General features: G+C 62.9%; 103 protein-coding genes and 3 pseudogenes (2 of these 106 only partly in view). 70 read left to right on the top strand and 36 right to left on the bottom strand.

The window, feature by feature from the left end; genetic code table 11:
• The 5 genes in view from LB519_RS02365 to LB519_RS02385 are tightly spaced (at most 45 nt apart) and all read left to right on the top strand, a layout consistent with a single transcriptional unit that may run on beyond the window.
• Positions 1-382, top strand: the 3' portion of a protein-coding gene (locus LB519_RS02365; RefSeq protein ID WP_024503440.1) for an ABC transporter permease. It extends 686 nt beyond the left edge of the window; the window shows 382 of its 1068 coding nt (coding positions 687-1068); its start codon lies beyond the left edge, outside the window; the stop codon is at positions 380-382.
• Positions 379-1299 carry a nickel transporter permease gene (gene nikC / locus LB519_RS02370; RefSeq protein WP_013527924.1) on the top strand — a complete coding sequence of 307 codons (921 nt, stop codon included), beginning with the start codon at positions 379-381 and terminating at the stop codon, positions 1297-1299. Before LB519_RS02365 ends, nikC begins: the two co-directional genes overlap by 4 nt.
• Positions 1296-2141 carry an ABC transporter ATP-binding protein gene (locus LB519_RS02375; RefSeq protein WP_024503442.1) on the top strand — a complete coding sequence of 282 codons (846 nt, stop codon included), beginning with the start codon at positions 1296-1298 and terminating at the stop codon, positions 2139-2141. Before nikC ends, LB519_RS02375 begins: the two co-directional genes overlap by 4 nt.
• Complete coding sequence (locus LB519_RS02380) at positions 2138-2887, top strand: ABC transporter ATP-binding protein (RefSeq protein WP_013527922.1); 750 nt, start codon at positions 2138-2140, stop codon at positions 2885-2887. The genes LB519_RS02375 and LB519_RS02380 overlap by 4 nt, the downstream gene beginning before the upstream one ends.
• A gap of 45 nt (positions 2888-2932) precedes the next feature.
• Complete coding sequence (locus LB519_RS02385) at positions 2933-3247, top strand: hypothetical protein (protein ID WP_063169981.1); 315 nt, start codon at positions 2933-2935, stop codon at positions 3245-3247.
• Between the two features lie 12 nt (positions 3248-3259).
• Here the strand turns inward: LB519_RS02385 and LB519_RS02390 are convergent, their stop codons facing one another.
• The 3 genes from LB519_RS02390 to LB519_RS02400 are packed head-to-tail and all read right to left on the bottom strand — an operon-like array spanning position 3260 to position 8570.
• Positions 3260-6358, bottom strand: coding sequence for an efflux RND transporter permease subunit (locus tag LB519_RS02390; protein ID WP_063171162.1), 3099 nt, complete (start codon positions 6356-6358; stop codon positions 3260-3262).
• The gene (locus LB519_RS02395) at positions 6355-7434 is read right to left on the bottom strand and encodes an efflux RND transporter periplasmic adaptor subunit (protein WP_224618549.1); all 1080 of its coding nucleotides are present in this window, start codon (positions 7432-7434) and stop codon (positions 6355-6357) included. Before LB519_RS02395 ends, LB519_RS02390 begins: the two co-directional genes overlap by 4 nt.
• The gene (locus tag LB519_RS02400) at positions 7431-8570 is read right to left on the bottom strand and encodes an efflux RND transporter periplasmic adaptor subunit (RefSeq protein ID WP_224618552.1); all 1140 of its coding nucleotides are present in this window, start codon (positions 8568-8570) and stop codon (positions 7431-7433) included. The genes LB519_RS02395 and LB519_RS02400 overlap by 4 nt, the downstream gene beginning before the upstream one ends.
• A 244-nt stretch (positions 8571-8814) precedes the next feature.
• Between LB519_RS02400 and LB519_RS02405 the strand changes: the two genes are divergently transcribed.
• Positions 8815-10092 carry a 4-aminobutyrate--2-oxoglutarate transaminase gene (locus LB519_RS02405; protein ID WP_063171165.1) on the top strand — a complete coding sequence of 426 codons (1278 nt, stop codon included), beginning with the start codon at positions 8815-8817 and terminating at the stop codon, positions 10090-10092.
• Positions 10093-10122: 30 nt separating this feature from the next.
• Here LB519_RS02405 and LB519_RS02410 read toward each other — a convergent pair whose 3' ends face one another.
• Positions 10123-11376: an NAD(P)/FAD-dependent oxidoreductase gene (locus LB519_RS02410; protein ID WP_224618553.1), complete on the bottom strand. Its 1254-nt coding sequence runs from the start codon at positions 11374-11376 to the stop codon at positions 10123-10125.
• Between the two features lie 432 nt (positions 11377-11808).
• On the opposite strand from LB519_RS02410, the gene LB519_RS02415 reads away from it, so the two are divergent.
• The 18 genes and pseudogenes from LB519_RS02415 (at position 11809) to trmB (ending at position 29068) form a co-directional block, all read left to right on the top strand.
• Complete coding sequence (locus LB519_RS02415; RefSeq protein WP_224618555.1) at positions 11809-13098, top strand: imelysin family protein; 1290 nt, start codon at positions 11809-11811, stop codon at positions 13096-13098.
• Positions 13099-13210: 112 nt separating this feature from the next.
• A complete protein-coding gene (locus LB519_RS02420) occupies positions 13211-13522 on the top strand; it encodes a (2Fe-2S)-binding protein (protein ID WP_013527915.1) in 312 nt (103 codons plus the stop codon).
• Positions 13488-13973 carry a bacterioferritin gene (gene bfr, locus LB519_RS02425; RefSeq protein ID WP_013527914.1) on the top strand — a complete coding sequence of 162 codons (486 nt, stop codon included), beginning with the start codon at positions 13488-13490 and terminating at the stop codon, positions 13971-13973. The genes LB519_RS02420 and bfr overlap by 35 nt, the downstream gene beginning before the upstream one ends.
• A gap of 12 nt (positions 13974-13985) precedes the next feature.
• Positions 13986-15587 (top strand): di-heme oxidoredictase family protein, encoded by a 1602-nt coding sequence (locus tag LB519_RS02430; RefSeq protein WP_224618556.1) that lies wholly within the window; start codon positions 13986-13988, stop codon positions 15585-15587.
• Positions 15587-16666: an imelysin family protein gene (locus LB519_RS02435; RefSeq protein ID WP_224618558.1), complete on the top strand. Its 1080-nt coding sequence runs from the start codon at positions 15587-15589 to the stop codon at positions 16664-16666. Before LB519_RS02430 ends, LB519_RS02435 begins: the two co-directional genes overlap by 1 nt.
• A gap of 1 nt (position 16667) precedes the next feature.
• On the top strand, positions 16668-17774 hold the full coding sequence (locus LB519_RS02440; RefSeq protein WP_224618559.1) for a DUF1513 domain-containing protein: 1107 nt from the start codon (positions 16668-16670) through the stop codon (positions 17772-17774).
• 94 nt (positions 17775-17868) lie between these two features.
• The gene (tsaB, locus tag LB519_RS02445; RefSeq protein ID WP_224618562.1) at positions 17869-18546 is read left to right on the top strand and encodes a tRNA (adenosine(37)-N6)-threonylcarbamoyltransferase complex dimerization subunit type 1 TsaB; all 678 of its coding nucleotides are present in this window, start codon (positions 17869-17871) and stop codon (positions 18544-18546) included.
• Between the two features lie 83 nt (positions 18547-18629).
• Positions 18630-19124: a ribosomal protein S18-alanine N-acetyltransferase gene (gene rimI, locus LB519_RS02450; protein ID WP_024503455.1), complete on the top strand. Its 495-nt coding sequence runs from the start codon at positions 18630-18632 to the stop codon at positions 19122-19124.
• 21 nt (positions 19125-19145) lie between these two features.
• On the top strand, positions 19146-19946 hold the full coding sequence (locus LB519_RS02455; RefSeq protein WP_063169990.1) for a lysophospholipid acyltransferase family protein: 801 nt from the start codon (positions 19146-19148) through the stop codon (positions 19944-19946).
• A gap of 113 nt (positions 19947-20059) precedes the next feature.
• Positions 20060-21430 carry a tRNA (N6-isopentenyl adenosine(37)-C2)-methylthiotransferase MiaB gene (gene miaB / locus LB519_RS02460; protein WP_224618711.1) on the top strand — a complete coding sequence of 457 codons (1371 nt, stop codon included), beginning with the start codon at positions 20060-20062 and terminating at the stop codon, positions 21428-21430.
• A gap of 83 nt (positions 21431-21513) precedes the next feature.
• Entirely contained in the window at positions 21514-22506 is a 993-nt protein-coding gene (locus LB519_RS02465; protein WP_023758127.1) for a PhoH family protein, read from the top strand.
• Positions 22507-22524: 18 nt separating this feature from the next.
• Positions 22525-23025 carry an rRNA maturation RNase YbeY gene (gene ybeY / locus LB519_RS02470; protein WP_224618565.1) on the top strand — a complete coding sequence of 167 codons (501 nt, stop codon included), beginning with the start codon at positions 22525-22527 and terminating at the stop codon, positions 23023-23025.
• 28 nt (positions 23026-23053) lie between these two features.
• Positions 23054-24166, top strand: coding sequence for a hemolysin family protein (locus tag LB519_RS02475; protein WP_024503458.1), 1113 nt, complete (start codon positions 23054-23056; stop codon positions 24164-24166).
• A gap of 16 nt (positions 24167-24182) precedes the next feature.
• Positions 24183-24653, top strand: a pseudogene (locus LB519_RS31295) (VOC family protein).
• 101 nt (positions 24654-24754) lie between these two features.
• On the top strand, positions 24755-26347 hold the full coding sequence (lnt, locus tag LB519_RS02485; protein ID WP_063169993.1) for an apolipoprotein N-acyltransferase: 1593 nt from the start codon (positions 24755-24757) through the stop codon (positions 26345-26347).
• A gap of 141 nt (positions 26348-26488) precedes the next feature.
• Positions 26489-26908, top strand: coding sequence for a helix-turn-helix domain-containing protein (locus tag LB519_RS02490; RefSeq protein WP_013527901.1), 420 nt, complete (start codon positions 26489-26491; stop codon positions 26906-26908).
• A 169-nt stretch (positions 26909-27077) separates the two neighbouring features.
• The gene (gene metK / locus LB519_RS02495) at positions 27078-28343 is read left to right on the top strand and encodes a methionine adenosyltransferase (protein ID WP_024503461.1); all 1266 of its coding nucleotides are present in this window, start codon (positions 27078-27080) and stop codon (positions 28341-28343) included.
• Between the two features lie 23 nt (positions 28344-28366).
• A complete protein-coding gene (gene trmB, locus LB519_RS02500) occupies positions 28367-29068 on the top strand; it encodes a tRNA (guanine(46)-N(7))-methyltransferase TrmB (protein ID WP_013527899.1) in 702 nt (233 codons plus the stop codon).
• 66 nt (positions 29069-29134) lie between these two features.
• On the opposite strand, the gene LB519_RS02505 is transcribed toward trmB, so the two are convergent.
• On the bottom strand, positions 29135-29302 hold the full coding sequence (locus LB519_RS02505) for a hypothetical protein (protein ID WP_013527898.1): 168 nt from the start codon (positions 29300-29302) through the stop codon (positions 29135-29137).
• 299 nt (positions 29303-29601) lie between these two features.
• On the opposite strand from LB519_RS02505, the gene rimP reads away from it, so the two are divergent.
• From rimP to LB519_RS02555, 11 genes and pseudogenes are all read left to right on the top strand, one after another.
• Positions 29602-30246 carry a ribosome maturation factor RimP gene (rimP, locus tag LB519_RS02510; RefSeq protein ID WP_013527897.1) on the top strand — a complete coding sequence of 215 codons (645 nt, stop codon included), beginning with the start codon at positions 29602-29604 and terminating at the stop codon, positions 30244-30246.
• A 49-nt stretch (positions 30247-30295) separates the two neighbouring features.
• Complete coding sequence (gene nusA / locus LB519_RS02515; RefSeq protein ID WP_013527896.1) at positions 30296-31891, top strand: transcription termination factor NusA; 1596 nt, start codon at positions 30296-30298, stop codon at positions 31889-31891.
• A gap of 38 nt (positions 31892-31929) precedes the next feature.
• Positions 31930-32580, top strand: a complete 651-nt coding sequence (locus LB519_RS02520) for an RNA-binding protein (RefSeq protein ID WP_024503463.1) — start codon at positions 31930-31932, stop codon at positions 32578-32580.
• Positions 32577-35153 carry a translation initiation factor IF-2 gene (infB, locus tag LB519_RS02525; protein ID WP_013527894.1) on the top strand — a complete coding sequence of 859 codons (2577 nt, stop codon included), beginning with the start codon at positions 32577-32579 and terminating at the stop codon, positions 35151-35153. Before LB519_RS02520 ends, infB begins: the two co-directional genes overlap by 4 nt.
• A 125-nt stretch (positions 35154-35278) precedes the next feature.
• Entirely contained in the window at positions 35279-35719 is a 441-nt protein-coding gene (rbfA, locus tag LB519_RS02530; protein WP_024503464.1) for a 30S ribosome-binding factor RbfA, read from the top strand.
• Positions 35719-36388, top strand: a pseudogene (truB, locus tag LB519_RS02535) (tRNA pseudouridine(55) synthase TruB); the annotation flags it as partial. The gene rbfA and the pseudogene truB (LB519_RS02535), both read left to right, overlap by 1 nt.
• An 86-nt stretch (positions 36389-36474) precedes the next feature.
• A pseudogene (gene truB, locus LB519_RS31385) lies at positions 36475-36714 on the top strand (tRNA pseudouridine(55) synthase TruB); the annotation flags it as partial.
• Between the two features lie 44 nt (positions 36715-36758).
• Positions 36759-37853 (top strand): magnesium/cobalt transporter CorA, encoded by a 1095-nt coding sequence (gene corA / locus LB519_RS02540; protein ID WP_013527891.1) that lies wholly within the window; start codon positions 36759-36761, stop codon positions 37851-37853.
• 139 nt (positions 37854-37992) lie between these two features.
• A complete protein-coding gene (gene rpsO, locus LB519_RS02545; protein ID WP_269470859.1) occupies positions 37993-38304 on the top strand; it encodes a 30S ribosomal protein S15 in 312 nt (103 codons plus the stop codon).
• Between the two features lie 277 nt (positions 38305-38581).
• Entirely contained in the window at positions 38582-40729 is a 2148-nt protein-coding gene (pnp, locus tag LB519_RS02550; RefSeq protein WP_013527890.1) for a polyribonucleotide nucleotidyltransferase, read from the top strand.
• A gap of 100 nt (positions 40730-40829) precedes the next feature.
• Complete coding sequence (locus LB519_RS02555) at positions 40830-41849, top strand: class I SAM-dependent methyltransferase (RefSeq protein WP_224618568.1); 1020 nt, start codon at positions 40830-40832, stop codon at positions 41847-41849.
• Positions 41850-41917: 68 nt separating this feature from the next.
• Here LB519_RS02555 and LB519_RS02560 read toward each other — a convergent pair whose 3' ends face one another.
• From LB519_RS02560 to fabA, 4 genes are all read right to left on the bottom strand, one after another.
• A complete protein-coding gene (locus tag LB519_RS02560) occupies positions 41918-43462 on the bottom strand; it encodes a putative bifunctional diguanylate cyclase/phosphodiesterase (protein WP_024503468.1) in 1545 nt (514 codons plus the stop codon).
• A 207-nt stretch (positions 43463-43669) separates the two neighbouring features.
• The gene (fabI, locus tag LB519_RS02565) at positions 43670-44482 is read right to left on the bottom strand and encodes an enoyl-ACP reductase FabI (RefSeq protein WP_013527887.1); all 813 of its coding nucleotides are present in this window, start codon (positions 44480-44482) and stop codon (positions 43670-43672) included.
• A 13-nt stretch (positions 44483-44495) separates the two neighbouring features.
• On the bottom strand, positions 44496-45716 hold the full coding sequence (fabB, locus tag LB519_RS02570; RefSeq protein ID WP_013527886.1) for a beta-ketoacyl-ACP synthase I: 1221 nt from the start codon (positions 45714-45716) through the stop codon (positions 44496-44498).
• A 51-nt stretch (positions 45717-45767) separates the two neighbouring features.
• Complete coding sequence (gene fabA / locus LB519_RS02575) at positions 45768-46283, bottom strand: 3-hydroxyacyl-[acyl-carrier-protein] dehydratase FabA (protein WP_013527885.1); 516 nt, start codon at positions 46281-46283, stop codon at positions 45768-45770.
• A gap of 242 nt (positions 46284-46525) precedes the next feature.
• Here fabA and irrA point away from each other — a divergent pair, with 242 nt between their 5' ends.
• Together irrA and LB519_RS02585 are read left to right on the top strand one after the other, a co-directional pair.
• Entirely contained in the window at positions 46526-46957 is a 432-nt protein-coding gene (gene irrA, locus LB519_RS02580; RefSeq protein WP_024503471.1) for an iron response transcriptional regulator IrrA, read from the top strand.
• A gap of 46 nt (positions 46958-47003) precedes the next feature.
• Entirely contained in the window at positions 47004-47411 is a 408-nt protein-coding gene (locus LB519_RS02585; protein ID WP_224618570.1) for a DUF4260 domain-containing protein, read from the top strand.
• Here LB519_RS02585 and LB519_RS02590 read toward each other — a convergent pair.
• Positions 47384-47944, bottom strand: coding sequence for an SH3 domain-containing protein (locus LB519_RS02590; protein ID WP_224618571.1), 561 nt, complete (start codon positions 47942-47944; stop codon positions 47384-47386). The two genes, LB519_RS02585 and LB519_RS02590, sit on opposite strands and share 28 nt — an antisense overlap.
• A 209-nt stretch (positions 47945-48153) precedes the next feature.
• Between LB519_RS02590 and LB519_RS02595 the strand changes: the two genes are divergently transcribed.
• Positions 48154-49155: a 2-hydroxyacid dehydrogenase gene (locus LB519_RS02595; protein WP_013527881.1), complete on the top strand. Its 1002-nt coding sequence runs from the start codon at positions 48154-48156 to the stop codon at positions 49153-49155.
• 47 nt (positions 49156-49202) lie between these two features.
• On the opposite strand, the gene LB519_RS02600 is transcribed toward LB519_RS02595, so the two are convergent.
• The 9 genes from LB519_RS02600 to LB519_RS02640 form a co-directional block, all read right to left on the bottom strand.
• On the bottom strand, positions 49203-49691 hold the full coding sequence (locus LB519_RS02600) for a GNAT family N-acetyltransferase (protein WP_224618573.1): 489 nt from the start codon (positions 49689-49691) through the stop codon (positions 49203-49205).
• Positions 49692-49695: 4 nt separating this feature from the next.
• Positions 49696-50451, bottom strand: coding sequence for a molybdopterin-synthase adenylyltransferase MoeB (locus LB519_RS02605; protein ID WP_013527879.1), 756 nt, complete (start codon positions 50449-50451; stop codon positions 49696-49698).
• Positions 50452-50482: 31 nt separating this feature from the next.
• Positions 50483-51628, bottom strand: a complete 1146-nt coding sequence (gene recF, locus LB519_RS02610; protein WP_013527878.1) for a DNA replication/repair protein RecF — start codon at positions 51626-51628, stop codon at positions 50483-50485.
• Between the two features lie 82 nt (positions 51629-51710).
• Positions 51711-52829 carry a DNA polymerase III subunit beta gene (gene dnaN / locus LB519_RS02615; protein ID WP_013527877.1) on the bottom strand — a complete coding sequence of 373 codons (1119 nt, stop codon included), beginning with the start codon at positions 52827-52829 and terminating at the stop codon, positions 51711-51713.
• Between the two features lie 303 nt (positions 52830-53132).
• On the bottom strand, positions 53133-54608 hold the full coding sequence (dnaA, locus tag LB519_RS02620; protein WP_224618575.1) for a chromosomal replication initiator protein DnaA: 1476 nt from the start codon (positions 54606-54608) through the stop codon (positions 53133-53135).
• 925 nt (positions 54609-55533) lie between these two features.
• Entirely contained in the window at positions 55534-55800 is a 267-nt protein-coding gene (gene rpsT / locus LB519_RS02625; RefSeq protein WP_013533694.1) for a 30S ribosomal protein S20, read from the bottom strand.
• 182 nt (positions 55801-55982) lie between these two features.
• The gene (locus tag LB519_RS02630) at positions 55983-56756 is read right to left on the bottom strand and encodes an enoyl-CoA hydratase (RefSeq protein ID WP_027161752.1); all 774 of its coding nucleotides are present in this window, start codon (positions 56754-56756) and stop codon (positions 55983-55985) included.
• A 132-nt stretch (positions 56757-56888) separates the two neighbouring features.
• The gene (gene mutM, locus LB519_RS02635; RefSeq protein ID WP_127370237.1) at positions 56889-57779 is read right to left on the bottom strand and encodes a bifunctional DNA-formamidopyrimidine glycosylase/DNA-(apurinic or apyrimidinic site) lyase; all 891 of its coding nucleotides are present in this window, start codon (positions 57777-57779) and stop codon (positions 56889-56891) included.
• Positions 57772-59013, bottom strand: coding sequence for a phosphopentomutase (locus tag LB519_RS02640; protein ID WP_224618577.1), 1242 nt, complete (start codon positions 59011-59013; stop codon positions 57772-57774). Before LB519_RS02640 ends, mutM begins: the two co-directional genes overlap by 8 nt.
• Positions 59014-59321: 308 nt before the next feature.
• Between LB519_RS02640 and LB519_RS02645 the strand changes: the two genes are divergently transcribed.
• On the top strand, positions 59322-60242 hold the full coding sequence (locus LB519_RS02645) for a phosphate/phosphite/phosphonate ABC transporter substrate-binding protein (RefSeq protein ID WP_224618712.1): 921 nt from the start codon (positions 59322-59324) through the stop codon (positions 60240-60242).
• A gap of 34 nt (positions 60243-60276) precedes the next feature.
• Here the strand turns inward: LB519_RS02645 and LB519_RS02650 are convergent, their stop codons facing one another.
• The 3 genes from LB519_RS02650 to LB519_RS02660 all read right to left on the bottom strand — a co-directional run bounded on the left by LB519_RS02650 (position 60277) and on the right by LB519_RS02660 (position 62050).
• Positions 60277-60870 (bottom strand): TadE/TadG family type IV pilus assembly protein, encoded by a 594-nt coding sequence (locus LB519_RS02650; RefSeq protein WP_024503193.1) that lies wholly within the window; start codon positions 60868-60870, stop codon positions 60277-60279.
• Between the two features lie 38 nt (positions 60871-60908).
• Positions 60909-61490, bottom strand: a complete 582-nt coding sequence (locus LB519_RS02655) for a TadE/TadG family type IV pilus assembly protein (RefSeq protein ID WP_063169998.1) — start codon at positions 61488-61490, stop codon at positions 60909-60911.
• Positions 61491-61627: 137 nt separating this feature from the next.
• A complete protein-coding gene (locus LB519_RS02660; RefSeq protein ID WP_013533687.1) occupies positions 61628-62050 on the bottom strand; it encodes a pilus assembly protein N-terminal domain-containing protein in 423 nt (140 codons plus the stop codon).
• A gap of 334 nt (positions 62051-62384) precedes the next feature.
• Between LB519_RS02660 and LB519_RS02665 the strand changes: the two genes are divergently transcribed.
• The 9 genes from LB519_RS02665 (at position 62385) to LB519_RS02705 (ending at position 71485) form a co-directional block, all read left to right on the top strand.
• A complete protein-coding gene (locus tag LB519_RS02665) occupies positions 62385-62567 on the top strand; it encodes a Flp family type IVb pilin (RefSeq protein ID WP_224618579.1) in 183 nt (60 codons plus the stop codon).
• A 171-nt stretch (positions 62568-62738) separates the two neighbouring features.
• Positions 62739-63257: a prepilin peptidase gene (locus LB519_RS02670; protein WP_224618713.1), complete on the top strand. Its 519-nt coding sequence runs from the start codon at positions 62739-62741 to the stop codon at positions 63255-63257.
• A 214-nt stretch (positions 63258-63471) separates the two neighbouring features.
• Positions 63472-64284, top strand: a complete 813-nt coding sequence (cpaB, locus tag LB519_RS02675; protein WP_013533684.1) for a Flp pilus assembly protein CpaB — start codon at positions 63472-63474, stop codon at positions 64282-64284.
• Positions 64281-65801 carry a type II and III secretion system protein family protein gene (locus LB519_RS02680; RefSeq protein WP_013533683.1) on the top strand — a complete coding sequence of 507 codons (1521 nt, stop codon included), beginning with the start codon at positions 64281-64283 and terminating at the stop codon, positions 65799-65801. The genes cpaB and LB519_RS02680 overlap by 4 nt, the downstream gene beginning before the upstream one ends.
• A gap of 14 nt (positions 65802-65815) precedes the next feature.
• Positions 65816-66553 carry a CpaD family pilus assembly protein gene (locus LB519_RS02685; RefSeq protein ID WP_013533682.1) on the top strand — a complete coding sequence of 246 codons (738 nt, stop codon included), beginning with the start codon at positions 65816-65818 and terminating at the stop codon, positions 66551-66553.
• Positions 66554-66591: 38 nt separating this feature from the next.
• Positions 66592-67881 carry a CpaE family protein gene (locus LB519_RS02690; RefSeq protein ID WP_013533681.1) on the top strand — a complete coding sequence of 430 codons (1290 nt, stop codon included), beginning with the start codon at positions 66592-66594 and terminating at the stop codon, positions 67879-67881.
• 29 nt (positions 67882-67910) lie between these two features.
• The gene (locus tag LB519_RS02695) at positions 67911-69410 is read left to right on the top strand and encodes a CpaF family protein (protein ID WP_013533680.1); all 1500 of its coding nucleotides are present in this window, start codon (positions 67911-67913) and stop codon (positions 69408-69410) included.
• A gap of 29 nt (positions 69411-69439) precedes the next feature.
• On the top strand, positions 69440-70453 hold the full coding sequence (locus LB519_RS02700; protein ID WP_013533679.1) for a type II secretion system F family protein: 1014 nt from the start codon (positions 69440-69442) through the stop codon (positions 70451-70453).
• Positions 70454-70462: 9 nt separating this feature from the next.
• Positions 70463-71485, top strand: coding sequence for a type II secretion system F family protein (locus LB519_RS02705; RefSeq protein ID WP_013533678.1), 1023 nt, complete (start codon positions 70463-70465; stop codon positions 71483-71485).
• A gap of 90 nt (positions 71486-71575) precedes the next feature.
• On the opposite strand, the gene LB519_RS02710 is transcribed toward LB519_RS02705, so the two are convergent.
• Entirely contained in the window at positions 71576-72397 is an 822-nt protein-coding gene (locus tag LB519_RS02710; RefSeq protein ID WP_013533677.1) for a tetratricopeptide repeat protein, read from the bottom strand.
• 116 nt (positions 72398-72513) lie between these two features.
• Between LB519_RS02710 and LB519_RS02715 the strand changes: the two genes are divergently transcribed.
• From LB519_RS02715 to pdeM, 5 genes are all read left to right on the top strand, one after another.
• Positions 72514-73878 (top strand): leucyl aminopeptidase family protein, encoded by a 1365-nt coding sequence (locus LB519_RS02715; protein WP_224618581.1) that lies wholly within the window; start codon positions 72514-72516, stop codon positions 73876-73878.
• 72 nt (positions 73879-73950) lie between these two features.
• Entirely contained in the window at positions 73951-74301 is a 351-nt protein-coding gene (locus tag LB519_RS02720) for a MarR family winged helix-turn-helix transcriptional regulator (RefSeq protein WP_013533675.1), read from the top strand.
• 26 nt (positions 74302-74327) lie between these two features.
• Entirely contained in the window at positions 74328-75188 is an 861-nt protein-coding gene (locus LB519_RS02725; protein WP_224618714.1) for a C40 family peptidase, read from the top strand.
• Between the two features lie 199 nt (positions 75189-75387).
• Positions 75388-77937 (top strand): ligase-associated DNA damage response DEXH box helicase, encoded by a 2550-nt coding sequence (locus LB519_RS02730; protein ID WP_224618583.1) that lies wholly within the window; start codon positions 75388-75390, stop codon positions 77935-77937.
• Positions 77934-78650 (top strand): ligase-associated DNA damage response endonuclease PdeM, encoded by a 717-nt coding sequence (pdeM, locus tag LB519_RS02735; protein WP_013533672.1) that lies wholly within the window; start codon positions 77934-77936, stop codon positions 78648-78650. Before LB519_RS02730 ends, pdeM begins: the two co-directional genes overlap by 4 nt.
• 6 nt (positions 78651-78656) lie before the next feature.
• Here pdeM and LB519_RS02740 read toward each other — a convergent pair whose 3' ends face one another.
• From LB519_RS02740 to LB519_RS02755, 4 genes are read right to left on the bottom strand one after another with little or no spacing between them, the layout of a single operon-like run.
• Positions 78657-79592 carry a dimethyl sulfoxide reductase anchor subunit family protein gene (locus LB519_RS02740; protein WP_224618584.1) on the bottom strand — a complete coding sequence of 312 codons (936 nt, stop codon included), beginning with the start codon at positions 79590-79592 and terminating at the stop codon, positions 78657-78659.
• Between the two features lie 3 nt (positions 79593-79595).
• Positions 79596-80330: a 4Fe-4S dicluster domain-containing protein gene (locus LB519_RS02745; RefSeq protein WP_027161739.1), complete on the bottom strand. Its 735-nt coding sequence runs from the start codon at positions 80328-80330 to the stop codon at positions 79596-79598.
• On the bottom strand, positions 80327-83257 hold the full coding sequence (locus LB519_RS02750; protein ID WP_224618585.1) for a molybdopterin oxidoreductase family protein: 2931 nt from the start codon (positions 83255-83257) through the stop codon (positions 80327-80329). Before LB519_RS02750 ends, LB519_RS02745 begins: the two co-directional genes overlap by 4 nt.
• On the bottom strand, positions 83254-83586 hold the full coding sequence (locus tag LB519_RS02755; protein ID WP_224618727.1) for a hypothetical protein: 333 nt from the start codon (positions 83584-83586) through the stop codon (positions 83254-83256). Before LB519_RS02755 ends, LB519_RS02750 begins: the two co-directional genes overlap by 4 nt.
• Between LB519_RS02755 and LB519_RS02760 the strand changes: the two genes are divergently transcribed.
• Complete coding sequence (locus LB519_RS02760; protein WP_013533668.1) at positions 83536-84438, top strand: LysR family transcriptional regulator; 903 nt, start codon at positions 83536-83538, stop codon at positions 84436-84438. The genes LB519_RS02755 and LB519_RS02760 overlap by 51 nt on opposite strands.
• Before the next feature lie 134 nt (positions 84439-84572).
• Here LB519_RS02760 and LB519_RS02765 read toward each other — a convergent pair whose 3' ends face one another.
• Positions 84573-86135: a winged helix-turn-helix domain-containing tetratricopeptide repeat protein gene (locus LB519_RS02765; RefSeq protein ID WP_064995704.1), complete on the bottom strand. Its 1563-nt coding sequence runs from the start codon at positions 86133-86135 to the stop codon at positions 84573-84575.
• Positions 86136-86245: 110 nt separating this feature from the next.
• Here LB519_RS02765 and LB519_RS02770 point away from each other — a divergent pair, with 110 nt between their 5' ends.
• On the top strand, positions 86246-86707 hold the full coding sequence (locus LB519_RS02770) for a cupin domain-containing protein (RefSeq protein WP_063173546.1): 462 nt from the start codon (positions 86246-86248) through the stop codon (positions 86705-86707).
• Between the two features lie 188 nt (positions 86708-86895).
• Here LB519_RS02770 and LB519_RS02775 read toward each other — a convergent pair whose 3' ends face one another.
• The 4 genes from LB519_RS02775 to LB519_RS02790 all read right to left on the bottom strand — a co-directional run bounded on the left by LB519_RS02775 (position 86896) and on the right by LB519_RS02790 (position 94266).
• Positions 86896-88152: an Hsp70 family protein gene (locus tag LB519_RS02775; protein WP_224618586.1), complete on the bottom strand. Its 1257-nt coding sequence runs from the start codon at positions 88150-88152 to the stop codon at positions 86896-86898.
• Positions 88153-88321: 169 nt separating this feature from the next.
• On the bottom strand, positions 88322-89113 hold the full coding sequence (locus LB519_RS02780) for a TIGR02186 family protein (protein ID WP_013533664.1): 792 nt from the start codon (positions 89111-89113) through the stop codon (positions 88322-88324).
• On the bottom strand, positions 89113-90036 hold the full coding sequence (locus tag LB519_RS02785) for a sulfite exporter TauE/SafE family protein (RefSeq protein ID WP_013533663.1): 924 nt from the start codon (positions 90034-90036) through the stop codon (positions 89113-89115). The genes LB519_RS02780 and LB519_RS02785 overlap by 1 nt, the downstream gene beginning before the upstream one ends.
• A 192-nt stretch (positions 90037-90228) precedes the next feature.
• Positions 90229-94266: a peptidoglycan-binding protein gene (locus LB519_RS02790; RefSeq protein ID WP_224618587.1), complete on the bottom strand. Its 4038-nt coding sequence runs from the start codon at positions 94264-94266 to the stop codon at positions 90229-90231.
• 455 nt (positions 94267-94721) lie between these two features.
• On the opposite strand from LB519_RS02790, the gene LB519_RS02795 reads away from it, so the two are divergent.
• From LB519_RS02795 to LB519_RS02825, 7 genes are all read left to right on the top strand, one after another.
• Entirely contained in the window at positions 94722-95180 is a 459-nt protein-coding gene (locus LB519_RS02795; RefSeq protein WP_013533661.1) for a MerR family transcriptional regulator, read from the top strand.
• Positions 95181-95487: 307 nt separating this feature from the next.
• On the top strand, positions 95488-97278 hold the full coding sequence (locus LB519_RS02800) for an acyl-CoA dehydrogenase (RefSeq protein WP_224618588.1): 1791 nt from the start codon (positions 95488-95490) through the stop codon (positions 97276-97278).
• 46 nt (positions 97279-97324) lie between these two features.
• The gene (locus LB519_RS02805) at positions 97325-98497 is read left to right on the top strand and encodes an acyl-CoA dehydrogenase family protein (RefSeq protein WP_224618589.1); all 1173 of its coding nucleotides are present in this window, start codon (positions 97325-97327) and stop codon (positions 98495-98497) included.
• Between the two features lie 33 nt (positions 98498-98530).
• Positions 98531-99739: an acetyl-CoA C-acetyltransferase gene (locus LB519_RS02810; RefSeq protein ID WP_027161729.1), complete on the top strand. Its 1209-nt coding sequence runs from the start codon at positions 98531-98533 to the stop codon at positions 99737-99739.
• 14 nt (positions 99740-99753) lie between these two features.
• The gene (locus LB519_RS02815) at positions 99754-101973 is read left to right on the top strand and encodes a 3-hydroxyacyl-CoA dehydrogenase NAD-binding domain-containing protein (protein WP_224618590.1); all 2220 of its coding nucleotides are present in this window, start codon (positions 99754-99756) and stop codon (positions 101971-101973) included.
• 82 nt (positions 101974-102055) lie between these two features.
• Entirely contained in the window at positions 102056-102706 is a 651-nt protein-coding gene (locus tag LB519_RS02820; protein WP_013533656.1) for a helix-turn-helix transcriptional regulator, read from the top strand.
• Positions 102707-102715: 9 nt separating this feature from the next.
• A complete protein-coding gene (locus tag LB519_RS02825) occupies positions 102716-103567 on the top strand; it encodes a thermonuclease family protein (RefSeq protein ID WP_411909229.1) in 852 nt (283 codons plus the stop codon).
• Here the strand turns inward: LB519_RS02825 and LB519_RS02830 are convergent.
• Entirely contained in the window at positions 103533-105179 is a 1647-nt protein-coding gene (locus LB519_RS02830) for a lysine--tRNA ligase (protein ID WP_063170009.1), read from the bottom strand. The genes LB519_RS02825 and LB519_RS02830 overlap by 35 nt on opposite strands.
• Before the next feature lie 123 nt (positions 105180-105302).
• Here LB519_RS02830 and LB519_RS02835 point away from each other — a divergent pair, with 123 nt between their 5' ends.
• Positions 105303-105752 carry a tellurite resistance TerB family protein gene (locus tag LB519_RS02835; RefSeq protein WP_224618591.1) on the top strand — a complete coding sequence of 150 codons (450 nt, stop codon included), beginning with the start codon at positions 105303-105305 and terminating at the stop codon, positions 105750-105752.
• A gap of 12 nt (positions 105753-105764) precedes the next feature.
• On the opposite strand, the gene LB519_RS02840 is transcribed toward LB519_RS02835, so the two are convergent.
• Complete coding sequence (locus LB519_RS02840; RefSeq protein ID WP_064995699.1) at positions 105765-106613, bottom strand: transporter substrate-binding domain-containing protein; 849 nt, start codon at positions 106611-106613, stop codon at positions 105765-105767.
• Between the two features lie 249 nt (positions 106614-106862).
• On the opposite strand from LB519_RS02840, the gene LB519_RS02845 reads away from it, so the two are divergent.
• From LB519_RS02845 to LB519_RS02855, 3 genes are all read left to right on the top strand, one after another.
• The gene (locus LB519_RS02845) at positions 106863-107594 is read left to right on the top strand and encodes a helix-turn-helix transcriptional regulator (RefSeq protein ID WP_013533651.1); all 732 of its coding nucleotides are present in this window, start codon (positions 106863-106865) and stop codon (positions 107592-107594) included.
• A gap of 96 nt (positions 107595-107690) precedes the next feature.
• Positions 107691-108329: an acyl-homoserine-lactone synthase gene (locus tag LB519_RS02850; protein ID WP_013533650.1), complete on the top strand. Its 639-nt coding sequence runs from the start codon at positions 107691-107693 to the stop codon at positions 108327-108329.
• Between the two features lie 14 nt (positions 108330-108343).
• On the top strand, positions 108344-109093 hold the full coding sequence (locus LB519_RS02855) for an enoyl-CoA hydratase-related protein (RefSeq protein ID WP_013533649.1): 750 nt from the start codon (positions 108344-108346) through the stop codon (positions 109091-109093).
• 48 nt (positions 109094-109141) lie between these two features.
• Here LB519_RS02855 and ppk2 read toward each other — a convergent pair whose 3' ends face one another.
• On the bottom strand, positions 109142-110050 hold the full coding sequence (gene ppk2 / locus LB519_RS02860) for a polyphosphate kinase 2 (RefSeq protein WP_224618593.1): 909 nt from the start codon (positions 110048-110050) through the stop codon (positions 109142-109144).
• A gap of 121 nt (positions 110051-110171) precedes the next feature.
• Here ppk2 and LB519_RS02865 point away from each other — a divergent pair, with 121 nt between their 5' ends.
• The 3 genes from LB519_RS02865 to LB519_RS02875 all read left to right on the top strand — a co-directional run bounded on the left by LB519_RS02865 (position 110172) and on the right by LB519_RS02875 (position 113377).
• A complete protein-coding gene (locus LB519_RS02865; protein ID WP_224618595.1) occupies positions 110172-111437 on the top strand; it encodes a sensor histidine kinase in 1266 nt (421 codons plus the stop codon).
• Positions 111438-111550: 113 nt separating this feature from the next.
• Positions 111551-112276: a phosphate signaling complex protein PhoU gene (gene phoU / locus LB519_RS02870; RefSeq protein ID WP_013533646.1), complete on the top strand. Its 726-nt coding sequence runs from the start codon at positions 111551-111553 to the stop codon at positions 112274-112276.
• A gap of 90 nt (positions 112277-112366) precedes the next feature.
• Entirely contained in the window at positions 112367-113377 is a 1011-nt protein-coding gene (locus tag LB519_RS02875; RefSeq protein ID WP_224618597.1) for a magnesium and cobalt transport protein CorA, read from the top strand.
• 114 nt (positions 113378-113491) lie between these two features.
• Here the strand turns inward: LB519_RS02875 and LB519_RS02880 are convergent, their stop codons facing one another.
• Positions 113492-114010 (bottom strand): GcrA family cell cycle regulator, encoded by a 519-nt coding sequence (locus LB519_RS02880; protein ID WP_063170012.1) that lies wholly within the window; start codon positions 114008-114010, stop codon positions 113492-113494.
• Positions 114011-114368: 358 nt separating this feature from the next.
• Here LB519_RS02880 and LB519_RS02885 point away from each other — a divergent pair, with 358 nt between their 5' ends.
• A protein-coding gene (locus LB519_RS02885; RefSeq protein ID WP_063170013.1) for an aspartate aminotransferase family protein crosses the window boundary here: on the top strand, positions 114369-115343 show its 5' portion. It continues 225 nt past the right edge of the window; the window shows 975 of its 1200 coding nt (coding positions 1-975); the start codon lies at positions 114369-114371; the stop codon falls past the right edge of the window.

Here is a 115343-nt window from a genome sequence, read left to right on the forward strand (position 1 = left end):
CGGCTATTTCTCGCTCGCCTATATCAGCCGCATGACGCGCTCGTTCATGCTCAACGAATTGTCGCAGGAATATATCGTCGCGGCGCGCGCCAAGGGCCTGTCGGAAACCCGCATCATCTGGGGCCACGCGCTGCGCAACGCGGCGGTGCCGATGGTGACGGTGATCGCGCTGTCCTATGCCGGACTGCTGGAAGGTTCGGTGCTGACCGAGACCGTCTTCTCATGGCCGGGCATCGGCCTTTACATCACCAATTCGCTGCAGAACGCCGACATGAATGCGGTGCTTGGCGGCACCATCGTCATCGGCTCGGTGTTCATCGCCATCAACCTTCTGTCCGACCTGCTGTATCGTGTGCTCGATCCGAGGACGAAGTCCGCATGAGCGTCGACACCATCCAGAGCCGTCGCGACTGGCTGCTCAGCGAGCGGCCGGCCTCGCGCATGCAGGCAAGGCTCGGCCGCGCCTATGTGGCGTGGCGGCGCTTTTCCGCCAACCGGTTGGCGTTTCTGGGCCTGCTCATCATCATTGCCCTGCTGGTCGTTGCCGCCCTTGCAGGCGTGCTGGCACCTTATTCGCCAACGTTTGGCGACCTGAAGAACGCGCGCCTGCTGGCGCCGAGCGCCGAGCACTGGTTCGGCACCGACGATCTCGGCCGCGATATCCTGTCGCGCATCCTCTACGGCTCGCGCTGGACGCTTTACGTGGTCATCCTGGTCGCCATCATCGCCGCACCCATCGGCCTTCTGGTCGGCACGGTGGCCGGCTATGCCGGCGGCTGGACCGATGCCATCCTGATGCGCATCACCGACATCTTCCTCGCCTTTCCCAAGCTGATCCTGGCGCTGGCCTTCGTCGCAGCACTTGGCCCCGGCATCGAGAATGCGGTGCTGGCCATCGCCATCACCTCATGGCCGCCCTACGCCCGCATCGCGCGGGCAGAGACGCTGACGGTGCGCAATTCCGACTACATCAAGGCGGTGCAACTGATGGGCGCTTCGCCCTTCCGCATCGTGCTGCGCCATATCATGCCGCTTTGCATTTCGTCCCTGATCGTCAGGGTGACGCTCGACATGGCCGGCATCATCCTGACCGCCGCCGGGCTCGGTTTCCTCGGCCTCGGCGCGCAGCCGCCGCTGCCCGAATGGGGCACGATGATCGCCTCCGGCCGCCGCTTCGTGCTCGATCAATGGTGGGTGGCCGGTGCGCCGGGCTTCGCCATCCTCATCGTCAGCCTCGGCTTCAACCTGCTTGGCGACGGCCTGCGCGACGCGCTCGATCCGCGGAGTGGCGACCAATGAGCGGGGAGACGAAGACGCTTCTCGACGTAGACGACCTGCGCGTCACCTTCCCGACCCGCACCGGGCTGATCGAGGCGGTGCGCGGCGTTTCCTTTTCGCTCGGCCGCGAACGGCTCGGCATCGTCGGCGAATCCGGCTCGGGAAAATCGCAGACCGGCCGCGCCATCATGGGCCTGACGCCACCGCAGGCGCGGATATCGGCCAACAAGCTCGCCTTCGACGGCATCGACCTGCTCACCGTCTCGCCACGCGAACGCCGGGCGCTGCGCGGCAAGCGCATCGCCATGATCCTGCAGGATCCGAAATATTCGCTCGACCCGGTGATGAGCATCGGTCGCCAGATCGTCGAGACGCTGCGCACCCATGAAAAGGTCGGCAAGGCGGAGGCACGCGACCGTGCATTGGCCATGCTGGAGGCGGTGCAGATCCGTGATCCCTCTCGCGTCTTCAATTTGCATCCGCATGAAGTTTCGGGCGGCATGGGCCAGCGCGCCATGATCGCCATGATGCTGATCGCCGGTCCGGAAATGATGATCGCCGACGAGCCGACCTCGGCGCTCGACGTCACCGTGCAGCTCGATGTGCTCGGCATCCTCGACCGGCTGGTCAGTGAGCGCGGCATGGGGCTGATCTTCATCTCGCACGATTTGCGCCTGGTCTCGTCCTTCTGCGACCGCGTCATCGTCATGTATGCCGGCAAGGTGGTCGAGCAGCTCAAGGCGTCCGAACTCGGCCAGGCCCAGCACCCCTACACGCGCGGCCTGCTCAATTGCATGCCCAAGATCGGTGCCGACCGCCACCCGCTGCCGGTGCTCGACCGCAAGCCGGAGTGGGCGGCATGACTTCTGCGATTGCCGTCGACAGGCTGGAAGTGATCTTCGACCGTTTTCGCGCACTGAAAGGCGTCAGCCTCGACGTGCAGCCGGGCGAATCCTTCGGCCTGGTCGGCGAATCCGGCTCCGGCAAATCGACGCTGCTGCGGGCCATCGCCGGCCTTGCGCCGGTTGCATCGGGCGGCATCGTCGTCAACGGCAAGACGCTCGGCGCGCGCCGCGACAAAGCCTTCTACCGTGAAGTGCAGATGGTCTTCCAGGATCCGTACGGGTCGCTGCACCCGCGCCAGACCGTCGACCGTCTGCTGCAGGAGCCGCTTGCCATCCATGGCTTTGCCGACGGCGAAAAGCGCATCCAGCGGGCGCTGGACGAGGTCGGCCTCGGCAACGGTTTCCGCTTCCGCTATTCGCACCAACTGTCCGGCGGCCAACGCCAGCGCGTGGCGATCGCCCGTGCGCTCATTCTCGAACCGTCGATCCTGCTGCTCGACGAGCCGACCTCGGCGCTCGATGCCTCGGTGCAGGCGGAAGTGCTCAACCTGCTGGAAGAGGTACGCAAGCGGCGCAAGCTGACCTTCCTGATGGTCAGTCACGACCTCGCCATCATCACCCATATGTGCGAGCGGCTGATGGTGATGCAAAGCGGCGAGGCGGTGGAGAATCTGGCGGCGGCGGATCTTGTCGAACGCCGTGTGACCAAGGACTATACGCGCAATCTGTTGCGGGCCAGCGACGGGTTTGTGAGAACCGCTTGAATTCGTTTTCTCTTTTGCGCCGAACAACCATCTTGGGGAATTCCCATGGAGGAATGGAAGTTTGCGGATCCGCCCAATGTCGCGGTGTTTGTGGATAGGGCAGTCGTTACCCGCGGCGATTGGATTACATACGTCTCACATGACGATGACGACGGCAGTTGGCAATTCCACAACAGCGAAACCGGACCTGTTGACGAAGGCGATATCATGATCGTCAGCTTGCAAAACGTTGTGCAGCGGGACGAAAGCATCCAGGCGTTGGCGGACTTGCCAGAAGGCTGGCACGCTTGGCGCACCTCGAAATCGTCGCCATGGCAACGCGCCAGGTCGCGCCCTGTGCCCTCCAACGACAACGAATGATCAGGCAAAGCCTTAGGCTGAGCCTTGCGCCAGTTCGCCGCTCTCCAGAACGGGTGGCTCTTCCCGGCCCTTCGGCTCCTTGATCCTGAACCACGTCACATAAAGCGCCGGCAGGAACAGCAGCGTGATTGCGGTACCCGCGATGATGCCGCCCATCATCGCATAGGCCATCGGACCCCAGAACACTTCACGCGCGATCGGGATCAGCGCCAGGCTGGCGGCCGCCGCCGTCAGTGCGATCGGCCGCATCCGGTGTTCGGTCGCTTCGATGACCGCCGCCCAGCGGTCCTTGCCCTCTCGAACAAGATCCTCGATCTGCACGATCAGGATGACCGAATTGCGGATCAGGATGCCGATCAGCGCCAGCACGCCCAGGATGGCGACGAAGCCCAGCGGCGCTCCGCTCGGCACCAGGGCCGCCACCACGCCGATCAGGCCGAGCGGCGCCACCGCCACGACCAGGAACAGGCGCTGGAAGCTTTGCAACTGCACCATCAGGATCGTTGCCATGACGAACAGCATCAACGGCACGACGGCGGCGATCGGTCCCTGACTTTTGGCGCTCTCCTCGACCGAGCCGGCGGTGGCGATCGAATAGCCCGGCGGCAGCTTGGCGGTGAAGGCATCGACCGATGGCTTCAGTTCGTTGACGACCGTGGCCGGCAGCACGTCGCCGACCAGCCCGGCGCGCACGGTGATGGTCGGGATGCGATCGCGTCGCCACACCGTCGGTTGCTCCAGATCGTAGCGGAAGTTGGCGACCGCCGCGAGCGGGATCGCCTCGCCGGTGCTGGTCGGCAACTGCATGTTCTGCAACGTCTCGATCGAGCCGCGTTCGGCCCCGCGGGAGCGGGCCACGACATTGATCAGGTAGGTCGCGTCGCGCACCTGCGTGATGGTGGCGCCGCCGACCGTACTGTTCAGCGCGCTGGCGATGTCGGAGGAGGTGATGCCGAGCTGGCGTGCCTTGTCCTGCAGCACGTCGACCCTCAGCACCCGCTGCGGCTCGTTCCAGTCGAAGGTCGGCGCAGCGAGCTTTGGATTGGCGGAGATGACACCGGCGAATTGCTGCGCCAGTTCGCGCACCGTCTGGATGTCGGGACCGCCGACGCGGTATTGCACGGGGCGGCCGACCGGCGGTCCGAGTTCGAGCGGCTTGACAAAGGCGTCGGTGCCGACGAACTCCTCGCGCAGCAGCTTTTCCAGCGCCGGCTTCACCCGGTTGCGAGCCTCGATGCTCTTGGTGACGATGACGGTCTGGCCGAAATAGGGGTTGGCCGGCTGCACGTCATAGGCGAGCACGAAACGCACCGCGCCCTGGCCGATATAGGACGAGAAATGGTCGATGTCGGGATTGCCGACCAGTGCCCGCTGCTCGAACCGCTCCATCTGGTCGCGCGTGTCGGCGATCGAAGAATTCTGCGGCAGGTTCCAGTCGACGATCAACTCCGGCCGGTCCGATGGCGGGAAGAACTGCTGCTGCACCAGGCCGAAGCCGGCGATCGAGCCGGCAAACAACAACACGGTGGCGATGATGGTCAGCCAGTGATGGCGCACCGAGCCGACAAGCACGCGCCGGAACAGCGAGGTGAAGCGGCCCGGCTGGTCGTGATGCTTGGTTTTCATCGTCGCCGGCAGGATGGTGACGCCGAGCAGTGGCGCAAACAGCACCGCCACGATCCATGACACCAGCAGCGAAACGGCGATGACCACGAACAGGGTGAAGGTATATTCGCCGGCGGCGCTGTTGTTGAGGCCGATCGGGATGAAGCCGGCGACCGTCACCAGCGTACCGGTCAGCATCGGAAAGGCGGTCGATGTGTAGACATAGGTCGCCGCCTTGCGCAGATTGTCGCCGACCTCAAGCCGCGCCACCATCATCTCGACCGCGATCATCGCGTCGTCGACCAGAAGGCCGAGGGCGATGATCAGCGCACCCAGGGAAATACGCTGCAGCGAAATGCCGAGATAGGCCATGACCGTGAAGGTGATGGCCAGCACCAGCGGGATCGACAGCGCCACGACGAAGCCGGCGCGCATGCCGAGACTGATGAACGACACGGCGAGCACGATGGCGACCGCCTCGAACAGCGCACGCGTAAAGCCCGAGACGGCCTCCTCGACGATGACCGGCTGGTCGGCGACCAGATGCACGCCGACACCGACCGGCAGGTCGGCCAGCACCTTGTCCATCTCCTTGTGCAGGGCCTCGCCGAATTCGAGCAGGTTGGCGTTGGGTTTCATGCCGATGGCGAGCCCGATCGCGTCCTGGCCGTTGAAACGGAACAGTGCCGTCGGCGGATCGACGTAGCCGCGTGTGATCGTCGCTACGTCGCTCAGGCGGAAGAAGCGGTCGTTCACGCGCAGATTGATGGCGCGCAGGCTTTCCTCGGAGGTGAACTGCCCGCCGACACGCACGCTGATGCGCTCCGGCCCGGACTGGATGACGCCGGACGGCGTGATCGCGTTCTGCGCCTGCAGGCTGGCGACGATCGCTTGCTGGTTGAGGCCGAGGGCGGCGATCTGGCGGGTTGAGAATTCGAGATAGATCGCTTCGTCCTGGGCGCCGACCAGGTCGACCTTGCCGGCGTTGGGCACGGTCAGGATCTTTGTTCTGGCATCCTCGACATAGTCGCGCAACTGGCGCGGCGTCAGCCCGTCCGATGTGAAGGCGTAGATGTTGCCATAGACGTCGCCGAAGCGGTCGTTGAAGAACGGGCCCTGCACACCCTGCGGAAACTGTGCCCCGATGTCATTGACCATGTTGCGCACCTGAATCCAGTTCGGCACGACATCGCGTGCCTTGGTGGTGTCCTTCAGGTTGACGAAGATGACGGTCTGGCCGGCCGTGGTGACGGACTTGGTGTAGTCGAGGCTGTCGAGTTCCTCGAGTTTCTTCTCGATGCGGTCGGTCACCTGCTGCACGGTTTCCTTGACCGAGGCGCCCGGCCAGTTGGCCTGGATGATCATCGTCTTGATGGTGAAGTTGGGATCTTCTTCACGGCCGAGATTGAGGTAGGAGAACACGCCAGCCACGACGAAGACCAGCATGAAATACCAGACCATGGAGCGGTGGTTGAGCGCCCAGTCGGAGAGATTGAAGCCTTTCATGAGGCCCCTCCCTCGGGCACTGTCACCTTCTGGCCTTCGCTCAGGCTGTGGACGCCCGCCGTGACAACACGCATGCCGGCCTCCAGCCCCTCGGTCACCGTGAAGGTGCCGCCATTCTTCGACGCGACCTTTATGTCGCGTGCGTTCACGCTGGATGTCTGCGGGTCGACGATCCACACTTTCGCGGAACCGTTCTTTTCGAACAGCGCCGACATGGGCAGTTCGATCGTCGGTGCCACCTTGGTCACGCGGGTCGCCGTCACCGTCGAGCCGAGCCGGAAGGCCTGTGGCGGATCCGTGAGCGTCAGCCTGACGCGCCGGGTGCGGGTCGAGCCCTCGGATTGCGGTGCGATCTCGCGCAGCTTGGCCCCGGTCTGGATCGTCGGCAGCGACTGCAGGATGACCTGGAAGGGCGTGCCGGCCGCGAGATCACCGGTCAATTGGTCGGGAATGTCGACCACCGCCTCGCGCAGGTCCGAGCGCGCCACGGTGACGACGGTCTGGCCGGGCGAGACCGTCTGGCCAACTTCGGCGCCGACAGCGGTGACGACACCGTCGAAATCAGAAAACAGCCTGGCATAGCCAAGCTGTTCCTGCGATTTGGCAAGCGAGGCCTTGGCCCGCTCGACACCTGCCTCCGCAGCTTTGCGCGCCTGCTGCGCGGCGTCGAAGACAGCTTGCGTGGCGTTGGCCGAGGCGAGTAACTGGCGCTGCCGTTCCTCGCTGGCGGCGGCGTTGGCGAACTGCGCCTCGGAATTGGACAGTTCCGCCTTGGCCGCCTGGAGCGACAACTCCAGCGCGGTCGGATCGAGTGCCGCTATCGTCGTGCCCTTGCTGACGATGTCGCCGACCTGGACGTCGCGCGAGACGACCCGGCCAAGCAGACGGAAGGCCAGATCGGCGCTGACCTGCGGTTCGACGGATCCGGCAAAACCGAAGACTTGCGTGGTGCGCGGCTCGATCACCATCGACAGCACCGGCCGGATGATCTCGGGCGGCTTTTCCTCCGACCTGGAGCAGGATGCCAGCGCGCCGAGCATGAGCACGCCGAGCAGGACGCGCGGCGCCCGGCTCATTGGCCCGCTCCTGATATCTCGATCGTCTGTCCAGGGCTGAGCAGTTGTCCTCCAGCGGTGACGACGCTCTGGCCTTCGTCCAGCCCCTTGGCGATCACGACCGTGCCCGAATTGAACGCCAGCACTTCGACCGGCGCCATCGTCACCGCCTTTGTCGAGGGATCGACGATCCAGACCGCCGGCTTGCCGGCGCTGGACGTCAGCGCCTGCCAGGGCAGCAGGATCGCCTTCGCCGGCTTGGCGCTTACCGAGCCGATGACGGCTGCTCCCAGCGGCATGCCGGCGGGCGTGTCGGGAATGGCGACCTTGACCCGGATCGAGCCTGAAGCCGGGTCGACCGCAGGCGAGATTTCGCGGACCTTGCCCGTTGCCCTGACCTGCGGATCGGACAACAGCGTGATCGTCACCGCAGGCGATGCCGGTGTCTTGGCGATCAGCGTCTCCTGCACGTTGAACACCGCGTCGCGGTCGCCGTCCTCGGCGACGGTGAAGACGGTTTGCGCGGCTTGCACCACTTGGCCGGTTTCGACTTGGCGGGCGGTGATCACGCCGGCGGCACCGGCCTTGAGCTCGGTGAAGGACAGGTTTTGCTGGGCGTTGGAGAAAGCGCTCTGCGCGGCTTCGACGCTGCCTTGTGCCACCTTCAGGGCCTGGTCCGCGGCGTCATAGTCGCGCCTGGTGGTGAAGCCCTGCGCCAGCAGCGTCTTCTGCCGCTCGAAGGCGGCAACGGACTGGGTCAGTTGCGCCTTGGCTGCATCAAGATCGGCCTGCGCCGAGCGCAGGTCGGATTCCTGCTCCTGCGGGTCGATGCGGGCGAGCACCGTGCCTTGATCGACATGCTGGCCGACATCGACAAACCGTTCGGCGACGCGACCGCCGACCCGGAACGACAGATTGTTCAGCGTACGCGCCGCGATCACCCCGGTCAGCGAAGTCCTTGGCGCATAGTCGGCCATCGCCACCGTTTCGGTGCGCACCATGATCTGCAGTTTCTTGTCCGCCGCTTCCTGCTTCTGACAGCCGGCCAGAAGCAGCGCCGCCGTGCAGGCGAAAAGCGCCGGGGCGGCTGGAAAAGACAAAAGACCGGGAGCTTTGACCGATGGCTGCGAGACGGGCGAAGTCACGTTCCTGCTCATGGGCTCTCCCGACCGCGGGCCGCTCGCTGATCGCGGTGCCTCGCGGCCATCCAGAGGATAGTCGATCCCCGGGAAAAGGAAACCGGTCTCGTACGTGTATCGCCCGACTGGCTAAGCGCCGGGATCTGCCCACCGCAGGCCCAATCGCCTGCCGGTGGTGCCGACTTGAGGAAAACGTGAAATAAGGTCAGAAGACATCTCAACGGCATCAAACAGGACGGGCGCCGGCCCGGTGAGGGATACGATGAAGAATTCAGCCATTTCCGAACGCAAGAACCAATCGATTTCCCGCGGCGTCGGCATGACCACGCAGATTTATGCCGACCGGGCTGAAAATTCGGAAATCTGGGATGTCGAGGGGCGTCGCTATATCGATTTCTCGTCGGGCATCGCCGTCGTCAACACCGGGCATCGCCATCCCAGGGTGATCGAGGCGGTCAAGGCACAGCTCGACCGCTTCACCCACACCTGCCACCAGGTGGTGCCCTATGAAAGCTATGTGCGCCTGGCCGAACGGCTGAACGGCATGCTGCCCGGCAAGTTCGAGAAGAAGACGATCTTCGTCACCACCGGGGCCGAGGCTGTCGAGAACGCCATCAAGATCGCCCGCAATGCCACCGGCCGTCAGGCGGTCATTGCCTTCGCCGGCGGCTTCCATGGCCGCACCTTCATGGGCATGGCGCTGACCGGCAAGGTCGTGCCTTACAAGGTCGGCTTCGGCGCCATGCCGGGCGATGTCTACCATGCGCCGTTTCCTGTGCCGCTGCACGGTGTCTCGGTCGCCGACTCGCTGGCGGCGCTCGACCGGTTGTTCAAGGCCGATGTGGATCCGGCGCGCGTCGCCGCCATCATCATCGAGCCGGTTCAGGGCGAGGGCGGCTTCTACGACGCGCCGCGGGATTTCCTGGTTGCGCTGCGCAAGCTTTGCGACCAGCACGGCATGCTGCTGATCGCCGACGAAGTGCAGACCGGCTTTGCCCGCACCGGCAAGATGTTTGCTATGGATCACCATGAGGTGGCCGCTGACATCACCACCATGGCCAAGAGCCTGGCCGGCGGCTTTCCTCTGGCGGCGGTCACCGGCCGCGCCGAAATCATGGATGCGCCCGGCCCCGGCGGGCTCGGCGGCACCTATGGCGGCAGTCCGATCGGCGTTGCCGCGGCGCACGCCGTGCTCGACGTGATCGAGGATGAAAAGCTGTGCGACCGCGCCAATACGCTGGGCGCAAGGCTGAAACAGCGGCTGCACTCGATCCGCGACGACGTGCCCGAGATCGTCGACATCAGAGGTCTCGGCTTCATGAACGCGGTCGAGTTCAACGACGTCAAGAAGGGCCTGCCCTCAGCCGAGATCGCCAATGCGATCCGGTTGAAGGCGCTCGACAAGGGCCTGATCCTGTTGACCTGCGGCGTCTACGGCAACGTCATCCGCTTCCTGGCGCCGATCACCATCCAGGACGAAGTCATGAACGAAGCACTCGACATTCTGGAAAGCTCGATCCGCGAAGTCTGCGCCGCCTGATCAGTAAGGTGCCGCGCCTGAGGGACGGAATTATCCCGCCGCTCTGGCGGGCTCATTCTCGAGGAAAGCGGCCAGTGCCGCTTTCAGCCCCTCGGGGCCAGCGGCCACCGTCTGCGGCGTCGGCGAGAAGCCGGCGCCCAACATCTTGCGGCCAAGCATATGGTCGCCCGGACGGTTGACCGATTCGATGCCGAGCAGCCGGTCGCCGGCGTAGTGGTAGATCGAGAATTTGTTGTCGGGCAGGTCGCCCAGCACGACATGGCTGTCGCCGCCGGCGGTCAGGCCGACCATCTGCAGCTTCATGTCGCCGATGTCGGACCAGAACCATGGCACCGCAGAATAGGCGTCGGCATGGCCTGATATCGTGCGCGCGGCAAGCCGCGCCTGGTCGGTGGCATTCTGCACTGATTCCAGGCGCACGTCGCCGCCGGTGAACCAGTGACGGTAAGAGGCAGCATCGCCAATAGCGAGAATCTCCGGCACCGAAGTCCGCATCTGGTGATCGACGCGGATGCCGTTGGCGATGCCGAGGCCAGCTTCCTGTGCCAGTTCGACATTCGGCACGGCACCAATGCCGACAATGACCATGCGAGCCGGCAGTCTTTCGCCTGACGAGGTGATCGCGGCCACGACATGACCGTTTTCGCCTTCGAGCCCGGCGATCGAGGTGCCGGTGAGGATGCGCACGCCCGTCGCTTCCAGCCGTTGCCGGACGTGGCTCGCCACCACCGGCGCCACGGCGCGGCCGAGCAGCCGGTCCACCGCCTCGACCACTGTCACCGTGCGGCCGGCGGCCCTCAACGTGGCTGCGATCTCCAGCCCGATGAAACCGCCGCCGAGGATGACGACTTCGTCGGTTTGCGCGCTGAGGTCGCGGATCAGCCGCGCATCGGCCAGCGAGCGCAGCGACAGCACCCCGGACAGATCGGCACCGGGCAGCGACAGCGTGCGCGGGCGCGAGCCTGTCGCCAGGATCAGGTGGTCGAAGGCAAGCGCACCACCGCCGGCAATATCCAAACTGCGGCGTCCGGCATCGAGGCGATCGATCCTGACGCCAGGCCGGTAGTCGATGGCGCTGCCGGTGTAAAAGGCCTCGCCGCGCAAGGGTTGTGGCTTGGCCTCGGCATCCTTGATGAAGGTCTTCGACAGCGGCGGCTTGTGGTAGGGCAGTTCGTCCTCATCTCCGACGAGGATCACCGGCCCGTCATAGCCGTCCTCGCGCAGACTTGCGGCCGCTTGCACGCCCGCATGACCCGCGCCGACAATGACCACACCGTTCTTCATCGCACTCAATCCCGATTCTACCCTAGGATGTTCCGCCAGATGGCAATTGTCTGGCACCGCTGCAAGCGAGCTTTTGCGGGTCGCATCCGGGATGGCGGCTGTCAATCGCACAGTTCAGCGGCAAGACCGGTGCAGGAAACGCATAAAGTTGACAGTTGCAGTTTAGAATAATTCTAAACTGTTGTTTCGATTGACTTTTCTTGCGGATTGTCATTGACATCCGACGGTGTCGCAGCTTTATGGAAGTTCGCGCGTCAGCGCATCCCTTTAATGTTTGGGCCTTGAACCCTTTCGATTGGAGGCATTTTGGTGTCTTTCTTCCGCGAACCGCGCGATGGCGCGGCATCTCTTGCGCCCAATGGCCCGCAGATGGCCTGGCGCCGGTTGCTGCGCGCGCCGTTTACAGAATTTCCGAGAAACTGGAGAGTGATCATGACAGCACGATATGGCAGCAGGCTTGCGGCGATCGGCGCCACTGCCCTGCTGACGGCGGCGGTATTCGTGTTGCCGGCAAAGGCGGAAACAGATGTAAAGGCGGTCATCAAGACCTATTCCGACATCGCGCTCGCCAAATACGAGGATTCGCTGACCACGGCGCAAGCGCTCGACAAGGCGGTCGACGCGCTGCTCGCCACGCCATCGGTGGAAACCCTCAACGCTGCCCGTGACGCCTGGAAGGCATCGCGCGTTCCCTACCAGCAGACCGAAGTCTACCGCTTCGGCAACAAGATCGTCGACGACTGGGAAGGCAAGGTGAATTCCTGGCCGCTGGATGAAGGCTTGATCGACTATGTCGCCAAGAGCTACGGCACCGAATCGGACGCGAACGCGCTCTACACGGCCAATGTGATCGCCAACAAGGAGATCGAGATCAACGGCAAGAAGGTCGATGCATCGAAGCTTTCGCCGGAATTCCTCTCCGGCACGCTGCAGGGAGCCGGCGGCATCGAGGCCAATGTCGCCACCGGCTATCACGCCATCGAATTCCTGCTCTGGGGCCAGGACCTGCATGGCACCGGCCCGGGTGCCGGCGAGCGCCCCTACACCGACTACGACCTCAAAAACTGCACCGGCGGTAATTGCGACCGCCGCGCCGAGTATCTGAAATCGGCCAGCGACCTTCTGGTTTCGGATCTTCAGGAGATGGTCGGCAACTGGAAGGAAGACGGCGCCGCCCGCAAGGCTCTTGTCGATGGCGAGCCGAGCACGGCGATCTCGACGATCTTCACCGGCATGGGCTCGCTGTCCTACGGCGAACTGGCCGGCGAGCGCATGAAGCTCGGCCTACTGCTGCATGATCCGGAAGAGGAGCACGATTGCTTCTCCGACAACACCTACAATTCGCATCTCTACGACGCCATCGGCATTCGCGCGGCCTATCATGCGAGCTACACGCGTCTCGACGGCACCGTCGTTTCGGGTCCTTCGGTGGCCGATATGGTGAAGGCGGCCGACCCGGCGATCGACAAGGAACTGTCTGACAAGCTCGATGTTTCGGTCGCCAAGATGGAGGCGATCAAGGCGCGTGCACTGGCCGGCGAGGCCTATGACCAGCAGATCGCCGAGGGCAACATTGAGGGCAATGCCACCGTCCAGGCGGCGATCGATGCGCTGATCGATCAGACCAAGTCGATTGAGCGCGCCGTCGGCTCCCTGAAGCTCAGCACCATCGCCTTCGAAGGGTCCGACAGCCTCGACGCGCCGGACAAGGTGTTCAAGTAAGGGGTAAACGACGGAGACTGACCCGGAGCCGGACAACCGGCTTTGGAACGGCCTCCGCCAGAAGATCAAGCCACACGGCACGGGAGACGCCGTCAGCCAGCCGAGCAAGCCAATGCTGATTTGTCATTGCAACATCATCACCGAGAAGGAGATCGAGCAGACGATCGTCGGGCTGCTGGACCAGGATCCCTGGCAGTTGATCGTGCCGGCGAAAATCTATCATGCAATGCAAAAGCGCGGTCGCTGTTGCGGCTGCTTCCCAAATGTGGTGGAAACGATCATTCGGGTCACCGAAAACTACCACGCCCGCTCGGAGGCGAGCGGCGTGGATGTCGTTTCACACCTGGATCGCGTCAGAGGCCTGCGCATCCAATACGGGAGCAGAATTCATGAAAGGCGATCCGCAGATCATCGAGCGGCTTAACGAGGCCCTTTTCCTGGAGCTTGGGGCCGTCAATCAGTACTGGGTGCATTTCCGTCTGCTTGAGGACTGGGGATACGCGAAGCTGGCAAAGAAGGAGCGGGCGGAATCGATCGAGGAGATGCACCATGCCGACAAGCTCGTCGCCCGCATCATCTTCCTCGAAGGCCATCCGAACCTGCAGTCCGTGGCGCCGCTGCGCATCGGGCAGAACGTCAAGGAAGTGCTCGAATCCGACCTTGCCGGAGAATATGACGCACGTACCGCCTACAAGCGTTCGCGCGAAATCTGCAACGACGCCGGCGACTACGTGACGATGAAGCTGTTCGAGGAATTGCTGGCCGACGAGGAGGGTCACATCGACTTTCTCGAGACGCAGCTCGACCTGCTTGCCTCGATCGGCGAGGAGAAATACGGCCAGCTCAACGCCGCATCGGCGGACGAGGCGGAGTAAGGGCATGCGGGAATGCGGCGCCTGCTAGAATTCGTGCGCCGCTCGCGGCGGGCCAATGGCTCGCCGCCCCCTGAGAAGACGCCAGCCGGATTGGCGCGTCGGCGCTGTGTCATGCTCGTGTTGGCGCTTACCTCTTCGGCGATGGCGGGTGATCTTCAGCCGGCCGGCCTCGCCACCACGCGCACCGACCTCAATGCGAAGGATCAGGCGCGCGTCATTGCCGTCACCAGGCCGACCACGGATTTTTCCAGGCCAGAGCCGTTCGAACTGATGCAAGGTGGCGCCGGCACGTCCCGAAAGGACGTCAGCCGCGATTCCTTCTCGCAATCCTCGCCCAACATCACCTTCGAGGAACAGGGCGACTTCAAGCTCGGCAATGCCCTTTTCCGCAAGAACTGGGTCTCGTCGCCATCCTCGACGCAAGCGTCGGACGGGCTCGGCCCGCTGTTCAACGAACGTGCCTGCCAGAACTGTCATCTGAAGGATGGCCGCGGCCGCCCGCCGCAAGGCGACCCCGGCACCACGTCGATGTTCCTGCGGCTGGCCCGCGACGCCAGCAGCGTGGAAGAGAAGGCGGCGCTTGCCGACCATGAGGTGCTCAACTTCCCCGACCCGGTCTACGGCAGGCAATTGCAGGAGCTCGCCGTACCCGGCCTGCCCGGTGAAGGCAGGATCCATATCGATTACCAGGAACGTAAGGTGGAGCTGACGGACGGCTCTGTGATCTCCTTGCGCAAACCGAGCTATTCGGTTGACGGCCTTGGCTACGGGCCGCTTGACCCGCGCACCACGCTGTCGCCGCGGCTCACACCGCCGATGATCGGCCTGGGCCTGATCGAACAGATCGCGCCGTCTGATATTCTCGCCCAAGCCGATCCGGACGACAGGGACGGCGACGGCATTTCCGGCAGGCCGAACATCGTGCGCGATAGCCTGAACGGAGAACTGACGCTTGGCCGTTTCGGCTGGAAGGCACAGACCGCGTCGATCCGCCAGCAGGCGGCGGATGCCTTTGCCGGCGACATCGGCATCTCGACGCCCGAAGAGCCGAAGCATTGGGGCGATTGCACTGCTGCGGAGGCAAAATGCCTCGCCATGCCGAACGGCGTGCAGCAGCGTCTTGGCCCGGTCGAGGCGCCGCCGCCGGTGATGGATCTCGTCACCTTCTATTCGCAGAACCTGGCCGTGCCGTCGCGCCGGGACCTCGACCGGCCGGACGTGCTCGCGGGCAAAAAGACATTCTACGAGATCGGCTGCATTGCCTGCCATACGCCGAAATTCGTCACGCGCCGCGATACGCCCAACAAGGCGCAGGCCTTCCAGTTGATCTGGCCTTATTCGGACTTCCTGCTGCACGACATGGGGCCTGATCTGGCCGATGGCCAGGCCGTGGGCGATGCGACGGGCAATGAGTGGCGCACGCCGCCGCTGTGGGGCATCGGCCTGACCGAGACAGTCAACGGCAATTCCTTCTTTCTGCATGACGGGCGCGCGCGCAGCCTGGCTGAGGCGATCCTGTGGCATGGCGGCGAGGCGCAGAGAGCGCGCGACCGTTTTGCCGCCGCTAACGCGACCGAGCGTGACGCATTGCTCAAATTCCTGGAGTCACTGTGATGTTCAAGCGTTCTGCATTGTTTTTCGCTCTTCCGCTGGCCCTGCTGGGCGTTGTCCCTGCGTCGGCGGCGGTCAAAGCCTCCGACATTATCCAGCGGGCGATCGATGGCTTCGTCCGCCCGGCCTATGCCGGCCTGCACGAGCATGCGGAAGCCTTGACCGGATCCATGCGCAAGCTGTGCGTCACGCCCTCGCAAGGAGAGCTCGATGCCGCACGCGCCGAATTCTCCGCCACCGTCTATGCCTGGTCGTCAGCCGAAATCATCGGCTTCGGGCCGATCAAGGAGAACAACCGGCTGGAACGCATGCTGTTCTGGCCGGATCGCAAGAGCATTGGCCTGAAGCAGGTGCAGGCGGCGCTGTCGGCGAAGGATCCAACCGCCACAGATCCGGCACAGCTGGCCGGCAAGAGCGTCGCCATGCAGGGGCTGGGCGCGCTGGAGTTCGTACTTTACGGCGACGGCGCCGATGCACTGGCCGGCAAGGATGATCCCTACCGCTGCGCCTATGGCACTGCTGTTGCCGGCAACATCGAAACCATGGCCGGCGAGGTCAGCGCCGCCTGGAACAAACCGGACGGCTTTGCAGCGATTTGGGCCAATCCGGGGCCGCAGAACCCGCTCTACCGCGACGGCAATGAAGCGGTGACCGAACTGGTCGGCGTCTTCGTCAACGAGCTGGAAATGGTGCGTGACGTGCGCCTGAAAGGATTTTTCGGCGGCAAGCCGGACGCGGACAAGCCGAAACAAGCGATCTATTGGCGCTCGCAAAACACCACCGCGTCACTGGCCGGCAATCTCTCCGGCATCGATACGCTGTTCCAGGCCTCGAAACTTGGCGACGCCCTGCCGGCCGATGCGCGCTGGATGGCCGAATCTATCCACATCCAGCTGGTCAACGGTGTCGCCACCGCCAAGGCCGTCAGCGGTCCAATCGACAAGGCGCTTGCCGATCCGGCATTGCGCGACAAGCTCGATCATTTCGCGCTGATCACCTCCAGCCTGTCGACCCTGATCGGGACCAGGTTGACCGCTGAATTCGGCCTGACCGCAGGCTTCTCCTCGCTGGATGGGGACTGAATTGAAAACCCCGCTGATAGATCGCCGCGATTTCCTGAGAGCTGCAGGCGTTGGCTTCATGGCCGCGATGGCGCCATCGGCCTGGGCAACGACGCTTTCGGCCGACGCCGTCTTCGCCACCGCTTTCGTCAAACGCGACGGCAGCTTTGGCGCTGCCGTCCTGTCCGAGGCCGGCAAAGTCCTGCATGCGATCGATCTGCCCGATCGCGGCCACGATGTCACCTTCGATCCCATATCGAAACGCTCGGTGGTCTTCGCGCGCCAGCCCGGCACCTTCGCCGTGGTTTTCGACCATTCGGGCCGTGATGCGCCGCTGACCATCGCCAGCATCGCCGGCCGGCATTTCTTCGGCCACGGCGTGTTCTCGGCCGACGGTGCGCTGCTCTATGCCACCGAAAACGACTTCGACAACGCCGCTGGCGTCGTCGGCGTCTACGATGCGCGGGCGAAATTCAGCCGTGTCGGCGAGTTCCCGACCTATGGAATGGGTCCGCACGAGCTTCTGCTCCTGGGCGATGGCAGGACGATTGCGGTAGCAAATGGCGGCATCGAGACCCATCCGGATTACGGCCGCGCCGAGCTCAACATTGCGACCATGAAGCCGTCCTACGTGCTGATAGACCGCGCCACCGGCGACCTCATCGAGAAGCACGAATTGCCGGCCGCGCTGCACCAGCTGTCGATCCGCCATATGGACACCGATCCATCCGGAACCGTCTGGTTCGGCTGCCAGTACCGGGGGCCGGGCACCGATCGTCCGTTGCTGGTCGGTCGCGCCACGCGCGGCAAGGATCTGCAACTGCTCGACATGCCGCAGGACGTTTTGTCCGGCTTCCGCAACTACATAGGCTCGGTCGCCGCCAATCCGGCTGCCGGCACGGTCGCGGTCTCCTCGCCGGAAGGCAACTCGCTTGTCGTGCTCGATGCGGCCAGCGGCCGGGTCGTCGCGAACAGCGCGCTGGTCGAGGTCTGCGGCGTGGCACCTGACGGAACCGGCTTCATGGCCACCACCGGCGCTGGCGAGATCGTCGAGGGCAGTGGTGCGACACGCTCCGAACCGGACTATGTCTGGGACAACCACATGCTGCGCATCGAGCAGGCCGCATAGGCCACAAGCGAAGCCGCTTAACGAATTATGCACTATCCCCTTGCGGTGGCGGGCCGTGGCGGGCACAGGGAATTGTTTTCGAACCGGTTGCTTCATGAAATTGCTTGCCATCGACTGTGCCGCCAACCTCTGCGCCGCTAGCGTCTATGACGCGACGGCGAAGCGGGAGCTCGGCCGCTCGGTGCTCGATCTCGGCAAGGGCCATGCCGAGCAACTGATGGCGGTCATCGCCGAAGCGCTGGAGGCAGGCGCAACCGACTATGCAGGTCTTGGCGCCATTGCCGTGTCTGTCGGCCCCGGTTCCTTCACCGGTCTGCGGGTCGGCGTCTCGACCGCGCGTGGCCTGGCGCTGGCGCTGAAGATACCGGCAATCGGAGTGACGACACTGGAGGCGCTGGCTGCCGAAGCAGCGACGGCATTTCCCGGTCGCACCGTGCTGGCGGCGCTGGATGCCGGCCGTGAGGAGATCCACGCGGCCTTTTACGACGAAAGGTTAGTCTTGACTTACGGTCCGGCCGTGGCCACGCTGGCCGACGTGGTGGCAATGGCGATGGCAACGTCTCCGGTGCTTGCCGGCACCGCTGCAGCGCTCATCAGTGCATCGGCCGGGCGCGAATTCGATGTCGGCCCTCGGACGGCCACCGCCGACATTGTCACCTACGCCCGCCTGGCTGCCGCCAAGGGCGCGGGCGAACGGCCGAAACCACTCTACCTGCGCGGCGCCGACGCCAAGCCGCAGGCCGGGTTCATTCTTTCAAGGATCAGACCATGATCCCGAAAAGTGGAAGCCGGTTTTCACGGACAACGGTTCCCGTTTGTCCAGAGATCATGGTCAAACAAGAAAACAAAAATTAGATGCGCATACCTTTTCTCCAACCACGCCGCCGGGACTATGCGCTCGAGCCGCTGAGGATCGCCGACAGTCCGGCGGTCTCGCTGCTGCACCGCGAGGACTTTGTCCGCCCCTGGACCGATGGCGAATTTGCCGCCTTGCTCGAACAGGACACCGTGTTCGGCTATGCCGCGCGCGAAACCGGACAGGGCTCCAAGCCGCCCGTCGGCTTCGTGCTGGCGCGGCTTGCGGCAGGCGAGGGCGAGATCCTGACCGTCGCGGTGGCGCGATCGCATCGCCGGCAGGGGCTGGGCTGGCAATTGATGGACGCGGTGTTGCGCGAACTGCACGCGCAGCGCGCCGAAGCGCTGTTCCTCGAGGTCGACGAGACCAATGTCGCGGCGATCGCGCTTTATCGCCGGCTGGGCTTCCGCGAGGTCGGCAAGCGGCCGAATTACTACAGGTCGGCCGAACACGGACCGACCGGCGCGCTTGTCATGCGCCGCGATCTTCGCTAGCGAGACGGCCGGGATGGGGCGATGATCAAGAAAATCAGGATTTTCCTGGCGCTGGGCCTCGTTGTCGCCGGTTCGCTGGTCCTCGTGCCGTTACAGATACTGTCGATGAAGACCGGCTGGTGGCCGGAAACCTTCATCCTCAAGATCTGGCATAGGCTGATCATCAGGGCGCTCGGCATGCGGATCCATGTCAAGGGGACGCTGTCCGACAAGCGCCCGCTGCTGGTTGCCTCCAATCACATCTCCTGGACCGACATCATGGTGCTCGGCTCTTTTGCCGACGTAAAATTCATCGCCAGGGCTGATATGGAAGGCTGGCCGCTGATCGGCATGCTTTCGAAGCTGCAGCGTACCGTGTTCATCGAGCGCGAGCGCAAGCGTTCGTCGGGCGACCAGGCAAGCGAGATTGCCAGCCGCATGGCCAAGGGCGATGCGATGGTGCTGTTTGCCGAGGGCTCGACCGGCGACGGTAATATGGTCCTGCCGTTCAAGAGCACGCTGTTCGGCGCCGCCTCGATGGCGATTTCGGAAGGCGCGGCGGAACAGGTGTTCATCCAGCCGGTGGCGATCGCCTATACGCGTCTGCACGGCGTGCCGCTCGGCCGCCGGCATCGCCCGCTTGCCGCCTGGATCGGCGATGAGGATTTGATGCCGCATCTCAAGGTATTGCTGGCGGAGGGCGCGCTCGACGTCGAGGTGCATTTCGGCGAGGCAATCGCCTTTTCCAAGGGTTCGAACCGCAAGGAGACGTCGAAACTGATGGAAAGCCAGGTGCGTGAGATGATGCAGGCGGCGCTTGCCGACCCGCGGCCGAGCCGCTAGCCCCGGCATGCCCTTGCTGGCGCGGGCTGAGAATCGTCTGTTTTTTGTCACGGAAAGGCGTTAGAAGCCGCCTTATGGACTTGAACACGATAGAAAGCGACGACATCGGCACTATGGCTGGACAGCCGGCAGTGCTTTCCACGGCAGCGAGAAAAGTCTTCATCAAGACCTATGGCTGCCAGATGAATGTCTATGATTCGCAGCGTATGGCCGATGCGCTGGCTGCCGACGGCTATTCCGCGACCGATGCCATTGGCGAGGCGGACCTGGTGCTGCTGAACACCTGTCATATCAGGGAGAAGGCGGCCGAAAAGGTCTATTCCGAGCTCGGCCGTATCCGCGACATGAAAGCCGAGCGTGCCCTGGCCGGCCGCGAGATGCTGGTCGGCGTCGCCGGCTGCGTGGCGCAGGCCGAAGGCGCCGAGATCATCCGCCGTTCGCCGGCCGTCGACCTGGTCATCGGCCCGCAGACTTATCACCGGCTCCCCGACGTGCTGGCGCGGGTGCGCGGCGGCGAAAAGATCGTCGAGACCGACTACGCCATCGAGGACAAGTTCGAGCATCTGCCGCAGCCCAAGCGCGCCGAGGTCATCAAGCGCGGCGTCACCGCCTTCCTCACCGTGCAGGAAGGCTGCGACAAGTTCTGCACCTTCTGCGTCGTGCCCTATACCAGAGGCTCCGAAGTTTCCCGGCCGGTGGCGCAGATTGTCGCGGAGGCTGAGCGCCTGGCTGAAGCCGGGGTGCGCGAAGTGACGCTGCTTGGCCAGAACGTCAATGCCTGGCATGGCCAGGGCGAGAACGGCCACGAGTGGGGCCTTGGCCGCCTGCTGTTCAGGCTGGCCGAAATCCCCGGGCTGGCGCGTCTGCGCTACACCACCAGCCACCCGCGCGACATGGATGACGAGTTGATAGCGGCCCATCGCGATCTGCCGGCGTTGATGCCCTATCTGCATCTGCCGGTGCAATCGGGCTCCGACCGCATCCTCAAGGCGATGAATCGCCGGCACACGGCGAGGGATTATCTGGCGCTGCTCGACCGTATCCGCACTGCCCGGCCTGACATCGCGCTTTCCGGCGACTTCATCGTCGGCTTTCCCGGCGAGACCGAGGCGGATTTCGAGGCGACCATGGAGCTGGTGCGTCAGGTGAATTACGCCTCGGCCTTCTCCTTCAAATATTCGCCGCGCCCCGGCACGCCAGGCGCCGAAATGGCCGATCATGTGCCGGAAGCGGTCAAGGACGAGCGCCTGCAGAGACTGCAGGCTCTGCTTGTGAAGCAGCAGCAGGACTTCGGCTTGAGCCTCGTCGGCAGCACCATCGACACGCTGATCGAGAAGCCCGGCCGCCAAGCCGGCCAGAAGGTTGGCCGCTCACCTTGGCTGCAGCCGGTTATTGTTGATGAAAAGGCCGGCGAAATCGGTGACATTATCCAGGTGCGAATCACGAAGACGGGCTACAATAGCCTGTTCGCCGAATTGGCCTGAGGGTCTCGGCAGATGAGGAGAGACGGTTGAGCGCAGCAGAGCTGAAGAACCTGCCCCCGGTACCGGCATCTGGGGCTTCTGACATGGCGCACATCGTTCTGACTTTCGACAACAACAAGCTTGCCAGCGCCCTTTATGGTCAGTTCGACGAAAACCTCGCCCGGCTCGAGCAGAAGCTTGGCGTCGACATCCGCTCACGCGGCAACCAGCTGACCATCAAAGGGTCCGCTTCTGCCGCCGAGCAGGCGCGCCGCGCCCTGGACAATCTTTACGGCATTCTCCAGAAAGGCGTCGATATCGGCCAGTCCGACGTCGACGGCGCCGTGCGCATGGCGATTGCCGCCGACGATCAGTTGACCCTGCCAACGCTGGAACGCAAGGGCAAGGTCTCCGCCGCCCAGATCGCCACCCGCAAGAAGACGATCTATGCCCGTTCGCTCAACCAGGACGCCTATATGCGGGCGCTGGAACGGTCGGAACTGGTGTTCGGCATCGGCCCGGCCGGCACCGGCAAGACCTACCTGGCGGTGGCGCACGCGGCGATGCTGCTCGAGCGCGGCATGGTCGAGCGCATCATTCTCTCGCGGCCGGCGGTCGAGGCCGGCGAGCGGCTGGGCTTCCTGCCCGGCGACATGAAGGAGAAGGTCGATCCCTATCTGCGGCCGCTCTATGACGCGCTCTACGACATGATGCCGGCCGACAAGGTCGAGCGCGCCATTGCCGCCGAAGTGATCGAAATCGCGCCGCTTGCCTTCATGCGCGGCCGCACGCTGGCGCATGCCGCCGTTATCCTCGACGAGGCGCAGAACACCACGCCGATGCAGATGAAGATGTTCCTGACGCGTCTGGGCGAAAACTCGCGCATGATCGTCACCGGCGATCCGACCCAGATCGACCTTCCCTCGAACACCAAATCGGGTCTGGTCGAAGCCTTGCGGGTGCTGGACGGCGTGGCGGGCGCGGTCACCGTGCGCTTCAACGACGGCGACGTGGTTCGCCATCCGCTGGTGGCGGAAATCGTCAGGGCCTACGACCGGGACGCCAAGCTGGCGCGTGGCCTCGGCGCCGAGAATTGATGTTGGCGATGCGGCTTCATGCCTGAGGACATAATATCCGGCGACGGGAATATTCCCGTCGACATCGACATAGCGGTTGAGGCGGGCAACTGGCCCGACGAGGCAAGCCTGACGCGGCTGGTCGATCGGGCCGTTAAGGCGGCTTTTGCCGAAACCGGCCTGGCGGGCCGTTCCGAACTCAGTCTCGTTTTTTCCGACGACGCCCATATCCAGGTTCTCAACGCCGGCTGGCGCGGCAAGGACAAACCGACCAACGTCTTGTCTTTCCCGGCTTTTCCGTTTGCGCAGGGCGGTCCGTTGCCGCCGATGCTGGGCGACATCGTGCTGGCCGCCGAAACGGTCGCCCATGAAGCGGTACTGGAAGACAAGCCTGTCGAGAACCATATCACCCATCTCGTCATCCACGGCCTGCTGCATCTGCTGGGCTACGATCACGAGACCGAGGCCGAGGCCGAGGCGATGGAAGCCGTCGAACGCGCGGCGCTTGCAAGGCTTGCCATTCCCGACCCCTACGCGTAACTACATCTGACCAATTGACCGGACGACGATGAACGACAAACCAGAGACTGCCGCCCGCCCCGACGCCGGCAGTGCAACCAAGGCTTCCGATACGTCGGAAGAGGGATCAAGTCCGAGTACCGTTACCTCTGGTGCTAGCAGTACCTCTGCTGCTGCCGGCATCGGCAGCGCTGCCAGCGAGACATCGCCTGCCGGTCCCTCCCTGTTCGACCGCGTTCTTGGCCTGTTCAGGCAACGCAACGGAACCAGCCTGCGGGAGGAAATCGCCGGCGCGCTTGCCGAGACAACGAGCGATGCCGGCGCCTTCTCGCCCGGCGAACGCGCCATGCTCAACAACATCCTGCGGCTGCGCGAAGTGCGCGTCGAGGACGTCATGGTGCCGCGCGCCGACATTCAAGGGGTCGAAATCACGACGACGCTCGGCGATCTGCTGGGCACCTTTGAGCAATCCGGCCATTCCCGCATGCCGGTCTATTCAGAGACCCTCGATGATCCGCGCGGCATGGTCCATATCCGTGATGTGCTGGCCCACATCACCAAGATCGCGCGCGTCAAGAAGGGCCGCTCGACCAGGAAAACACCCGTCGCCACGGTTCTCGATCTCGCCCAGGTCGATCTCGCACGCACCATTGGCGACCTCAATCTGATCCGCCCGGTGCTGTTCGTGCCGCCGTCGATGCTCGCCTCCGACCTGATGGCTCGCATGCAGACGACGCGCACGCAAATGGCGCTGGTCATCGATGAATATGGCGGCACCGACGGCCTTGCCTCGCTGGAAGACATCGTCGAGATGGTGGTCGGCGACATCGAGGACGAGCATGACGACGACGAGCCGATGATCACCCAGAGCGGCGACGGCGTGTTCATCGTCGATGGCAAGGCCGAGATCGACGACGTCGCCAAGATGATCGGCGGGGATTTCGCCGCCGGTGAACATGGCGAATATGTCGACACCATCGGCGGCATGATTTTCAACACGCTTGGCCGTGTTCCGGCCCGCGGCGAGGTGGTGCAGGCCATACCCGGTTTTGAATTTCACGTCCTCGACGCTGATCCGCGCCGCGTCAAGCGCGTGCGCATCGTGCAGAGCCAGAAGGGTGAGCGTCGCCGGCGTGCCACGGCGCGCACCGAACAGGCGTGAGCGTTTCGCTCGCACGATGACTATCGACGACCCGTTCAAGCATCCAAGTCTGGGCTCTGGCGTTTTCTACAAGGATCCGCATGCCGCGCTGGACTGGCTCGAGGCGGCTTTCGGCTTCGAGCGCAGCATGGTGGTCAGCGATGCCGAGGGAAAGCTCATCCATGCAGAGATGCGGTTCGGCGACAGCTAAATCATCGTCGATTCCGAATGGAGCGATTACATCGCCAGCCCGGCTTCGCTCTCGGGCAAGAACACGCAGTCGATCTATGTCAGGCTGAAGGGTGGCCTGGATGCGCATTGCGAGCAGGCGCGGGCCCTCGACGCTGATATAATCCAGGAGCCGGCGGATCAGTTCTACCGCGAGCGCCAGTATCGTGCACGCGACCCCGAGGGCCATGTCTGGACGTTCACGCAGACCATCCGTTCGGTTCCGCGCGAGGAGGCCGAGCGGCTGGGGGGCGTTCAAATCGAGGGTTGGCACCGGTAGGCAGGGCCGGAGCTGTGCATCTCAGCCAGCCCATCCGCCGTTTGGAGCGCGGAGCGCAGCCTGTTAAATCTTGTGTCCTGATTCGCGACTCGGAAGTATGCATGGAGCGCCTCACCGGCCGGATAATTCTGCTTTGGGGTTGGCGGCGTGCGCTCGTGGCGTTTCTCGCCGGCGCCCTCGCGGTGCTTGGGCAGGCGCCTTACGACTTCTTCGCCGCCTGTTTCGTCTCGTTCCCGCTGCTGGTCTGGCTGCTCGACGGCGCCACCGGCGAAGCTTCAGGCAGTCTGTTCCGGCGTCTGCGGCCGGCTTTCGCCGTCGGTTGGTGGTTCGGTTTCGGCTATTTCCTCGCCGGCCTCTGGTGGATCGGCTCGGCGCTGCTGGTCGAGGCCGACAGCTTTGCCTGGGCGCTTCCCTTCGCGGTGGTCGGCATTCCTTTCATGCTCGCCTTTTTCTACGGCTTTGCGGCAATCGTTGCTCGGCTGCTGTGGAGCAACGACATTGGCCGCATCGCCGCCCTTGCCTTCGGCTTCGGCCTGGCGGAATGGCTGCGCGATTTCCTGTTCACCGGTTTTCCCTGGAATGCCGTCGGCTACGCGGCCATGCCCGTGCCGCTGCTGATGCAGAGCGTCTCGGTGACGGGCATGATCGGCATGAACGCGCTCGCGGTGTTCGTCTTCGCACTGCCGGCACTGCTGGCGGCACGTCGGCACCTGCGCCTCGGCGCGGCACTGTTTGTCGTGCTCGTCGCTGCCCATGTCGGCTTCGGCTATATCAGGCTTGCCGCTCCCGAATCGCCAGCTTCACGCAGCCTGGATGTCCGCATTGTCCAGCCGGCCGTGGACCTGTCGGAAAAATGGGATGCCTCGGTGCGCGACCGCATCTTCGCGGTCCTGATGGGGCTCTCGGGCAAGGCGCCGGATCCAGGCCATCAAAAGCCGCAACTGATCCTGTGGCCCGAAACCTCGGTGCCGTTCCTCTTCACCGAGCGTCCGGACGCATTGACGGCGCTGGGGGATATGCTCGGACCCGGCCAGATGCTGATTGCCGGCGTCGTCCGCGAGGAAGGCGGCTCGGCCGCAAATGCCGACAGCCGCTACTACAACTCCGTGGTGGCGATCGACGACAAGGGTGAAATCACCGACGCCGTCGACAAGGTTCACCTGGTGCCGTTCGGCGAATACCTGCCTTTCGCCGATCTGCTCCAGCGTTTCGGCATCGAGCAACTGGTTGCCGGGCCGATGAGTTTCGCGGCCGGCAATGAGCGGCACGCCATTACGCTGCCCGACGGCATCCGTGCGCTGCCATTTATCTGTTATGAGGTGATCTTTCCCGATCTTGTGGCAGTTGACGCTGCGTCAGCGCAGCTTATTGTGAACGTTACCAATGATGCGTGGTTCGGCGACACGCCGGGTCCGTATCAGCATTTCAGGCAGGCCCAGATCCGTGCGGTGGAAAATGGATTGCCATTGGTGCGTGCCGCCAACAACGGCATCTCGGCCGTCGTCGATCCGCGCGGGCGCATCGTCGATGCGCTTGCTATCGACGCGCGCGGCGCCATCGATGCCCACATACCGATTTCCGGACAGGCGCTCATATCTCCCGGCCAACGGCGCATTAACGGAATGCTGATCATGTTGCTGTTTGCCGTTGGGGCAGCGCTGTTGAACGTAAGGCAAAGGCTACGGGTGAATTGACAGCCAACACATTAGAAACTCATACTGTAAGTGCCTGAAAATTTCTCGAAGCCGGTGGATCGTTCTGTTGGGGCAGTTGCCTCCGGCTTTGTTTGGGCAGGAAAAAAATAGAGAAAGCCGAAAAAATTCGGCGAGGAAAAAATGACAGAAGATAACAAGAAGAAACCGAATCCGATCGACATCCATGTTGGCAGTCGCATTCGGCTTCGCCGCAACATGCTTGGAATGAGCCAGGAAAAGCTGGGAGAAAACCTCGGCATCACATTTCAACAGATTCAGAAATATGAAAAGGGCACCAACCGCGTCGGCGCCAGCCGTCTGCAGGCGATCGCGTCCATACTCGGCGTGCCTGTCGCTTTCTTTTTTGAGGATGCGCCCGGCCAGGAGCCTGTGGCGGGCCGTGGATTTGCCGAGGACGCTTCGATGGCTTTCGCTGTCGAATTCTGCGGCAGCCCTGAAGGCCTTCAGCTCAACCGGGCCTTTGTCAAGATCGCCGACGCCAAGGTGCGCCGCAGGATCATAGACCTGGTCAAGTCCCTTTCCGCCGACGATCCCGACTGATCCTCAATCACGCCAGGACCGGCGGCGCCCCGCCGCCGGTGGCACAAGATAACGGCATCGACATTCATGCCAGAGCCGAAGCACCGCTTGACGAGCGGCGCTTCGCCCCGCTAACACGTGGCGCGCCAAAATCGGCAGCCTGCCGATCGTTTTTCAAGAGGGGACACCCGTGACGCGGCAGAACTACTTCTTTACCTCGGAATCCGTTGCCGAGGGCCATCCCGACAAAGTCTGTGACCGGATTTCCGACGAGATCGTCGATCTGGTCTATCGCGAAGCCAAGAAGACCGGCATGGACCCGTGGAAAGTCCGTGTCGCCTGCGAGACGCTGGCCACCACCAACCGTGTCGTCATCGCCGGCGAAGTGCGCGTCCCGGAAACGCTGCTGAAGAAGGACAAGGCAGGCAACATCCTCAAGGATGCCGCCGGCCATCCGGTCGTCAATCCGGCCAAGTTCAAATCGGTCGCCCGCAAGGCGATCCGCGAAATCGGCTACGAGCAGGCCGGCTTCCACTGGAAAACGGCGAAGATCGAGGTTCTGCTGCACGGCCAGTCGCCTGACATCGGCCAGGGCGTCGACAACGCTGCCGACCGTCAGGGCGAAGAGGGTGCCGGCGACCAGGGCATCATGTTCGGTTATGCCTGCCGCGAGACGCCGGATTTGATGCCGGCGCCGATCTACTACAGCCACAAGATCCTCGAACTGCTGGCTGCTGCCCGTCACGAAGGCAGCGGTGAAGCCGGCAGGCTCGGGCCGGATGCCAAGAGCCAGGTCACCGTTCGCTATGTCGACGGCAAGGCCGCCGAGGCGACGCAGATCGTGCTGTCCACGCAGCATCTCGATGCGAGCTGGGATTCGAAGAAGGTCCGCAAGGTCGTCGAACCCTATATCCGCGAGGCGCTGGGCGACCTCAAGATCGCCGACGATTGCATGTGGTACATCAATCCGACCGGCAAGTTCGTCATCGGCGGGCCGGACGGCGACGCCGGCCTGACCGGCCGCAAGATCATCGTCGACACCTACGGCGGTGCCGCACCCCATGGCGGCGGCGCCTTCTCCGGCAAGGACACCACCAAGGTGGATCGTTCGGCGGCCTATGCGGCGCGCTACCTGGCCAAGAACGTGGTGGCGGCGAAACTCGCCGACCGCTGCACCATCCAGCTTTCCTACGCCATCGGCGTCGCCCAGCCGCTGTCGGTCTATGTCGACTTGCATGGTACCGGCAAGGTCGACGAGGCAAAGCTCGAGGACGCGCTGCGCACGGTGATGGATCTGTCGCCGTCGGGCATCCGCCGTCACCTCGATCTCAACAAACCGATCTACGCCAAGACGTCGTCCTACGGCCATTTCGGCCGCAAGGCCGGCCGTGATGGGTCTTTCTCCTGGGAAAAGACCGATCTCGCCAAGGCGCTCAAGGACGCGGTCGCCGCCTGACAGCGGCGCCGCGAAGTCCCGCCATGGATCCGAAGGACAGACCAAGCCGCGCGACCGAAGCCTTTTTCGGTCGCCGGCGCGGCAAGACCATGCGTCCGCAACAGGCGGCCGCGCTGGAAAGCGGCTTCGGTGCATATCGGCTCGATCTGGCGGCCGGGCCGCCGGCCGATCTGCAAACTCTGTTTCAAACCGATGTCAGCGCGGTTCGCCTCGAGATTGGCTTCGGCGGTGGCGAACATCTCCTGCACCGCGCGACCGAGGCGCCTTCGATCGGCTTTATCGGCGTCGAGCCCTTCGTCAACGGCATGGCCAAGATGATGATGGCGGTGCGCGAGAAACCGCTCGCCAATCTGCGGGTTTATGACGACGACGCCACAAGGCTGCTCGACTGGCTGCCGCAGGCCTCGCTCGGCGGCATCGATCTGCTCTATCCCGACCCCTGGCCGAAGAAGAAACACTGGAAGCGACGTTTCGTAAGCCCGGTCAATCTCGAGCGGTTCGCGCGCGTGCTGAAGCCTGGTTCAAAATTCCGCTTCGCCTCCGACATCGACACTTATGTCAACTGGACCTTGCTGCATTGCCGCGCGCATGGCGCGTTCGCATGGCAGGCTTGCGAGGCGGCGGACTGGCACCGGCCCTATGATGGTTGGCCGGGCACCCGTTACGAGGCCAAGGCCATTCGTGAGGGCCGGCGGCCCGCCTATCTTACCTTCATTCGGAAATAAGCTCGCGGTCTTAGAGCAATTCCAGGAAAAGTGTGAAACGGTTTTCCGTCCGGAATTGCGTCAAAGCTAGAAGCGGCGGCCGATGCGATCGAAGGCGGCAGGCTCGACGCCGAGGTTGCGCAGGTCGTCGGCGCGCGGCCTGCGACCGGCTTCCACGGCCCGTGAAGCGGCCACGGCGCTGCCGAATACGGTGAAGAAGTCGCCTATTGCAGAAAATATCTTGCGATTGCTCATGATCATGTCCTTTCGCGCACGTGTGACGCACGGCCACCTTTGTGCAGCGCAACGTAAGTAGGTGCGTTTCAGCGCCAATCCCATGGGGGCCGCCGCATGGGCGCCATGCGCTCCATGCAACGCTGGCGGGGGCCACCTCGATGGCAGCGTTGCCCGACCAGCATAGCGGGCTTGAAACACAGGCCGCGATCGTCTATATCAGCCTCAAATTCTTGGTCGGTATGACGAAGAGTGGGTCCACCCGGTCCCGCTCTTTTTTATTACCTGCCGATAACTTGGTAGAGAACGACAGGGCTTCAATGACTGCAACGGCAAGCGAGGGCGACGATCGCATCATCCGCGAAAGCGGCATCGATGCGCGCATCGCGCTGATCGTCCAGCCGGTTCTGCGCGGCATCGGCTTCCGCCTCGTGCGGGTGCATCTGTCGGGCCAGAACGGGCTGACGCTGCAGATCATGGCCGAACGCGAGGACGGCACCATGACCGTCGAGGATTGCGAAGAGGTCAGCCGCGCGGTGTCGCCGGCGCTCGATGTCGATGATCCGATCGAAAAGGCCTACCATCTTGAAGTCTCGTCGCCCGGCATCGACCGGCCGCTGGTCCGCAAATCGGATTTCACGACCTGGACGGGTCATCTGGTGAAAATGGAAACATCGATCGTCGTCGCCGACCGCAAGCGCTTCAAGGGCAAGATCGCCGAAGCCGGCGAAGACGATGTGCTGATCGAGCGCGACAAGGCAGCCTATGGCGAGGAGCCGACGGTGCGCGTCCCCTATGACGCGATTGCCGATGTGCGCCTGATCCTGACCGACGATCTCATCCGCGATGCCCTGTCGAAGGACAACAGGGCGCGCAAGGAAGCCAAGAAGCGCCGTGGCGAACCGGACGACGACGAGTCGGGTGCGGAAGCGGACGCCACGGAAGAACACGAACAGGAACTATGATTGAGCTGCCGGGCGCAAAGGTCCGGCAAACAAGCTCGGGAGAAAAACGATGGTTGTAAGCGCCAACAGACTTGAATTGCTGCAGATCGCCGACGCGGTCGCGCGTGAAAAGTCGATCGACAAGTCGATCGTCATCGCCGCCATGGCCGATGCGATCCAGAAGGCGGCGCGCTCGCGTTACGGTCAGGAGACCAACATCCGCGCCGACATCAACCCGAACACCGGTGAGATGAAACTGCAGCGGCTGATGGAAGTGGTCGAGAAGGTCGATGACTACGCCACGCAGATCGCCATTTCCTCGGCTCGCGAGCGCAATCCCGACGCCCAGCTCGGCGACTTCATCGCCGAACAGCTGCCGCCCATGGATTTCGGCCGCATCGCCGCCCAGTCGGCCAAGCAGGTCATCGTCCAGAAGGTCCGCGAGGCCGAACGCGACCGCCAGTATGACGAGTACAAGGACCGCATCGGCGAGATCGTCAACGGTACCGTCAAGCGCGTCGAATACGGCAATGTCATCGTCGATCTCGGCCGCGGCGAAGCGATCATCCGTCGCGATGAGCTGATCCCGCGCGAGAACTACAAATATGGCGACCGCGTCCGCGCCTATGTCTACGATGTGCGCCGCGAGCAGCGCGGCCCGCAGATTTTCCTGTCGCGCACCCATCCGCAGTTCATGGCCAAGCTGTTCACCATGGAAGTGCCGGAAATCTATGACGGCATCATCGAGATCAAGTCGGTCGCCCGCGACCCAGGTTCGCGCGCCAAGATCGCCGTCATCTCGCGGGACTCTTCGATCGATCCGGTCGGCGCCTGCGTCGGCATGCGCGGCAGCCGCGTCCAGGCGGTCGTCGGCGAATTGCAGGGTGAGAAGATCGACATCATTCCGTGGTCGCCTTCTGCGGCGTCCTTCATCGTCAATGCGCTGCAGCCGGCGGAAGTCGCCAAGGTCGTGCTCGACGAGGATGCCGAACGCATCGAAGTCGTGGTTCCCGACGACCAGCTGTCGCTGGCCATCGGTCGCCGCGGCCAGAATGTGCGTCTGGCTTCGCAGCTGACCGGCTGGGATATCGACATCCTGACCGAAGCCGAAGAATCCGAGCGCCGCCAGAAGGAATTCGTCGAGCGTTCGTCGCTGTTCATGGAAGCCCTCGACGTCGACGAGATGGTCGGCCAGGTGCTGGCCTCCGAAGGCTTCACCAGCGTTGAGGAAGTCGCTTATGTCGATTCCGGCGAGATCGCTTCTATCGACGGTTTCGACGAGGACACCGCTTCGGAAATCCAGACCCGCGCCCGCGAATATCTGGAGAAGATCGAGGCCGAGCACGACGACAAGCGCAAGGCGCTCGGCGTTTCGGACGAATTGCGCGAAATCCCCGGCGTCACCACCGCCATGATGGTGACGCTTGGCGAGGACGGCGTGAAGACGATCGAGGATTTCGCCGGCTATGCCGCCGACGACCTGACCGGCTGGAAGGAACGCAAGGACGGCGAGACAAAAGTCTATCCGGGCGTGCTGGCCAATCATGGCGTGACCCGCGCAGACGCCGAACAGATGGTTCTGGCCGCCCGCCTCAAGGCCGGCTGGATCACCGAAGACGAGCTTGCAGCCGAAGAAGTCTCGGCTGACGAAGCCGTTGGTGCGTGAGGTGAAACCGCATCGCACCGAACCCGCCCTTGGACGAGATGAACGATCGCACCTGCATCGTTACGCGCAAACAAGCCGAACCGGATGATCTGATCCGGTTCGTCGTCGGCCCGGATTCGGCCGTCGTTCCCGACATCAAGAGAAATCTGCCCGGCCGCGGTTGCTGGGTGAGCGCCGACCGCCTACATATCGACAAGGCTGCGGCGAAGAACCTCTTTGCCCGCGCCTTCAAGGCACAGGTGGTCGTGCCGCCCGATCTTGGCGGCATGGTCGACGGGCTGCTTTCCAGGCACGCTCTGGGCATGCTTGGTCTTGCCCGCAAGGCAGGCGCAATTTCGCTTGGTGCTACCAAGGTCGAGAGCGCGGTGCGCGGCGGATTGGCGCTTTTCGTGCTGCATGCTTCCGAGGCGTCCGATGACGGCGTGCGCAAGATCAGCCAGGCGCGACGGGCGACGGTCCATCTCGGTGGGCCCGCTATCCTTGCCTACAAACTTTTCTCCGAGGCCGAGTTGAGCTTGGCATTGGGGGGTACAAATGTGATACATGCTGCCGTTCTCGCGGGAGACGCGGGCAGGGCGGTCCAGAAGCGCATGGTTGCGCTCGACCGGTATCGGGGCGGTTCCCCGGACGATCTGGCAATGCTTGCGGCTGTTGCTGACGAAGATGATGCCGCAGAGGATATGGAATGAGCGATACGAAATCGGGTGACGACAATACGCTGAGTGTGACGCCGAAGAAGACCTTGACGCTGAAGCGCCCCGGTATGGAACAGGGCACTGTGCGCCAGAACTTCTCGCACGGCCGCACCAAGCAGGTCGTCGTCGAAACCAAGAAGCGCAAGTTCTCGATGCCCGGCGACAAGCCGGAGCCTGTTGCCGCCCCCGTCTTCACACCGAAGCCGGCGGTCGTGGCCGCACCCGTCGTCGTGCCGGAAGCACCGAAGGCGCCGCCACCCCCGCCGCCCCCGGCCCCGGTCGAGCGCAGCGGCATGGTGCTGAACGAACTGTCGCGCAGTGAAATGGAAGCACGCCGCAGGGCGCTCGAGGGCTCGAAGGTTCGCGAGGTCGAGGACCGCCAGCGCGCCGCCGAGGATGCCAAGCGTCGCGCCGAGGACGAAGAGCGCCGCAAGCGCGAACGCGATGAATCCGCGCGCCGCCAGGCCGAGGAAGAAGCACGGTTGCAGACCGAGGCCGAATCCCGCCGTCGGGCCGAGGAAGAGGCGCGTCGCCGCGCGCCATTGGCTGCCGAACTGGCAACAGTCGATGACGAGGAAGTGGCCAAGCCGAAGCGGGTTGGTGCCGGCGCCCCGGTGCGCCGTCCGGTCACGCCTGAAGTGGCGCGTCCGGCCAAGCCGACCAAGAGCGAGGAAGATCGCCGCCGTGGCAAGCTGACGCTGAATTCGGCATTGTCCGACGAAGATGCGCGAGCCCGTTCGCTGTCGTCGATGCGTCGCCGCCAGGAAAAATTCAAGCGCGCGATGCACAATGAGCCGCGCGAGAAAGTCATGCGCGAAGTGATCCTGCCAGAGACCATCACCATCCAGGAACTGGCGCAACGCATGTCCGAGCGCGCGGTCGACCTGGTCAAGTTCTTCATGAAGCAGGGCCAGATCCTGAAGCCGGGCGACGTCATCGACGCCGACACGGCCGAGCTGGTCGCCACCGAATTCGGCCACACGGTCCGCCGCGTCGCCGAATCCGACATCGAGGAAGGCCTGTTCAACATCGCCGACAATGCCGAGGACCTGGTTTCGCGTCCGCCGGTCGTGACGATCATGGGTCACGTCGATCATGGCAAGACCTCGCTGCTCGACGCGATCCGCAACGCCAATGTCGTCTCCGGCGAAGCCGGCGGCATCACCCAGCATATCGGCGCCTACCAGGTCGAGAAGAATGGTCACAAGATCACCTTCATCGACACGCCCGGCCACGCCGCCTTCACGGCGATGCGTGCTCGTGGCGCCCAGGCGACCGACATCGCCATCCTGGTGGTTGCGGCCGATGACAGCGTCATGCCGCAGACGATCGAATCGATCAGCCATGCCAAGGCGGCCGGCGTTCCGATCATCGTGGCGATCAACAAGATCGACAAGCATGATGCCGATCCGCAGAAGGTGCGCTCCGAACTGCTGCGCCACGAGGTTTTCGTCGAATCCATGGGCGGTGAAGTTCTGGACGTCGAAGTGTCGGCGACCAAGGGCACCAATCTCGACAAACTGCTCGAGGCGATCCTGCTGCAGGCCGAAATTCTCGACCTGAAGGCCAATCCGGACCGTACCGCCGAAGGCGTCGTCATCGAGGCCCAGCTCGACAAGGGCCGTGGTCCCGTTGCCACCGTGCTGGTGCAGACCGGCACGCTGATGCCGGGCGACATCCTCGTTGCCGGCAATGAATGGGGCCGGGTGCGTGCGCTGGTCAACGATCGTGGCGTGCAGATCAAGGAAGCGCCGCCGGCGATGCCGGTGGAAGTGCTTGGCTTGCAGGGCACCCCGCAGGCCGGCGATCGCTTCGCCGTGGTCAACAACGAGGCCCGTGCCCGCGAGATCACCGAATACCGCCAGCGTCTGGCGCGCGAGAAGGCGGTTGCCAAGCATGCCGGCCAGCGCGGTTCGCTCGAGCAGATGATGTCGCAGTTGCAGACAAGCGGGCTGAAGGAATTCCCGCTGGTCATCAAGGGCGACGTGCAGGGCTCGATCGAGGCGATCAACGCCGCACTCGACAAGCTCGGTACCGACGAGGTTCGTGCACGCATCGTCCATGCCGGTGCCGGCGCCATCACCGAAAGCGACGTGTCGCTGGCCGAGACTTCGGGTGCCGCGATCATCGGCTTCAACGTCCGCGCCAACGTCCAGGCACGTGCCGCTGCTGCGGCGGCTGGCATCGAGATCCGCTACTACTCGATCATCTACAACCTTGTGGATGACGTGAAGGCGGCTCTGTCGGGCCTGTTGTCGCCGGAGCGTCGCGAGACTTTCATCGGCAATGCGCAGATCCTCGAAATCTTCGACATCACCAAGGTCGGCAAGATCGCCGGCTGCCGTGTCACCGAAGGCAAGGTCGAGCGTGGTGCGGGCGTGCGCCTGATCCGCGACAACGTCGTCATCCACGAAGGCACGCTGAAGACGCTGAAGCGCTTCAAGGACGAAGTTTCGGAAGTCCCCGGCGGCCAGGAGTGCGGCATGGCCTTCCAGAACTACGAGGACATGCGCGTCGGCGACGTCATCGAGTGCTTCCGCGTCGAGATGGTGACCCGGACACTCTGAGTTCGAGTGACTTGTCCATACCGGGCGGTGGTCGAAAGGCCGCCGCCCCAAGTCTATTGAGAATGCCCATATGAGACATGCGGCACGGTTCCATCCCGCGCCTCACGCTTTCAGGATTGAGAAAAATGCCCCGTCCAACCGCATCCAGCCCATCCCAGCGCATGCTGCGCGTCGCCGAACAGGTGCGCCATGCGCTATCCGAAACCCTGCAGCGCGGCGAGATCATCGATCCGCTGATCGAGAACACCGTGGTGTCGGTCTCGGAAGTGCGCATGTCGCCCGATTTGAAGGTCGCTACCGCTTTCGTCTCGCCGCTCGGCGCCAAGGATGCCGATGCGGTGGTCGAGGCGCTGAACAAGCATGCGAAATTCGTCCGTGGCCGTGTCTCCGGCGCGCTGCGGCAGATGAAGTTCATGCCGGAGTTCCGCTTCAAGCTCGACACCTCCTTCGACAATTTTGCCAGGATCAACGACCTCTTGAAATCGCCGGAAGTGGCGCGCGATCTGGGTCCTGAGGACCAGGAAAACGCAGACCAGGACAAAGACGACAACAAGGACACCGAATAGTGGCGCGTCGCGGCAAGAAGAAGGGCCGGCCGATCTCGGGCTGGCTGATCCTGGACAAGCCGGTCGGCATGGGCTCGACTGAAGCGGTCTCCAAGATCAAATGGCTGTTCCAGGCGGAAAAGGCCGGCCATGCAGGCACGCTCGACCCGCTGGCATCCGGCATGCTGCCGATCGCGCTTGGCGAGGCTACCAAGACCGTGCCTTACGTGCAGGACGGCGCCAAAATCTATCGCTTCACCGTTGCCTGGGGACAGGAGCGTTCGACCGATGATCTCGAAGGTCCGGTGACGAAAGAATCCGACCTGCGTCCGTCGGAAGCCCAAGTGCTCGCCCTGCTGCCGAAATACACTGGCGTCATCATGCAGACGCCGCCGCAATTCTCGGCCATCAAGATCGCAGGCGAGCGCGCCTATGATCTGGCCCGCGACGGCGCGACGGTCGACATACCCGCGCGAGAGATCGAGATCGGCCGTCTGGACGTTGTCGAGCATGGCGCCGACCATACTGTTTTCGAGGTCGAGTGCGGCAAGGGCACCTATGTGCGCTCGCTGGCCCGCGACATGGGCCGCGACATCGGCTGCTTCGGTCACATCTCCGAATTGCGCCGGGTCGAGGTCGAGCCGTTCACCTCGGAAGACTTCGTCACCATCGCCGAACTGGAAGCCGCCCGTTTCGGTGTGGAGGAGGTCGACAGCTCGGACACGACAGAAGCCGCTGACAAGGCAGAGGCTGCCGACAAGGTGGAAGCGCCAATCGACTTCGACGCCATCGATGCGCTTCTGGTCGACACATCGGCTGCCCTCGATTGCCTGCCGCAGATCGCCATCAGCGATGACGCGGCAACCAAGATCCGCCTCGGCAACCCGGTCATCATCCGCGGCCGCGACGCACCGGTGGAAGCCGAAGAAGCCTGCGCCACGGCGCGCGGCAAGCTGGTCGCCATCGGTGCCATTGAGCAAGGCATGTTCAAGCCCAAGCGGGTCTTTGCCGGTTGATTCCTGTCGTCTAATGTCGAGGCGAGGACTCGCACGAGGGAAATATGGCAAAGGCTGAGACCGTGAAGACGCGGGCACCGGCGAAAACGCGGCGGCCGCCGGTCGGTGCGTCGCCCGGCACGCTGATCGCCGACCCGTCGGCGCGTCGCTCGGAACTGCGTCTGACGCTGATCTCGCCCGAAAAATTCAAGACTATCGAAAATGCCAGCATCGACGACCTCAATACCCATTGCGACAAATGGCCGGTCCTCTGGCTCGACTGCACCGGCCTCGCCAACATCCCGCTGATCGAGGAGATCGGCCGCATTTTCAGCCTGCATCCGCTGGCGCTGGAGGACGTCGTCAACACCGGCCAGCGGCCCAAGGTCGACTTCTTCGAGGACCATGCCTTCGTCGTCGTCAGGATGATCGACGATGTCACCTCGCACCGCTATGAGCAGATCGCCGTCTTCTTCGGCAGCAACTTCGTCGTTACCTTCCAGGAGCGGGAAGGCGATCCATTCGATCCGGTGCGCAAGCGCATCGAAAGTTCGGCGCCCAACCGGCTGCGCGCCCGCGGCGCCGACTACCTTGCCTATGCGCTGATCGATGCCATCGTCGACAGCTATTTTCCGCCGATCGAGGCCGCCGGTGACATGGTCGACAGCATCGAGGACCAGATGCTGCATTCGCCGCACAAACACCAGATGCGGCAGCTGCATGAATTGCGGCGTGACGCCAACGTGCTGAAAGGCGTGCTGTGGCCGATGCGCGATGCGCTGGCGACGCTGATCCGCAACGATGTGCCCTATGTGAAGGCCGAGACCAAGATCTTCCTCAACGACACGCTCGACCATGCGCTCAGGCTGATCGAGCTGGTCGAGACCCAGCGCGATATGCTGACCGGCCTGATCGAGATGCACCTGTCGCTGAGCCAGGCGCGCACCAACGACGTTATCAGCTATCTCACCATCGTCTCGGTCATCTTCATGCCGCTCACCTTCCTGGTCGGCATCTGGGGCATGAATTTCGATCCGGAGTCTTCGCCCTGGAACATGCCGGAACTGAAGGCCTACTACGGCTATCCCTTGTCGCTGCTGTTCATGGCGCTTGTCGCGTTCGGGCTGATCGCCTTCTTCAAATGGAAGAAATGGCTTTGACAGGGATAAACCTGCCATTTTGGCCTGAAAAGCCGGCTTGTGAATTGGGCTGGTGTTTTCCGGGGAATTGCACTATATGCGCCGCAGCTTAGCGCTATGACGCTTTGCTTGCACCGGCCCCTGCTGGACGACATCCCGGCTGAGGGCGACCCGTTTCCTCAAACAGATAAGGAAAAACACGATGTCGATTACTGCCGAGCGCAAACAGGAATTGATGGGTGAATTCGCAACCGCCAAGGGCGATACCGGGTCTCCGGAAGTTCAGGTGGCCATCCTTTCCGAGCGCATCAAGAACCTGACCGACCATTTCAAGGACCACAAGAAGGATAACCATTCCCGCCGTGGTCTGCTTGCTCTCGTCTCCCAGCGCCGCAGCCTGCTTGATTATCTCAAGCGCAAGGACGACGCGCGCTACCAGACGCTGATCGAGAAGCTCGGTCTGCGTCGTTGACGAATTGACCGGCGGGCTTTCGAAGGAGAGCCCGCCGGTCGCGCATTCTGCCAGTCGTATCGACTGGCCAGACCCGGTTTCGATCGTGCAGAGGGCACTCGAAACCGCCCATGGACGGTCATGGGGCAGGATTGCAGGACGCTCGCGCGCGCACCGCGCCGAAACACCCGAGCCTCCCGTTGTCTTGCCCGTGGCTGCCCGAGAAAGGAAGCCAGGGAAAGGGCATCTCCGCGCACCGTGAAACGGCGCGGCCCTTTCCTCATATTAAGGACAAGAGATGTTCAATCACCACAAAGTGGAAATCGAATGGGGCGGTCGTCCGCTCATCCTCGAAACCGGCAAGATCGCGCGCCAGGCTGATGGCGCGGTGCTCGCCACCTACGGCGAGACCAAGGTCCTCGCCACCGTCGTTTCGATGAAGGAGCCGAAGCCCGGCCTCGATTTCTTCCCGCTGACCGTCAACTACCAGGAAAAGACCTACGCCGCCGGCAAGATCCCGGGTGGCTATTTCAAGCGTGAAGGCCGTCCGAGCGAGAAGGAAACGCTGGTTTCCCGCCTCATCGACCGCCCGATCCGCCCGCTCTTCGCCTCCGGCTACAAGAACGACACCCAGATCGTCGTCACCGTCGTCCAGCATGATCTCGAGAACGATCCCGACATCTTGTCGATCGTTGCCACTTCGGCCGCCCTGACGCTCTCCGGCGTTCCCTTCATGGGCCCAGTCGGCGGCGCCCGCGTCGGCTACATCAACGGCGAATACGTTCTGAACCCGCATGTCGACGAGATGCAGGAATCCAAGCTCGACCTCGTTGTCGCCGGCACCGCCGACGCTGTGCTGATGGTTGAGTCCGAAGCCAAGGAATTGGGCGAAGAGCTGATGCTCGGCGCCGTCATGTTCGGCCACAAGGGCTTCCAGCCGGTCATCGACGCCATCATAAAGCTGGCCGAAGTCGCCGCCAAGGAGCCGCGCGACTTCACCGCGCCGGACTATTCCGCGCTTGAAGCCGAGATGCTGAAGATCGTCGGCGACGAACTCAGCAATGCCTACAAGAACGTCGACAAGCAGAAGCGTTACGCCGCCGTCGACGCCGTCAAGGCGAAGGTCAAGGCAGCGTTTGCCCCGGCCGAAGGCGAAGATGCCAAGTACACTTCCGAGCAGATCGGTTCGGTATTCAAGGAACTCCAGGCCAAGGTCGTGCGCTGGAACATCCTCGACACCGGTTCGCGCATCGATGGCCGTGACCTCAAGACGGTCCGCAAGATCGTCTCCGAAGTCGGCGTCCTGCCGCGCACCCACGGTTCGGCGCTGTTCACCCGCGGCGAGACCCAGGCGCTGGTCGTTGCCACGCTCGGCACCGGCGAGGATGAGCAGTATGTCGATTCGCTGACCGGCATGTATAAGGAGAAGTTCCTCCTTCACTACAACTTCCCTCCCTATTCCGTCGGCGAGACCGGCCGCATGGGTTCGCCGGGTCGCCGCGAAATCGGCCATGGCAAGCTCGCCTGGCGCGCCATTCGCCCGATGCTGCCGAGCGCCGACCAGTTCCCCTACACGCTGCGTGTCGTCTCGGAGATCACCGAGTCCAACGGTTCGTCGTCGATGGCCACCGTCTGCGGCACCTCGCTGGCGCTTATGGATGCCGGCGTGCCGCTGGCCAAGCCCGTCGCCGGTATCGCCATGGGCCTGATCAAGGAAGGCGAGCGTTTCGCCGTTCTATCCGACATCCTCGGCGACGAGGATCACCTCGGCGACATGGACTTCAAGGTCGCCGGCACCGCCAACGGCATCACCTCGCTGCAGATGGATATCAAGATCGAAGGCATCACCGAGGAGATCATGAAGATCGCGCTGGACCAGGCCAAGGATGGCCGCCAGCACATCCTCGGCGAGATGGCGCATGCTCTGACCGGCGCGCGTTCGGAACTGGGTGAGTTCGCACCGCGCATCGAAGTGATGCACATCCCGACCGACAAGATCCGTGACGTGATCGGCTCGGGCGGCAAGGTGATCCGCGAGATCGTCGAAAAGACCGGCGCCAAGATCAACATCGAGGACGACGGCACGGTCAAGATCGCTTCGTCCAATGCCAAGGAGATCGAGGCGGCGAAGAAGTGGATCCACACCATCGTCGCCGAGCCGGAAGTCGGCGAGATCTACGAAGGTACAGTCGTCAAGACCGCGGACTTCGGCGCTTTCGTCAATTTCTTCGGTCCGCGTGACGGCCTCGTCCATATCTCGCAGCTTGCCAACGACCGGGTCGCCAAGACCTCGGACGTGGTCAAGGAAGGCGACAAGGTCTGGGTCAAGCTGATGGGCTTCGACGAGCGCGGCAAGGTCCGCCTGTCGATGAAGGTCGTCGACCAGGCCACCGGCAAGGAACTCGCCCGCGACAAGAAGACCGAAGGCGAAGAAAACGCCGCCTGATTGGTCTGAGATCATGAATCGAAACGGGCGCGACTTATGTCGCGCCCGTTTTCATTTTCAGCCTGGATTTCAAAGCGCTTAGACAAGTCGAGATCGAACAATGTCCGCCGAGCCGTTGAAGACGCTTTTCCATCCCTTCGAGGCGGAGGCTGTTGCTTTGCCGGGAAAGGGCACGCGCGCCCTGTCTCTCGGCGCTGAGCCGGGTTTTCGCCTGCCTGAAGGCTTTGAGGCGACGCTTCACCTCGTGCAGGGCTTCCGGCCGCATTTTAGCGCGCTGCAGGCGTCTGGCTTCGTCGTCACCGCGCAAGTGGAAGGCGATGGCTTCGATATGGCACTTGTGCTTGCCGGCCGGCATCGCGGCCTGAACGAAGTGCGCATCGCGCAGGCGCTTGAGCGCGTGGCGCCGGGCGGCCTGGTCGTCATTGCCGGCGGCAAGGACGATGGCATTGCCAGCCTGCGCAAGCGCGTTGACGAGCTTGTGCCGCTTGAAGGCCATTTGCCCAAATATCACGGCATTGCCTTCTGGCTGCGACGTCCCGCCGATCTGGCCGCCGCGGAAGAATTGCGCGCTGCCAACCCCGCTCTGCAGGTTGAAGGCCGGTTTCACACCGCGCCCGGCATGTTCTCGTTCGACCGGATCGATACCGGATCGAAATTGCTGGTCGAGAACCTGCCCAATGACCTGCGTGGCAGCATTGCCGATCTCTGCGCCGGCTGGGGCTATGTGGCGGCCGAGATCGCCGCCCGCTCCCCCGGCGTTCAGGCGCTCGACCTCTATGAGGCCGATTTCGCCGCGCTTGAAGCCGCGAAGCTCAATCTGGCAGCGGTCAGCCAGTCGATCGCCAGGAATTTCTTCTGGATCGATCTGCTGAAGGAACCAGTCGAGAAGCGCTACGACGCGATTGCCATGAACCCGCCCTTTCACCGCAGCCGGGCGGCCGAGCCGGAGATCGGCGCCGGCATGATCCGAGCGGCGGCCAAGGCCTTGAAGCCGGGTGGGCGCCTGTTCATGGTCGCCAACCGTCAGCTTCCCTACGAGCCGATCTTGGCGGCTGTCTTTTCGAGCCATGCCGAACTCGCTCGTGACGGCATGTTCAAGGTGCTTTCCGCTCGTCGTTGAAGCATGATCCCGAAAGTGGATACCGGTTTCGGAAAAGATCATGCTCAAAAACAGATATCGCGTCGCACTCAATGCAGATTGGCAACGCGCCGGACCTCATCGGTGATATGCACGTCGCCGACCCTGATCTTGAGGGGGGCGGGCCTGCCATACAGGTAGCCTTGCACCACCTCGCAGCCGGCTGCCCTGAGCAGTGTCGCCTGGCTTTCGGTCTCGACGCCTTCGGCAATGATGCTGACGCCGAGCGCGCGCGAAAGCCCGACGATGGTCGAGACGACCGCACCGGAGCTGGAATCCGTGTCGAGGCGGCTGACGAAGGACCGGTCGATCTTCAGCTTGCCGAATGAGAAATCGATCAGGTAGCTCAAATTGGAATAGCCGGTGCCGAAATCATCGACGGCGACCGAAATGCCGATATCCGCAAGCTCCTTCAGGATGGCGGCGGCGCGGTCGCGATCCTGCATCATCGCCGTCTCGGTCACTTCCAATTCCAGCCGTGACGGCTTGATGCCGGTGCTCGTCATGGTGTCGCGCACGATGCCGACGAAGTCCTTGGTCATGAACTGGACGGGCGAGATGTTGACGGCGACGAAGCAGTCGTCGGGCAGATGCCGGGCGTCGCTGCAGGCTTTGCGCAGCACCCATTCGCCGATCGGGCCGATCATGCCGGTTTCCTCGGCGATCGGAATGAACTCCATCGGCGGGATCATGCCGCGTTCCGGATGCCGCCAGCGGATCAGCGCTTCGTAGCCGACGATGCGGCCGGTCGGGAGATCGAGCTGCGGCTGGTAATGAAGGTCGAAGTCACCGCGCTCGAAGGCTGTATGCAGCTCGGATTCGATCCACTGGCGATGGTCGGCGACCCTGCCCATTTCGGCATGGAAGACCGACCAGTTGCCGACGCCGCTGGCGCGCGCGTTCTGCAGCGCCAGATTGGAGCGGCGCAGGATGAGGACGGGATCGACACCGTCCTTTGGCATCGCCACGATGCCGACCGACAGGCTGACCGATTGCAGGTGCGTACCGAGATCATAGGGCTCCATCATCTCGTCGATGAGCCTCTCTATGGTGCTTTCCAAGGACCCTGCGACTTGGTTGTCGGGGAGCAGGATCGCGAATTCACCGGCGCCGATGCGTCCGATCAGCGCGCGCGGCGGCACGCACATCTTCAAGCGCTTGGTGAAGGCGCGGATCAGCTCGTCGCCCTGGCTGTAGCCGATGGCGTCATTGATCTGCTTGAACCGGTCGATGTCGATATCGATGAGGAACATCGGCTCGCCGGTCCGGCTGGTCGCGCATGCCGCCTCGGCAATCTTGCCGACCATCGCCGGACGTGCCACCAGGCCGGTCAGCTTGTCGAAATGGGTTTCCGTGAAGACGAAATCCGCCGATTCATCGACGCCGGCGAAGAAGGACATCGCGGCGACCGACGCCGCCAGTGCGCAAAGAGCGGCCATCACCGAGACCATCATGTCGGCGGAGATGCCGGCAAAGCCATCGCCGAGACCGAGCTTCAGGCCCCAGAGCCCGAGGACGAAACTGCCGAGACCCGAACTCGCTATGGTGAGCAGTCGGAACACCGGTGTTCGTTTCGGGTTACTGACGGCGAGCATTGAAAGTTCCCCTGAGTACGGGGCTTTCTAGCGGATATCTCCTTAAAATGAGTTTCCGCGAATGAATCCAATTTTATTGGACCGAAAGTATTTCTTGAGCGGATCAATGCGACTGGCGCTGAAACGGGGTTTAGCCGCGCGCTTTAAGCTTCGTGTTTTCAGATGTCCGCCATTTCAAAACCGTCGCGCACCTTTGGCCGACAGGCGTTAGTCTCGCCCGCCGTCGGTCTGCTTCAATTCGTCGAGCGTCGGCATGGAAACGATGTGATAGCCGGAATCGACATAGTGGATTTCGCCGGTAACCCCGGAAGACAGATCCGACAACAGATAAAGCGCCGAACCACCGACCTCGTCGATGGTCACCGTGCGGCGCAGTGGCGAGTTTCGCTGCTGGTAGGAGAACATGTGGCGGGCGTCCGAAATGCCGGCGCCGGCGAGCGTGCGCACGGGCCCAGCCGATATGCCGTTTACCCTGATGCCGCGCGGACCGTAATCGTTGGCGAGGTAGCGCACGCTGGCCTCCAGTCCGGCCTTGGCGACGCCCATGACATTGTAGTTCGGCATGACGCGGACGGAGCCCGCATAGGTCAGCGTGATCATCGATCCGCCGTCCTTCATCAAGGTGGCCGCATGGCGGGCGACCTCGGTGAAGGAGTAGCAGGAGATCACCATGGTGCGGACGAAATTATCCCGGCTGGTGTCGGCGTAGAGGCCTTTCAACTCGTTCTTGTCGGAAAAGCCGATGGCGTGGACGATGAAATCCAGCCCGCCCCATTCGTTGCCCAGGGTCTCGAACGTGGCGGCGACCGAAGCGCTGTCCTCGACGTCGCACGGCACGACCAGCGAGGCGCCGAGCTTGTCGGCCAGCGGCTTGACCCGGCGTCCGAAGGCATCGCCCTGATAGGTGAAGGCGAGTTCCGCCCCGTGTTCGGACAATTTCCGGGCGATGCCCCAGGCGATCGAATGATCGTTGGCGACACCCATGACAAGCCCGCGCTTGCCCTTCATCAATCCGTCCATGGCCGGCAAATCCTTATGCGGAATAGCGCTGGAAAACGAGCGTGGCGTTGGTGCCACCGAAGCCGAACGAATTGGACAAAACAGTGTCGATCCTGGCGTCGTCGATGCGCTTTCGCACGATCGGCATGCCCTCGAATTCGGGGTCGAGGGTCTCGATATGGGCGCTTTCGCCGATGAAACCGCCCTGCATCATCAGGATCGAGTAGATGGATTCCTGCACGCCGGCCGCGCCCAGCGAATGGCCGGTCAGCGACTTCGTCGAGGTGATGTACGGCATCTCTGGGCCGAACACCTCGCGGATGGCGCCCATTTCCTTGGAATCTCCCACCGGCGTCGAGGTGCCATGGGTGTTGATGTAGTCGACCGGCGTGGAAACCGTGGCCAGCGCCTGGCGCATGCAGCGGACCGCGCCTTCGCCTGAAGGAGCAACCATGTCGTAGCCATCCGACGTCGCGCCATAGCCGACGATCTCGGCATAGATCTTGGCGCCGCGCGCCTTGGCATGCTCAAGCTCTTCCAGCACCAGCACACCGGCGCCGCCGGCAATGACGAAGCCGTCGCGATTGGCGTCATAGGCACGAGAGGCGGTCGATGCCTTGTCGTTGAATTTCGACGACATGGCGCCCATGGCGTCGAACAGGTCCGACATCGTCCAGTCGAGATCCTCGTGGCCGCCAGCGAAGACGATGTCCTGCTTGCCCCATTGGATCAATTCATAGCCATTGCCGATGCAATGCGCCGAGGTCGAACAGGCCGACGAGATCGAGTAGTTGACGCCGTGGATCTTGAACCATGTGGCAAGCGTCGCCGATGCGGTCGACGACATTGCCTTCGGCACCGCGAACGGACCGATGCGCTTGGGACTACCGTTCTTCAGCGTCGTTTCGGCAGCTTCGACGATGGTGCGGGTGGATGGTCCGCCCGATCCCATGACGATGCCGGTGCGCTCATTGGTGATGTCGCTCTCGCCGAGGCCCGCATCCGCGATCGCCTGGTCCATGGCGACGTGGTTCCATGCAGCACCCTGGCTCAGGAAGCGCATCGCACGGCGATCGATCATCGCCGATGGATCGAGCGTCGGCGCTCCCCAGACCTGGCAGCGGAAGCCGTGTTCGGCGAAGGAATCCGAGAAGCTGATGCCTGATCTGGCGTCATGCAGCGAGGCTTGCACCTCGTTGGCATTGTTGCCGATCGACGACACGATGCCGAGGCCTGTGACTACGACACGTCTCATTCGCAACTCCTTCCAGGGATGCTGGCCAAGGGGGCTGGCCAGGGGTGCCGGTCAGCCGACCGCCGACTGCTTGGACAGACCGACTTTCAAATCCGTTGCCGCGTATATGGGTTCGCCATCCGCCTTCAGCCAGCCATCGGCGATGCCGAGCACCAGCCGGCCCCGCATCACGCGCTTGAAGTCGATGCCATATTCGACCTTCTTCACCGAAGGCGTGACCATGCCCTTGAATTTCACTTCGCCGGTCGACAGCGCCATTCCCTTCCCGGGTTCGCCAAGCCAGCCAAGATAGAAGCCCGTCAATTGCCACATGGCGTCGAGGCCGAGGCACCCCGGCATGATCGGATTGCCGATGAAATGGCAGGCAAAGAACCACAGGTCCGGCTTGATGTCGAACTCCGCGCGGATAAAACCCTTCTCGAAGGCACCGCCGGTCTCGCTGATCTCGGTGATGCGGTCGAACATCAGCATTGGCGGATAGGGAAGCTGGGCGTTGCCCGGTCCGAACAGTTCGCCGCGGGCGCAGGCCAGCAATTCGTCGTACTCGTAGCTGGATTTACCCGCCATCAATCTCATCCCATATCGTTCCGGGCCATCGGGTGCCCTTGTCGTTGGTTTCCTAACACAATCTGTTTCAGGCCGGAAACCGGCGTTTGCGCTTAGCCTGCTCGTCTGCCTGGGTCAATGCGCGCTATTGATCGCATTCGGACGACAGAATATATGTCCTGAGAGGTCCGGTTTCGGCAGACGTTCATTTTTTTGCCATTCTGGGCGTGTCTTGGGGCGGAACTGTGGGGTTCGACGAGAAGATGGACCTGGACGGCCGGAAGGAAAATGTCGCTGTGGACAAGCGGGTCCGTGAAGCCGGGCTGAGGCCGACGCGTCAGCGCATTGCGCTGGCCGATCTGCTTTTCGCCAAGGGCGACCGGCATCTGTCGGCCGAGGAACTGCACGAGGAGGCGGTTGCCGCCGGCGTGCCGGTGTCGCTGGCCACCGTCTACAATGCCCTTCACCAGTTTACCCAGGCGGGACTTTTGCGCATCCTCGCCGTCGAAGGCGCGAAAACCTATTTCGACACCAACACCTCCGACCACCACCATTTCTACATCGAAGGCGAAAACCGTATATTCGACATCGACAGCGGTCCGGTGACGGTTGCCAACCTGCCGGAGCCTCCGGAAGGGATGGAGATCGCCAACGTCGACATCGTCGTGAGGCTGCGCCCCAAACGCCGCGAATGACTGGCGAGGCCGGAATCATCTGCCAAGCCAGAATTATCGGCCAGGGATGAAACCCCTCGATCTCGTAATCCGGCTCGAATGGGCGATCGTGGCACTGGCTGCCGTACTTTTCTACGGTTCGACCGGCATCTCCTGGTGGCTCTTCGGCTTGCTTATCCTGGCGCCTGACCTATCGATGTCGGGCTATCTGGCCGGTCCGCGCGTCGGTGCCCTTGCCTACAACGCCTTGCACATCCTGATAGTGCCCGTGCTGCTGCTGCTCGGCGGGCACATGTGGGGCAATACGGCCGCGATGGCGGTTGCGCTGATATGGATCGCCCACATCGCCATCGACCGTGCGCTGGGCTACGGTCTGAAGCTGCCGACCGGCTTCCAGGACACCCATCTCGGCCGTATCGGGCATAAAGCCAGGACCGCGAAAGAGAATCAGTCCTTGACCCGTTCGCCGGGATAGGCGCCCCAGACGACCGACTGGGCAAGCCAGCCGGTGTGGCCGTCGAACGTCATTTCGCACCACTGGCCGTCGCAGGATTTGATCGAACCCATGACGCCAGGTTCGATCATCGCGACCACCCTTGCGTCCTTGTCGGGACTGTTGAGAAGGTTGATCCGGGTGCCCTTGCCACGCTGCCATGGTGCGACGATTGCCGTGCGTCGGCCGGAAAGCAGCGACTGATTGATCCAGCCTTCCGAACCATCGGCATCGCGCACGCGGCGCCATGTGTCGAATTCCTGGATGATCTCCATCGGCAGGCCGGCCTTCATGTACATCCAGTCGACCGAGTAGTTGGCGCCGGGGCCGACGCGCGAGTTGACGCGGCCGGATTTCAGGCTGACGAATCGCGGCAGCGGCAGGCCGCTCGGCCCGAGCGTGACGACGCTCTGGGCAGGTGCAGCCGCACTCTGTGCCGCCGTAAGCGGAGAATAAAGCAGAGCGCCGAAAAATGCTGCACTGAGGGCCAGGCGAAGCGACGCGAAACCAGACACTTTCATTCCTTTCGGCGCTTGCCTCGGCGCCCCTTTTTCTTTGTCTTCGGCGGCACCGCTTGTTACATGGGTAATCGGCACCGCGACCGGCTTTCAGTTTCGCCGGTCTTGGTTAAAGAGGTCTCAACGAGATCGGGTTAGAGCAATTCCAGCAAACCTGTGAAGCGGTTTTGCGTTCGGAATTGCGGCAAATACTCGAGAGGGAAACAATGGCAGGCAAAAAAAGGCCTCTCGTCGTCATCACGCGCAAGCTGCCCGACCCGGTCGAGACCCGCATGCGCGAACTGTTCGACGCAAGGCTGAATGTCGAGGACCGGCCGATGACGCAGCCGGAACTGGTCGCGGCGGTCAAGGAAGCCGACGTTCTGGTGCCGACCATTACCGACAATATCGACGCGGCGCTGATCGCTCAGGCAGGCGACAACCTCAAGCTGATCGCCAATTTTGGCAACGGCGTCGACAAGATCGATGTCGCGGCTGCGGCCAAGAGGGGCATCACCGTCACCAACACGCCGAATGTCCTGACCGAAGACACCGCCGACATGACGATGGCGCTGATGCTGGCGGTGCCGCGGCGGCTCGCGGAAGGCGCCAATGTGCTCACCGGCGACAAGAAATGGGCCGGCTGGTCGCCGACCTGGATGCTAGGCCGGCGCATCTGGGGCAAGCGGCTCGGCATTGTCGGCATGGGGCGGATCGGCACGGCCGTAGCCAGGCGGGCCAAGGCCTTCGGACTGTCGATCCACTATCACAACCGCCACCGCGTGCTGCCGGCCGTGGAAGACGGGCTGGAGGCGACCTATTGGGAAAGCCTCGACCAGATGCTGGCCCGCATGGATATCATCTCGGTCAACTGTCCCTCGACGCCGGCAACCTTCCATCTGCTTTCGGCGCGGCGGCTGGCGCTACTGCAGCCCACCGCCTATGTCGTCAACACCGCGCGCGGCGACATCATCGACGAGGAAGCACTGGTCAAGCTGATCCAGGACGGCAAGATCGCCGGCGCCGGCCTCGATGTCTACGAGCACGAGCCAGCCTTGAACGGCAAGCTGCTGAAGCTCGCGGCCAAGAACAAGGTCGTGCTTTTGCCGCATATGGGCTCGGCGACGCTCGAGGGCCGTATCGACATGGGTGAAAAGGTCATCATCAACATCCGCGCCTTCGTTGACGGCCACCGCCCACCAGACCGCGTGCTGCCGCTCAGGACCTGACACTGTCGCGGTGCAATATCCGTGGCCCACAAACCGTAAGATAAGACTTACGGGAGAGCTTTGCGCATGGTGATCGAGGTCGGCCTGGCATAGCCGTCATGCGCCGTCCGTCCAGTTTCGCGAAAGCCGAGGCGAGCAAAGGCCGCATGGTTTGCGGTCAACTCGATCCGCGTCTGAAGCTCGATGGCGGCCTTGCCGCGGCCGCGGGCAAGGTCTTCGACCGCCTGCATCAGCCGCCGGCCGATGCCTTGTCCCTGGCAGTCCGGTGCCACGGCGAGCTTGCCGACATAGAACTCTGCCACCTTTTCAAGGGCAAAGACGCAGCCGACGATCCGATCGCCCCTGAGCGCCACGAAGCCGGTCTCCCGCCCTGCCTTGTCCCGCAGAGTGTCTGCGGTCAAAAGGTGGGCCGAGGAGGGCGGGTCGATGACGTCGTCCATCGAGGCGAAGGTACGCATGATCAATGCGAGCACATCGTCCCAACGGTCGAAATCGGTCGGGATCCGCCTGATGGAGACTGCTTCGATCCGGCCCAAGAATTCAGCTTCTCTTGTAACGGATGGTGTCGAAGCGCGCCGCCAGCCCATCATAAAGCAGCAGCCGGCCGACCAGCGGTTCGCCCACGCCGGTGATCAGCTTGACCGCCTCCATGGCCTGCAGCGTGCCGATGACGCCGGTCAGCGCGCCAAGCACGCCGACTTCGGCGCAGGACGGCACCAGGCCCGGCGGTGGCGCTTCGGGAAACAGGTCACGATAGCCTGGGTTGGGCTTGCCGTCCTTGCCGTCTTCGAAGGGCTTCAGCACCGTGACCGAGCCATCGAAGCGTCCGACTGCGGCATGCACCAGCGGTTTCCCAGCGCTCGCGCAGGCATCGGCCACGGCGTAGCGCGTTTCGAAATTATCGGAACCGTCGACGACGATGTCATAGCGGGCGACGAGGGCAGGCGCATTGTCCGTGGTCAGCCGGAACGTATGCGGTTCGACTGTGGTATTGGGATTGATGCGGGCGATTGCCGCCTTGGCGCTGTCGGTTTTCAGCAGGCCGACAGTGTCGGTGCCGTGAATGACCTGACGCTGCAGGTTGGAGAGCGAAACGGTGTCGTCATCGACCACGCCGAGTGTGCCGACGCCGGCGGCGGCAAGATATTCAAGCACCGGGGCGCCCAGCCCGCCGGCGCCGATGACCAGCACCCGGGCCTGCTTCAGCCTCTGCTGTCCGGCGCCGCCGATTTCCGGCAGCACGATGTGGCGGGCATAGCGTTCGATCTCGTCTGCGGTCAGGGCGGCAGTGGTCATTGCCTGATCATACAGGCACGGAAAAACCTTGTCAGGGGTCTTCGGTTGGCCCAACCGTCCCATGGTCGACGGTCAGGAATTGCGCGCGGCCCTGGAGACTGGAAAACAGCGCAGCATCGGTTCCTGTCATGAATGCCTGGCAGTTCAGTTCCTCCAGGATGGAAAACAGCGCCGCGCGCCGCCCGCTGTCGAGATGCGCAGCGATCTCGTCGAGCAGCAGGATCGGCGTCATGCCCGACATTTCGCCGGTCAGCCTCGCGTGCGACAGCACGATGCCGACCAGCAGCGCCTTCTGCTCGCCGGTCGAGCAGAGCTCGGCCGGCATCGCCTTGGGGCGGTGCCGAACCACCAGGTCCGAACGGTGCGGGCCGTCGAGCGTGCGCCCGGCGGCGCGATCGCGCTCGCGGCCCTCGGCAAGCGTCCGACGGAAGCGTTCCTCCACATCGACCGCCGGCGCCACGGCAATCTCGGCTTCCAGCTCGCCTGAAAGGCCGATATCGGCCTGCGGAAACGGTCCCGTGTCGGGCAGCCTGTCGATCATGGCGGCCAGCAGGCGCACCATCTCGGCGCGCGCCGCGGCAATCGCCACACCGGTTTCGGCCATCTGCGTCTCGATAGCGTCGAACCAGCGGTCGTCCCGAGAGCTTTCGGTAAGCAGTCGGTTACGACCGCGCATCGCCTTCTCGTAGTCGATCGCACGTTGCCCGTGGCCGGGATCGATCGCCAGCACCAGCCGGTCGAGGAAGCGCCGGCGATCCGCGGCCGGTCCGGTGAATAACGCGTCCATGGCTGGCGTCAGCCAAACCACGCGCAGCCATTCCAGCATGTCCTCGGCCGAACGCGCCGAAGCTCCGTTGATGCGTACCCGCCTGCCGCCTTCGCCGGCGGTGTCACCGCCGGAAATGCCTGTTCCGATCTCGACCTGGCCATCAGGTCCGTCGAGCCGGGCATGCAGCGCAAAGCCGCCGTCGCCGCCCTCGCGCGCGACATCGGCGTAGGGCGCGCGGCGCAAGCCGCGTCCCGGTGTCAAAAAGGAGATCGCTTCGAGGAGATTGGTCTTGCCGGCGCCGTTGTCGCCGGAAAAAACCACGGCACCTGGCGCCAGATCGATCGTCAGCGCCGCATAGTTGCGGAAATTAGTAAGTGTTAGCTTACTTATATGGTTCTGTGCCGGCAACCGCTATCCGCCTATAGAAGTCGCCGTAAATATCGCGCTTGCCGCCGGTCCACAACAGGACCGAAGTGCTGACACTGCGCCGCTACACGCGCATCGGCATCAGCACATAGAGTGCGGTCTCGTCGGCCATGTCGTGGATCAGCGTCGGCGAACCGGCATCCGCCAGCATGAACTTGGCCTCCGTGCCGGTCAGCTGCGCGGCAACGTCGAGCAGGTACTTGGCGTTGAAGCCGATCTCGATCGGATCGGATGAATAGTCAGCGGACAGTTCTTCGGTGGCGCTGCCTGAATCCGGATTGTTGACCGCAAGCGTCACCTGACCCTCGCTGATCGACAGCTTCACCGCGCGACCGCGTTCGGAAGAGATGGTCGAGACACGATCGACGGCGGCGGCAAAGCTCTGGCGGTCGATGATCAGCTTCTTGTCGTTGCCTGTCGGAATGACCCGCTGATAATCGGGGAAGGTGCCGTCGATCAGCTTCGAGGTCAAAACCACGCTGCCGATGGTGAAGCGGATCTTGGTGTCCGACAGTTCGGTGGTCACCGCAACATCCGGATCGTCGACAAGCTTCTGCAGTTCGCTCACCGTCTTGCGCGGAATGATGATGCCCGGCATGCCCTCGGAACCCGCCGGCGCGTCGATCTCGGCGCGCGCCAGGCGATGGCCGTCGGTCGCCACCGAGCGCAGCTTCAGCTTGCCGCCGACCTCATGCGTGTGCAGGTAGATGCCGTTCAGGTAATAGCGTGTCTCCTCGGTGGAGATGGCGAACTGGGTCTTCTCGATCAGGCCTTTCAGGGCAACCGAGTCGAGACGGAAGATATGCGAGAAGGATCCGGCCGAAAGCTCCGGGAAGTCGGATTGCGGCAGGCACTGAAGGCGGAAGCTCGAGCGGCCGGACGTCACCGTCATGGCGTTGCCGTCCTCGTCCGTCTTCAGCATCACCTCGGCGCCATCGGCGAGCTTGCGCACGATGTCGTAGAGCAGATGTGCCGGGACCGTCGTCGCCCCGCCGCGCTCCACCTTGGCGGGCGTCGCTTCGGTCACCTCGAGGTCGAGATCGGTTGCCTTCATTTCAAGGCTGGCGCCTTCGGCGCCGAGCAGCACGTTGGACAGGATCGGTATGGTGTTTCGCCGCTCGACCACACGATGGACGTGGTTGAGCGACTTCAGGAGATTTGACCGTTCCAGGATAACACGCATGACGAAACAGGCTCGCTTGAATGAATGACGGGTCACCAGTGAGCGGCGTCCCGCGAAAGGTCTGAATAGGCTCAGAATCTGCGTAAACTGACAGGAAAAAACCAGCAAACGCAAGCCCGCGCCGCCGGTTCAGGCCGGCTACGCGGGCTTTCTGGGGATAACGCGCCCGAAGTCCGCGAGCCAGTGTCGAAAAACCGAAATCCAGATCGCTTCCAGGCGATGCCACGAGCCCGATGCAGGCCCGGCGCCGCACTGGCAAGCCATTGAATTCCGGCGTTGTTTCGGTTCGGCCCTCCCGGAGGGTCAGGCCTGATCGTTGATCAGCCGCCTCAGAAGCTCAAGTTCCTGCGCCAGCGTGTTGTCGTTGCCGGAAAGGTCCTCGATCTTGCGCACGGCATGCAGCACCGTGGTGTGATCGCGGCCACCGAAACGCCGTCCGATCTCGGGTAGCGAGCGCGGCGTCATCACCTTCGACAGGTACATGGCGACCTGCCGCGGCTTGACGATGGTGCGCGTGCGCCGGTTGGACAGCAATTCGGTCTTCGACACATTGTAGTGACGCGCCACGATGCGCTGGATGTCCTCGATACGGACACGCTTCGGCTCACCTGTGCGATAGATGTGGCCGAGGATTTCGTCGATCCGGTCGATGGTGATCTGCGGCTCGAAGGATTGACGGAACAAAAGCTGATTGAAGGCGCCTTCCAGCTCGCGTCCGCTGCCGGTCACGGTGCGGGCGACGTGATTGAGGATCTCCTCCGAAATGTCGAGGGATGCGTCGTCGCTCCTGGCCGTGGCAAGGCGCAATTTGAGCATGCCGAGGCGCATGGCGAAATCGGGCGCCGACATTTCAAGCGCGACACCGCCATTGAGGCGCGAACGGACCCGCGGTTCGAGCGATTCCAGTTCCGATGGTGGCCGGTCGGCAGCGACGACGACCTGCTTGGCGCTGTCGAGCAGCATGTTGATCAGGTGGCAGAATTCATGCTGGATCGACTTGCCCTGCAGGAACTGCATGTCGTCGATGATGAGCAGGTCGATGTCGCGCAGCTGCTCCTTGAGCGTCAGAGCGTTGTTGTCGCGGATCGCGGTGGCAAAGCGCCACATGAAATACTCGGCCGTGAGATAGACGACGCGCGACTTGGGGTTCTGCTTCAGCGATTCCGCGGCGATGGCCTGTAGCAAATGGGTCTTGCCGAGCCCGACGGTTGCGTGAAGGAAGAGCGGATTGAAGCGCACCGCGCTCGATTGCGATTCCGCCACTGCCTTGGCTGCGGCGAAGGCCACCCGGTTCGACGGCCCCTCGATGAAAGAGCCGAACGTGTAGCGTGGATCGAGCGGTGACCCCAGAACGTTGTGGCGGAATTCGCTCTCGACGGGTGTGCCCGGACGCGGAGTCGATGCGCGCTCCACCCGGCTGGGGCTGACTGTGCCTGCGGCAAGCGCCGTCTGCGTCTGCCGTGTCACCTTGCTGCGTGCCGGCGTTACCTCTGGCTCGGCCTGGGCGCGTCCCTGACGGGTTGCCGTGCGCACGACGATGTCGATCTTGAGAAGATCGGGATCCTCCTGCTTCCACAGTTCGGAGATGAGGTCGAGATAGTGGCCGTTGATCCATGAGCGCAGGAAGGCGGTAGGCACCGAGATGCGGACAATGCCCTTGGAAGCCTCGGCGACTTTCATGCGGCCAAACCAGCTCGAATAGACTTCGGTTCCCAGGCGCGCCTTCAACTGGGTCTTGACCCGGTCGAATTTCTGTTCCGCGTCGCTGGACACCGCCATGTCGTTTGCTCCGATCAAAGTTCCAGGAAATGGGAGGTCGCCCGTAAGTTCCCTTTCGATGCCGCTCTGCATGATCTTTTCCTTGTCCTTCCGTACCTGTTTTCCGCCGGGGATGCGCCTCCTGCATCCGGTTCCGGCGACCTAAGTCTTTGCTACGATGTCCGCTGCCGCCGCCGGCAGGTGAACGTCGCCCATTATCCGTGGGAACCGGTGCCGGCCCATGGAAGCCAGTCCGCGTTGGGTATGTCAGGGCAATACAACACCGTCCGGCGAAAAGAGCGCCGGCGCGCCGTCTACCTGCCATGTCTAGTTACGCCAGTCCCCTACCGTATCGAAAAAGACAAACCAAAGCCGTCCGCGGACTTGATCCGCGTTGCAAATCCCGCCAATTTAAGCTGGCCGATTCAGGCTTGGGTTAAGAGCCAGAGCCCGTCCCTTTCGATAGATCGACACTACCGAAATCGCTGTGGATAGGGCAAGGCCACGTCTAACGGATTTTTAAGGAATCTGGTTAGTGGAGGCGGGTTCGAGTGGCATGCCGCGACGGCACATTTTAACAAAGCCATTGTGATTCAAACCCTTTTCCGGCGAATATGAAAAACCGGGCGCTGACAGAAATATTCTGAAATAATTCGCTTGACAGCGACTTCTCCCCGATCGGGCCAGTCCGGTGTGGACAAGCTGTGGATCACCATCTGTAAGCGTTTGAAAAATATAAGCTATTTTTGACAGCCAAGAATCATTAGGCCGGCGATTTTCAAGCGTGCCGATCAACAGCAGGCATGCATATGCCGGCAAACTATTCCCTATTGTGAAATCCGCATAAGACGCCGTTTCCGGACATTCTTTTTAAGTGCTTGCCGGCAAACGAAAAAACCCGGCACAAACGGCCGGGTTCGAAGAACGTCAGTCTAGGCAAGTAATGTCAGGCCGACAGTACCTTGACCCGCTGAGCCAGTCGCGACACCTTGCGGGACGCCGTGTTCTTGTGAATCACGCCCTTGGTTGCGGCGCGCATCAATTCCGGTTCCGCGATCTTGAAGGCAGCCTGTGCGGCAGCCTTGTCACCGGAGGCAAGCGCCTCTTCGACCTGGCGGATATAGGTGCGGACGCGCGAGCGACGGTTCTTGTTGATCGCTGCGCGGCGGACGATCTTGCGCGTTGCCTTTTTGGCCGAGGATGTATTGGCCATGATGCCTCTCTTCTGATCTGGTCGGCGCATGCGGGATGCCGCAGGGCGCAAAAAACAAACGGGCTGCCACGGGGCCGCCTCGGTTGGTGCGGCTTATAGTTCAGCTTTTCCGGCGCGTCAACGCTGCCTGGCCTTCTTTTTGGCGGCCAACAGCCATCTTCTTCGAAGCCAAGGGATTGGCGTCAGCGGTTGGTGAAATTCGGCTTCCGCTTCTCGGCAAAGGCCGCCATGCCTTCCTTCTGATCGTCCAGTGCAAACAGCGAGTGAAACAGCCGGCGCTCGAACCGCAATCCCTCGGCAAGCGTCGTCTCGAAGGCGCGGTTGACAGCTTCCTTTGCCATCATCACCGATGGCAGCGAGAAAGCGGCGATCTTGGCCGCGGCCTTCAGCGCCTCCTCGACAAGTTCGCCGGCAGGCACGACCCGCGACACCAGGCCAGAACGCTCGGCCTCGGCGGCATCCATCATCCGCCCGGTCAGGCACATGTCCATCGCCTTCGACTTGCCGACGAAGCGGGTCAGCCTTTGTGACCCGCCCATGCCTGGAATGACGCCGAGCGTGATCTCGGGCTGGCCGAACTTGGCCGTGTCGGCGGCGATGATGAAATCGCACATCATCGCCAGCTCGCAACCGCCGCCGAGTGCATAGCCCGCCACCGCCGCGATAATAGGCTTTCGCGCCCGCGTCAGTTCCTCCCAGCCGACGAAGAAGTCTTGGGCGTAGGCGTCCGCATAGGAGATGGACTGCATCTCCTTGATATCGGCGCCCGCCGCGAAAGCCTTTTCGGAACCGGTGATGACCATGGCGCCGATACCGGGATCGGCGCTGAACCCGTTCACGGCTGCCACCACCTCGGTCAGGATCTGGGAGTTCAGCGCGTTGAGCGCCTGCGGCCTGTTCAGCGTGATCAGCCCGACCTTGCCGTGCGTCTCGGTGATGATCGTCTCATAGGTCATGGCTGCTTCTCCTTGCTTACGCTCGTCTAGAGCGGTTCATCGTTTCACGGAAACGCAGAACCGCTCCATCTCCTTGTCTTGATGCAATTTCGGACGGAAAACCGCCCTCGCTTTTCCTGGAATTGCTCTGACTCATCGCTGGCATGTCCGGCAATAAAAGGTCGATCGGCCGCTCTGCACGATACGCTCGATGTGGCCGCCGCAACTGGGCTTGGAGCAGGCCTCGCCTTCGCGGTCGTAGACGGCGAAGGCGTGCTGGAAATAGCCCAGCGACCCATCGGTCTGCATATAGTCCCGCAGTGAGGAACCGCCGGCTGCGATCGCATCCGATATCACCGAACGAATGGCTTGCGCGAGGTGTTCGCTTTGGGCCTGGGCTTTCTTTCCGGGCCTGGCGATCGTGCCCGCCTCGCGCAGCGGCGACAGGCCCGCACGCCACAACGCCTCCGACACATAGATATTGCCGAGCCCGGCGATCAGCCTCTGGTCGAGAAGCGCTGCCTTCAGCGGTGATCTCCGCCCCTTCATCAATGAGGAAAGCAGCGCACCGTCCAATGTGTTGCCCGTAGGCTCGACACCAAGTCCAGCCAGCATCGGATGAACGTCCGGCAGTCCTTCCGCAAACAACATGAAGCCGAAGCGGCGCGGATCATTGAAGATCACGCGCGATCGGGTACCGGCCGGAGACACGACATGGAAGACGACGTGGTCGTGATTGGAGCTCTTCGAGCGGTCGTGCCGGAAGATGCCGGGCATGTCGCTGCCATCGGCCGTCTCGATGCGGAATGAGCCCGACATGCCGAGATGGCAGATCAGCGCGGGGCCGCCTTCCAGGTCCATCGTCAGATACTTGGCCCGGCGGCCGAGTGCCGTGATCGTCTTGCCGGCCAGTCGCTGCGCGAATTTCTCGGGAAATGGAAAGCGCAGATCCGGTCGGCGCGCCTCGACGCGGGCGATGGTGGCGCCTTCCAGAACCGGCTGAAGTCCGCGCCGGACGGTTTCGACCTCCGGTAACTCAGGCATGACCGCCGATCGCCGCATAGAAAGAAGTGCCGTAGCGTCCGGGCGCCAGCCCGAGATGCTCGGCCACGGTTTCGCCGATGTCGGCGAATGTCGTTCTCAGTCCGATGTCGCCGCTCTTGAGACCCGGTCCAGTGCCGATCACCGGAACCCGCTCGCGCGTGTGATCGGTCCCGGCCCAGGTAGGGTCGTTGCCGTGGTCGGCCGTCAGGATGAGAAGATCGCCCTGCCGCAGCCTCGCAAATGCCTCCGGCAGCCGCAGGTCGAAGGCCTCGAGCGCTGCAGCATAGCCCGCGACATCGCGGCGGTGACCGAATTCGGTGTCGAAGTCGACGAAATTGGCGAAGACGAGGTCACCGTCGCCGGCATCATCCATCGCACCCAGCGCTTCGTCGAACATCGCCATGTTGCCTGCCGCCTTGCGCACTTGCGAAATTCCGCGATGGGCGAAGATGTCGCCGATCTTGCCGACGGCGATGACACGGCTGCCACGCGCCGTCAGCCGGTCGAGCAGGGTCGGTTCCGGCGGGGGCACGGCGTAGTCATGACGGTTGTATGTCCGCTCGAAAGTGGCGGTGGTTTCGCCGACGAACGGCCGCGCGATCACCCGTCCGATCCTGAGCGGGTCAACCAGCCTGCGCACCACCTGGCAGAATTCATAAAGCCGATCGAGGCCGAAATGGACTTCATGCGCGGCGATTTGCAGGACCGAGTCGACCGACGTGTAGCAGATCGGCTTGCCGGTCCGGATGTGTTCCTCGCCGAAGCGCTCGATGATTTCGGTGCCCGGCGCATGGCAATTGCCGAGAATGCCCGGCACCTTGCCTTCGCGGATCATCGCCTCGGTCAGTTCGGCCGGAAAGGCGGGAACCGTATCCGAGAAATAGCCCCAGTCGAGGCGCACCGGCAGGCCGGCGATCTCCCAATGGCCCGACGGCGTGTCCTTGCCGCTCGAAACCTCCTGTGCGGCGCCGTGAAAGGCAGTTGGGAGCACATCCGTCCCGCTGCTGGCAAAGCCCAGCCCCGTTGCGGTTTCGGCAGCCTTGCCAAGCCCGAGCGAGGCCATATGGGGGACAAACAGCGGTCCACTGCGAAGCCCTTCGCGATCCGCGCGGCCCTCTGCACAGGCTTCTGCGATGTGCGCGAATGTGTTGGCGCCGGCGTCGCCGTAGCGGTCGGCGTCGGCCGCTCCACCGATGCCGAAGGAGTCCAGAACGAAGAGGAAAGCGCGTGCCATCGAGTTGTTGCCAGTTTGACCGACCAGACATAGGGTTCCGCGACTTCATTGGCAATTCGGAAACCAAACGGCAACGGCTTGGCGTGATAGTCTGGTGCATGTCGCCCAAAAGTGCGCAGCGGTTTTGGGATAACGACATGCACAAACAGAGATGCATGTCGCCCAAAAGTGCGCAGCGGTTTTGGGATAACGACATGCACAAACAGAGATGCATGTCGCCCAACGGTGCGCAGCAGTTTTGGGCTGCGATATACACAAATGCTCCGGGCATGGGCATGAATCGAGGACAACAGACCGTGGTTCCTGTCATGAGGGTTGCGCTGAAGACTTATGCTGCTCTCATGCTGGCGCAGGTCGCGCTCTGGTCAAATCCGGCGCATGCCGACTGGCGCGACGATATCGGCACGTTTCGCATCGGCATCGTTGCCGAGCCAGGCGCCGGCAACTCCGTTCCGGGGCTGGCACTGTTGACCGACGCCTACACCAAGGCCTTGGGCATGAAGGTCGAGTTTGTCGTTGCCCGCAACTATGCCGCGCTGATCGAGGCGCAGGCCAATGCCCGCATCGAATATGCGATCTATTCGGCCACTGCATATGCGACGGCCTCGCAGCGCTGCTTATGTATCGAACCGCTTGTGGCTCCGGTCGATTCAGACGGCGCGATCGGCATCCGCTCGGTTCTGCTGACGCGGGACGGCAAGCTTCCCGACCTTGCGGCGATGGACAGCCATCGTATCGCCATGGCGCCTCCTGACAGCGTCGGCGGTTCTCTCTTGCCATTGGCGGCGTTGGCGGCGGAAGGCCGCAAGATCGCGGAAGATGCACCGTTTCTGGTCCATGCCGATTCGGCCGAGGCGGCCGAGACGATGCTGGTCGACGGCAAAGCCGATGGCCTGTTCGGCTGGGTGGCGGCCGCTACCGACGGCCCGCGAGAACCGTCGGGCACGCAGGCCAGGTTGGAGGCGGCAGGGGTCTCAGTGACGGCGCTTCGGATCGTATGGACGTCGGGCCTGTTGAGATACGGCCCGCATGCGGTCCGCAGCGATCTCGACCCCGAAGCCAAGCGCCGGCTTGCCGTGTTCCTCACCAACCTCAAGTCGACGACGCCCGATATCTACGATCTCCTGGAATCGAAACATTCCGGCGGCTTCGCTCGTGTGGCGCCAAAAGACTACGAGATGGCCGCTGCTATCGTGCGCTTCGTTTCGGACCGTGGGCCGCAGCAGTAGCTGGAGCGGCCTGCGCACGCCTGGCTGCCTCTGTTCAACAGTCGCTGCAAGAGATCGCCACGCTTCTGCGGGGGCGCAGAAAATAGGTTTCGCCCATCTTTATCTGGTTGAAAGCAGAGGTCATTGTAAGCTCGATAACCGGCTTGTAGACGAGATTGCTTTCGACGCGAATGAGAAACGTGTTGGCGACCTTGAGCGACGCTGGGACTGTTGTCTCGGTGGTCGCGGCTGCGCCAGGGCTGGCGACGCCGGCTACCAATTTGCGTGACCACACCACCAGTGCCTGCGTCGCATCGGCCGAGACCTGGATTGCCGTGATGGTGATGGTCGGGTTTGAGCGGTTGTAGGGCTGAAGGGTGACGCTGCCTATCTGCATGATGGCGTCGACATCCGCCTTGAGGACGCTTGTCTGCTGAGTGACGAGATCGGCCACCATGCTGCCGATGCGACTGACCTTCTTGCTGGTCTCGATGGCTTGCGACGCTTCCATTGTGAGGAAATACATGATCAGCAGAATTGGCATGATCAAAGCGAATTCGACCGCCGCGATGCCGCGGCGATCGGACCAGAACAGACTTGCTTTCCGCCAAACTCCCGTAATCATAAGATGTGCCCCCGCACGCATCATGCCCATTGCCCTTTTCTTATACTGCTCGTGCATTCCGCTCAGTTGTCGAACGGTTCGTTCTGCCAGGTCACCGATGCGAAGTGCAGCGTCTTGTTGCCGCCCATCGATTTGGCCAGCAGGTCGGTCATGATCGGCCATTTGTAAAAGACCCGCAGCATGTTCCTCGACTCCGCCGCACCCGCTGTCACTGAAAACGACTGGGTTGCGGTGCCTTTCGTCAATACGACATCGCCGTTCTGGATCTTGAAGCCGGCCGTGGCCGCATCGGCGAACGATGTATATTGGCGAAGATCCACCAGCAGTTGATTGGGACAATCCTGGGAAACGATGATCTGCAGTTTTGTGCAGATCATGTCCCGCAAGTTGGTTCCGGCGACGTCAACCGCCCTCAATTGGCCGGTGCGAAGCTTGCGCGCGACATCGTCGGTGATGTTGGCCATCACTTCCTGCGCGGCAAACGAGATGCAGCTTTCCAGAATGGCGAAGACAAGCAGCGCGAAGGGGACTGAAAGGATCGCGAATTCGATTGCCGTGGCGCCGCGCCGGTCACGAAGAAAGCGGGCGAAAAACCTTGGGCATCTCACTTTGTGGTCGCCTGCGCGGCCGTATCCCTTGCTCATGTCCGATCCTGCCGATCTCTATGCGGTCTCGGAAGGACCATTAACGCAAACCGATTGAGGTCCGGTTTGGATGATCGTTAAAGTCGGGGCAGGCCTCTTAACCGGCCAATAACCGCATCGGCAGCCGATCACGCCACCTATCGGCTGACGCTCATCTCCGCCTCGGAAGACTTCTCCGCTTCGCTCTTGTAGGAGCTTTCGCAATACGGCGTGCAGGACATCGTCTGGATTTCGGCACGCCGATAGATGCGCACCGACGAAGCAGCCTGCCGCACGACGGTTACCTGCTCATCGACGATGGGACTGCCGTCGGTATCGAGCACGACCAGATTGGTGACGCCGAAACCTTTGCCGGTGAGCACGATCGTCGAAGCGTCCTGCACGGAAGCGTCGGCGATTGCCGGGTTGCCGACCACGATGGTATCTGCGGGACGCGACAGTTTGACGATCTTGGCCTGGTTCATCGTGACCTCGATGCCGGCGCCGGCCATGGCGGGCGCGACGAAGCTCGAGACGGCAAGAAGCGCGGCAATCAGGATTGACGATCTCGGCTGGGCCATTGAGGCGCTCCACGCAGGCGGACTGATCAACGGAACATGAACGAGATTGGTGAACCAACGGTTAAGCCTGCGATGTTGCCAATCCTGCAATGGCCGACAAGGGCGCCCCGCGAGGCGCGGTCCAGTCGGGGCGCAAGCCTGCCAAACCCGGGACTGGAAGGCGCGGCGGTACTTTAGCCCGAAGTTAACCACGCAATATGTTCGAACCGGGAAAGGAATCGGTAAGGCTGTTTCTTAAGCCGATCGAAAGAGCTTCTCCCTAGATTGGCAGCATCCGATCAACCATCACAGAAGTTGACGGAAGTGCTGTAACACGTGGAGTAGGAGCTCTCGAATGTCTAATCTCATCGCACGTTTTGTGAAGGACGAATCCGGCGCGACCGCTATCGAATATGGTCTGATCGCCGCTCTCATCGCGCTCGCCATCATCACTGGCGCCGGCACGCTCGGCAATGCGCTGAATGCCAAGTTCACCAACATTGGCAGCACCCTGAACAACGCGCCGAGCGGCAGCTGATCGGCTTATCGCCGAGCACTTGCATCGCATTTTCTGGAAAGGGCCGCCGCGTGGCGGCCCTTTTTATGCCGCTGCCAATATAGGTCGTCTTTTCGTTCCTGGCCTCATCAATCGTTAATCGAACATATCTTAGTTTGAGCCCAATAAAATCGGACAATAGGCGTGGCGCCGATGCTTGAAGCCCTGATCTTCGTCGTCTTTCCGTTCTGCATGCTGTTTGCCGCGATCTCCGACATGCTGTCGATGACGATCGCCAACCGCGTGCCGGTGCTGCTCGTCGTCGTTTTCGCGCTGGTCGCGCCCCTGACAGGCATGGACTGGGCAGCCTACGGCGGACATTTCGCCGCCGGCGCCCTGGTCTTGGCCGTGACGTTCGGCCTGTTTGCAATGGGCGGCATCGGCGGCGGCGACGCCAAGCTTCTGGCCGCCACCGCGATGTGGATGGGCCTCAATATCAATCTCGTCGAATATCTTGTCGCGTCGACAATCATCGGCGGCCTGCTGACGCTCGCGATCCTCCTCTATCGGAAGTCGCTGCTTGCGGCCGTTACCGGCCAAAATCCGTTTCTGCGCCATTTCGCCGACGAGGCCAAAGGTGTTCCCTATGGCGTCGCGCTCGGCCTTGGCGGGTTGCTGACCTATCCGGATTCGCCTTTGATGCTATGGGCGCTTGCCAGGCTGGCGGCTTGAGTACGACCTTATTTTATTGTCTGTCGGCATTGCAGAACCCTCCGTTCTCAACAGGGTCGGCCCGGCTGTTTTGGCCGGTCCGGCTATAGTCCGGCTAATTTATGTAAACCTTAAATTAATCACGATCGTAAGCATTACATTAACCTTGTTTTGACGATTGCCGCTGCAAAGTCCGGCTTGGCTACGTGGTTTGCCAGGGCAAGGGTTCGGACAGATGCCAGCATCGCGATTGATAATTCTGAGCGTGGCGGTGGCCGCGGCGGGTGGCGCTGGCTATGTTGCGAAGAACATGGTGGCACCGCCACCCCAGGTCGTCGTCGATTCCGCTCCCCAGGCCCCGGCAGTGGCACTCCAGGATGTGCTTGTGCTTTCAGGCGACGTTCCGATGGGCAGCCCGATCCAAAACAACATCGCTTGGCAATCCTGGCCCGCCGATGGCGTCAACGCGAATTTCATCACCCGCACCGCCGAGCCCGAGGCGCTGGACAAGCTGAAGGGTTCCATTGCCCGTGTGGCGATGTATGCCGGAGAGCCGCTGCGGCGCTCCAAGCTGATCGGCGAGGGGCAGAGCTTCATGTCGTCGATCCTGCCTTCCGGCATGCGGGCGGTCGCCACGGCCATCTCGGCCGACACGTCGGCCGGCGGCTTCATTCTTCCCAACGATTTCGTCGACGTCATCATGACCCGCAGGGCCGATGCCGCCAGCGGTGCCGCCGGCTTCAACACCGAGACCATCCTCAAGAACATCCGCGTCCTGGCCATTGACCAGACCATTCAGGAGGACGAGGAAGGCAAGAAGACCAGGGTGGGCCAGACCGCCACGCTGGAACTGACGCCCAAGCAGGCAGAGATTATCACCGTCGCCCAGCAGATGGCGGATCGCCTGACCCTGGCGCTGCGGGCGGTCGCGGACACGCAGGAAAAGAATGTGGGTGAGGCCGACTATCTCGTTTCCGGCAATGGCCGCAGGGGAACGGTGAGGCTGATCAAGTCGGGCGAAGTTTCCGAAGTGGGAGCAAGGAAATGAAGCTAGGTGGCAAACTGCCGGCAATCGTAGCCGCGGCATTCGGCCTGCTGCTCGTCGGAACGAATGTGCAAGGCAGCGTCGTCGAGGCAAAGAACGCGCAGGTCACGGCATCGACGGCCACCCAGCGCGTCAAGCTCGGCCTCAACAAGTCGGTGGTCATCGACCTGCCGAGCGATGCCTATGACATTCTCGTCGCCAACCCGGCGGTTGCCGATGCGGTGACCCGCACCGCAAGGCGCATCTATCTGTTCGGCAAGGCGGTCGGCGAGACGAACATCTTTGTCTTCGGCCCCAATGGCGAGCAGATCGTCAGTCTGGACCTGGCCGTCGAGCGCGACGTTGCCGGCCTTGAGGATTATATCAGGCGCTTCCTGCCGACGTCGGCTGTCAAGGTGGAACTGCTGAACGACAACGTCGTTCTCACAGGAACCGTGGATACCCCCCTGGATGCCAAGCGCGCCGAACAGTTGGCGAACATGTTCGTGTCGGGTGGTGAAGCGACGACGGGACAATATTCGCAGACCGCGGCTGGCGGCTCGGCCCAGAGCGGTGTCGACATCAACAATCCGGACCAGGAGCGCCGCACCAGCCAGATCGTCAACCTGATCCAGATCATTGGCGACGACCAGGTCACGCTGAAGGTCACGGTCGCCGAAGTCAGCCGCTCGGTGATGAAGCAGCTCGGCGTCAACATGGTTGGCAGCGGCGGCAGCAACGGCATTAGTTACGGCGCAATCAGCGACAACTTCACGGGTCTCGGCAAACAGCTGTCGAATTCCGGCTTTCAAATCGGCGCTTCAGGACTGCAGGCTTATGTGAACGCTATGGAGCAGTCCGGGGTGATGAAGACCTTGGCCGAGCCGACCTTGACGGCTGTGTCGGGCGAGAAGGCAACCTTCAAGGTCGGCGGTGAATACAATATGGTCACGGGTGTCTCGGCAAATGTATCGCAAGACAACCAGACCGGCCTGAAGACCTACAGCGTCGAAAAGATCGAGTACGGCATCGGCCTGGAATTCCAGCCGGTTGTGTTGTCTCCCGGCCGCATAAGTTTGAAAGTCAGGACGTCGGTTTCCGAGCCGACAACCGAGGGATCCGTATCGTTCTCCTCAGGCGTGACGAGTCCCGGCATGAATGCCCTGTCGCTGCGCAAGCGCCTTGCCGACACAACGGTGGAATTGCCATCCGGTGGCTCCATGATGATCGCCGGCCTGGTTCGCGACGATGTCAGGCAAGCCGTCAACGGATTGCCTGGATTGACAAAGATCCCGGTGCTTGGCGCGCTCTTCCGCAGCAGGGATTTCGTGCGAAACGAGACCGAGCTCGTCATCATCATCACGCCCTATCTGGTGAAGCCGGTGGCGCGCAACGACCTTGCCAAGCCGGACGACAATTTCAACGCCGCCAGCGATGGCGCCGGCATGTTCCTTGGCCGCGTCAATCGCGTCTACGGCACCATGCAGACCGACAAGCCCAATGGCCGCTACCACGGCGTTGTCGGCTTCATCTACAAGTAAGCGGGGAAGCGGACATGTCTCAGTCAGCATTGAAGGCAAGCACCATCGCCGCAACGACCCGTCTCGGCCGTTCACGGGTCTGCCGGCGAGCCGTTCCTGTCCTGGCGGTTGCGGTGGCGGCGCTGCTCGCCGGCTGCGCCCAGCGCGACAGCATCACGGTCGGCGCCATTCCGGACGATTACCGCACCAACCATCCGATCGTCATCGCCGAGAAGAATCAGAAGATCGACCTGCCTGTCGGCGCCGGTGACCGCGGCATGACCGGCTCCCAGCGCGATACGCTTCTTGGCTTCCTGGATGGCTATGACAGAAGTGCCGCCCCGACGCTGACGATCCAGGTCCCGAGCGGATCGGCCAACGAGGTCGCCGCGACCACGGCGGCCCGCGATTTCGCCCGGCTGGCGGTTGCCAGCGGCATCAAGCGCAATCGGATTGTCGTGACCTCCTATCAGTCCGCCTCCGCCGAAGCCTCTGCCCCGATTCGCGTTGCTTATATCTCGGTGAAAGCCCAGACCGATAAGTGCGGCCGCTGGCCCGAAGATCTTATGGAGACATCGGAGAACAAGCACTATGCCGACTTCGGCTGCTCCTATCAGAACAATCTTGCCGCCCAGATGGCCAATCCCGCCGACCTGCTCGGCCCGCGTAAATCTGCCAATATTGATCCGGCAAATCGTAGCCAAGCCATCGATGTTTACCAAAAGAGAGGCATTTCGGAAGAGTTCCTCGGCAATTCGGAAGTGACGTACTGAGCCGCAAATCTCGGATAGAACAGGCCACGGGAGAGAGCATGACGATGAGCAACCTTGCCTACGACGCCCCGGTGGACGGCAGCGATACCTCGCAGCAGGACATCGCCGCGATGCAGGCGTTGCGGCCGATCCCGCGCATCTCGATCCAGGCATTCTGCGAGACCGAGGGTGTTGCCAACCCGGTCGAGCGCGCCGGCGAGGACCGTCGCATGACGAAGGCGCATCTCAAGGTCCACATGGGCGGTGTTCCCACTGCCATCGAATTCTACCAATCGGCGCCGACGCCCAATCTGATCCTGCTGGAATCGCGCAGCGAGCCCAAGCAATTGCTGGAACAACTCGCCCAGCTTTCGGAATATTGCGATCCGACGTCGAAGGTGGTGGTGATCGGCCACTACAATGATGTCGGCCTCTACCGGGAACTCATCCGCAACGGCATTTCCGAATATGTGATCGCTCCGGTCTCGATGGCCGACATCGTCAGCGTGGTGTCGTCGATTTTCATCGATCCGGAAGCCGAGCCGCTCGGCCGCTCGATCGCCTTCGTCGGCGCCAAGGGCGGTGTCGGCTCCTCGACGATCGCCCACAATGTGGCTTGGGCGATGTCCTCCCTGTTCAAATCCGAAGTGGTCGTCGCCGATCTCGATCTGGCTTTCGGCACCGCCAACATCAATTTCGACCAGGATCCGGCGCAAGGCATCGCCGAGGCGGTGTTTTCACCGGAACGCATCGATGAAGTCTATCTCGACCGGCTGCTGACCCAGTGCGCCGAGCATCTGTCGCTGCTGGCGGCGCCTTCGACGCTCGAACGGGTCTATGATTTCGATCCAGAGGCCTTCGTTCAGCTCATCGACACCGCCCAGCGCAGCGTGCCGCTTCTGGTGCTCGACGTCCCCCATGCCTGGACGGGCTGGACCAAGAACACCTTGGTCAAGGCCGACGAGATCGTCATCACCGCGACACCGGAACTTGCCAATCTGCGCAACACCAAGAACCTCATCGATATGCTCAAGCGGCTTCGTCCCAATGATCCGCCGCCCAAGCTGATCATCAACCAGGCCGGCGTCCCGAAACGCCCGGAGATTTCGCCGGCCGATTTCGCCGAGCCGCTCGGTCTGTCGCCAATGTCGGTCATTGCTTTTGATCCCTTGCTGTTCGGCAATGCTGCCAACAACGGACGCATGCTTGGCGAAATGGATGCCAAGAATCCGATCGTCGCAATGATCAACGAAATGGCGCATGTGCTGACCGGGCGCAGCGAAATCAAGATCAGGAAGAAGGCCGGGCTCGGCAGCCTGCTCGGCAAGCTCTCGCGCAACAAGAAGTGACGCTTCAGCAGTGGAATCGGTAGTCGATCATGTTTGGTAAAAGAGGCAGCGACGACGGCAACCGGTTCACGCCGGAATTTCGCCAGCCAGCACCGGCGCCTGTTGCGCCACCGGCTGCAGGTTCCGTGGACACGGCGGTTCTGACACGGCCCGCGGCGCCAAGCGCGCCTGTCGCGCCGCCGGCGCGCCGTGCGGTCGAGGCACCGCCATTGGCGCCTGAGCCGAAGCGGGCACAGCGCGAAAAAAGCGAAACCTATTACGATACCAAGAGCCAGGTCTTCTCCGCACTCATCGACACCATAGATCTGTCGCAGCTTTCCAAGCTTGATCCTGAAAGTGCGCGCGAGGAAATCCGCGATATCGTCAACGACATCATCGCGATCAAGAACTTCGCAATGACGATCGCCGAGCAGGAAGAGCTGCTCGAGGACATCTGCAACGACGTGCTCGGCTATGGGCCGCTCGAGCCGCTGCTCGCCCGCGACGACATCGCCGACATCATGGTCAACGGCTCCAGGAACGTCTACATCGAGGTCAACGGCAAGGTCGAACAGACCGGCATCCGCTTTCGTGACAACCAGCAGCTCCTCAACATCTGCCAGCGCATCGTCAGCCAGGTTGGCCGCCGCGTCGACGAATCCAGCCCGATCTGCGACGCGCGCCTCCCCGATGGCTCCCGCGTCAACGTCATCGCGCCGCCGCTCTCCATCGATGGCGCCACGCTCACCATCCGCAAATTCAAGAAGGACAAGCTGACGCTCGACCAACTGGTCAAGTTCGGCGCCATCTCGCCGCAGGGCGCCGAAGTTCTCAAGATCATCAGCCGTGTTCGCTGCAACATCGTGATCTCGGGCGGTACCGGTTCGGGCAAGACCACGCTGCTCAATTGCCTGACCAACTATATCGACCGCGAGGAGCGCGTCATCACCTGCGAAGACTCGGCCGAGCTGCAATTGCAGCAGCCGCATGTGGTGCGCCTCGAAACCCGCCCGCCCAATCTGGAGGGCGAGGGTGAGGTGACGATGCGCGACCTGGTCAAGAACTGCCTGCGCATGCGGCCCGAGCGCATCATCGTCGGCGAAGTGCGCGGACCCGAAGTGTTCGATCTTCTGCAGGCGATGAACACCGGCCATGACGGCTCGATGGGCACGATCCACTCGAACAGCCCGCGCGAATGCCTGAACCGCATCGAATCCATGATTGCCATGGGCGGTTATTCGCTGCCGCAGAAGACAGTGCGCGAAATCGTCGTCGGTTCCATCGACGTGATCATCCAGGCAGCGCGCCTGCGCGACGGATCGCGCCGCATCACCCACATCACCGAGGTGATCGGGATGGAAGGCGACGTTATCATCACGCAGGATATCGTCCTCTACAACATCAAGGGTGAGGACGCCAACGGCCGGCTGTTGGGTGAGCACGTATCGACCGGCATCGGCCGTCCGCATTTCTGGGAGCGTGCACGCTATTACGGCGAGGAGCAGCGTCTCGCCATTGCGCTCGAGGCGATGGAGAAACGCGCTGACTGACGTCTGCTGGGGTGTAAGGGTTCGGGCCAATGTTTGGAATTGACGGCACAGTACTGGCGTTTGTCGTGCTCGCCGGCTTCAGCGCCGGCGCCGTCGCTTATGCATTTCTGTTCACCCGGATCAGCAACGAGAAACAGGTCGGCAAGCGGCTCGAAACAATCAGGACCGCCGAGACGGATCGCTCCGTCGTCAAGGCCTCGCGCGACCGCGTGGCGGAAGCCGCCAAGCGGCGCAAATCGGTTCAGGATTCTCTCAACGAACTCGACGCCAAGCAGAAAACCAAGGACAGCCGCGTCAAGAAGCCGCCGCTGAAAGCCCAGCTTCGTCAGGCCGGCCTCAAGACCACCATCGAGCGTTTCTATATATATTCCGCAATATGCGGCATCGTTTTGACAATGGCCGCTTTCGTGGCCGGAGCCCCGCTGATCGCCTTGCCGGGCGTGCTGCTGGCCGGGGGGCTGGGCCTGCCGCGCTGGTTCGTCACGTTTCGCCGCGCCCGCCGGGTCAAGGCATTCCTCAACGAATTTCCAAACGCGCTCGACATCATCGTGCGCGCGGTCAAATCCGGCCTGCCGCTGAACGATGCCGTGCGCCTGATCGCCAACGAATCGCCCGAACCCGTAAAGACCGAGTTTCGCCGCATCGTCGATTCACAGCAGATGGGCCTCTCTATCCCCGACGCGACCTTGCGCATGCCCGAAACCATGCCTTGCACCGAGGCAAGCTTCTTCGGCATCGTTATCCAGATTCAATCGCAAGCCGGCGGCAATCTCTCCGAGGCGCTGGGCAATCTTTCGCGCGTGCTTCGCGATCGCAAGAAGATGAAAGCCAAGGTCGCGGCGCTGTCGATGGAAGCGAAGGCATCCGCCGCGATCATCGGTGCGCTGCCCTTCATCGTCGCCTTTCTCGTCTACCTGTCGAGCCCGGCCTACCTGATGCCGCTGTTCAACACCAGCGTCGGAAACCTGATCCTTGGTTGCTCTGCGGTCTGGATGTCGATCGGCATCCTGGTGATGCGCAAGATGATGAACTTCGAAGTCTAGGATGCTGGCATGACCGAGCAAGTCATCAAGACCCTGACGGATCCGAGCTTCCTGATCGCGATGCTGGTCGCGATAGCGGTGTTTGCGACCGTCTTCACCTTGCTGCCGGCGTTTGGCGGAAACCAGCTCAAGTCACGCATGAAATCCGTTGCGCTGGAGCGCGACGAACTGCGTGCGCAACAGCGCGCCCGGCTTGCGGTCGAGGCCGACCGCCGTCGCAAGGGCTTGCGTGAGGAACAGTCGATCGGCATGCGCAACATCGTCGACCGCCTGGATCTGAGACGCGCGCTCGCCGATGAAGGCACCTTGCAGAAACTCAAGGTGGCCGGTTTTCGTGGACAGAATCCGCTGACGCGGTTTCTTTTCTTTCGTCTCGTGCTTCCTTTTGTCGGTTTCGCGCTGGCCGCAATCTACATCTTCGTGCTCGGAGGACTGCCCGACAAGCCATTGGTCATCAGGCTGTTCGTCTGCATCCTCGTTGCTTACGGCGGCTTCTACGCGCCGGTCATCTACGTCAACAACCGCGCCACCAAGCGCAAGCAGTCGATCCAGATGGCATGGCCGGATGGGCTCGATCTGATGCTGATCTGCGTCGAATCGGGCATGTCGGTGGAAGCAGCATTGCGCAAGGTCGCCGACGAGATCGGCGCGCAATCGGTGGCGCTGGCGGAAGAGTTCATCCTCACCAATGCCGAGCTTTCCTATCTGCCGGAGCGCAAGCAGGCCTACGAGAACCTGGCAAGCCGCACCGGCCTGGATTCGGTCAAGTCGGTGTCGCAGGCGCTCGTCCAGGCCGAGCGTTACGGCACGCCGGTGGCGCATGCACTGCGCGTGCTTGCCGCCGAAAGCCGCGACATGCGCATGAATGCGGCCGAGAAGAAGGCGGCCGCCCTGCCGCCAAAACTCACCGTGCCGATGATCCTGTTTTTCCTGCCGGTGCTTTTCGCCATCATCCTGGGTCCCGCCGGCATTCAGGTCAGCCAACGCGGTATCTTCGGCGATCATGCGGCGCCGGCAACAAACGCCCAGTAGCGGCAAGGCAAATTCCTGCAGTACACTTCAAACGAAGAGGCCGCGCTGCATGCAGCGCGGCCTCTTCGTTGGGGCATCGGAATTGTGGTCTCAGTTGGTTGCGGATTTCGGCTTATCCTGGTCCTTGAGCTGGCTCCAGGCGTTCTGTTGGGCCAGCATCTGCCTGAGATAGGCGACATTTGCCTGCGCCTGTTCGGGCGACAGTTCCTGCGAGGCGATCTTCTCGGCCTCGTCGAACCGGCCTTGCAGGCCGACGACCAGCGCCAGGTTCTGGCGGACCCGGCTGTCCGCATTCGGCTGTTGCGCGGCCGAGCGCATATAGGTTTCGGCGGTGCGCAGATCACCTTCCAGCACATACGACATGCCAAGATTGGAGAGCACGGAAGGCTCGTTCGGCTTGAGGTCGAGCGCCTTGCGGTAAAGCTGGCGCGCATCGTCCTTCTGGCCGGTCTGGTCGAGAATGGCCGCTTCCGCCGACACCAGCCTCCAGTCGGGATATTCCGGTGTCTGAGCGCGACGCACGGCGTCGAGCGCCGCCTCGAACTGGCCATTGGCGGCCAGCGCCTTGCCATAGGAGGCAAGCACGTCACGATCCTTGGGCAAAGCGATGGCGAGTTTGCGCATCACGGCCAGCGACTGGTCGGCGTCGCCATCCATCTGTAGCGCCGCCGCATAGTTCGTCGCTATCCGCTTGTCGTTGGGGTTCTTCGCGTAGGATTGGCCAAGTGCACCGGTGGCATTGTGCAGTTCGCCGGCCGACATGCTTTCAAGCGGTTTGCCGCTGGTGCGTGCGATAGAGCCGGTGGAGAGCTTGTCGGTTCCGCAACCGGCGACGCCCGCCGTCAGCGCCAGCACAAGAGCCATGGTGATGAGCCGTTTTCCCCTGATATTGATCCTGCGGTTGGTCGGCATGGCACCCTAAGCCTCCATTCATGCGCGGCCATTGCGTGGCCGTCTTCCCTCTCGCAGAAATATTCTGTTAACCCTAACGGACGGTTAAGAACGGCGACTCACACGGAGAACATCGCATGCCTGTCGAACTCGTCGGGAAGACATTGCCGGGCGCGTTGCCGGTCCATCTGGTCGCCAGGGACGGTCTGGACGCGGCCGGTCTTGCGCCGGCCGCCATCGCCTGGGCCAGGGCCAACGGCTTTTCCGGCGAGGCAGGCAGGACACTGGTCGTGCCCGGCGAAAACGGGGCGCTCGGCGGCGCCTTGTTCGGTATCGGCGATGGCGAAGGCGCGCTTGCCCTCGGCGCATTGTCGAAAGCCTTGCCGGAAGGCGACTGGCATTTCGCCTTGGCGCCGGCCGAGGCCGAACTCGCGGCGATCGCGCTGCTGCTCGGCGGTTATGTCTTCACCCGCTACGGCAAGAAGCCAGGCAGGGCGCTGCGCTTCGGCCTGGCGGCCGACATCGATGCCGGGCGCGTTCGCCGCATTGTCGATGGCGTCTTCCTGACACGCGATCTGGTCAACACGCCGACCAGCGATATGGGTCCGGAAGATTTGGAGCAGGCGGTGCGGACCCTGGCCGCAAGGCACAAGGCCGAAGTCTCGGTGATCAAGGGTGACGATCTCCTCGACCGGAACTTCCCGATGATCCATGCGGTCGGCCGTGCGTCGACCAGCGCACCGCGCTTGATCGACATGCGATGGGGGCAGCAAGACGCGCCGAAGGTGACGCTGGTCGGCAAGGGCGTCTGCTTCGACACGGGCGGCCTCGACATCAAGCCATCGTCCGGCATGCTGCTGATGAAGAAGGACATGGGCGGTGCCGCCAATGTCCTTGGCCTCGCCTCGATGATCATGGCTGCCGGGCTGAATGTGCGGCTGCGCGTGCTCATTCCCGCGGTGGAAAATTCGATTGCCGGCAACGCCTTCCGGCCTGGCGACGTGCTGGTGAGCCGCAAGGGCATCACTGTCGAGATCGGCAACACGGATGCCGAGGGACGGCTGGTGCTGGCCGACGCGCTGGCGCTGGCCGACGAGGAGGAGCCGCAGCTTCTGGTCGACATGGCGACGCTGACCGGGGCTGCCCGTGTCGCGCTCGGCCCCGATCTGCCACCGTTCTACACCGGCGACGAAACGCTGGCATCCGATCTGGCGGAGGCTTCCGTCGCGACGGAGGATCCGCTGTGGCGCATGCCGCTGTGGCGGCCCTACGATGCAAAACTGTCGTCGAAGATCGCCGACATCAACAATGTCACCACGGACGGTTTCGCCGGCTCGATCACAGCGGCGTTGTTCCTGAAGCGCTTTGTCGAAAAAACCGCGGGCTGGGCGCATTTCGACATCTTCGCTTGGAATCCGGCTGATCGTCCGCATGGCCCCGCCGGCGGCGAGGCACAGGGCATCCGCGCGCTGGAGCGGATCATCGCGAAACGCTATGGCTGACAGTCGCAGGCGAAAGACGGCAATCGCTTTGACTGAAACGGAACCGAAACAATTTGCCGTCATGCTGGCGCGATGTCGATTGCGATGCGCCCGAGCCAGGCCTTGCGACTGTGGCAGCAGGTGATGCTGTCGCAGGTGCGCGACGACGCGCCCGATCTGACCATGCGCCAGACGGCAATCCTGTTCACCATCTATCTCGATCCGCCGCCGCACACCGTGCGCGGGCTCGCCGCCCGGCTCAATGTCACCAAGCCGGTGATCACCCGCGCCCTTGACACGATGGGCGCTTTGAAACTCGTCTCGCGCCATCGCGACGAGCTCGACAAGCGCAATGTTCTGATCAGGCGCACGGTCGAGGGCGCGCTCTTTGTCGAGCGCTTCGGCGATGGTATCATCGCCAAGGCGCTCGAACTGCCGATGTGAGCGACCTTTTCAACAGAGTGCTCGATTTGACTGCCAGGGATGCCCGCCTTCACGCTTTTCGCTCCGACCTTGCCGATGCACGGCTGAAGGGTGAGGTCGCCGCTGACCGCTTCGTCGCCGGCCGGCCGGCGCGGGTCATCGCGTCAGTGGCCGATATGCGCAAGGCGCCGCGGGCGGATGCCGGCGTCAACACGCAAGCCCTGTTCGGCGACGATGTCCTGGTCTTCGATGTCGCTGAAGGCTGGGCCTGGGTCCAGGCCGAACGCGACGGCTATGTCGGCTATGTCGCCGACACGATGCTGGGCAAACGGGACCATACGCCGACGCACATCGTCTGCGTGCCGCGCACCTTCCTCTATCCCGCGCCGGATCTGCGCTTTCCGATCGCCGGACAATTGTCGATGGGATCGACGGTGACAGTGACGGAGGCGGCCGAGACGCGCGGTACGCACTATGCGGTCCTGCCGTCCGGCGAGGCGCTGATCGCAGGTCACCTGCGGCCGCTCAGTGAAGCTGCCTCCGACTATGTCGCGGTTGCCGAGGCGTTTCTAGGAACACCCTATCTCTGGGGTGGCACTTCCGGTTTCGGCATCGACTGTTCGGGGCTGGTGCAACTGGCGATGCGCATGGCCGGCAGAGACGTGCTGCGCGATTCCGACATGCAGGCTGCGGCCCTTGGCGAGCCGCTGGAACCGGGACCTGATTTCTCCGGTTTGCGACGCGGCGATCTGGTGTTCTGGAAGGGCCATGTCGCCGTGATGACCGATGCCGACACGATGATCCACGCCAACGGCCACACCATGCTGGTGTCGCGCGAAGGCCTGAAGGATGCGGTTGATCGCATCGGTTATCTCTATGGTGGCCCGAGAGGGTTCAGGAGGCCGTAGCCTTTCTTCCTTCGCCCCGTTCACGGGGAGAAGGTGCCCGAAGGGCGGATGAGGGACAGCGCCAGCATTGAGAGGTTCGCGCCGCCCCCCACCTGCCTGCCGGCATCCTCTCCCCGTACTGGGGCGAGGAAGCTCACCTCGATCACCTTTTGTTCCGATTTTCCTTGGCGTTCGCGCGCCGTCGCGCTACCTCTGGCGGGTGACAGTTGAGCCGCGCCTTGCCGAACAGAATGCCGCCGTGGCCCTGCCCGAACCATTCCTCAGATGGTTTGGCGAGAAAGGCTGGTCGCCGCGCGCCCATCAGATCGAACTTCTGGCGAAGGCCCAGGCCGGTCAGTCGGTCCTGCTGATCGCGCCGACAGGTGCCGGCAAGACGCTGGCCGGCTTCCTGCCTTCGCTGACCGAACTGGCCAACCGGCCAAAGAGAAAGCCGGGCCAGGCGCGTCGCGGTATCCACACGCTCTACATCTCGCCGCTGAAGGCGCTTGCCGTCGATATCGAGCGCAATCTCGGCAAGCCGGTGGAAGAGATCGGGCTGCCCGTCACCATCGAGACGCGCACCGGCGACACGCCGGCGCACAAGCGCCAGCGCCAGAAGCTGGTGCCGCCCGATATCCTGCTGACCACGCCTGAGCAACTGGCGCTGCTGATTTCGGCCGGCGATGCCAGACGCTTCTTCGAAGATCTGCGCTACGTCGTGCTCGACGAACTGCATTCGCTGGTGACATCGAAACGCGGGCATCTGCTGGCGCTCGGCCTGGCACGGTTGCGCGGCTATGTCCCTGGCCTGCAGACGATCGGCCTGTCGGCCACGGTGGCCGAACCGGACGAGTTGCGGCGCTGGCTGGTCAGCCAGAAGCCACCCAAGGGTTCGACAGGCCATGACATGGCCGAACTGATCGTCGTCACCGGGGGTGCGAAACCGGAGATTTCCATCCTCGACTCCGAAGAGCGCGTGCCATGGGCGGGACATTCGGCGCGCTACGCCACGCCGGAAATCTATCGCGAGATCAAACGCCACAAGACGACCCTGCTGTTCGTCAACACCCGCAGCCAGGCGGAGCTGCTTTTCCAGGAATTGTGGCGGGTCAACGAGGACACCCTGCCGATCGCGCTGCATCACGGCTCGCTCGACGTCGCCCAGCGCCGGCGGGTCGAGAAGGCGATGGGCGAAAACGCGCTGCGCGCCATCGTCGCCACCTCGACGCTCGATCTCGGCATCGACTGGGGCGATGTCGATCTGGTCGTGCATGTCGGCGCGCCAAAGGGGGCGAGCCGGCTGGCACAGCGCATCGGCCGTGCCAATCACCGCATGGACGAGCCGTCCAAGGCGATCCTCATCCCCGCCAACCGCTTTGAGGTGCTGGAATGCCGGGCCGCCCTCGACGCCAACTATCTAGGCGCGCAGGACACGCCTCCGTTGATCAATGGCGGGCTCGATGTGCTGGCCCAGCATGTGCTCGGCTGCGCCTGCGGCGCGCCGTTCCGTGCCGATGACCTGTACGAGGAGGTGCGAACGGCAGCACCCTATGTCAGCCTCGACCGGCCGACATTCGACCGCGTCATCGATTTCGTTGCCACCGGCGGCTATGCGCTCAAGAATTACGAACGCTACGCCCGCATCCGTTTGAACAAGGACGGGTTGTGGCGGGTGTCCAATCCGCGCGTCGCCCAGCAATACAGGCTGAATGTCGGCACCATCATCGAGGTGCCGGCGCTGAATGTTCGATATGTGCAGGCCGGCAGCAAAGGCGCGGCTTCGCGTGGCGGCCGGGTCCTCGGCAAGATCGAGGAGGCCTTCCTCGAAACGTTGACGCATGGCGACACGTTCATGTTCGCCGGCAAGGTGCTGCGCTTCGAGGGCATCCGCGAGAATGAATGCTTCGTGTCGAACGCGCCGGGCAGCGATGCCAAGGTGCCCTATTATGGAGGCGGCAAGTTTCCGCTTTCGACCTATCTCGCCGAACAGGTCCGCATCATGCTCGATGACCCGCAGCGATGGAAAAAGCTGCCCGAGCAGGTCGCCGACTGGCTGCGCTTCCAGGCCGACAAATCGGTGCTGCCCAAGCGCGACGACCTGCTGATCGAGACCTTTCCACGCGGCAATCGCCATTATCTGGTGGCTTACCCGTTCGAGGGCAGGCTGGCGCACCAGACGCTCGGCATGCTGCTCACCCGCCGCCTCGACAGGGCAGGAGCCAGGCCGCTCGGCTTCGTCGCCACCGACTATGCCTTAGCGATATGGTCACTGGGCGACATGGGCGCGATGTTCAAAGCCAGGAAGCCTTCGCTGAGCGCACTTTTCGACCAGGACATGCTGGGCGACGACCTCGAAGCCTGGCTGGCCGACAGCTGGCTTCTCAAGCGCACCTTCCGCAACTGCGCGCTGATTTCCGGATTGATCGAGAAACGCCACCCTGGCCAGGAGAAGAGCGGCCGCCAGGTCACGGTCTCGACCGACCTGATCTATGATGTGCTGCGCAGCCATGAACCGGACCACATCCTGCTGCAGGCCACGCGCGCCGATGCGGCGACCGGCCTGCTCGATGTCAGCAGACTTGCCGACATGCTCTCGCGCATCCAGGGTCGAATCGTGCATAAGGCTCTCGAACAGATATCGCCGCTCGCCGTGCCGATCATGCTCGAGATCGGCAAGATGCCGGTGAACGGCGAAGCCGATGAGACATTGCTGATGGATGCGGCGACGCTGGTCGCAGAGGCCATGGGGCCGGAGATGGTCGAGGAATGAATTTTTCGCTGGCGCGCACATCGCTGATCGCGGAGGCCGACCTTGTCGGCATATCAGGCGAACGCGCCGTCTGCGACCCGCGCGGCGTGCTTTATTTTCCGGATCTGCGGCTTCTGGCCGTGTCCGACCTGCATCTGGAAAAGGGTTCGTCGCTGGCACGCCGCGGCACGCTGATCCCGCCCTACGACACCGGCGCGACCTTGCTGCGATTGCAGGCCGTCATCGCTGACTACCAGCCGTCTATCGTCATCAGCCTGGGCGACAGCTTTCACGATGGCGGTGGCGCCCAGCGCATGCATGCAAGCTTCCGCGAGCGGCTGGAGGCGTTGATATCAGGCCGGCAATGGTTCTGGGTCGCCGGCAATCATGACCCGGAAGCGCCAGCCGACCTGCCTGGCGAGACGGTGCGTGAACTTGCCATCGGCTCGCTGCTGTTCCGGCATGAGCCGTCGAAGCAGCGTGTCGAAGGCGAAATAGCGGGCCATCTGCATCCCTGCGCCCGCATCGTCCAGCAGGGCCGCTCGGTGCGGCGCCGCTGCTTTGCCGGCGACGGCGGCCGCATGATCATGCCGGCCTTCGGCGCCTATACCGGTTCGCTCAACGTTCTCGACCGCGCCTATGCCGGGCTGTTCCGGCTGGACACGCTGATGGCCTATATGCTGGGCGCCCAACGCATCTTTGCCATTTCCGGCTCGATGCTGCGGCCGGGCTAAACAGCCCTACCTGCCGTAATAAAGCGTAACCGTGTGCTTCGCCTCTGCAAAAAACAGCCAGCGCTCGACCAGCATGCCGGCGAACTGGATTGCAGCAGCGAGTACCGACAGCAACGCTGCCAGCGGCCAGGGCAGGGCGAACACAATGGCGAGCAGCCCCAAGGGCAACGCGAAGGCCAGAAGCTGCGTGATCTGGCGCAGCCGCGCGCCATGCTTGCGCGCGATGCGGAAACCCATTTCCTTGAGCAGGTAATTCTCTTCGGTATGCGGCCATTCCAGCGACCGCACCGTACCTCCCGCCAGCCCGGTCGCGGTGTTGGCGGTGGTCGGGATCTCCAGCCGGTCATTGTAGCGCCAGGTCGCCAGCTTCCAGCCCCAGCCGGTCAAGGTCAGCAGCAGGCAAGCCGCCAGCTGCACCTTCGAACCAAGCGCAAAGCCCTGCAGCAGCGCGTTCAGCAGCACGCTGCCGGTCATTGCCGAGAAGATGAGATAGCCGGGCAGGGTGAAGCGGCTATGCCATTGGGCGATCGGCTTCAGCGACGCATAGATCATGCCGGTGGTGCAGACGGTGATGATTGCGCCGATGGTGGCCAGAGATCCGGCGATGCCGACCCAGCCATCGGTCTTGCCGAAGAATATCCAACCGATGCCGAACAGTCCCGCCGGAATGAAGGTGATGACCGAGGCAACACCTTCGCGTGACAGCCATGAACTGCGCCATTGTGAGAACGCCCGCCAGGCGCGTTCGGGTCTGCCGAGGTGGCCGGTCGAGGACAACAACCCGGCCACGATCAGGCCGAGCGCCAGGCCCATGCCGATGAAGCCCAGCCAGAAATCGGGTGGGATGATCTGGAAGCCCCCGAGCATGCCGAGCAGCGCCAGCAGTCCATAGCCGGCACCGGTGGAGGTGGTGAAGAAGACGACGGAGAAAGCTGGATGCATGGGTCAGTTCGAAAGCATGCGGTCGACCCAGCCGAGGAAACCGCCTTCGGCCCGCACCGGTTCCAATGCCGGCGCGGCCACCGATGCGGCGCGCGCGGTGTGGGCGCGCGGCGGCAAATATTTGTTGGTCGGACGATAGCCGAGCTCAGGCATCAGGTCGACGCCGCCACGCTCCGCCACCAGTTGCGAAACAGCCGACAGGGGATCGCCGAGATCGCCGAAATGCCGGGCACTGGTCGGGCAAGCGGCGACGCAGGCCGGCACGCGGTCTTCTTCGGCCAGATTGTCATTGTAGATGCGGTCGACACACAGCGTGCATTTCTTCATCACCCCGACATCGGTGTCGAATTCGCGTGCTCCATAGGGACAGGCCCAACTGCACAATTTGCAGCCGATGCACTTGTCCTCGTCGATCAGCACGATGCCGTCCGAAGCCCGCTTGTAGGAGGCGCCGGTCGGGCAGACGGTGACGCAGGCCGGCGTCTCGCAATGCAGGCAGGAGCGCGGGAAGTTCACCGTCCGTCCGCCCATCTCGGTGGTGTGCTCATAGCTGTGCACGCGGTTGAACCAGACGCCGTCGACATGGCCGCCATAGGGATCGATGTCGGTCAGCGGCGCCATGTGGCCGCCGGTGTTCCATTCCTTGCAGGCGGTGACACAGGCCTGGCAGCCGACGCAGGTATCGAGGTCGATCACAAGGCCGAGTTTCTTGTCGCTTTGACTTGGCAGACAGGTCATTTGGTCGCCTCTCTCGCCCTGCGGAATTCGGCGCCGAAAGTCAGTCTGTCGGGCGAGGGTTCGAAATGCGGCGGCTGCAGGAAACGCTGGAACTGCGGCTCGGTGAACCCGGCTTCTTCGGCTGCGCATTTGACGATGCGCACGCGCAGGTCGAACCACGCAGCCTGGCCCGTCACCGGATCGGAATTCGAATAGCGTTTGCCCTGCGCGTCAGCCGAGGTCTGGTCGCCGATGATATGGTTGAGCAGGAAGCCGCGATTGCTCTCGGCCGCGTCGTCCTTCAGCCCCCAGCTGCCGCGCCTTTTGCCGATGGCGTTCCAGGTCCAGACCGTGCTTTCGTTCACCCCGTCGATCAGCTTGATCTGCCCCTTCACCCTGCCGTTGATGCTTTCGATCCACACCCAGTCGTCATCGACAAGGCCGAGACCGGCTGCCGTCCGGTGATGCACGAACAGCCGGTTCTGGCTGGTGATCTGCCTTAGCCATGCATTCTGCGAACCCCAGGAATGGTACATGTGCATCGGCCGCTGTGTCAGCGCATGCAGCGGATATTTTTCGAGGTCGACGACCGCTTCCTCGAAGGGCATGTGCCAGAACGGCAGCGGGTCCATGTAGGTCTCGATGCGCTGGCGATCGCCTTTCGGCGGCACCACACGGCCATGGCCACGCGCGGCGAGCCTGAAGCGCTGCATAGGCTCCGAGTAGAGCTGGAAAACGATCGGTTCGGCTTTCGGGATAAAACCCATCTGCACTGCGAAGTCGAGATAGGAGCGGTTGGCCATCTTGTAATAGCGCTGGTCGTCCGCGAAATCATGATGCCAGAAGCCGCCATTGTCGATGTAGCGCTGCAACTGGTCCGGGTTGGCCTCACCCCTGCCGGTCGAGGTCCCATCCTTGCCGCGCCAGCCGGCGAGCGGGCCGATGCCGGGCGTGCGCTCATGGTTGACGATGTAGTCGGCATAGTCGCGGTATCTGGCCGAGCCGTCCTCATCGACGAAACCAGGCAGGCCGAGCCGGGCGCCGAGTTCGATCAGCACCGACTGGAACGGCCGGACGTCGCGGTCGGGCTCGATGACGGGATGGCGGATGGCGTCGCCCGGTCCGTCGGCATGACTGATCGGCCGGTCGAGCAGGCTGATGCAGTCGTGGCGCTCGAGATAGGTCGTGTCCGGCAGCACCAGATCGGCGAACGGCACGGTCTCGGAATAATAGGCGTCGGAATAGATGATGAAAGGGATCTTGTAGTTGCCCGCTTCGTCGCTGTCGGTCAGCATCGCCATGGTCTCGACGGTGTTCATCGAGGAATTCCACGCCATGTTCGACATGTACATCATCAGCGTGTCGATCTTGTAGGGATCGCCTGCCCAGGCGTTGCGGATGACGGTGTGCATCAGGCCGTGCGCGGCCAGCGGCGCGTCCCACGAATAGGCCTTGTCGATGCGAAGCGGCGTGCCGGCCTCGTCGACCAGCAAATCGTCCGGCCCGCAGACGAAGCCGAGCGGCATGCCGTCGAGCGGCGTCATCGGCTTGACGGTCTTGCCCGCCGGCTTCGGTCCGGGCGGCGCGGATCGGGGGTAGGGTGGCTTGAAACGGAAACCGCCGGGAACATCCACCGTGCCCAACAGCACCTGAAGGAGATGGATGGCGCGGCAGGTGTGAAAACCGTTCGAATGGGCAGAGATGCCGCGCATGGCGTGCATCGAGACAGGCCGCCCCTTGATCGTCTCGTGGCGGCGCCCGGCCCAGTCGGTCCAGGCGATCGGCAATTCGATCGTCTGTTCGAAGGCGACATGGGCGAGTTCGGCGGCGATCCTGCGGATCGTGTCGGCGGCAATGCCGCAGCGCTCGGCGACCGAGTCCGGTGCGTAACTCTCATCGAGGTAGCGGTCGGCGATCAGCTGGAACACCGGGACGCAGCGGCGCCCGCCGATCGTGAAGCTGCCGGTCAGCGCCGGTTTCGCACCGGCATCGGCGGCGCTGACCGGTGTCTTCGCCACCCTGTCCCAAGCCAGCGGATTGCCGTCGGCGTCGCGCACGAACAGCCCGTCATCGGCGGCACCTGGCTCCTGCACGACGAGAACATGGGCATTGGTGTAGCGCAGCAGATACTCGAGATCGACGCGACCCGCCCTGAGCAATTCGTGGATGAGGGCGAACACGAACAGGCCGTCTGTTCCGGGCCGGATGCCGATCCAGTCATCGGCAATGGCATTGTAGCCGGTGCGGCACGGATTGATCGAGACGACCTTGGCGCCGCGCGCCTTGAGCTTGCCGAGACCGATCTTGATCGGGTTGGAATCGTGATCCTCGGCGACACCGAACAGCATGAAATACCGGGTGTTGTCCCAGTCGGGCTCGCCGAACTCCCAGAACGAACCGCCGATCGTATAGAGGCCGCCGGCCGCCATGTTGACCGAACAGAAGCCGCCATGGGCGGCGAAGTTCGGCGTACCGAACTGGCTCGCCCACCAGCCGGTCAGCGACTGCGACTGGTCGCGGCCGGTGAAGAAGGCGAGTTTCCTGGGGTCGGTCCGGCGGATGTTCGACAGCCGTTCCGAAGCGATCGAGAGCGCCTCTTCCCACTCGATCTCGCGGAACTCGCCGGAGCCGCGCGGGCCGGCGCGCAGCAATGGCTTCTTCAGCCTTGCCGGGCTGTAATGCTGCATGATGCCGGAGCTGCCTTTGCCGCAGATCACGCCGCGATTGACCGGGTGGTCCTTGTTGCCGTTGATGTAGCGGACCTTGCCATCCTTGATGTGTACATCGATTCCGCAGCGGCAGGCGCACATGTAGCAGGTCGTCTTGGCGATGCTGTCGGAAACGGCAGGCGAGGTGTCGACGCCGTCGCCTTCGTAAGGCGCTCGCGTGTCGGCAAGCGGGCGTTGCGATGGCGCCGAATTCGCGCCGCGCGGCGGTCCCTGCATCATGATCCGGTGGCGCCTGTACGGCGCATGGATTTGGCCCGCGTCTTCGGTCCGGGGCCGCGCATATAATGCTCTTCCGGGTGGTAGCGATCACCGGCCAGCCGCCGCCTTATGCCGCGGATCCAATGCGCAAGCAGGGATCTGAAACGCCCGATCATTCTGCTCTCTGCGATCTTTCGGCGAATTTTTTCTAACTTCGCCGGAAAACTTAGAATAAAGCTATCGATCTGTCTAATCAGTTGTTCTTGTAAATTCGATCGATATTGGTTCTTAATACGGACATGACCCTGGATCAGTTGCGGATTTTCGTCGCCGTCGCCGAGCGCGGCCATATGACCAAGGCGGCGGAACTGCTGGGCATTTCGCAGTCGGCGGCATCGGCGGCCATCCGGGCGCTTGAAGAACAGCACGGCGTCCACCTGTTCAACCGCGTCGGCCGCAACATCGAGCTTGCCCAGACCGGCCATCGGTTCCTGCCCGAGGCCAAGGCCGTGCTCGAACGGGCCGCCGCTGCCCGTAATGTGCTGGAGCATGTCTCGCAGACCGTCACCGGCAGCCTCTCGATCGCCGCCAGCCAGACCATCGCCAGCTACTGGCTGCCGCGCCGGCTGGCTTCCTTCCACGAAGCCTATCCGGCCGTCAGGCTGAGCGTCTCCATCGGCAACACCAGGCAGGTCGAGGCCAATGTCCTCGATGGCGCGGCGGATCTGGGCCTGGTCGAAGGCCGCACCGAGTCCGATATCCTGCGCCGCACCAAGGTCGACGTCGACAGGCTGATGCTGGTGGTTGCCAGCGCGCATCCGGAGATCCCCGAAGTCGCGCCCGGCCGCCCTGACATCAAGGGCCTGCGCTGGATTATCCGCGAGGGTGGTTCGGGTACGCGCGAGGTGCTGGAGGATCTGGCACGCCACGAAGGCATTTCGCTCGCCGACCTCCAGATATTCCTGGTGCTGCCGAGCAATGAAGCTATTCGCCAGGCGGTCGAGGCGGGGGCCGGCGCCACCATCATCTCCGAGCTTGTCGCGGCTCGCGCCGTGGCCGAAGGCAGTCTGAGATCGGTGCCGCTCGAACTGCCGAAACGCGACTTCGCCATGATCACCCATCGCGATCGCCAGGCAAGCCTGGCCCAGATGGCGCTTAAGGCGCATCTCGACGGCAAGGCGGATGCCCCGTCGGCGGGCTAGAGTATCAGAGTTTGCGGCTTTGCCGTTGGCTCGGAGGTCTTGGTACTTTGTATCGAGTGGCTGATTGAAACGCCTCACCACGACCTTCCTCCCCAGATGGGCTCGCTAGCGCTGTCCGCCTCGACGCCCAGCCGTCACTCTGGCAATCCGGCGTCCCGCAGCGCGCTTCCCAGAGTCTCCGCGAGCGCTGGCGCACAGCGCACGCCAGCAAATTGGCGGCTGTAGCGGAAGCCCGGCTGAAGCTCGCGCACGCGCGCGGCGGCGGCCCTCGCTTCGTCCAGCCGGCCGAGTTTGGCGAGCGCAGCGGTCAGTTGCACGTAGGTGATGCTGTGTGCCGGATTGGCTTGAACGGACTTGTAGGCTGCGCGACAAGCTTCTTCGTAACGCCCGCGCAGCAAATGGCTCATAGCTTGGGCGTCAAACGCGGCCCAAGCCCACGAATCGAACGGGCTTAGCCGGATACCCTTCTGGCTCCATTCTATCGCGCGTTCTGCTTCGCCGGCCCATCCGAGAACGACGCTGCCAAGAATGTAAGTCAGCGCCGATGACGGGCTAATGGCGAGGGCTGCGTCTAACGCCGTGAATGCAGCGGCGCGATCATGCGCGTCCATGCCGATCGAAAACCCTGCCCATGTCAGAGCGAGTGCATCGTCTTGTCCATGGACAATGGCCAATCGGGCGTGCCGGATCGAAGCCGCACGGTTGAATTCCTGCAGCCCGGCACGAAGGAACAAACAATGATGACACATTGCTGCATTGCCATGCGCAAGGGCATAGGCAGGCTCGAGTGCGATGGCACGCTCAAGAAGCGCCAGTGCTCTCGTAACTTGTTCCGGCATACCTGTATCGACATCAGGCTGGGCTTGAAGCACGAGATCGTATGCGTCGAGACTCTCTGGGCGCTTCCGCCTGACACGTTCAATTTCCGCTTTTCGCAAGCTTGGAGCAATCGCGCCCACCGCTGATAGCGCGATTTCGTCCTGAAGCGCGAAAATGTCCTCCGAACTGCGGTCGTAGCGCTCGGCCCACACGTGCGCGCCGGTCGATGCATCGATCATCTGAGCGGTTACGCGCACACTACCGCCAGCTTTGCGCACGCTGCCTTCGAGGACATATCGTACGCCAAGCTCGCTGCCGACCTGCTTCACGTCCACGGCGCGGCCTTTGTAAGCGAAGGTCGAGTTTCGCGCGATAACGAAAAGCCATTTTATGCGTGCCAGGCCGGTGATGATGTCATCGACCATTCCATCGGCGAAGTACTCCTGTTGCGGATCTCCGCTCAAATTCGAGAACGGCAGGACCGCGACGGAAGGCTTCTCAGGCAAGGTCGGCGCCGACGCGGTGCGGGCGGCTGCAAAACGATCAGGGACATTCGTCGCAACAGCCGGTCCTACATAGCGATAGCCTCGGCGCGGCAGTGTTTCGATCCAGCTCTCAGCATCCGCTGCGTCGGCCAATACCCGGCGCAAGGCCGCGATCTGAACCGTCAGGTTGTTGTCGGCAACCGCCAATTTGCCCCAGCCGGCTTCGACCAGCGCGTCTTTGGATACCGGTACGCCCGCGTTTTGGAGCAGCAAACGCAGAAGCGAAACGGCGCGTTGCCCAAGCATGGTCGGCTCGGCGCCGTGATACAAAATGCCCGCCACCTGATCGAGACGGAACGGGCCAAACTGATAAAGGTCGCCTCCGATTGTCATCCAACGCTTTTAGCAAATTTTTGGGAACGAATTCACGACTTTCCCGGCATCGACGGCCAATGTTGCACAGGTGCTTGCCGGAAGTAAGCACCCAGTCAAAGGAGGATCCTATGAGCGCCAATGCCATTATTCGCATGCCCGACGAGAAGAAGGGGATCATGCTGCGTGGTCAACCTATGGTCTTCCTCGTCACCGGCGAAAACACCAAGCACACGAGCATGTTCGACTGGACGATCCCAGCGGGATTCGCCACCGGACGGCATGTTCACCGTGTGCAGGAAGAGACGTTCTACCTGCTCGAAGGTGAGTGTGCGTGGCATGTCGGCGACAAGACGGTTCGCGCAACGCCCGGAACCTATCTGTTCATTCCACCGGGAGTGCCGCACGACATCACGAATGTCAGTGAGAGACCCGCCCGCGTGCTGATGACCGTCTCTCCGCCTGGCCACGAACGCTACTTCGAAGAACTTGCCAGACTCGCGGCGCAGGGTGCGCCGGACCCAAAAGCCCTCGCTGAGCTGCGGAACCGCTACGATACTGACCAGCTCTCGACTTTGACGACACGCGGGTAGGCATCTGTCACGGCGGCCCCACGGCAGCTTCTGGCCCATTGCGACATATCGCGCTGGCGCACGAGCTTGGTCGCTATCGGCGCAAAGCGGACGTGATCTTCATCGCATCACGCCGAAGGTTATGGGTACACGACCTGGCCTAAAGCGGATCAGTAATCTCTGAAAAGCTGGACCGCTCGAAGAAAGCCTCAGCCGAACTTGCGTTGCGCATCCAGCGCCAGGCCAAGTCCGACCGAGCCGAACATGTCGCCTTCGATGACGGATGCCTGCGGCACCAGCGACAGGATCTCTCGTTTGGCCAGCGGGATCGCGGTCGATCCGCCGGTCAGGAACACCGCGGTGATGTCGGACGGCTTCACCTCAGCGTCCCTGATAGTCTGCCCGACCGTTGCGGTGACCCGCTCGATGTCCCTGGCAATCGTCGCGTCGAGCCCGCTGCGCGTGATTTCGGCGGTGAACTCCGCACCCGGCAGCTTCACAGCGACCTCTGCGGATGACCTGTCGGTCAGGTCTATCTTGGCCTTCTCGACACGTGCGGCCAGCGCGTGTCCGTAGCGGTGTTCGACGACGTGGATGAAACGGTCGACGAGGTCGGCGCGCTCGGCCTCGTAGCGGATCTGGCGCAGATGCGTCATCGCCTTGGCGGTGTAGACCAGGTTGATGCGCTGCCATGTGGCGAGGTCGATGAAATAGCTTGCCGGCAGGTTGCGCTTGCCGTCCTTGGTCGGCGTCAAATAGCCGAGCTGCGGCATGACATGGGCGATGCTCAGCAGCCGATCGAAATCCGTACCGCCGATATGGACGCCCCGGCTGGCCAGGATGTCGTCCTTGCGGTCGAGCGAACGGGAGCGCTGCGGCGAGACCCGCACGATCGAGAAGTCCGACGTGCCGCCGCCCATATCGATGATCAGCGCCAGTTCCTCGCGTGTCACCTTCTGCTCGTAGTCGAGCGCCGCCGCGATCGGCTCGAACTGGAAAGCGATGTGCTTGAAGCCCTGGGCACGTGCGGCGTTCTCGAGTTCGCTTTGCGCCTTCGCGTCGGCCTCGGCATCGTCATCGACGAATTGCACCGGCCGGCCAAGAACGACGGTCTCGACCGTATCGCCGGCATCGGCTTCCAGCCTCTTCTTGAGATGGCCGAGGAACATGCCGACGATCTCCATGAAGCCGATCGACCGCGATTTGATGCGGGTCTTTTCATGGGCCAGCGAACTGCCGAGCACGCTCTTCAGCGAACGCATCAGCCGGCCTTCGATGCTGTCGGTGTAATTGGCGATGGCCTGGCGGCCAAAGCAGGTGCGGTTGTCCTCGAAGTTGAAGAACACGGCACTGGGCAGCGTGACCTGGCCGTTCTCCAGCGCGACGAGGCGCGGCTGCCCGTTGCGGACCACGCCCACGGTGGAGTTCGAAGTGCCGAAGTCGATGCCGCCGAAGGCTGGTCGCATGACAAGTTCCTGCATTTGTCGTCGGCGAGCCGACAGGCGCCATGAGAAATCGCGCGCTGTCCGGGGACGGGCTGCTCTGCCGAACCGAATTGTTTGTGTCTGCCATTTGGCTGGGGAGCGCGGTCTACCGCATGCCTCGGCAAAGGGAAACCACTTTTCGGGGAAAATCCTAATCTCGCCGGAAGATCAGCCTTCCGAGCCAGCCGGTCAGCATGGCCAGCGATATCGCGAAGACGCCGTAGAGGAAGGAATAATTGTGCGCGACACGGAAGATCGACTGCTCGAAACCGGATTTGCGGATTTCGAGCTGGGCCGAGCTTTCCTTGATGAACAGGCCGCTCTTGAACAGGAACGCGCGGGCTTTGTGGGTTCCAACCGGCACATTTGGCGCCAGCCTCACTGTGGCGCGGAAAAGGTTCTGCGACAGGAATTGCACGCCGCCGACATTCTCGCTGTAGAGGCCGGTCGCCGACTTGCGCTCCCGCAGTGCCGCCGTGAACTCCTCGATCGTCGCCGGGCTGTCGCCGGCATCGGCGGGCTGCATGTAGAGGTTGGAGGCGCCGAGCGACAGCTGCTTGTAGCTGTTGGGTTCGGTGATGTCCTGCAGCGGCCGCGTCGTCGCCACCGAATAGGAGACGGGCACGTTTTCGAAGGTCTCAGAGTCCAGATTGACCCAGACGCCGAGCACCCTGTCCTTGCGACGCACCACCACCGGTTTGGGCGGACCTTCGAGCACGACGATGACGTCGTAGCGGCCCTGGCGCGCGACGAGTGGATCCGGGTTTTCCAGCGAACCGAAGATGGTCAGATCGGCCCCGGAAAAACCGGCGGTGATCGAGACGTTGTCGGTGGAGAGACCGATCTGGATGCCTTCGGTCAGCGGGACCTGCGCCTTCGCCGGCACGGCGGCCGCAAGCAGCGACAGGACAATGGCGGTTGCGAATGTGCTGCGAGCCTTCATCAGTTGAGGCCCGCGGCAGACAGCGAATAGAGGTTGGGCGGGGTGACGAAAAGATCGATCGCCAATCGTATCGCCACCGCCAGCACCAGCAGTGCCAGCAAGGCCCTGAGCTGCTCGCCGCGCAGCCTCTGGCCGGCCTTGGCACCGTACTGCGCGCCGGCGACGCCGCCCGCCATCAACAGGAAGGCCAGCACGACATCGACTGTCTGGTTGGTGGTGGCGTGGACCAGCGTCGTATAGGCGGAGGTGAAGATGATCTGGAACAGCGAGGTGCCGATGACGACATTGGTCGGCACTTTCAGCAGATAGATCAGTGCCGGCACCATGATGAAGCCGCCGCCGACGCCCATGATCGACGACAGGAAGCCGATGCCGGCGCCAAGCCCAAGTACGGGGATGACGCTGACGAACAGTTTTGACGCCCTGAACCGCATCTTCAGCGGCAAGCGGTGGATCCAGTTGTGCTGGCCGGATTTCTTCAGCACCGGCGCCGCACCGCTGCGCGTCGCGCGCAGCGCATTGACGCTTTCGACCAGCATCAGCCCGCCGACAGTGCCGAGCAGCACGACGTAGAGCAGCGAGATGAACAGGTCGAGCTGGCCGAGCCTGCGCAGGAAGGCGAAGACGTAGATGCCGCCGGTGGAACCGACAATGCCGCCGGCCAGCAACACCCCGCCGAGCTTGAGGTCGAGCGTACCGCGCTTCATGTGCGAAAGGACGCCGGAGACGGAGGAGGCGATGACCTGGTTGGCGCCAGTGGCGACAGCGATCGCCGGAGGGATGTTGTAGAAGATCAAGAGCGGCGTGATGAGGAAGCCGCCGCCGACGCCGAACATGCCCGACAGGAAACCCACCGCCGCGCCCATGGCCAGCAGGACGAAGATATTGACGGAAATTTCCGCGATCGGGAGATAGATGCCCACCCGTCAGTCTCGATCAGTTCTGCCTGTCGGCGAATGCAACCGTTGCGGGCATCTTGGACCGACAAGCCAATTCGTTCTTGCGCCGGAGGTGCTGCGAAGTCAAACCGCGCTATGCCGCCGAAACAAAAAACATCTCAATCAGTTAACAGGCGAATGTGTGGCAAGGGCGTCGTGGAAGCGACGCCTCTGCCGTTATTTGCGCGCCAGCAGTGCCTTCACCAGGTTTTCGTCGACTTCGCCGGTCGCCGCCATCTTGTTGTCGGTCTGGAAAGCCATGATCGCGGTCTTCGTTTTCTGGCCCATCTTCCCGTCGGCGCCGCCGGCGTCGTAGCCGTTCTTGTTGAGAATGCGCTGGATGTTCTGGACGGCCTTCTTCATGTCGATGCTGGCGGTCGTCTGCGGCGCGCCGTCCTGCCAGGACTCGGGAATGTCGGCCGAGTTGGCTGCCGCATCCAGCGGCTTGGCCTTCCACAGCTCGGTCGCGGCGCGGGCGCGCTCGAGCTGCTCGGGCCGCAGCGCATTGGCGATCTCGTCACGCTTGGCCGCCGCATCCTTGTCGCCGGTCTTGGCGACGAGCGCGAACCATTTGTAGGACTCCTCGAGGTTCTGCTTCATGCCGACGCCCTTGGCGGCGAGGATGCCGAGATTGAACTGGCTGTCCTTGACGCCGACGTCGGCCGCCGCCTGGAACCAGTGCGCGGCCGATTCATTGTCGGTCACGCCGTCAGCCGCCATGGCAAACAGCACGGCCAGATTGTGCATGCCGCTGGCGTTGCCCTGTGCCGCGGAAAGCTGGTACCAGGTCTTCGCCTTCTTGATGTCGCGCGCGACGCCGATGCCCTTTTCGTAGAAATTTCCGATACGGTATTCGGCCGGCGCGAAGCCGAGTTCCGCCGATTTCTCGTACCATTTGGCCGCTGCCGCCATGTCTTCCTTGACGCCGCGCGACTCGGCATAGCGCGAACCGATTTCGAACAGCGCCTTGGCGTCGCCGCTGGCAGCGGCATCACGCAAGGCGGCCGGGCCGGCGTCAGCGGGAATGTCGAATTTTGCCGTCGTCGCCGGCGAAGCGTCCACCGGCGGAACCGCGCCCGTGGTGTCCTTGGCGGTGGTCGGCTCTGTCGCCACAGGGTGGATGCCGGTGTCGGTATCGGTATCGGCAGGTTCGGCGGCGACCGGAACGGTCGAGGCCGGCGCAGGCGAGGCTGTCGTCGTCTCGGACACCGCTGGGTTTGCATCGGCCGATGTAGCCAAGGCGACGGGGGCGGGAACCGGTTCTGCGATCGGCGCGGCACCCATCGACGGCTCGGCGCCTGACGGCATGGCAATCATTCTTTGCGCGGCCATGTCGTCCTTGGTTGCCGGTGCGGATGGCTCGGCCTGTCTGACGGCATGGTCCGGCGCGCTTTCCACTGCCGCGGGCTGCGCGTCCGTCTTTGGCTGGCTCGCGGCATCGAGCGAGGCGGTTTGTACCGGCTGCGAGGCGACGATCGGCGCAACGTCGTTGCTCGCCACCTGGGCCGGATCGGCGAAGAAGGCCTTGCCCAGTTGCAGGGCGCCTAGCGCCAGCAGGATCGCGGTTGTCCCCATCAGGATCGGCTTGCGCCGTGCCTTGAGCAGGTCGCCGATCCGCAGTGCCTTCACCGGTCCGGTCACCGTCGACTGGCGCTTCAGCGCATCGGCCTCGGCGGCCGCGGCCTGCGCCGCGCGCCGGGCAGCGGCGATGAAATCCGATTTCGCGGCATCGGTGTCGCTGGGCTTGGCCGGCTGGCCGCGCTCGTCACGCACGCGCTTCATGATGGCATTGAGGTCAGGTGCGCCGGAGCCGGGCTCCAGCGGCCGGTTGGCCATTTTCGGATCGAGCGGCTCGTCGAGATCGACGCTCGGTATTGGGGCACTCGGCGCTGAGCCGGCCAGTGGCGGGATATCCGCCTCCTTCTTGCCCTTGAAGGCGCGGGCCAGCCCGCCGAACAACGATTTGCGGCCGCCGGCCTGTCCGCCTTTCTCGGCGATCGTGTCCGAACCGAGCGCGGCCATGGCCGCCGCCGCGGCAGCCTCGGCCGGCGTGCGCGTGCCAATACCAATACCGAGGTCGCTACGCATACCCAGGTCGCCGCGTGCACCCGGCTCATTGCGCAGGATGGCGGCGGCACGGCCATCGAGATCTGCCATGTCCCCAGTCAATGGCAGGGGCTGATCGATATCCATCGACGGCGCGTCGACGGCCATTTTGGGTCGGCGCACGCCGCGCCAGTTGCTCGGCTCGGCCGGTGCCGCATCCAGCAATTCGCTCATCGCCTCGACCGGCTCGCCGGGTTCGAGCGAACCCAGCCGGTCGACGATCTTGAGCAACGTATCGTGGATGGCCTCGAACGTTCTCGAATTGCGTTCGTCGGAGCGCCGCGTCAGCGTTTCAAGCGTCTTCAAATCCTGGGCGAGGCCGGAAACCGCGGTCGCATTGGCGCTCGAACCGGCCAGCGATTGCACTGCGTTCTCGGCCGCTTCGCGCGCCGCGCCAAGGATGGAATCGCGGGTTCCTGCGAGCGACTTTTCAATTTCGTTGAGACGCGGGCTGATGTCCTCGAATTCCGGCAGCGGGGTGCTGGGCTTGGAAAGATGAGCCGACAGGCCGGCAACCTGTGCTTCCAGGCTGCGGATCAGCGCCGGATCGATGCCGGCGACCTGTGCGGCCGACGCGTCCAGCCGGCTTGAAATGTCTTCGAGCCGGCTCTCCAGTCCGCGGATCGCCGCTTCGCCCGCGGGATCGGGCACACGCGTTTCAAGGCGCTTGGCGAGCGCCGTAAAGCGGGCATCGATGGCTTCCATGATGCCGACGCTGTCGACCTGCGGCATGCGCTGGTCGAGCCTGTCAGCAACCTCGTCCAGCCTGCGCTCGAGATCGCGGAACAGCATGTTGCCCTGCTCGATGGCGTCACCCTGGCGGCGTTCCATCATGCTCGACAGCACGTCGAAGCGTTGCTCCAGCCCATGAAAGATGTAGTCGGCGTCAGGCATGGCGGGTGCCTGGTCGATCTTGTCGGCGATGAATGCGATCTGCTTGGCCAGGCGCTCCATCGCCTGCTCCGGCAGATTGGCGCGGCCGGCGAGTTCGTCGACCCGGCCCGACAGCGTGCTCAACCGGTCCATGACCGCGTTGCCGGGACGATCCTGCGCCACTTCCTGGATCTGGCCGGCAAGCGAGTCGATCCGTCTCTCTATGCGCTCGAAAGCCTCGTGGTCGAATGAATTGGCTTGCGCGGCGACCGTCGATGCCACGATGGCGCGGGAAATCTCGTCCAGCCGCTCGTCGATCATGCCAAGCGTGTCGCTGCCGCGATTGTCTTGCTGGCTGGCGAAATGGTCGACAGCGCCGGCAAGCGTGCGCACCTTCTCCTCCAGCGAGCGCAGCGACAACGATTCCGGCAAATTGTTGACGGCATTGCTGATCTGCTCGAGCCGGGCGGTGAGAGCAGACAGGCCCGGGTCGTCCGAGCGCTTGCGCTGGTCGGCGTCGACGCGGTCTTCGAACGCCGTCCAGCGGCGATCGAAATCGTCCCAGCGGCGGTCGACCTTCTGCACGCTCTCTTCGCGTGCCAGCGTTTCGAGTGCGGCTTTGACCTGTTCGAGCTCGAGCCGCAGCATGTTGACGCTTCTGTCGTCGCTCTTCTCGGCCAGGGTCTGGATGGCGCCCGAAAGACGCTCGAACTCAAGGCCGAGTTCAGCACTGCCCTTGGCCGAAGCACCGGGCCTTGCGCCTGACTGGAAGGCCCGCTCGATGTCCTTGCGCAGCGCTTCGAATTCCCGCTGCAGGCCTGCGGTCATCTGGTGGCGCAATTCCTCGCGCATGCCGCGCAATTCGCCGGCGATCTTGCCGACCATGGCAACGCCATCCTCCTGGCCGCGCACGCGATCGATATCGCGGGCAATGGCCTGGTAATTCTGCTCGAAAGCGGCGGCTCCCTGCATCGGGCTCTTCGGACGCGACGCGGGCTGCGGGTCCTCATACCAGCGCTGCTGGCCAGAGGGCCGGGCGGCGGGGTAGCGCGCATCGGCACCATATTGGCGGGGATCGGGTTGGCGGAGTTCGGGACGTGCCATCGGATCCTCGCGCGTCCGCTCCAGCCGCTGCTCCAGTGTCTCCAGCGACTGGTTCAACTGATCGAGCGTGGTCTGCGGCCTGCGCTGCCTGCCGGCATTGAGTGTATCGAGATAGGACCGCTTGCTGTTCATCGGTGCGTCCGTCTTTCAGAATGGCTGGCTCGCGGCCAGTTCCCCCAGGTCCCTATCGGAACGAAGGCGACCGGCGGCGATGCCGCGGCGGAAGACGAGCTTCCCGGGCTCTCGCCCGCGCTCCGAAAAACCGTGAAAAATTCGATACAGGATAAACACGGGTAGCCGACGCGCCCACATTTCCCCCAACGTGGTAAACAACGCGTTAACCAAACTTAAGAAATCGAAAGGATGTTGGCTGCCGGCCTGACGGTGCGGCATAAAGGGCGGGGCGCAGAACGCCCTTGCGTCATCCTGCGGCAATCGGTATAGAATTGACGTAAACGTAAAAGGCGCATTGAGCGCATGTTTGCGATTTGTTTGTTGAAACCACGACTGGAAGCAGGCCCCCGCTTCCAGTCAGGCGACGCACGGTCCAGGACCGCGACGCCACCAGACGGGGAAAGCCAGTGACCATGAAGCTTATCTCGGCCGGCGAGACCGCGGCCAATACCAATATGTCTGCCGAAGCCGGCGAGGACCTCGTCCGCATCGGCGAGATGGCGAAGAAATATGGAGTGACGCTGCGCACGCTGCGTTTCTACGAAGACAAGGGCCTGCTCAACCCGCAGCGCGACGGTTCGACCCGTCTCTACACGCGCCGCGACAAGGCCCGCCTCAAGCTGATCCTGCTTGGCCGCAAGGTCGGATTCTCGCTGCGCGACGTCAAGCAGATGATGGATCTCTACGATCCCACCGGTTCAAACACCAAGCAGCTCAAGCTTGCGCTGGACAAGTCGGAAAAGCAGCTTGCCCGCCTGCAGAAGCAACGGGCGCTGATCGACGACGCCATCAACGAGCTCAGCGGCTCGATGTCGGCGGTGCGCCAGATGCTGAGCGAGCGTTCGGCGCCGCAGGCGAGCGCCGCCAGCTGAAGCAATTCCGTCAGGAATTGCGCCAGACACCAAGTCGTCTGCTGATTGTCCGAGTTCTGTCTAGCCGCATGGCCTGCCACGCGGCTTTTCGTTGTCCTGGCCCACTCTTATGGCCTTTCGGCGCTGGCTTGCGCAACGTCGCGCCGCTACGCTCATTGCTCCAGGGGGCGGGGAATCTTGTCGCATCGAGAAAATTGACGTTTACGCAAACGTCAATTTTTGCTATCCCGCTCCCAATATGGGTCCGCATGCCGCCCTGGCTTGTCTTCGGGGCATTCGGACCGGGTTTGCAGGGTGGAGAAAAAGCATGCCGACATACAGGGCTCCGGTCCAGGATACGCTGTTCGTGCTCAACGAGGTTCTGGGTTATCAGCGTTATTCGAACCTTCCCGGATTTGCCGACGCCACGCCCGATGTGCTCGAGGCGATCCTCGCCGAAGGCGCCAAGCTCGCCGAAAACGTCATGCATCCGCTGAACCGTGTCGGCGACATGGAAGGCTGTGTGCGTCACGACGATGGCTCGGTGACCACGCCGAAAGGCTTCAGGGAGGCCTTCGACCAGTACCGCGAGGGCGGCTGGATGGGATTGGCCGCACCCGTCGAGTTCGGCGGCCAGGGCCTGCCCTATGCCGTGCACACCGCCGTCGCCGAATATATGGTCTCGGCCAATATGTCCTTGATGATGTATCCGGGCCTGACGCAGGGCGCGATCGCGGCAATCATCACCCACGGCACCGACGAGCAGAAGGCGACATGGTTGCCGAGGATGATCGAGGGTGCCTGGACCGGCACCATGAACCTGACCGAGCCGCATTGCGGCACGGATCTCGGCCTGTTGCGGACCAAAGCGGTGCCGAACGGCGATGGCACCTATAAGATTTCAGGCCAGAAGATCTTCATCTCGGCCGGCGAACACGACATGTCGGACAACATCGTCCATCTGGTGCTGGCCCGCATCGAGGGTGCGCCGGAAGGCGTCAAGGGCATCTCGCTGTTCATCGTGCCGAAGCTCAAGCTCGACCCGTCGGGCAATCCGGGCAACAGGAACACCGTCTCCTGCGGCTCGATCGAGGAGAAGATGGGCATCCACGGCAATTCGACCTGCGTCATGAACTATGACGAGGCTGAGGGCACGCTGCTCGGCGAGCCCAATGGCGGCCTGAAGGCGATGTTCACGATGATGAACGAGGCGCGCCTCGGTGTCGGCCTGCAGGGGTTGTCGCTGTCGGAGATCGCCTATCAGAACGCTGTCGGCTACGCCAAGGACCGTTTGCAGGGCCGCTCATTGTCTGGGCCGAAGGCGCCGGACAAGAAGGCCGATCCAATCATCGTCCATGCCGACATCCGCCGCAGCCTGATGAGCATGAAAGCCTTCAACGAGGCCGGCCGCGCGCTGGCGCTGTGGACGGCGATCAAGTCCGACATCGCCCACCGCTCCGGCGATGACAAGGATCGCCAGGCCGCCGACGACTACACCGGCCTGATGACGCCGGTGGTCAAGGGCGTGCTCACCGACAAAGGGTTCGACCACGCCGTCATGGCGCAGCAGGTGTTCGGCGGTCACGGTTATATCGAAGAGCACGGCATGAGCCAGTTCGTGCGCGATGCCCGCATCGCCATGATCTATGAAGGCGCCAATGGCATCCAGGCGCTCGACCTCGTCGGCCGCAAGCTTGGTTTGCATGGCGGCCGCGCCGTGCAGGCCTTCTTCAAGGAGGTCGGCGAATTCTGCGAGGAGAACCGCGCTAACGAGAAGATGGCGCCGTTCACCAAGGCGTTGAAGAAAGGTCTCAATGATTTGCAGGCGGCGACCATGTGGCTGGTGCAGAACGGCATGGCCAAGCCCGACAATGCGGGTGCCGCCTCGACCGACTACATGCATCTCTTCGGCCTGGTCGCTCTGGGCTATATGTGGGCTCAGATGGCCAAGGTGGCACTTGGTAAGACGGACGCCAATGGCGCGCAATCTTTCTACGACAACAAGGTCGTGACGGGGCGCTTCTTCATGGAGCGGATCATGCCGGAGACATCGGCGCATCTCGCCCGCATTTCGAGCGGCGCCGACACATTGATGGCACTGCCGGCGGAAGCGTTCTAAGCTCGACCTCACTGGCCTTTCTGTCTGTCGATACGCGGAGGAAATCGTGGCGACAAATCCCGTCGAAGTGCTCTCTTTGCCGAAGCCCGCCTGGGCGGCGGACGAGGTCGGCATGCTCTACGACATGGCGCATCGCTTCATGTCGGAGGAGATCGCGCCGCGCTACGACGAGTTCGAGAAGAACGAGATGGTCGATCGCGAAAGCTGGCTGAAGGCAGGTTCTGCCGGCCTGCTCTGCGCTTCTATGCCGGAGGAATATGGCGGCTCCGGCGGCACCTTCGCGCATGAGAGCGCCATCATCGAGGCCATTGGCCATGTCGGCGTCGACGGGTTCGGCATCGGCCTGCACAATTCGATCGTCGCCCCTTATATCCTCCACTACGGCTCCGAGGAGCAGAAAAAGAAATGGCTGCCGAAGCTGGCGACCGGCGAGCTGATCGGCGCCATCGCCATGACCGAGCCCGGCGCCGGTTCCGATCTGCAGGGCGTCAAGACGCGGGCGCAGAAGGATGGCAACCACTACAAGATCAATGGTTCCAAGACCTTCATCACCAACGGCCAGCTTGCGAACTTCATCATCGTCGTCACCAAGACCGATCCGGAGAAGGGGGCCAAGGGAACCTCGCTGATCGTCGTCGAGACCGACGAGGTGGAAGGTTTTCAGCGCGGCCGTAACCTCGACAAGATCGGGCTCAAGGCCAACGACACGTCGGAGCTGTTCTTCAACGACATGCGCGTGCCGACCTCCAATTTGCTCGGCCACGAGGAAGGGCAGGGCTTCGTCCAGTTGATGCAGCAACTGCCGCAGGAGCGGCTGCAGATCGGCACAGGCGCCATCGCCATGATCGAGCGGGCGCTGGCGCTGACCATCGACTACGTCAAGGAGCGCAAGGCGTTCGGCAAGGCGATCATCGATTTCCAGAACACCCAGTTCAAGCTGGCCGAACTCAAGACCGAGGCCACCATCGGCCGCGTCTTCTACAATGATTGCGTCGCCCGCCACATCGCGGGCGGCCTCGATCCCGTGACAGCGTCGATGGCCAAGTACTGGCTCAGCGACCTGCAGGGAAAAGTCGTCGACGAATGCCTTCAACTGCATGGCGGCTATGGCTACATGAATGAATACCCGATCGCCCGCATGTTCCGCGACGCCCGCGTCCAGCGCATCTACGGCGGCACCAACGAGATCATGAAATTGCTGATCGGACGCTCTCTCTGAAGGCGACATCAGGCAAACCCAAGGAGCAAGCAAATGGCTGAAGCTTATGTCTATGACGCCGTGCGCACACCGCGCGGCAAGGGCAAGAAAGACGGATCGCTGCACGAGGTGCCGGCGGTGCGGCTTGCCGCCAAGACGCTCGAGGCGCTGCGCGACCGCAATGGGCTGGACACTGCAAACGTCGACGACATCATCTTCGGCTGCGTCGATCCGGTCGGCGAGGCGGGTTCGGTCATTCCGCGCGCCGCCGCCTTCGAGGCCGGCTACGACACCAAGGCGCCCGGCATGCAGATCTCACGCTTCTGCGCTTCCGGGCTCGACGCCATCAATTTCGGTGCCGCCAAGATCGCGCAGGGAGCGGACGAGATCGTCATTGCCGGCGGTGTCGAATCGATGTCGCGCGTCGGCATGGGCGCCTCGGGCGGTGCCTGGTTCATGGATCCTTCGGTCGGCCTGCCCGGCTGGTTCGTGCCGCAAGGCATCTCGGCCGACCTGATCGCCACCAAATACGGCTTCAGCAGAGACGACGTCGACGCCTATGCGGTCGAGAGCCAGAAGCGCGCCGCCAAATCCTGGGCGGATGGCCGCTTCAAGAAATCCGTCATCCCGATCAAGGACCAGAACGGCCTGACCATCCTCGACCATGACGAGCATATGCGCCCGTCGACCGACATGCAGTCGCTGGCCTCGCTCAACCCGTCCTTCGTCATGCCCGGCGAAATGGGCGGCTTCGATGCGGTCGCGGTGCAGAAGCATCCCGAAGTGGAAGAGGTCAACCACGTCCATCATGCCGGCAATTCGTCCGGCATCGTCGATGGTGCGGCGGCCGTGCTGCTCGGTTCGAAGAAGGCCGGCAAGGCGATGGGGCTGAAGCCCCGCGCGCGTATCCGCACCTTCGCCAACATCGGCTCCGAGCCGGTGCTGATGCTGACCGGTCCGGTCGACGTCACCGAGAAGCTGTTGAAGCGCGCCAAGATGAAGCTCTCGGACATCGACCTGTTCGAGCTCAACGAAGCCTTCGCTTCGGTGGTGCTGCGCTACATGCAGGCTTTCGACATTCCGCATGACAAGATCAACGTCAATGGCGGTGCCATCGCCATGGGTCATCCGCTCGGCGCCACCGGCGCGATGATCTTCGGCACGGTGCTGGACGAACTCGAGCGGCGCGATCTCAACACCGCTCTGGTGACGCTGTGCATCGGCGCCGGCATGGGCACCGCAACCATCATCGAACGCGTCTGACGGGGAGAGAAACGATGAGCTACACCAATTTCACCCTCGACACCGACGCCGACGGCATTGCGCTGGTCACCTGGGACATGCCCGGCCGTTCGATGAACGTCTTCACCGAAGAGGCGATGCGGGAATTGAACGCCATTGTCGACAAGGTGGCTGGTGACGCCGCCATCAAGGGCGCCGTGATCACCTCCGGCAAGGATACCTTCTCCGGCGGTGCCGATATCTCTTTGCTGCAGAAGATGCTGACGACCTTCGCCGCGGAAAAGGGCAAGGACGCCGAAAAGGCGACCAAGGCGCTGTTCGACAATGCCGGCATGATGACCGGCCTGTTCCGCAAGCTGGAAACTTGCGGAAAGCCGTGGGTGTCGGCGATCAACGGCACCTGCATGGGCGGCGCCTTCGAATTGTCGCTCGCCTGCCACGGCCGTGTCGCCGCCGATAGCGACAAGGTGAAGATGGCGCTTCCCGAGGTGAAGATCGGCATCTTCCCGGGCGCCGGCGGCACCCAGCGCGTGCCGCGGCTGACCGATCAGCAGCAGGCGTTGCAGATGCTGACCTCCGGCCAGACGCTGTCGCCGCAGAAGGCCAAGTCGATGGGCCTGATCCATGAGATCGCCGAGCCGGCCAGGTTGGTCGAGACCGCCAAGGCGATGATCAGGAATGGGCTGAAGCCGGTGGCGCCATGGGACGAGAAAGGTTTCAAGCTGCCCGGCGGCCAGATCTATTCGCCGGCCGGTTTCAATCTGTGGCCGCCGGCCATCGCCATCTTGCGCCGCGAGACCTATGGCAACTATCCGGCCGCCGCCGCGATCCTCAAATGCGTCTATGAAGGCCTGCTGGTGCCGTTCGACACCGCCTTGCGCATCGAGCAGCGCTATTTCACCGAGATCATGCAGACCAGGGAAGCGGCGGCGATGATCCGCTCGTTGTTTGTGTCGCTACAGGAACTGAACAAGGGCGCCCGCCGCCCGGCCGGCGTGCCCGAAACCAAGTTCAAGAAGATCGGCATTCTCGGCGCTGGCTTCATGGGCGCCGGCATCGCCTATGTCACCGCCAAGGCCGGCATCCCGGTGGTGCTGCTCGACCGTGATCTGGAGTCGGCCGCCAAGGGCAAGGCGCATTCCGACAGCCTGGTCTCGGATCAGGTCAAGAAGGGCCGCGCCAAGCCGGAGGACAAGGACAAACTGCTGTCGCTGATCACGCCGACGGCGGACTACGCCGACCTTGCCGGCTGCGATCTGGTGGTCGAGGCGGTGTTCGAGGATTCGGGCGTCAAGAAGAGCGCCACCGAACAGGCGGAAGCCGTGTTGAAGCCATCGGCGATCTTCGCGTCGAACACCTCCACCATCCCGATCTCGTCGCTGGCCAAGAATTCGGCGCGGCCGAAGAATTTCATCGGCATCCATTTCTTCTCGCCGGTCGACAAGATGATGCTGGTCGAGATCATTTTGGGCAAGAAGACCGGCGACAAGGCGCTGGCCACCGCGATCGACTTCGTTCGCGCCATCAAGAAGACGCCGATCGTCGTCAACGACACGCGCAGCTTCTACGTCAACCGCTGCGTGCTGCGCTACATGTCGGAAGCCTACAAGATGCTGATCGAAGGTGTGCCCGCGCCGATGATCGAGAACGCGGCGAAGGCAGCCGGCATGCCGGTCGGCCCCCTGGCACTGACCGACGAAACGGCCATCGACCTTGCCCAGAAGATCATGAAGCAGACCATCAGGGATTTGGGCGACAAGGCGGTCGATCCCAAGCAGATGGCGCTGATCAACACCATGGTCGACGATCACGGCCGCTTCGGCCGCAAGAATGGCAAGGGTTTTTATGATTACCCGGCAAAGCCCGCCAAGAAGAAGCTGTGGCCGGGCCTCAAGGCGCTCTATCCGCAGCTTGCGCCCGAGAAGGTCGATTATGAGGAGCTGCAGCAGCGGCTTCTGGTCACCATCGCGCTGGAAGCGGCACGGGTGATGGAAGAAGGCATCGTCACCGACCCGCGCGAGGCCGATGTCGGCTCGATCCTCGCTTTCGGCTTCGCTCCCTATACCGGCGGTGCGCTGTCCTACATCGACGGCATCGGCGCCAAGGCGTTCGTCAAGATCGCCAGAAACCTGCAGAAGAAATACGGCGCCGAGTTCAAGGCGCCCAAGCTGCTGCTCGACATGGCCGAGAAGGGTGAGAGCTTCTATCAGCGCTTCGATCCCTATGCGAAAGGCGAGACCAGGAAAGCGGCGTGAGTAAGCCTTGCACTGTGGACAAGATGGCGGTCCGGGGTTAGAACAGGGAAGGTATTTTTTCCTGTTCAAAGGAGAGCGACACATGCTCTCGCATGACCGTGTCTGGGCTGCCATTGATGCTCTTGCCGAGCGCTATTCGCTTTCGGCCTCGGGGCTGGCCAAGCGTGCGGGGCTCGATTCCACCGCCTTCAACAAGTCGAAGCGCCTGTCGTCGGATGGCCGGCCGCGCTGGCCCTCGACCGAATCACTGGCAAAGATCATGGAGGCAACGGGCGCTTCCCTCGACGAATTCACCGGTTTGATTGAAGGTCGGGCCGGGGCCAGCCATGCGGCTTCGGTCGCCCGCCGAAGCTCCGTGCCGCTGCTCGGCTTTGCCCAGGCCGGCGCCGGCGGCTTCTTCGACGATGCCGGCTTTCCAGCCGGGCAGGGCTGGGATCTGATCGAACTGCCGACGCAATCGACCGAGAGTTCCTATGCTTTGCAGGTGCAGGGCGATTCCATGCTGCCGCTCTACCGCAATGGCGACGTCCTCATCGTCGAACCGGGCGCCGTTACCCGCAAGGGCGATCGCGTCGTCGTCAAGACCACATCAGGCGAAGTGATGGCCAAGGTGCTCGAGCGCCAGACCGTCAGGTCGATTGCGCTGGTCTCGCTCAATCCCGATCATCCCGACCGCGATATTCCCATGCGCGATGTCGAATGGGTGGCGCGGATTGTCTGGGCAAGCCAATAGGTTAAGCTGGTGCGGCTTCTCCATCACGCGCTGGCGGTTCTGATGGTCCCTGTGATGGCAGCCATCGTCGTCACTGGCGGTCGCACTCTGAAAGGTAGTGAAAGCGTCATCACCGTGGACCAGCTTGATCCGGGCGCCGATGCGATGGCGCAGCAGGCTGCCGGGACGCTGCCCGAGGAGCCGGCCACATCGGCCATCGCAGCTCCGCAGCCGCCGAAGCCGGCGACGCATTCGAGGGCGATCGATCCCGAAATCGTCGCGCCGCCGGAACTGCCCGCCGACGGGCTTGAACGGATCGAGCCGCGCGAGCCGCTGAGCAAACTCGCGCTGGCCGTGCCGCCCAAGCCGAAAATGCCTGACGACTGGAACGGCACAAAGCTGTTCCAGCCGGTTGCGCCGGCCGCCGGCTTGATCGAGGCGAAGGGCTACTCGGTCGCGGTTTCCGGCATCGACATCGTCAGGCAGGACGAGATTTGCAGCGAGGACGGCAAGTCCTGGCCGTGCGGCGTCCGGGCGAGGACAGCGTTTCGCGCCTTCCTGCGCGGCCGCGCGGTGGTCTGCACGGTGCCGCCGCAGGGCGGCCGCGACCTGATCGCAGCCGAGTGCCGGATCGGCAAGCAGGATGTCGGTCAGTGGCTGGTCGAAAATGGCTGGGCGCGCGCCGCCAAGGGCGGCCCCTATGTCGAGGCCGGCGACAAGGCGCGCATGGGCAAGAAGGGCATTTTCGGATCGGCGCCCGATCTGTCGGGCATGCCGGCGATGCCGGCCGCGCCAAGCCCGGCACCTCAGGCGCCGGGTTCGATCCTGGAAGAGGTCGACGGCGTGCTCAAGCCAGCTGACCAGCCAGCGCCCGCTCAATGAGCGCACGCGTCTCGGCAACGCCATAGAGTGCTGCGAACGAGCCGAAGCGCGGGCCGCGCTCCTGGCCGATCAGCACCTGGTAGATCATCTGGAAGAAGGCGCCCGATACGCCGGGGCCGCCTTCCGGGCTCTGCTTGGAATGATCCTGATAGCGCTCGATCCTGCGTGCGACGTTGAGCGAGGCGTTCTGGATCGCTTCGCCGCTGGCGTCGGCGGGCAGCGCGCCAAGTGCTTCGTCGAGGGCTGCCAGCGCTTCGCGCTCGACCTCGTCGGCGGGCCGGAAGGTTTTCGTCGGCTTCACGAAATCGTCGAAATAGCGGATCGCATGGCCGACCAGCCGGTCGAGCTCTGGATGCGTCGCCGGCGTCACGCCTTGCGTATGACGTGAAATGAACCCCCACAGCACATCCTTGTTCTGCGCGTTGGAAGCGCTGACCAGATTGAGCAGCAGAGAGAACGGCACCGGCATGTCGATCGCTGGCGGGTTGCCGTCATGCATATGCCAGACCGGGTTGCCCAGCCGCTCCTTCCAGTCCTGGCGGGGATAGGCGGCGAGGAACGTGTAGTATTCATCCACGGCCCGCGGGATGACGTCGAAATACAGCTTCTTGGCCTGCCGCGGCCGTTGGTACATGTAGAGCCCGAGGCTTTCGGTCGGCGCATAGGTCAGCCACTCGTCGATGGTCAGCCCGTTGCCCTTCGACTTCGAGATCTTCTGGCCATTCTCGTCGAGGAACAGTTCGTAGACGAAATGCTCCGGCGCCCGTCCGCCCAGAATGTTGCAGATACGGTCGTAGACCACCGCATTGGTCTGGTGGTCCTTGCCGAACATTTCGAAATCGACGCCAAGCGCTGCCCAGCGCATGCCGAAATCCGGCTTCCACTGCAGCTTCACGCGGCCGCCGGTGATCGAAAGCGTGGTCTCGGTGCCCTCGTCGTCGAAGGTGATGGTGCCGGCTTTGGCGTCGACATGCTTCATCGGCACGTAAAGCACGCGGCCGCTCTTCGGCGAGATCGGCAGGAACGGGCTGTAGGTCGCCTGCCGCTCGGGCCCGAGCGTCGGCAGCATCACCGCCATGATCTGCTCATAGCGCTCGGCGGCGCGCTTGAGCATCGCGTCGAAACGGCCGGCCTTGTAGTATTGGGTCGCGCTGGCGAACTCGTAGTCGAAGCCGAACGTGTCGAGGAAGCGGCAGAGCATCGCATTGTTGTGGTCGGCGAAGCTCGCATAGTCGCCGCCGAAGGGGTTAGGGACCGACGACAGCGGCTTGTGCAGATGCGGCTCGAGTGCGGCGCGGTCCGGCACGCTGTCGGGTATCTTGCGCATGCCGTCCATATCGTCGGAAAAGCACAGCAGCTTGGTCGCGACCTTGTCCTGCGTCAGGACACGGAAGGCATGGCGCACCATCGAGGTGCGCGCCACCTCGCCGAACGTGCCGATATGCGGCAGGCCGGACGGCCCGTAGCCGGTCTCGAACAGGACTGTTTGCGGAAAGTCGGCGCCTTTGTAGCGCTCGATGATCTTTTTGGCTTCCTCGAACGGCCACGCCTTGCTTTCGGTCGCGGCCGCCAGCAGCTCGGGGTTGAGATCGATGATGTTTGATCCCGCCATGTCACAGTTTTCCAAATCATCTGCCGGCCCGAAGGCGGGCCGCAGCAAGGGTTTTTCAACCGGTCTCTAGGCGTGCAGCGCCGGAGCGTCAACGCGTGCGGCGCTTTTTCCTTGCGGTGCAGAATGGGCGTTCCTAACTTCGAGGCCCGGTTCAAGGAGAAAAAATTGCCGACACCTCATGAAGCCCTGATCTATCTGATGGTCATCACCTCGGCCTCCGACCGCGACATGACCGATGTTGAACTGGCGCGGATCGGCGAGGTCGTCCGCTCCTGGCCGGTGTTCGAGGACTTCAACCACGACAGGCTGGTCGGCGTTGCCCAGGACTGCCAGAAGCGCCTGCACGAAAAGGATGGGCTGGAGGGCGTGCTGGCTGAAGTCGCCGTGGTCTTGCCCGAGCGGCTGCGCGACACCGCCTATGCCGCCGCCTTCGAGGTTGCCGCCGTCGACCTCGAAATGCGCATGGAAGAGGTGCGGGTGCTGCAGCTGATCCGGCGTCAGCTCGATCTCGACACGCTGACGGTTGCTGCCATCGGCCGCGCGGCCAAGGCGCGGCTGCGTACCCTGACCTGAAAGTCCTTGGCTTTAGAAAAAACTGACGGGGAAATAGCGCAGATAAAATTCGGCGAACGTGCCTTTCATCGAAATTTCCTGCAGCGCGTAGTCGATCGCTGCGGCCAGCGCCGGATTGTCAGCCTTGGTGGCGATGGCCATGCCCGTGCCCAGATATTCGGGCGCCAGATAGGGCCCGCCGGCAAAGCGGCAGCAGCCCGCCGCGTCCGAGCCGCCCAGCCAGAAAGCCAGGCGCATGCCGTCGCCGAAGGCGGCGTCGACCTTGCCGGCCTTGAGATCGGCATACAGTTCTTCCGGCCTGTCGAAAGGGACGACCTGGACCGTGTTGAAATAGTCGCGCAGCATGCGCTCATGCGCCGAGCCTGATATCACGCCGACACGCTTGCCGTGCAATTTGTCAAAGACGGGCTCGGTCAGCGCCTTGCCCTTCGGCATGATGAAGCGCGCCGGAAACTGCAGATAGGAGCGTGAGAAGGCGTAGGTCGCGCGCGATTCCGGTGTTGCGGCGATGCCGGCGATGATCGCCTCGCCTTCGCCTTTCTGCAGTGCGCCTTCCAGCTCGGCCCAGGGCAGGGCCTGGATCTGGCATTTTTCGACAATGCCAAGCTCGGCGCAGATGGCGCGTGCCAGATCGATGTGGAAGCCGGACAGCTTTCCCGCACCGTCGAGGAAGTTGAAAGGCGGGAAGTCCGTGGTGGTGAGGAATCTCAGCCGGGGCAGCGTCGAAAGGTCTGGTTTGGGCAGCCGCTCCTTGGCATCCCACAGCACCGGAACCTGAGGCGCCGCGGCGCGCGCACCGTCGGCGAACGACAGCAACCCGATCAGCATCGCAAAGGCGAAGGACCTCCACCGGAACGCCAAGATAAAACTCCGCCACAGTCGTGCTCGCACCGGTTTTGGTACGAAAATGGTACAGGCACAATGGTTTTTGATTTCAACACGCCGATTTCAGGATATGATTTAGCCGGTTTGCAAATCAGCTTCGGTCGCCTCGGTGAGAGGGAGCCACAAAATAAGTATGCGATTTGCAATCCGTGGTCGGTGGCGAAGTGTAAATCAGGCACGCATCATTGGCCGCAATGCACAAGGCAACATGGGGTTGATGTTGCGATGGGTCAGTTCGATCGCACGCTGGAATACATAGACCAACTGCAGCACGCCGCAACGGCGGCGGCGGTCTGCGAAAGGCTGCTGGGCATAACATCGGATTTCGGTCTCACCGCACTGATGGCGGGAACCGTCCCGCAGCCAGGCACGCCGGCCGGCCAGCAAAAGCAGCATGTGCTTCTCTGCGATTGGCCTGGCGAGTGGCTGGAGCGCTATGTCGCGCGCAACTATGTCGATCATGACCCGGTCGTCAGTCATATGAAACAGTTGCAGGCGCCCTTCCAGTGGCACGAAGCGTCCCAAGGCATCCGCATAGACAAGAGCAGCGGCGAGGTGATGGGCGATGCCGGCGCCTTCAAACTGCGCGATGGGTTGGCCTTTCCGCTGATCACGCTCGACGGCCAGATCGTCATGGTGTCGCTGGGCGGCGAGGCCGTGGAATTGTCCGCCGCCGAATTCGGCCAGGTGTCGCTGGTCTCGACCTACGCGGTTGGCCGCGCCATGCAACTCCACACCATGGCGAACAGGACCATCGATCATATCGTGCTGACGCCGCGCGAGCGCGAATGCCTGCAATGGGCCGCCGTCGGCAAGTCCGAATGGGAGATTTCGCAAATCCTCGGCATTTCCGAACACACCTCGGAGAAACATCTTCTTAACGCCAAAAGCAAACTAGGTGCCGTCAACAGGGTGCAGGCCGTCGCGGAAGCGATACGGCGCGGCTACATTAGTTAGGTCGGCCGTGCCGACCTGAAATCCTTGCCTACGCGATCACGCAATTTTCTCATCAAAGCACGGCCGTATCTTCCTCTGAACGCAGGAGACGGCGGAATGCTTTTTTCCCTTACAACCCAGGAATTGATGGAACGTCCCGACCTTTGGGAGGCCGTCCATCGTTTGCGCTACAAGATATTCGTCGAGGAGATGGGGTGGGATGACCTCAGACGCCCCGACGGGCTCGAACTCGACCAGTTCGATCACGACGAGGCGGTCCATCAGATCGTCATCAGGGGCGGTGAAGTGGCGGGTTATCAGAGGATGTTGCCGACGACGCGGCCACATCTGCTGACCGAGGTCTTGACCGATCTTTCCGAAGGAACGCCGCCATCGGGTCCAAACATCTGGGAATTGACCCGCTACGCGGTGGCTCCCGGTTTTCGCGATGGCCGTCGCGGCGTTTCGACCGTCGGCACCGAACTGATTGCCGGTTTCGTCGAGTGGGGGCTGAAGCGCGGCGTCGACAAGGTGATCATCGAGTTCGAGCCGATGTGGGTGCTGCGCGCCTTGCAACTGCATTTCCTGGCGACCCCGCTTGGCTATCAGCGCACCTATGGCAACCAGCAGGTGGTCGCCACCTTACTGACCTTCAACGAGCACACACTCGATGTGGTGCGGTCGCGCCGCAATCATTTTGCTCCCGTGCTGGCCAGGGGATATCCCGACATGCTCGGGCAAAGGCGTGCGTCATGAGATCGGAGACAGTCATGAGCACACATCCGCAACCTGAACTTCGCAACCACACGCTGGTGGTCACCGTGTCGTCGAGTGACGGCCGGCCGGTGCTGGACAGGAGGGCCTATGAAAGCCTGGCAAGGACCTTCCATGAAGCAGCCGACAATGAGGAGGTTCGCGTCGTCGTCTTGCGCGGCCTGGCAGGCTGTTTCTGTCTGGGCGGCGACTTCTCCGAATTCCTCGACGCCACCAAGCACCAGAAACTGATCGCCGCCGTCACCGACCTGTTCCGCACGCTGGCGACGTTTCCAAAGCCCATCCTTGCCTGCGTCGATGGCGATGCCGTCGGTGTCGGCTGCACCATCCTGTTCCATTGCGACATGGTGATCGCGTCCGATGAGAGCACGTTCAGGGTACCGTTCGTCGATTTCGGCCTGGTGCCGGATGCGGCGACCAGCATCCTGGCGCCGCAGAAGCTCGGCTACGCCGGTGCCTTCCGCTTCTTCTGCCTCGGCGACACGCTTCGCGCCGAGGATGCCAGGGCGCTCGGCCTGGTCGCGGAGATCGTGCCGGGAGGCACCGTCGAGGAGGCGGCCCTTGGTCGGGCAAGACAGCTCGTCAAGAAGCCGGTCGCCGCCCTGCTGCAGACGCGCGGCCTGCTGAAGGGGAACACCGAGGCCCTCTGCGACCGCATCGATCAGGAGATCTCGCTTTTCCAGCAGGCGCTGCAGGATGATACGACGCTGCGGCGATTGCAGCGTATCGCCAGGCTGGCGGCTTAAGCATCATGATTGCGTCGCGCGGTTCCTGCCGCGCGACGCAAAAAAGCGTCAATCCTGTTTTCCCAGGAATGACGGCCCTTCGCCGACGATCTTTTTGTCTTCCTTGCCGATGATTTCGAGATCGCGCCCCTCATAGGGCAGAGACAACAGGATGCGCCGCATGACCGCCAGCCGCGCGCGCCGTTTGTCATTGGCCCGTACGATGATCCACGGCGCGAATTCCTTGTGGGTGCGCTCGAACATTGTGTCGCGCACCTTGGTGTAGTCGTCCCACTTGGTGATGCCCGCAACGTCGATGGGCGAAAACTTCCAGCTCTTCAGCGGGCTGTAGCGGCGGTCGTGGAAGCGCTCGAGCTGCGTTTCCCGGCCGATGTTCAGCCAGAATTTGAAGAAGTGAATCCCCTCGTTGGAGATCATCCGCTCGAAATGCGGCGTCTCGTCGAGAAACTGCTCGTGCTGCTGCGGCGTGCAGAAACCCATCACCGGCTCGACGCCGGCGCGATTGTACCAGGAGCGGTCGAAGGTGACGAATTCGCCTGAAGTCGGGAAATGGTCGACATAGCGCTGGTAGTACCATTGCCCCAGTTCGGTCGGGGTCGGTTTGGTCAGCGCCACGTTGCGTGCGGTGCGCGGATTGAGGTACTGGCGCACCACGAAGATCGTGCCGCCCTTGCCGGCGGCGTCGCGGCCCTCGAACAGCGCCATCACCCGTTTGCCGGTCGACTGCAGCCAGGCCTGCGCCTTGACCAACTCGATCTGCAGCTTCTCGAGCGTTTCGTCATACTCATCGCTTTTCATCTTCTTGTCGTAGGGATAGCCGCCGGCAGTCAGCTTGTTGTCCTCGACCCAGTCGGGAAGCACGGGGTTTTCGATATCGAACTCCCGCTCCTTGCCGCCGATCCTGATCTTCAGCGGCCCCGAAGTTGGCGCGGCGGGACTTTCCTTGGCTTTTTTCATCGAGACGAACCCTTTCCAGCTTCGGGACTCATGCTATGGGGAGCCTCCGGAACGGTCTAGTGGAAGTTTTTCCGCCACCGTGGACCGGGTGCGAAGGCATGGGGTGCGGGCCCGCGGGCAGATGGCTGACCTGGACACAGAGCAGAGAGGCATCGCGCAAACCATGGCCGCACGGCTGTGGAACAGCCGCTGGCTGCTTGCGGCCGGCGTTGTCGCGGTCGTCGCCGTTTATGCCTTGGCCGGGATTTCAGCCTATGTCGTCCTCGCGGCGCTGCTGTTGCTATTTGCAGCGGCAATACTGCCGGCCGCCGGCGCGCGCCAATCCACCGGCAGCGGCGCTGCCATCGAGGCCATCGGCCTGCAGCGGCTCTCGGGTGAATATCTGGCCGCCGCCGTCGCCGATCCGCTGATCATCTTCGACCGGGCTGCCACCATCGTCCATGCCAACGCCGCCGCCTTCGCCGCTTTCGGCGGCATCGCGCCAGGCATGTCGCTGTCGCTGAAATTCCGGGCGCCGGAAATGCAGGCTCTGCTGGATGGCGTGCTATCGGGCGACGTCGCCTCCGATGTCGTCGACTACATGGAGAAGCTGCCGGTCGAACGGGCTTACCGGGTGAGCGTGTCCTCGGTCGGTCATGCCACCGATCTCTATGTGCTGGTGTTCAAGGACCAGAGCGAAGCACGCAGGATCGACCGCATGCGCGCCGACTTCATCGCCAATGCCAGCCACGAACTGCGCACCCCGCTTGCCTCCATCGCCGGCTTTATCGAAACGCTGCGCGGGCCAGCCCGCAACGACGCGGCGGCGCGCGACCAGTTTCTGCAGATCATGCAGAGCCAGACCGGCCGCATGGCGCGTCTGATCGACGATTTGTTGTCGCTGTCGCGGCTCGAGATGAAACCCTATCTGAAGCCGGGAACCGAGGTGGACCTGCGCCAGACCGTCGACAGCGTCATCGATTCGCTCGGACCGCTGGCCAGCGAAAACGCCGTTGCCATCGAGCGGCGCTACGCCGATGGACCGCTTCATGTGCCTGGCGATCGCGATGAGCTTTTCCAGGTTTTCGAGAACCTCCTGGAAAACGCCTGCAAATACGGGCAGTCGGGTGGGCGCGTGGTTGTATCCATAGCGCATAGCGATGCCGGATCAGAGCCGGGCATCGACGTGACGATCAGGGACTTTGGCCCTGGCATTCCCGAGGAGCACATTCCGCGCATTACCGAGCGCTTCTACCGCGTCGATGTCGAGACCAGCCGGACCCAGAAAGGCACCGGCCTCGGCCTGTCGATCGTCAAGCATATACTGACGCGCCACAACGCCCGGCTTTCGATCAAGTCCGAAGTCGGCAACGGCGCGGCATTCTCGGTTCATTTGCCGGCGCACTGATACCGCCCTAATTCAAGGGGACTGTTTCTTTTTTCTGTCATCCGGCTAGCGTATCAGCGGGGATTCGAGGAAACGACTCAAAATCAAAACACCCCGTGGGAAGGCATTTTGCCATGCAGTCCGTGCACATCGTCAGCGCTTATGACGAAGAGTTGAAATATCTGTCGAAGCGCATCGCCGCGATGGGTGGCCATGCCGAGCGCATGGTCGAACAGGCGGTCACCGCTCTCGTCAATGCCGACCCGGGCCTTGCCCAGAAGGTCATCCGCGACGATACCGTACTGGACGAGGGCCAGCGCGAAATCGACGACAAGGCGATCATCATCATTGCAAAGCGTCAGCCGATGGCGGCGGATTTGCGCGAGATCGTCGGGACCATCCGCATCTCCGCCGACCTCGAACGGGTTGGCGATCTCGCCAAGAACGTTGCCAAGCGGGTTGTCGCCGTCACCGACGGACGCCAGCCGACCAGCCTGTTCCGCGGCCTCGAGGCTCTGTCCAACCTGGCATTGACCCAGCTCAAGGAAGTGCTCGACGTCTACGCGTCCCGTTCGGTGGAGAAGATCGGCTTCGTGCGCGATCGTGACGACCAGATCGACGCCATGTACACATCGCTGTTTCGCGAATTGCTGACCTACATGATGGAAGATCCGCGCAACATCACGCCCTGCACGCATCTGCTGTTTTGCGCCAAGAACATCGAGCGTATCGGTGATCACGCCACCAACATAGCCGAGACCATCTACTACATCGTCACCGGCGATCAGTTGCCGGCTGAGCGGCCCAAGGGCGACAAGACCGACAAAATCAGCCTTTCCGAGACGCAGCCGGTGAAGTGAACGCCGCCTCTCGAACCCTCACCCGATTTACGATAAGCTTTCCGGGCCTTGCCTCTATCCTCGTGCGTGGATTTGCTCCGGGAGGTCGTGATGGAAAATGTTCGGAACCTGACCCCGGCGCCTGCGCCGATATCCGGCATTATCGCTTGCGGCGTTTACACGGCGGGGCGCCGCATCGCCGACATTCCCATCGAGGAAGCCGGCGAATGGGCAAAAAAATCCGGTCATGTCGTCTGGATCGGCCTGTTGGAGCCCGACCGTAACCTGTTGCTGCGCGTCCAGGCGCAGTTTCACCTGCATGAGCTGGCGATCGAGGATGCCGAGCACCCGCACCAGCGACCGAAGATCGAGCAATATGGCGACGCCTTGTTCATCGTCGCCCGCACCGCGCAGCTGATCGAGGGCCGGGTCACCTTCGGCGAGACCCATTTGTTCGTCGGCTCAGGCTACATAGTCAGCGTCAGGCACGGTCCCTCGACGTCCTATGCCGCCGTTCGTCAGCACTGGGAAAGCTGCCTGCACTCGCTGGCCAAGGGCGAGGATTTCGTCCTCTATGCCATCCTCGATTTCATCGTCGACAATTACATGCCGGTGCTCGAGCAGATCGAGGACGAGGTCGAGGCGATCGAGGACAAGGTTCTGCTGAAGCCGATGACCGCTCCCGACATAGAGCGGCTCTATATGCTGCGCCGCGATCTCCTGCGCCTGCGCAATGCCGCGCTTCCGCTGGTCGAAGTCTGCCGAAGGCTGACCAGCGCCGAGCTGCCGCAGATCCACACCGCCATGCATCCGCTGTTCCGCGACGTCACCGATCACATCCGCACCGTTCAGGAGAAGATCGACAGCCTGCGCGAGGTGCTGGCATTTGCTTTCGAGGCGAGCTTGCTGGTCGGCCAGAGTCAGGAAACGGCCAACACCAAGAAGCTCGCCTCCTGGGCCGCAATCCTGGCGGTGCCGACGGCGCTCGCCGGCATTTACGGCATGAACTTCAGCGACATGCCGGAACTGAAGATGGAATACGGCTATCCGGTGGTTCTGGCCACGATCGCGCTGATCTGCGCGTTTCTGTATTGGCGGTTCAGGAAGAATGGCTGGTTGTGAAGTAGGGCAGTAGGGCAGTAGGGGAGTAAGGCAGTAGGGCAGTAGGGCAGCATTTCGTGAGCGCGACTTTCCGCGCACATACTGCCCTACTGCCTTACTCCCCTATTCCCTTATCTACCTGCTCCGCCGCCGCTCCGATGCCGGCTGGAATGCCACGCGGGCGTGGTACTTGCAGTAGGGACCGGTTTCGGCGGCATCGTTGCCGCAGAAATGGAAGTCCTCTGAAAGCGGATCGCCGTTCGGCCATTTGCAGGTCCGCTCGGTCAGCTCGACCAGCTGCAGATGCCGCGAGATCGGCAGCACGACATTTTCGACCGGGCGGATGTAATGGCGTGCCACGGGTTCGGCGTCGAACTGCGTCTGCAAAGCAGTGGCGCCGACCGATGTCGTGACATGGCGTGCCGTGGTTGCGGCGCGTGATACCGATTTCTGGACAGTCGATCCTTGCGCTGCCTTCTTCTGGCGTGTCGGCGTGGCGGTCGAGCGACCGCGGCCCGACAGTTTCAGCCGATGCACCTTCCCGATGACCGCATTGCGGCTGACCCCTCCAAGCTGCGCAGCAATCTGGCTTGCGCTCAGACCCTCCGACCACAGTTTTCTCAAGAGTTCTACCCGCTCGTCAGTCCAGTTCATGAGACCGCGCTCCTCTAAGCGTGCGGCAATCGGAATCCTTCTCCCGACCCGGCAACATTTGCCAGGGCAGACACCACATATATCTGGTGATTAGGTCCGCCGCACGAAATCTAGTTATTTCTCGACTACAACTACTCTATGCGCTGACTCGGTGACAAGAGTCCCAAGTGCAACACGAATCGGTTTTTTCGGTTTTCCCCAACTTGCCCGGTCGCTTATGAGCCGGCGTCCCGTCGGGGGGCTTGCCGCGCGCCACTACGCGACGTTTTCGTTGACTTCATGGCCGAAAAACAGGATAAGCCGCACAGGCCGCCGCTTTGGCGGCTTTTTTGATTTTCCGGTACCGGAGACGCATATAATGAGCGGTTCGGCGCTTTACGAGACCTTTGCTCGCGCACCCCTGGCCTTTGACCACGGGGAAGGCACATGGCTGATTACCGACAAGGGCGAGCGATATCTCGATTTCGCCGGCGGCATCGCCGTCAATTCGCTGGGCCACAGCCATCCGCACCTGGTCGCCGCACTCACCGAGCAGGCAGCCAAGCTGTGGCATGTCTCCAACCTCTACGAGATCCCCGGGCAGAGCCGGCTTGGCGAACGGCTGGCCGACGCCACCTTCGCCGACAAGGTGTTCTTCACCAATTCCGGCGCCGAGGCGCTGGAATGCGCGATCAAGACGGCGCGGCGCTACCATTTCGTCAAAGGCCATCCCGAGCGCTTCCGCATCATCACCTTCGAAGGCGCCTTCCATGGCCGCACGCTGGCGACCATCGCGGCTGGCGGCCAGTACAAGTATCTCGAGGGCTTCGGCCCCAAGGTCGAAGGTTTCGACCAGGTTGGCTTCGACGACATTGACGCCGCCGAAAAGGCGATCACGCCGGAGACGGCCGCGATCCTGATCGAGCCGGTGCAGGGCGAGGGCGGTATCCGCCCGGTGCCGACGCAGTCGCTGAAGCGGCTCAGGCAATTGTGCGAGCAGCACGGCCTGCTGTTGATCTACGACGAGGTCCAGTGCGGCATCGGCCGCACCGGCAAGCTGTTCGCACATGAATGGTCGGGTGTAACGCCCGACATCATGGCGATTGCCAAGGGTATCGGCGGCGGCTTCCCGATGGGCGCCTGCCTTGCCACGGATGAAGCGGCGGTCGGCATGACCGCCGGCGTGCATGGCACCACGTTCGGCGGCAACCCGCTTGCCATGGCGGTCGGCAACGCCGTGCTCGATGTCGTGCTGGAAGACGGCTTCCTCGAAGATGTCCAGCGCAAGGCGCTGCTGATGAAGCAGGGTCTGGCGTCGGTCGCCGACGAGTTTCCCGAAATCATCGAGGACATC

It is taken from the genome of Mesorhizobium sp. AD1-1 (assembly GCF_020164655.1).
GTDB lineage: Bacteria > Pseudomonadota > Alphaproteobacteria > Rhizobiales > Rhizobiaceae > Mesorhizobium > Mesorhizobium ciceri.

What these genes read in the sequence shown, in the direction of transcription:
- nikC (WP_013527924.1), top strand. Translation starts at nt 379, where the DNA reads ATGAGCGTCGACACCATCCAGAGCCGTCGCGACTGGCTGCTCAGCGAG.
- LB519_RS02375 (WP_024503442.1), top strand. Translation starts at nt 1,296, where the DNA reads ATGAGCGGGGAGACGAAGACGCTTCTCGACGTAGACGACCTGCGCGTC.
- LB519_RS02380 (WP_013527922.1), top strand. Translation starts at nt 2,138, where the DNA reads ATGACTTCTGCGATTGCCGTCGACAGGCTGGAAGTGATCTTCGACCGT.
- LB519_RS02385 (WP_063169981.1), top strand. Translation starts at nt 2,933, where the DNA reads ATGGAGGAATGGAAGTTTGCGGATCCGCCCAATGTCGCGGTGTTTGTG.
- LB519_RS02390 (WP_063171162.1), bottom strand. Translation starts at nt 6,358, where the DNA reads ATGAAAGGCTTCAATCTCTCCGACTGGGCGCTCAACCACCGCTCCATG.
- LB519_RS02395 (WP_224618549.1), bottom strand. Translation starts at nt 7,434, where the DNA reads ATGAGCCGGGCGCCGCGCGTCCTGCTCGGCGTGCTCATGCTCGGCGCG.
- LB519_RS02400 (WP_224618552.1), bottom strand. Translation starts at nt 8,570, where the DNA reads ATGAGCAGGAACGTGACTTCGCCCGTCTCGCAGCCATCGGTCAAAGCT.
- LB519_RS02405 (WP_063171165.1), top strand. Translation starts at nt 8,815, where the DNA reads ATGAAGAATTCAGCCATTTCCGAACGCAAGAACCAATCGATTTCCCGC.
- LB519_RS02410 (WP_224618553.1), bottom strand. Translation starts at nt 11,376, where the DNA reads ATGAAGAACGGTGTGGTCATTGTCGGCGCGGGTCATGCGGGCGTGCAA.
- LB519_RS02415 (WP_224618555.1), top strand. Translation starts at nt 11,809, where the DNA reads ATGACAGCACGATATGGCAGCAGGCTTGCGGCGATCGGCGCCACTGCC.
- LB519_RS02420 (WP_013527915.1), top strand. Translation starts at nt 13,211, where the DNA reads ATGCTGATTTGTCATTGCAACATCATCACCGAGAAGGAGATCGAGCAG.
- bfr (WP_013527914.1), top strand. Translation starts at nt 13,488, where the DNA reads ATGAAAGGCGATCCGCAGATCATCGAGCGGCTTAACGAGGCCCTTTTC.
- LB519_RS02430 (WP_224618556.1), top strand. Translation starts at nt 13,986, where the DNA reads ATGCGGCGCCTGCTAGAATTCGTGCGCCGCTCGCGGCGGGCCAATGGC.
- LB519_RS02435 (WP_224618558.1), top strand. Translation starts at nt 15,587, where the DNA reads ATGTTCAAGCGTTCTGCATTGTTTTTCGCTCTTCCGCTGGCCCTGCTG.
- tsaB (WP_224618562.1), top strand. Translation starts at nt 17,869, where the DNA reads ATGAAATTGCTTGCCATCGACTGTGCCGCCAACCTCTGCGCCGCTAGC.
- rimI (WP_024503455.1), top strand. Translation starts at nt 18,630, where the DNA reads ATGCGCATACCTTTTCTCCAACCACGCCGCCGGGACTATGCGCTCGAG.
- LB519_RS02455 (WP_063169990.1), top strand. Translation starts at nt 19,146, where the DNA reads ATGATCAAGAAAATCAGGATTTTCCTGGCGCTGGGCCTCGTTGTCGCC.
- miaB (WP_224618711.1), top strand. Translation starts at nt 20,060, where the DNA reads ATGGCTGGACAGCCGGCAGTGCTTTCCACGGCAGCGAGAAAAGTCTTC.
- LB519_RS02465 (WP_023758127.1), top strand. Translation starts at nt 21,514, where the DNA reads ATGGCGCACATCGTTCTGACTTTCGACAACAACAAGCTTGCCAGCGCC.
- ybeY (WP_224618565.1), top strand. Translation starts at nt 22,525, where the DNA reads ATGCCTGAGGACATAATATCCGGCGACGGGAATATTCCCGTCGACATC.
- LB519_RS02475 (WP_024503458.1), top strand. Translation starts at nt 23,054, where the DNA reads ATGAACGACAAACCAGAGACTGCCGCCCGCCCCGACGCCGGCAGTGCA.
- lnt (WP_063169993.1), top strand. Translation starts at nt 24,755, where the DNA reads ATGGAGCGCCTCACCGGCCGGATAATTCTGCTTTGGGGTTGGCGGCGT.
- LB519_RS02490 (WP_013527901.1), top strand. Translation starts at nt 26,489, where the DNA reads ATGACAGAAGATAACAAGAAGAAACCGAATCCGATCGACATCCATGTT.
- trmB (WP_013527899.1), top strand. Translation starts at nt 28,367, where the DNA reads ATGGATCCGAAGGACAGACCAAGCCGCGCGACCGAAGCCTTTTTCGGT.
- LB519_RS02505 (WP_013527898.1), bottom strand. Translation starts at nt 29,302, where the DNA reads ATGAGCAATCGCAAGATATTTTCTGCAATAGGCGACTTCTTCACCGTA.
- rimP (WP_013527897.1), top strand. Translation starts at nt 29,602, where the DNA reads ATGACTGCAACGGCAAGCGAGGGCGACGATCGCATCATCCGCGAAAGC.
- nusA (WP_013527896.1), top strand. Translation starts at nt 30,296, where the DNA reads ATGGTTGTAAGCGCCAACAGACTTGAATTGCTGCAGATCGCCGACGCG.
- LB519_RS02520 (WP_024503463.1), top strand. Translation starts at nt 31,930, where the DNA reads ATGAACGATCGCACCTGCATCGTTACGCGCAAACAAGCCGAACCGGAT.
- infB (WP_013527894.1), top strand. Translation starts at nt 32,577, where the DNA reads ATGAGCGATACGAAATCGGGTGACGACAATACGCTGAGTGTGACGCCG.
- rbfA (WP_024503464.1), top strand. Translation starts at nt 35,279, where the DNA reads ATGCCCCGTCCAACCGCATCCAGCCCATCCCAGCGCATGCTGCGCGTC.
- corA (WP_013527891.1), top strand. Translation starts at nt 36,759, where the DNA reads ATGGCAAAGGCTGAGACCGTGAAGACGCGGGCACCGGCGAAAACGCGG.
- pnp (WP_013527890.1), top strand. Translation starts at nt 38,582, where the DNA reads ATGTTCAATCACCACAAAGTGGAAATCGAATGGGGCGGTCGTCCGCTC.
- LB519_RS02555 (WP_224618568.1), top strand. Translation starts at nt 40,830, where the DNA reads ATGTCCGCCGAGCCGTTGAAGACGCTTTTCCATCCCTTCGAGGCGGAG.
- LB519_RS02560 (WP_024503468.1), bottom strand. Translation starts at nt 43,462, where the DNA reads ATGCTCGCCGTCAGTAACCCGAAACGAACACCGGTGTTCCGACTGCTC.
- fabI (WP_013527887.1), bottom strand. Translation starts at nt 44,482, where the DNA reads ATGGACGGATTGATGAAGGGCAAGCGCGGGCTTGTCATGGGTGTCGCC.
- fabB (WP_013527886.1), bottom strand. Translation starts at nt 45,716, where the DNA reads ATGAGACGTGTCGTAGTCACAGGCCTCGGCATCGTGTCGTCGATCGGC.
- fabA (WP_013527885.1), bottom strand. Translation starts at nt 46,283, where the DNA reads ATGGCGGGTAAATCCAGCTACGAGTACGACGAATTGCTGGCCTGCGCC.
- irrA (WP_024503471.1), top strand. Translation starts at nt 46,526, where the DNA reads ATGGACCTGGACGGCCGGAAGGAAAATGTCGCTGTGGACAAGCGGGTC.
- LB519_RS02585 (WP_224618570.1), top strand. Translation starts at nt 47,004, where the DNA reads ATGAAACCCCTCGATCTCGTAATCCGGCTCGAATGGGCGATCGTGGCA.
- LB519_RS02595 (WP_013527881.1), top strand. Translation starts at nt 48,154, where the DNA reads ATGGCAGGCAAAAAAAGGCCTCTCGTCGTCATCACGCGCAAGCTGCCC.
- LB519_RS02605 (WP_013527879.1), bottom strand. Translation starts at nt 50,451, where the DNA reads ATGACCACTGCCGCCCTGACCGCAGACGAGATCGAACGCTATGCCCGC.
- dnaN (WP_013527877.1), bottom strand. Translation starts at nt 52,829, where the DNA reads ATGCGTGTTATCCTGGAACGGTCAAATCTCCTGAAGTCGCTCAACCAC.
- dnaA (WP_224618575.1), bottom strand. Translation starts at nt 54,608, where the DNA reads ATGGCGGTGTCCAGCGACGCGGAACAGAAATTCGACCGGGTCAAGACC.
- rpsT (WP_013533694.1), bottom strand. Translation starts at nt 55,800, where the DNA reads ATGGCCAATACATCCTCGGCCAAAAAGGCAACGCGCAAGATCGTCCGC.
- LB519_RS02630 (WP_027161752.1), bottom strand. Translation starts at nt 56,756, where the DNA reads ATGACCTATGAGACGATCATCACCGAGACGCACGGCAAGGTCGGGCTG.
- mutM (WP_127370237.1), bottom strand. Translation starts at nt 57,779, where the DNA reads ATGCCTGAGTTACCGGAGGTCGAAACCGTCCGGCGCGGACTTCAGCCG.
- LB519_RS02640 (WP_224618577.1), bottom strand. Translation starts at nt 59,013, where the DNA reads ATGGCACGCGCTTTCCTCTTCGTTCTGGACTCCTTCGGCATCGGTGGA.
- LB519_RS02645 (WP_224618712.1), top strand. Translation starts at nt 59,322, where the DNA reads ATGAGGGTTGCGCTGAAGACTTATGCTGCTCTCATGCTGGCGCAGGTC.
- LB519_RS02650 (WP_024503193.1), bottom strand. Translation starts at nt 60,870, where the DNA reads ATGATGCGTGCGGGGGCACATCTTATGATTACGGGAGTTTGGCGGAAA.
- LB519_RS02655 (WP_063169998.1), bottom strand. Translation starts at nt 61,490, where the DNA reads ATGAGCAAGGGATACGGCCGCGCAGGCGACCACAAAGTGAGATGCCCA.
- LB519_RS02660 (WP_013533687.1), bottom strand. Translation starts at nt 62,050, where the DNA reads ATGGCCCAGCCGAGATCGTCAATCCTGATTGCCGCGCTTCTTGCCGTC.
- LB519_RS02665 (WP_224618579.1), top strand. Translation starts at nt 62,385, where the DNA reads ATGTCTAATCTCATCGCACGTTTTGTGAAGGACGAATCCGGCGCGACC.
- LB519_RS02670 (WP_224618713.1), top strand. Translation starts at nt 62,739, where the DNA reads ATGCTTGAAGCCCTGATCTTCGTCGTCTTTCCGTTCTGCATGCTGTTT.
- cpaB (WP_013533684.1), top strand. Translation starts at nt 63,472, where the DNA reads ATGCCAGCATCGCGATTGATAATTCTGAGCGTGGCGGTGGCCGCGGCG.
- LB519_RS02680 (WP_013533683.1), top strand. Translation starts at nt 64,281, where the DNA reads ATGAAGCTAGGTGGCAAACTGCCGGCAATCGTAGCCGCGGCATTCGGC.
- LB519_RS02685 (WP_013533682.1), top strand. Translation starts at nt 65,816, where the DNA reads ATGTCTCAGTCAGCATTGAAGGCAAGCACCATCGCCGCAACGACCCGT.
- LB519_RS02690 (WP_013533681.1), top strand. Translation starts at nt 66,592, where the DNA reads ATGACGATGAGCAACCTTGCCTACGACGCCCCGGTGGACGGCAGCGAT.
- LB519_RS02695 (WP_013533680.1), top strand. Translation starts at nt 67,911, where the DNA reads ATGTTTGGTAAAAGAGGCAGCGACGACGGCAACCGGTTCACGCCGGAA.
- LB519_RS02700 (WP_013533679.1), top strand. Translation starts at nt 69,440, where the DNA reads ATGTTTGGAATTGACGGCACAGTACTGGCGTTTGTCGTGCTCGCCGGC.
- LB519_RS02705 (WP_013533678.1), top strand. Translation starts at nt 70,463, where the DNA reads ATGACCGAGCAAGTCATCAAGACCCTGACGGATCCGAGCTTCCTGATC.
- LB519_RS02710 (WP_013533677.1), bottom strand. Translation starts at nt 72,397, where the DNA reads ATGCCGACCAACCGCAGGATCAATATCAGGGGAAAACGGCTCATCACC.
- LB519_RS02715 (WP_224618581.1), top strand. Translation starts at nt 72,514, where the DNA reads ATGCCTGTCGAACTCGTCGGGAAGACATTGCCGGGCGCGTTGCCGGTC.
- LB519_RS02720 (WP_013533675.1), top strand. Translation starts at nt 73,951, where the DNA reads ATGTCGATTGCGATGCGCCCGAGCCAGGCCTTGCGACTGTGGCAGCAG.
- pdeM (WP_013533672.1), top strand. Translation starts at nt 77,934, where the DNA reads ATGAATTTTTCGCTGGCGCGCACATCGCTGATCGCGGAGGCCGACCTT.
- LB519_RS02740 (WP_224618584.1), bottom strand. Translation starts at nt 79,592, where the DNA reads ATGCATCCAGCTTTCTCCGTCGTCTTCTTCACCACCTCCACCGGTGCC.
- LB519_RS02745 (WP_027161739.1), bottom strand. Translation starts at nt 80,330, where the DNA reads ATGACCTGTCTGCCAAGTCAAAGCGACAAGAAACTCGGCCTTGTGATC.
- LB519_RS02750 (WP_224618585.1), bottom strand. Translation starts at nt 83,257, where the DNA reads ATGATGCAGGGACCGCCGCGCGGCGCGAATTCGGCGCCATCGCAACGC.
- LB519_RS02760 (WP_013533668.1), top strand. Translation starts at nt 83,536, where the DNA reads ATGACCCTGGATCAGTTGCGGATTTTCGTCGCCGTCGCCGAGCGCGGC.
- LB519_RS02755 (WP_224618727.1), bottom strand. Translation starts at nt 83,586, where the DNA reads ATGGCCGCGCTCGGCGACGGCGACGAAAATCCGCAACTGATCCAGGGT.
- LB519_RS02765 (WP_064995704.1), bottom strand. Translation starts at nt 86,135, where the DNA reads ATGACAATCGGAGGCGACCTTTATCAGTTTGGCCCGTTCCGTCTCGAT.
- LB519_RS02770 (WP_063173546.1), top strand. Translation starts at nt 86,246, where the DNA reads ATGAGCGCCAATGCCATTATTCGCATGCCCGACGAGAAGAAGGGGATC.
- LB519_RS02775 (WP_224618586.1), bottom strand. Translation starts at nt 88,152, where the DNA reads ATGCGACCAGCCTTCGGCGGCATCGACTTCGGCACTTCGAACTCCACC.
- LB519_RS02780 (WP_013533664.1), bottom strand. Translation starts at nt 89,113, where the DNA reads ATGAAGGCTCGCAGCACATTCGCAACCGCCATTGTCCTGTCGCTGCTT.
- LB519_RS02790 (WP_224618587.1), bottom strand. Translation starts at nt 94,266, where the DNA reads ATGAACAGCAAGCGGTCCTATCTCGATACACTCAATGCCGGCAGGCAG.
- LB519_RS02795 (WP_013533661.1), top strand. Translation starts at nt 94,722, where the DNA reads ATGAAGCTTATCTCGGCCGGCGAGACCGCGGCCAATACCAATATGTCT.
- LB519_RS02800 (WP_224618588.1), top strand. Translation starts at nt 95,488, where the DNA reads ATGCCGACATACAGGGCTCCGGTCCAGGATACGCTGTTCGTGCTCAAC.
- LB519_RS02810 (WP_027161729.1), top strand. Translation starts at nt 98,531, where the DNA reads ATGGCTGAAGCTTATGTCTATGACGCCGTGCGCACACCGCGCGGCAAG.
- LB519_RS02815 (WP_224618590.1), top strand. Translation starts at nt 99,754, where the DNA reads ATGAGCTACACCAATTTCACCCTCGACACCGACGCCGACGGCATTGCG.
- LB519_RS02820 (WP_013533656.1), top strand. Translation starts at nt 102,056, where the DNA reads ATGCTCTCGCATGACCGTGTCTGGGCTGCCATTGATGCTCTTGCCGAG.
- LB519_RS02830 (WP_063170009.1), bottom strand. Translation starts at nt 105,179, where the DNA reads ATGGCGGGATCAAACATCATCGATCTCAACCCCGAGCTGCTGGCGGCC.
- LB519_RS02835 (WP_224618591.1), top strand. Translation starts at nt 105,303, where the DNA reads ATGGGCGTTCCTAACTTCGAGGCCCGGTTCAAGGAGAAAAAATTGCCG.
- LB519_RS02845 (WP_013533651.1), top strand. Translation starts at nt 106,863, where the DNA reads ATGGGTCAGTTCGATCGCACGCTGGAATACATAGACCAACTGCAGCAC.
- LB519_RS02850 (WP_013533650.1), top strand. Translation starts at nt 107,691, where the DNA reads ATGCTTTTTTCCCTTACAACCCAGGAATTGATGGAACGTCCCGACCTT.
- LB519_RS02855 (WP_013533649.1), top strand. Translation starts at nt 108,344, where the DNA reads ATGAGCACACATCCGCAACCTGAACTTCGCAACCACACGCTGGTGGTC.
- ppk2 (WP_224618593.1), bottom strand. Translation starts at nt 110,050, where the DNA reads ATGAAAAAAGCCAAGGAAAGTCCCGCCGCGCCAACTTCGGGGCCGCTG.
- LB519_RS02865 (WP_224618595.1), top strand. Translation starts at nt 110,172, where the DNA reads ATGGCTGACCTGGACACAGAGCAGAGAGGCATCGCGCAAACCATGGCC.
- phoU (WP_013533646.1), top strand. Translation starts at nt 111,551, where the DNA reads ATGCAGTCCGTGCACATCGTCAGCGCTTATGACGAAGAGTTGAAATAT.
- LB519_RS02875 (WP_224618597.1), top strand. Translation starts at nt 112,367, where the DNA reads ATGGAAAATGTTCGGAACCTGACCCCGGCGCCTGCGCCGATATCCGGC.
- LB519_RS02880 (WP_063170012.1), bottom strand. Translation starts at nt 114,010, where the DNA reads ATGAACTGGACTGACGAGCGGGTAGAACTCTTGAGAAAACTGTGGTCG.